Annotated in this window: 83 protein-coding genes, 1 tRNA gene and 1 pseudogene (1 of these 85 running past the window's edge); 50 read left to right on the top strand and 35 right to left on the bottom strand. The window is 73.0% G+C overall.

Going from position 1 to position 92874, the window contains the following annotated elements:
* Window positions 1–89: 89 nt before the first annotated feature.
* On the bottom strand, window positions 90–269 hold the full coding sequence (locus IE265_RS15425; RefSeq protein WP_190036114.1) for a hypothetical protein: 180 nt from the start codon (window positions 267–269) through the stop codon (window positions 90–92).
* Between the two features lie 224 nt (window positions 270–493).
* On the opposite strand from IE265_RS15425, the gene IE265_RS15420 reads away from it, so the two are divergent.
* The 4 genes from IE265_RS15420 to IE265_RS15405 all read left to right on the top strand — a co-directional run bounded on the left by IE265_RS15420 (window position 494) and on the right by IE265_RS15405 (window position 4417).
* Window positions 494–1711, top strand: a complete 1218-nt coding sequence (locus tag IE265_RS15420) for an NYN domain-containing protein (protein WP_190036113.1) — start codon at window positions 494–496, stop codon at window positions 1709–1711.
* 148 nt (window positions 1712–1859) lie between these two features.
* Entirely contained in the window at window positions 1860–2840 is a 981-nt protein-coding gene (locus tag IE265_RS15415; RefSeq protein WP_190036211.1) for an ABC transporter ATP-binding protein, read from the top strand.
* A gap of 70 nt (window positions 2841–2910) precedes the next feature.
* On the top strand, window positions 2911–3753 hold the full coding sequence (locus tag IE265_RS15410; RefSeq protein ID WP_190036112.1) for an ABC transporter permease: 843 nt from the start codon (window positions 2911–2913) through the stop codon (window positions 3751–3753).
* Window positions 3754–3787: 34 nt separating this feature from the next.
* On the top strand, window positions 3788–4417 hold the full coding sequence (locus IE265_RS15405; RefSeq protein ID WP_190036111.1) for an AAA family ATPase: 630 nt from the start codon (window positions 3788–3790) through the stop codon (window positions 4415–4417).
* Window positions 4418–4702: 285 nt separating this feature from the next.
* Here the strand turns inward: IE265_RS15405 and ybaK are convergent, their stop codons facing one another.
* The 4 genes from ybaK to IE265_RS15385 all read right to left on the bottom strand — a co-directional run bounded on the left by ybaK (window position 4703) and on the right by IE265_RS15385 (window position 8969).
* The gene (gene ybaK / locus IE265_RS15400; RefSeq protein WP_190036110.1) at window positions 4703–5203 is read right to left on the bottom strand and encodes a Cys-tRNA(Pro) deacylase; all 501 of its coding nucleotides are present in this window, start codon (window positions 5201–5203) and stop codon (window positions 4703–4705) included.
* 131 nt (window positions 5204–5334) lie between these two features.
* Window positions 5335–6075: an LON peptidase substrate-binding domain-containing protein gene (locus tag IE265_RS15395; RefSeq protein ID WP_190036109.1), complete on the bottom strand. Its 741-nt coding sequence runs from the start codon at window positions 6073–6075 to the stop codon at window positions 5335–5337.
* Window positions 6076–6086: 11 nt separating this feature from the next.
* Window positions 6087–7130, bottom strand: coding sequence for a hypothetical protein (locus tag IE265_RS15390; protein ID WP_190036210.1), 1044 nt, complete (start codon window positions 7128–7130; stop codon window positions 6087–6089).
* A gap of 258 nt (window positions 7131–7388) precedes the next feature.
* Window positions 7389–8969 (bottom strand): oxidoreductase, encoded by a 1581-nt coding sequence (locus tag IE265_RS15385; protein ID WP_190036108.1) that lies wholly within the window; start codon window positions 8967–8969, stop codon window positions 7389–7391.
* Window positions 8970–9183: 214 nt separating this feature from the next.
* On the opposite strand from IE265_RS15385, the gene hisD reads away from it, so the two are divergent.
* The 10 genes from hisD (at window position 9184) to IE265_RS15335 (ending at window position 17489) form a co-directional block, all read left to right on the top strand.
* Window positions 9184–10506, top strand: a complete 1323-nt coding sequence (gene hisD, locus IE265_RS15380) for a histidinol dehydrogenase (protein ID WP_190036107.1) — start codon at window positions 9184–9186, stop codon at window positions 10504–10506.
* A 110-nt stretch (window positions 10507–10616) separates the two neighbouring features.
* Entirely contained in the window at window positions 10617–11699 is a 1083-nt protein-coding gene (locus IE265_RS15375) for a histidinol-phosphate transaminase (protein ID WP_190036106.1), read from the top strand.
* A complete protein-coding gene (gene hisB, locus IE265_RS15370; protein ID WP_151479224.1) occupies window positions 11696–12289 on the top strand; it encodes an imidazoleglycerol-phosphate dehydratase HisB in 594 nt (197 codons plus the stop codon). The genes IE265_RS15375 and hisB overlap by 4 nt, the downstream gene beginning before the upstream one ends.
* A gap of 3 nt (window positions 12290–12292) precedes the next feature.
* On the top strand, window positions 12293–12457 hold the full coding sequence (locus tag IE265_RS15365; RefSeq protein ID WP_190036105.1) for a CG2302 family histidine operon protein: 165 nt from the start codon (window positions 12293–12295) through the stop codon (window positions 12455–12457).
* Window positions 12448–13098 (top strand): imidazole glycerol phosphate synthase subunit HisH, encoded by a 651-nt coding sequence (gene hisH / locus IE265_RS15360; protein ID WP_190036104.1) that lies wholly within the window; start codon window positions 12448–12450, stop codon window positions 13096–13098. Before IE265_RS15365 ends, hisH begins: the two co-directional genes overlap by 10 nt.
* Window positions 13098–13826: a bifunctional 1-(5-phosphoribosyl)-5-((5-phosphoribosylamino)methylideneamino)imidazole-4-carboxamide isomerase/phosphoribosylanthranilate isomerase PriA gene (gene priA / locus IE265_RS15355; RefSeq protein WP_190036103.1), complete on the top strand. Its 729-nt coding sequence runs from the start codon at window positions 13098–13100 to the stop codon at window positions 13824–13826. Before hisH ends, priA begins: the two co-directional genes overlap by 1 nt.
* Window positions 13823–14227: a RidA family protein gene (locus IE265_RS15350; RefSeq protein ID WP_190036102.1), complete on the top strand. Its 405-nt coding sequence runs from the start codon at window positions 13823–13825 to the stop codon at window positions 14225–14227. Before priA ends, IE265_RS15350 begins: the two co-directional genes overlap by 4 nt.
* Window positions 14224–14979 (top strand): imidazole glycerol phosphate synthase subunit HisF, encoded by a 756-nt coding sequence (hisF, locus tag IE265_RS15345; protein ID WP_190036101.1) that lies wholly within the window; start codon window positions 14224–14226, stop codon window positions 14977–14979. Before IE265_RS15350 ends, hisF begins: the two co-directional genes overlap by 4 nt.
* Window positions 14980–15638: 659 nt before the next feature.
* Complete coding sequence (locus IE265_RS15340) at window positions 15639–16226, top strand: ArsR/SmtB family transcription factor (protein WP_190036100.1); 588 nt, start codon at window positions 15639–15641, stop codon at window positions 16224–16226.
* A 15-nt stretch (window positions 16227–16241) separates the two neighbouring features.
* A complete protein-coding gene (locus tag IE265_RS15335) occupies window positions 16242–17489 on the top strand; it encodes an MFS transporter (protein ID WP_229916204.1) in 1248 nt (415 codons plus the stop codon).
* A 3-nt stretch (window positions 17490–17492) separates the two neighbouring features.
* Here IE265_RS15335 and IE265_RS15330 read toward each other — a convergent pair whose 3' ends face one another.
* A complete protein-coding gene (locus tag IE265_RS15330) occupies window positions 17493–18128 on the bottom strand; it encodes a TIGR03085 family metal-binding protein (RefSeq protein WP_190036099.1) in 636 nt (211 codons plus the stop codon).
* 142 nt (window positions 18129–18270) lie between these two features.
* On the opposite strand from IE265_RS15330, the gene hisI reads away from it, so the two are divergent.
* From hisI to lgt, 11 genes are all read left to right on the top strand, one after another.
* A complete protein-coding gene (hisI, locus tag IE265_RS15325; protein WP_190036098.1) occupies window positions 18271–18672 on the top strand; it encodes a phosphoribosyl-AMP cyclohydrolase in 402 nt (133 codons plus the stop codon).
* Between the two features lie 11 nt (window positions 18673–18683).
* Window positions 18684–20174, top strand: coding sequence for an anthranilate synthase component I (locus IE265_RS15320; RefSeq protein ID WP_190036097.1), 1491 nt, complete (start codon window positions 18684–18686; stop codon window positions 20172–20174).
* 414 nt (window positions 20175–20588) lie between these two features.
* Window positions 20589–21230, top strand: coding sequence for a TIGR02234 family membrane protein (locus IE265_RS15315; protein ID WP_190036096.1), 642 nt, complete (start codon window positions 20589–20591; stop codon window positions 21228–21230).
* 122 nt (window positions 21231–21352) lie between these two features.
* Entirely contained in the window at window positions 21353–21589 is a 237-nt protein-coding gene (locus IE265_RS15310) for an HGxxPAAW family protein (protein ID WP_190036095.1), read from the top strand.
* Between the two features lie 101 nt (window positions 21590–21690).
* On the top strand, window positions 21691–22134 hold the full coding sequence (locus IE265_RS15305) for a DUF2752 domain-containing protein (protein ID WP_190036094.1): 444 nt from the start codon (window positions 21691–21693) through the stop codon (window positions 22132–22134).
* A 166-nt stretch (window positions 22135–22300) separates the two neighbouring features.
* Window positions 22301–23110 carry an indole-3-glycerol phosphate synthase TrpC gene (trpC, locus tag IE265_RS15300; protein WP_190036093.1) on the top strand — a complete coding sequence of 270 codons (810 nt, stop codon included), beginning with the start codon at window positions 22301–22303 and terminating at the stop codon, window positions 23108–23110.
* Between the two features lie 9 nt (window positions 23111–23119).
* Window positions 23120–23410 (top strand): tryptophan biosynthesis modulator TrpM, encoded by a 291-nt coding sequence (gene trpM, locus IE265_RS15295; RefSeq protein ID WP_229916203.1) that lies wholly within the window; start codon window positions 23120–23122, stop codon window positions 23408–23410.
* Window positions 23411–23621: 211 nt separating this feature from the next.
* Complete coding sequence (trpB, locus tag IE265_RS15290; RefSeq protein ID WP_190036092.1) at window positions 23622–24908, top strand: tryptophan synthase subunit beta; 1287 nt, start codon at window positions 23622–23624, stop codon at window positions 24906–24908.
* Window positions 24905–25720: a tryptophan synthase subunit alpha gene (gene trpA, locus IE265_RS15285; RefSeq protein WP_190036091.1), complete on the top strand. Its 816-nt coding sequence runs from the start codon at window positions 24905–24907 to the stop codon at window positions 25718–25720. Before trpB ends, trpA begins: the two co-directional genes overlap by 4 nt.
* A 105-nt stretch (window positions 25721–25825) precedes the next feature.
* The gene (locus IE265_RS15280; RefSeq protein WP_190036090.1) at window positions 25826–26599 is read left to right on the top strand and encodes a DsbA family protein; all 774 of its coding nucleotides are present in this window, start codon (window positions 25826–25828) and stop codon (window positions 26597–26599) included.
* Window positions 26600–26727: 128 nt separating this feature from the next.
* Window positions 26728–27852: a prolipoprotein diacylglyceryl transferase gene (gene lgt, locus IE265_RS15275; protein ID WP_190036089.1), complete on the top strand. Its 1125-nt coding sequence runs from the start codon at window positions 26728–26730 to the stop codon at window positions 27850–27852.
* Window positions 27853–27928: 76 nt separating this feature from the next.
* Here the strand turns inward: lgt and IE265_RS15270 are convergent, their stop codons facing one another.
* From IE265_RS15270 to IE265_RS15245, 6 genes are all read right to left on the bottom strand, one after another.
* Entirely contained in the window at window positions 27929–28759 is an 831-nt protein-coding gene (locus IE265_RS15270; protein ID WP_190036088.1) for an HpcH/HpaI aldolase/citrate lyase family protein, read from the bottom strand.
* On the bottom strand, window positions 28756–29973 hold the full coding sequence (locus tag IE265_RS15265; protein ID WP_190036087.1) for a CaiB/BaiF CoA transferase family protein: 1218 nt from the start codon (window positions 29971–29973) through the stop codon (window positions 28756–28758). Before IE265_RS15265 ends, IE265_RS15270 begins: the two co-directional genes overlap by 4 nt.
* Before the next feature lie 168 nt (window positions 29974–30141).
* Entirely contained in the window at window positions 30142–31515 is a 1374-nt protein-coding gene (locus tag IE265_RS15260) for an ADP-ribosylglycohydrolase family protein (RefSeq protein WP_190036086.1), read from the bottom strand.
* On the bottom strand, window positions 31512–32657 hold the full coding sequence (locus IE265_RS15255) for an ADP-ribosylglycohydrolase family protein (protein WP_190036085.1): 1146 nt from the start codon (window positions 32655–32657) through the stop codon (window positions 31512–31514). Before IE265_RS15255 ends, IE265_RS15260 begins: the two co-directional genes overlap by 4 nt.
* Window positions 32658–32664: 7 nt before the next feature.
* Entirely contained in the window at window positions 32665–34206 is a 1542-nt protein-coding gene (locus IE265_RS15250; RefSeq protein WP_373302956.1) for an ADP-ribosylglycohydrolase family protein, read from the bottom strand.
* A 143-nt stretch (window positions 34207–34349) separates the two neighbouring features.
* Window positions 34350–35432 (bottom strand): ADP-ribosylglycohydrolase family protein, encoded by a 1083-nt coding sequence (locus tag IE265_RS15245; protein WP_190036084.1) that lies wholly within the window; start codon window positions 35430–35432, stop codon window positions 34350–34352.
* A gap of 255 nt (window positions 35433–35687) precedes the next feature.
* On the opposite strand from IE265_RS15245, the gene IE265_RS15240 reads away from it, so the two are divergent.
* From IE265_RS15240 to IE265_RS15230, 3 genes are all read left to right on the top strand, one after another.
* Window positions 35688–36419: a VIT1/CCC1 transporter family protein gene (locus IE265_RS15240; protein WP_190036083.1), complete on the top strand. Its 732-nt coding sequence runs from the start codon at window positions 35688–35690 to the stop codon at window positions 36417–36419.
* Between the two features lie 369 nt (window positions 36420–36788).
* Window positions 36789–41402 carry a glutamate synthase large subunit gene (gene gltB / locus IE265_RS15235; protein ID WP_190036082.1) on the top strand — a complete coding sequence of 1538 codons (4614 nt, stop codon included), beginning with the start codon at window positions 36789–36791 and terminating at the stop codon, window positions 41400–41402.
* Window positions 41395–42855, top strand: coding sequence for a glutamate synthase subunit beta (locus tag IE265_RS15230; RefSeq protein ID WP_190036081.1), 1461 nt, complete (start codon window positions 41395–41397; stop codon window positions 42853–42855). Before gltB ends, IE265_RS15230 begins: the two co-directional genes overlap by 8 nt.
* A gap of 293 nt (window positions 42856–43148) precedes the next feature.
* On the opposite strand, the gene IE265_RS15225 is transcribed toward IE265_RS15230, so the two are convergent.
* Window positions 43149–43991 (bottom strand): chitosanase, encoded by an 843-nt coding sequence (locus IE265_RS15225; protein WP_190036080.1) that lies wholly within the window; start codon window positions 43989–43991, stop codon window positions 43149–43151.
* Window positions 43992–44065: 74 nt separating this feature from the next.
* On the opposite strand from IE265_RS15225, the gene IE265_RS15220 reads away from it, so the two are divergent.
* Together IE265_RS15220 and IE265_RS15215 are read left to right on the top strand one after the other, a co-directional pair.
* Window positions 44066–44284, top strand: a complete 219-nt coding sequence (locus IE265_RS15220; RefSeq protein ID WP_190036079.1) for a hypothetical protein — start codon at window positions 44066–44068, stop codon at window positions 44282–44284.
* A 46-nt stretch (window positions 44285–44330) separates the two neighbouring features.
* A complete protein-coding gene (locus IE265_RS15215; RefSeq protein WP_190036078.1) occupies window positions 44331–45434 on the top strand; it encodes a hypothetical protein in 1104 nt (367 codons plus the stop codon).
* Between the two features lie 39 nt (window positions 45435–45473).
* Here IE265_RS15215 and IE265_RS15210 read toward each other — a convergent pair whose 3' ends face one another.
* On the bottom strand, window positions 45474–46484 hold the full coding sequence (locus tag IE265_RS15210; protein ID WP_190036077.1) for an acyl-CoA dehydrogenase family protein: 1011 nt from the start codon (window positions 46482–46484) through the stop codon (window positions 45474–45476).
* The gene (locus IE265_RS15205) at window positions 46484–47692 is read right to left on the bottom strand and encodes an acyl-CoA dehydrogenase family protein (protein ID WP_190036076.1); all 1209 of its coding nucleotides are present in this window, start codon (window positions 47690–47692) and stop codon (window positions 46484–46486) included. The genes IE265_RS15210 and IE265_RS15205 overlap by 1 nt, the downstream gene beginning before the upstream one ends.
* A gap of 62 nt (window positions 47693–47754) precedes the next feature.
* On the opposite strand from IE265_RS15205, the gene IE265_RS15200 reads away from it, so the two are divergent.
* Genes IE265_RS15200 through IE265_RS15190 form a run of 3 tightly spaced genes read left to right on the top strand, consistent with a single transcriptional unit; the run spans window position 47755 to window position 50381 of the window.
* Window positions 47755–48540 (top strand): SDR family oxidoreductase, encoded by a 786-nt coding sequence (locus IE265_RS15200; RefSeq protein WP_190036075.1) that lies wholly within the window; start codon window positions 47755–47757, stop codon window positions 48538–48540.
* 39 nt (window positions 48541–48579) lie between these two features.
* Window positions 48580–49191 carry a TetR/AcrR family transcriptional regulator gene (locus IE265_RS15195; protein ID WP_190036074.1) on the top strand — a complete coding sequence of 204 codons (612 nt, stop codon included), beginning with the start codon at window positions 48580–48582 and terminating at the stop codon, window positions 49189–49191.
* Between the two features lie 32 nt (window positions 49192–49223).
* Window positions 49224–50381 carry an acetyl-CoA C-acetyltransferase gene (locus IE265_RS15190; RefSeq protein ID WP_190036073.1) on the top strand — a complete coding sequence of 386 codons (1158 nt, stop codon included), beginning with the start codon at window positions 49224–49226 and terminating at the stop codon, window positions 50379–50381.
* A gap of 275 nt (window positions 50382–50656) precedes the next feature.
* Here the strand turns inward: IE265_RS15190 and IE265_RS15185 are convergent, their stop codons facing one another.
* The 4 genes and pseudogenes from IE265_RS15185 to IE265_RS15170 form a co-directional block, all read right to left on the bottom strand.
* Window positions 50657–51721, bottom strand: coding sequence for an NAD(P)H-dependent flavin oxidoreductase (locus IE265_RS15185; RefSeq protein ID WP_190036072.1), 1065 nt, complete (start codon window positions 51719–51721; stop codon window positions 50657–50659).
* The gene (locus IE265_RS15180) at window positions 51721–52464 is read right to left on the bottom strand and encodes a CoA-transferase subunit beta (protein WP_190036071.1); all 744 of its coding nucleotides are present in this window, start codon (window positions 52462–52464) and stop codon (window positions 51721–51723) included. The genes IE265_RS15185 and IE265_RS15180 overlap by 1 nt, the downstream gene beginning before the upstream one ends.
* Window positions 52461–53321, bottom strand: a complete 861-nt coding sequence (locus IE265_RS15175) for a CoA transferase subunit A (protein WP_190036070.1) — start codon at window positions 53319–53321, stop codon at window positions 52461–52463. Before IE265_RS15175 ends, IE265_RS15180 begins: the two co-directional genes overlap by 4 nt.
* Window positions 53322–53656: 335 nt before the next feature.
* A pseudogene (locus IE265_RS15170) lies at window positions 53657–54412 on the bottom strand (enoyl-CoA hydratase family protein); the annotation flags it as partial.
* 88 nt (window positions 54413–54500) lie between these two features.
* On the opposite strand from IE265_RS15170, the gene IE265_RS15165 reads away from it, so the two are divergent.
* Complete coding sequence (locus IE265_RS15165) at window positions 54501–55235, top strand: SDR family oxidoreductase (RefSeq protein ID WP_190036069.1); 735 nt, start codon at window positions 54501–54503, stop codon at window positions 55233–55235.
* Between the two features lies 1 nt (window position 55236).
* The gene (locus IE265_RS15160) at window positions 55237–56145 is read left to right on the top strand and encodes an SDR family oxidoreductase (protein ID WP_190036068.1); all 909 of its coding nucleotides are present in this window, start codon (window positions 55237–55239) and stop codon (window positions 56143–56145) included.
* A gap of 321 nt (window positions 56146–56466) precedes the next feature.
* Here the strand turns inward: IE265_RS15160 and IE265_RS15155 are convergent, their stop codons facing one another.
* Together IE265_RS15155 and IE265_RS15150 are read right to left on the bottom strand one after the other, a co-directional pair.
* Window positions 56467–57297, bottom strand: coding sequence for an ankyrin repeat domain-containing protein (locus IE265_RS15155; RefSeq protein WP_190036067.1), 831 nt, complete (start codon window positions 57295–57297; stop codon window positions 56467–56469).
* A gap of 128 nt (window positions 57298–57425) precedes the next feature.
* Window positions 57426–58322: a hypothetical protein gene (locus IE265_RS15150; protein WP_190036066.1), complete on the bottom strand. Its 897-nt coding sequence runs from the start codon at window positions 58320–58322 to the stop codon at window positions 57426–57428.
* Window positions 58323–58493: 171 nt separating this feature from the next.
* On the opposite strand from IE265_RS15150, the gene IE265_RS15145 reads away from it, so the two are divergent.
* Entirely contained in the window at window positions 58494–59291 is a 798-nt protein-coding gene (locus IE265_RS15145) for a S1 family peptidase (RefSeq protein WP_190036206.1), read from the top strand.
* 283 nt (window positions 59292–59574) lie between these two features.
* Complete coding sequence (locus tag IE265_RS15140) at window positions 59575–60027, top strand: GNAT family N-acetyltransferase (protein WP_190036065.1); 453 nt, start codon at window positions 59575–59577, stop codon at window positions 60025–60027.
* Window positions 60028–60039: 12 nt separating this feature from the next.
* Here IE265_RS15140 and IE265_RS15135 read toward each other — a convergent pair whose 3' ends face one another.
* Window positions 60040–61797, bottom strand: coding sequence for a glycoside hydrolase family 35 protein (locus IE265_RS15135; RefSeq protein ID WP_190036064.1), 1758 nt, complete (start codon window positions 61795–61797; stop codon window positions 60040–60042).
* A gap of 127 nt (window positions 61798–61924) precedes the next feature.
* Between IE265_RS15135 and IE265_RS15130 the strand changes: the two genes are divergently transcribed.
* The 5 genes from IE265_RS15130 (at window position 61925) to IE265_RS15110 (ending at window position 68819) form a co-directional block, all read left to right on the top strand.
* Window positions 61925–62263, top strand: coding sequence for a chorismate mutase (locus IE265_RS15130; RefSeq protein ID WP_190036063.1), 339 nt, complete (start codon window positions 61925–61927; stop codon window positions 62261–62263).
* A 171-nt stretch (window positions 62264–62434) separates the two neighbouring features.
* The gene (locus IE265_RS15125) at window positions 62435–62953 is read left to right on the top strand and encodes a response regulator (protein WP_190036062.1); all 519 of its coding nucleotides are present in this window, start codon (window positions 62435–62437) and stop codon (window positions 62951–62953) included.
* Between the two features lie 58 nt (window positions 62954–63011).
* Window positions 63012–65513, top strand: a complete 2502-nt coding sequence (pepN, locus tag IE265_RS15120) for an aminopeptidase N (RefSeq protein ID WP_190036061.1) — start codon at window positions 63012–63014, stop codon at window positions 65511–65513.
* A 352-nt stretch (window positions 65514–65865) separates the two neighbouring features.
* On the top strand, window positions 65866–67386 hold the full coding sequence (locus IE265_RS15115) for a pyridoxal phosphate-dependent decarboxylase family protein (RefSeq protein WP_190036060.1): 1521 nt from the start codon (window positions 65866–65868) through the stop codon (window positions 67384–67386).
* Window positions 67383–68819: a lysine N(6)-hydroxylase/L-ornithine N(5)-oxygenase family protein gene (locus IE265_RS15110; RefSeq protein WP_190036059.1), complete on the top strand. Its 1437-nt coding sequence runs from the start codon at window positions 67383–67385 to the stop codon at window positions 68817–68819. Before IE265_RS15115 ends, IE265_RS15110 begins: the two co-directional genes overlap by 4 nt.
* A gap of 27 nt (window positions 68820–68846) precedes the next feature.
* On the opposite strand, the gene IE265_RS15105 is transcribed toward IE265_RS15110, so the two are convergent.
* Window positions 68847–70658, bottom strand: a complete 1812-nt coding sequence (locus IE265_RS15105; RefSeq protein ID WP_190036058.1) for a bifunctional metallophosphatase/5'-nucleotidase — start codon at window positions 70656–70658, stop codon at window positions 68847–68849.
* Window positions 70659–70812: 154 nt separating this feature from the next.
* On the opposite strand from IE265_RS15105, the gene IE265_RS15100 reads away from it, so the two are divergent.
* Both IE265_RS15100 and pyk read left to right on the top strand, forming a co-directional pair.
* Entirely contained in the window at window positions 70813–71529 is a 717-nt protein-coding gene (locus IE265_RS15100; RefSeq protein ID WP_190036057.1) for an SIMPL domain-containing protein, read from the top strand.
* Between the two features lie 218 nt (window positions 71530–71747).
* Window positions 71748–73184, top strand: a complete 1437-nt coding sequence (gene pyk, locus IE265_RS15095; RefSeq protein WP_190036056.1) for a pyruvate kinase — start codon at window positions 71748–71750, stop codon at window positions 73182–73184.
* A gap of 10 nt (window positions 73185–73194) precedes the next feature.
* Here pyk and IE265_RS15090 read toward each other — a convergent pair whose 3' ends face one another.
* Together IE265_RS15090 and IE265_RS15085 are read right to left on the bottom strand one after the other, a co-directional pair.
* Window positions 73195–73956: a transcriptional regulator gene (locus tag IE265_RS15090; protein WP_190036055.1), complete on the bottom strand. Its 762-nt coding sequence runs from the start codon at window positions 73954–73956 to the stop codon at window positions 73195–73197.
* Window positions 73957–74062: 106 nt separating this feature from the next.
* Window positions 74063–74135, bottom strand: a tRNA-Leu gene (locus IE265_RS15085).
* A gap of 100 nt (window positions 74136–74235) precedes the next feature.
* Here IE265_RS15085 and IE265_RS15080 point away from each other — a divergent pair.
* A complete protein-coding gene (locus tag IE265_RS15080; RefSeq protein ID WP_190036054.1) occupies window positions 74236–74892 on the top strand; it encodes an ANTAR domain-containing response regulator in 657 nt (218 codons plus the stop codon).
* 76 nt (window positions 74893–74968) lie between these two features.
* Here IE265_RS15080 and IE265_RS15075 read toward each other — a convergent pair whose 3' ends face one another.
* The 9 genes from IE265_RS15075 to IE265_RS15035 all read right to left on the bottom strand — a co-directional run bounded on the left by IE265_RS15075 (window position 74969) and on the right by IE265_RS15035 (window position 85155).
* Window positions 74969–75685 carry an ABC transporter ATP-binding protein gene (locus tag IE265_RS15075; RefSeq protein ID WP_190036053.1) on the bottom strand — a complete coding sequence of 239 codons (717 nt, stop codon included), beginning with the start codon at window positions 75683–75685 and terminating at the stop codon, window positions 74969–74971.
* The gene (locus IE265_RS15070; RefSeq protein WP_190036052.1) at window positions 75682–76590 is read right to left on the bottom strand and encodes an ABC transporter ATP-binding protein; all 909 of its coding nucleotides are present in this window, start codon (window positions 76588–76590) and stop codon (window positions 75682–75684) included. The genes IE265_RS15075 and IE265_RS15070 overlap by 4 nt, the downstream gene beginning before the upstream one ends.
* A 5-nt stretch (window positions 76591–76595) precedes the next feature.
* Window positions 76596–78422, bottom strand: a complete 1827-nt coding sequence (locus IE265_RS15065) for a branched-chain amino acid ABC transporter permease (RefSeq protein WP_190036051.1) — start codon at window positions 78420–78422, stop codon at window positions 76596–76598.
* Window positions 78423–78427: 5 nt separating this feature from the next.
* Entirely contained in the window at window positions 78428–79360 is a 933-nt protein-coding gene (locus IE265_RS15060; RefSeq protein WP_190036050.1) for a branched-chain amino acid ABC transporter permease, read from the bottom strand.
* Between the two features lie 111 nt (window positions 79361–79471).
* The gene (locus IE265_RS15055; RefSeq protein WP_190036205.1) at window positions 79472–80707 is read right to left on the bottom strand and encodes a branched-chain amino acid ABC transporter substrate-binding protein; all 1236 of its coding nucleotides are present in this window, start codon (window positions 80705–80707) and stop codon (window positions 79472–79474) included.
* A gap of 280 nt (window positions 80708–80987) precedes the next feature.
* On the bottom strand, window positions 80988–81695 hold the full coding sequence (locus IE265_RS15050; protein ID WP_190036204.1) for a Tat pathway signal sequence domain protein: 708 nt from the start codon (window positions 81693–81695) through the stop codon (window positions 80988–80990).
* Complete coding sequence (locus tag IE265_RS15045) at window positions 81692–82144, bottom strand: hypothetical protein (RefSeq protein WP_190036049.1); 453 nt, start codon at window positions 82142–82144, stop codon at window positions 81692–81694. The genes IE265_RS15050 and IE265_RS15045 overlap by 4 nt, the downstream gene beginning before the upstream one ends.
* A gap of 195 nt (window positions 82145–82339) precedes the next feature.
* On the bottom strand, window positions 82340–82828 hold the full coding sequence (locus IE265_RS15040) for a PaaI family thioesterase (RefSeq protein ID WP_190036048.1): 489 nt from the start codon (window positions 82826–82828) through the stop codon (window positions 82340–82342).
* A gap of 47 nt (window positions 82829–82875) precedes the next feature.
* Window positions 82876–85155, bottom strand: coding sequence for an FdhF/YdeP family oxidoreductase (locus IE265_RS15035; RefSeq protein WP_190036047.1), 2280 nt, complete (start codon window positions 85153–85155; stop codon window positions 82876–82878).
* 146 nt (window positions 85156–85301) lie between these two features.
* On the opposite strand from IE265_RS15035, the gene polA reads away from it, so the two are divergent.
* Entirely contained in the window at window positions 85302–88028 is a 2727-nt protein-coding gene (gene polA / locus IE265_RS15030) for a DNA polymerase I (protein WP_190036046.1), read from the top strand.
* Between the two features lie 601 nt (window positions 88029–88629).
* A complete protein-coding gene (locus IE265_RS15025) occupies window positions 88630–89316 on the top strand; it encodes a hypothetical protein (RefSeq protein ID WP_190036045.1) in 687 nt (228 codons plus the stop codon).
* A gap of 331 nt (window positions 89317–89647) precedes the next feature.
* Here IE265_RS15025 and IE265_RS15020 read toward each other — a convergent pair whose 3' ends face one another.
* On the bottom strand, window positions 89648–90502 hold the full coding sequence (locus IE265_RS15020; RefSeq protein ID WP_190036044.1) for a DUF4184 family protein: 855 nt from the start codon (window positions 90500–90502) through the stop codon (window positions 89648–89650).
* A gap of 269 nt (window positions 90503–90771) precedes the next feature.
* Here IE265_RS15020 and IE265_RS15015 point away from each other — a divergent pair, with 269 nt between their 5' ends.
* The 3 genes from IE265_RS15015 to pgfA all read left to right on the top strand — a co-directional run.
* Complete coding sequence (locus IE265_RS15015; RefSeq protein ID WP_190036043.1) at window positions 90772–92454, top strand: lytic transglycosylase domain-containing protein; 1683 nt, start codon at window positions 90772–90774, stop codon at window positions 92452–92454.
* Between the two features lie 175 nt (window positions 92455–92629).
* A complete protein-coding gene (locus IE265_RS15010; RefSeq protein WP_190036042.1) occupies window positions 92630–92764 on the top strand; it encodes an SPW_0924 family protein in 135 nt (44 codons plus the stop codon).
* Between the two features lie 21 nt (window positions 92765–92785).
* On the top strand, window positions 92786–92874 hold the 5' end (the start) of the coding sequence (gene pgfA / locus IE265_RS15005; protein ID WP_190036041.1) for a cell envelope lipid trafficking protein PgfA. 904 nt of this gene lie beyond the right edge of the window; only the first 89 of its 993 coding nucleotides appear in the window; it begins with the start codon at window positions 92786–92788; its stop codon lies off the right edge, out of view.

Genomic DNA, 92874 nt, shown 5'->3' with positions numbered 1-92874 from the left:
CCCCCACTGGCATGTCCGGGCTCAGGCGTCCGACCGGGCCGTGCGGCCCGCGACAGCTCCGGAAGCCCTCGGCATCATGCGCGCGGGCCTCAGTTGTGGCCGAAGCGCCGCTGGTGCTTGCGCGCGACGTCGGCGGGGCTGCCCTGCGCGTGCGACATGGGGGACTGCTGTGCTTCGGCCGAGGACCGCTGTGCCTGCTCCTGCGCGCGTTCCGCCTGCGAGGAGCGGTCCTGCTGGCCGCCCTGCTTTCGGTTCTTGTTCTTGGCCATGGTGATCTGCCTCCTGAGGGTGATCTGGGGGCCAGGGACGCCACCACACTCACATAGGCTGACATTCGACGCATGTCGGAGAATTACCGTGCGTAATAAGCACTGTCGGCGGGTGACTCCCCGATCCGCCACGCCGAAGATCGAGTTCCGGCCGTTAACCTCCGCGCGGTCGGGCAGACTCGAAGGAAGCCCGAAGCAAACCCCCCGGAAAGAGGGTGGACCGCGTGGACCGCTGCATCGTCCTGGTGGACGCCGGGTATCTGCTGGGGGCCGCCGCCAGTCTCCTCGCCGGGGAGCCCTCGCGGTCCCGGATCACCGTCGACCACGCCGCCCTGATCCAGGGGCTGCGCGAGCGCGCCGAGTCCGACACGGAACGGCCCCTGCTGCGCATCTACTGGTTCGACGGCGCCCCCGACCGGGTGCCCCAGCCCGAGCACCGCAGACTTCGCGTGATGCCGCGGGTCACGGTGCGCCTGGGCGCGCTGACCCGCAGCGACGGCCGCTGGGCGCAGAAGGGCGTCGACGCGGCCATGCACGCCGAACTCACCGAACTGGCACGCAACCGCGCCTGCTCCGACATCGTGCTCGTCACCGGCGACGGGGACCTGCTGCCCGGCATGATGGCCGCCAAGGAGCACGGGGTCGCCGTCCACCTGTGGGCCGTCCAGGCCGCCGACGGCGACTACAACCAGTCCGAGGACCTCGTCGCCGAGGCCGACGAGCGGCGCGTACTCGACCGGATCTGGATCACCAAGGCCGTACGGGCCAAGGACCTCGGCGGGATCTGCGCGCCGTCGCCCGCGCCGCGGCCCGAGATCGCCGCCATCCTGTCCGCGCCGCTGCCCGAGTCCGCGCTGCCCGGCCGCGGCGAACGCTCCGCCCGGGACACCGAGCACGCGCAGGCCGCGCCCGGCGAGAACGGCTCGGAGGAGCGGACCCCGGCCGCAAAGGGCGTGCCCACCCCGAAGGACCTGGCCGCGCTGCGCGCCCCCGGCGCCCACGCGCCCCCGCATCCCGCGAACGCCACGCTCCGCTGGTCCTCCGACAAGGGGTGGGTCGACCGGCCCGGCTCCGCGGCCGAGTCCGCCGAGGCCGCGATGCTGCCGACCCTCGCCCAGCTCACCTCGGCCGAGCAGCGGTGGGCCGACCGCGAGGAGGACATCACGACCGTCGGCGGCGATCCGTACGAGGTCGGCCAGGTCTTCGCGCGGCGCTGGATGGGGCGCCTGTCGGACCCGGCCCAGCTCCAGAAGCTCTCGGCCATGTACCCCCGGGTGCCGCACCGGATCGACGGGGAACTGCTGCGCTACGCGGCCCGCTTCGGGCTCCTCGCCCACAAGGACGACCAGATCGACGAGCACGACCGCTACGCGATCCGGGCCGGCTTCTGGCGCGAGATCGACGTCCGCACGACCGCCGAGCACGCCCCCGCCGGAGAGTAGGAGCGGGCGGTACGAACGCACGTGCCGTGTCCCGGTTTGCGCCCGGTTGGTGCCCCGCGCGCGCCACTGCCGCCGCGACCCCGTACTCTCAATCCTCGTGAGTACGCGCACCGCACACGCAGTCCCGGACGGGCACGGTGGGGAAGTCGTGTGCGCGGTGCGGGATCTTACGAAGACCTATCCGGCGGTGCGCGGACGGCGTGGGACACCCGCCACACCCGAGGTCCGGGCCACCGACGGAGTGGACGTCGACATCCGGCGCGGCGAGATCTTCGGGCTGCTCGGACCCAACGGCGCCGGCAAGACCACCCTCGTACGCCAGCTCACCGGGCTGATGCGCCCCGACCGCGGCAGCGTCGAGATCCTCGGGCACGACATCGTGCGCCACCCCGAGCGGGCGGCCCGCATCCTCGCGTACCTGGGCCAGGAGTCGTCCGCGCTGGACGAGCTGACCGTGTCGCTCGCCGCGGAGACCACCGGTCGGCTGCGCGGCCTCGACGTGCGCAGCGCGCGGTCCGAGCGCGACGCGGTCCTCGACGAGCTGGGGCTCACGGCCCTGGCCTCGCGGCCGCTGAAGAAGCTCTCCGGCGGCCAGCGCAGGCTCGCCTGCTTCGCCAGCGCCCTCGTCGGCGCCCGGCCCTTCCTCGTCCTCGACGAACCGACCACCGGGATGGACCCCGTCGCCAGGCGGGCCGTCTGGGGCGCCGTCGACCGGCGCCGCGCCGAACACGGCACGACCGTCCTGCTGGTCACCCACAACGTCATCGAGGCGGAGACCGTCCTCGACCGCGTGGCCGTCCTCGACCGGGGACGCGTCATCGCCTGCGACACGCCCTCCGGACTGAAGGAGCAGGTGGCGGGCGAGGTGCGCGTCGAACTCGTCTGGCGCGAGCGGGCGCCGCTCGACGTGCCCGAGGTCGCCGCGCTGCGCGACCGCGCGGTGGAGTCCGGCCGCCGCTGGGCGCTGCGCCTGGCCCCCGAGGAGGCCCGCGCGGCCGTCGCCGCCGTCACCGGCGGCGCCGCCTTCGCGGCCCTGGACGACTTCACGCTCGCCACCCCCAGCCTGGAGGACGTCTACCTGGCGCTGGGCGGCAGCGCCGGCAACGTACGGGGGTTGGTCAAGACGTGAGCGCTCAGCGCCCCGCAGCCGTACGGAACAGGTACAGGACGACAGCCGAAGCGAACAGGAGCCGCTCGACGTGAGTGTCGTACCCGCCGAGGTCCTGCCCGGCAGCGCCGTCGCGCAGAGGGACCGGGTCACGGTCGCCGAGGGCGGTGTCCGGGCCGTCGCCGAGTTGGGCGCGCGTGCCCGTCTGTGGCCCGCCCTGGCCGCCGTGTACCGGGCACAGCTCTCCCGGGCGCGGGTCGCGCGGATCCCGCTGCTGTTCGTGGCGACCTTCCAGTCCGTCGGGATCATGGTCCTGATGCGCGGTGTCGTCGACGGCGGTGGCGAGGCGCGGGCCGTGGTGGCGGGCTCCTCGGTCCTCGTGGTCGCGTTCGTCGCGCTCAACCTGCTCGCCCAGTACTTCGGCCAGCTCCGCGCGAGCGGCGGCCTCGACCACTACGCGACCCTGCCCGTGCCGCCCGCCGCCGTCGTGCTGGGCGCGGCGGCCGCGTACGCCTCCTTCACCGTGCCCGGGACGCTCGTGACCGCCGTGGTGGGCTGCGTCCTGTTCCAGCTCCCGCTGACGCACCTGTGGATCCTGGCCGCGGTGATCCCGCTGGCCGGGGCGGCGCTCGCCGGGCTCGGCGCGGCGCTCGGGCTCCTCGCGCCGCGGCCCGAGCTGGCCACCCTCCTCGGCCAGCTCGGGATGTCCGCCGCGCTGCTGCTCGGGGTGCTGCCGCCGGACAGGCTGCCGACCGTCGTCCAGTACGCCCGCGACCTGCTGCCCTCCACCTACGGTGTGGAGGCCTTCGGGCTGACCTTCGGAGCCGATCCCGACTGGGGCGTGGTCCTGTTGGACCTCGCCGTCTGCGCGGGTGTGGGCGTCGCGTCCCTCGCCGTCGCCACCTGGGCCTACCGCCGGGCAGCCGTCCGGTGACGCGGGCGCCGGGCGGGCCTGGCACGATGGCAGGGTGACCGCACCGCTGACTCCGCCCTCGCAGCCGAACCACCAGCCCCCGCACCACACCTGGCAGGCGCCGCCCCCCGGGTACGGGCAGGGTGCGAGCAAGGACGGCCCCGGTATGAGGACAGAGGTCCGCGAGGCCGCCGTCATCACGGTCGCGACGGCCGTCGGCGGGCTGCTGCTCGGGTTGCTCTGGTGGTGGCTCGCGCCGCACGTCCCGCTGATCTCGGACAGCACCACCGTCTACCTCAAGGACACCGAGGGGGAGCAGGCGATCGGCGTCGACGGAACGTTCACTCTGCTCGCGCTCGGCTTCGGCCTGGTCAGCGCGACGGTGGTCTTCCTGCTGCGCCGCCGGGGCGGCATCCCGATCGTCGTCGCCCTCACCGTCGGCGGCATCCTCGGCTCACTGGTCGCCTGGAGACTGGGAGTGTGGCTCGGCCCCACCCAGGACGTGGTCGCGCACGCCAAGGAGGTCGGCGAGGGCGTCACCTTCGACGCCCCCCTGGAGCTCAGCGCCAAGGGGGCCCTGCTCGCCTGGTCGGTCTCGGCCCTGCTGGTCCACCTGGGGCTGACGGCCCTGTTCGCGCCCCGGGACCCGGACCCGTTCCACACGCCGTACCCCCCGCTCCCGTAGGCGCACGGCCCGCGGTACCGGATCGCCCCGGTATGCCCTGTACGAGGACGACCCTCCGGCGCGACGCACCGCGCCCGACGCACCGCGCGCGACGCACCGCGCCGATCCGCCGGGGATCAGAGGATCAGAGGATCAGAGGATCAGAGGATCAGGGGACCACGGACGGCCCTCAGGCGGGACGGCGACCGTGGTTCGCGCGGCCTTTCCTGACCCGCCACTTCCGCTTGCGCGTCTTCTTCGACATGTCCTCGGTACTTAGCCGAGAACCCCCGCCGCGTCGAGAGGTCACGCACGCCCGACCGGTGCGGACACCGCGTCCGTGAGCGCCGACAGGTCGTCCGGGGCCAGCTCGACCTCCAGCCCGCGCCGCCCCGCCGAGACGCACACCGTGGCGTGCGAGGCCGCGGAGGCGTCCAGCACGGTGCGGAGCCTCCTGCGCTGGCCGAGCGGCGAGATGCCCCCGCGCACGTACCCCGTCGTGCGCTCCGCGGCCGCCGGATCGGCCATCGCGGCGCGCTTGCCGCCCACCGCCGCCGCCAGTGCCTTCAGGTCGAGCGAGCCCGCCACGGGTACGACGGCGACCACCAGCTCGCCGTCGACGTCGGCGACCAGTGTCTTGAAGACGCGGTCGGGGGAGACCCCCATGGCCTCGGCCGCCTCCTCCCCGTACGAGGGGTGCGCGGGGTCGTGCTCGTAGGCGTGCACGGTGAACTCGACCCCCGCCGCGGCCAGTGCCACGGTCGCCGGTGTTCCGCCCGACTGCTGCTTCTTCGACTTCTTCGCCACGACCTGCGCCTTCGTCGCCGGGTCCGGAGCCGGCGCTCCGGTTCCTGTGCCCTGGTGTTCCGCGTCCTGTTGTTCCGGTGTCCGGTCCGGGACCCGGGACGGCTTGCTCCGGGGTCCCGTCCGGGACCGCGTCAGTTGAGGCTCGTCGGTCCGCGCGTCAGTTCCGACGCGGGCAGCGACGGCAGGTTGCGGATGATCGCGGTCTCCGCCCGCAGCAGCGTGAGCTCCTCGCGCAGCCGCGCCGCCGTGTCCGGGGCCTGGAGGAGCCGCTGCTTGGCCGGGACGTCGAGCATGGCCGCGGCGGCGACCAGGTACGAGACCACGGCCGGCTCGTCGGGCAGCTCGGCCCCGGTCGACAGGGACCGCTCACGGGCCCCGGCCAGCCGCTTCTGGTACTGCCGGAAGGCCCGCAGCACGCCCTCGGCCAGCGCCCCGGCCTCCTCTCCCGGCTCCTCGGCCAGTTCTTCCAGCTCGGCCGTCAGATAGGGCCCCGAGGCGTCCACGGAGAGCAGCCGCACCCGGGTCGTCCCGGTGGCCAGCACCTCGAAACCGCCGTCGGCCCGTTCACGGATCGTCGCCGCGTCCGCGACACAGCCCACCGAGTGGAAGGCCTTCCCGGGGTCGTCGCCGAAGCCCGCGGTGGGGCCGCGCTGCGGCACGGCCGTGGGGTCCGGCATGCCGGGAGCGCTGGGCGCCACCTCGTGGCCGTCGCGGATGGCGACGACCGCGAACCGGCGCGGTTCGTCCTCGGGGGTCTTCAGCAGATCGCGCATCATGGCGCGATAGCGCTCCTCGAAGACGTTCAGGGGCAGCACGAGCCCGGGGAACAGCACCGAGTTCAGGGGGAAGAGGGGGAGCCGGACGGTGGTCACGACGCGAAAGCCTAATGGTCACCGGAGCCGGTACGTCCGCCCCGCCCACTCCTCGGATGCGGGAGATCCCTGCCGCGTGCCCTCAGAGGCCTCCGCGAGGCCACTTCGAGCCTGATCCCGTCGCGCAGCACGAGGAACTGGCCGAGCGGATCGCCGGAGACCCGGTCCCAGGGGAACGAGGTCGCGTACGGGCCGATCCGGCGCAGTTCCCGCAGCGCGTCCTCCCAGCGTTCGAGCCGGACCAGCACGTAGACGAGCAGGTTGCGGACCTCGGCGGGCCAGGGGTCGCCGTCCGCGTACTCCTCGGACAGCGCGATCGCGAGGTCCGCCGCGGCGTCGAGGCGCCCGCGCGGCACGGCGGCCCCGCCGCCCTCGGTCAGATGGGCGAAGGCGGCCCGCACCGGCAGGGCCTGGACGAGCGAGCCGGGCAGCGCGTCCTGCGCGGCCCGCTCGGCGAAGTCGAAGCACTCGCGGTGCGAGCCGTACCAGGCGGCGGACAGGTACTGGAGTGCCGAGACGTGGCAGCCGTAGTGGTGCGAGGAGCGCCGGACGGCCTCGGCCCAGAGCAGCTCGAACTCGGTGTGGCGCGCGTTCGTCCCGCGGGCGTGGTCGAGCGCGATCCGCCAGGGCACCGGATCGCGCGGGTCACCGGCGGCGGCCGCCGAGATCAGGGGGCCCACCTGGCGCAGCAGTTCGGCCCTGGCGGGCGACTCCCAGCCCCGGCACACCGCGAGCTCCGCCTTGACCAGCAGGGCGTCCGGGTCGTGCGGCGACACGGAGCACCAGGCGTCGAACCACTCGGGCCGGGAGCGGGCGAAGGCGGCGAGCCGTACCGTGTAGCGGTCCCGGTTCTCCCACTCCGCCGACTCGCGGGTGGTGGCGAGCAGTTTGGCCGCCGCTCCGTACTCGCCGCGGCCCGCGGACACCAGGGCGGGGCCGAGCCGGTCGTCCGGGGCGTCCAGCAGCACCTCGTCGTCGGCGGGCAGCCCGACGGCGAGGCGTGAGGTGTTCCGAGCCATCCGGGCCGTACGGAGGAGCGCGCGCAGCAGTGCCATGGTGGTGCCTATTGAAAGGCGCAGGTCGGACGGGTGCCAGGGGGTGAGCGGTGTCACTTTCGTAACCGTGGTCCGGTTGCGTGTCCCATGGTCAAGCCCCGGCAAAGTGTGACTGTCCCCCGGGTCCCGCCGGACTGGGCGCCGGGTGGGGGAGGCGGCCTGCGGCGGGGTCGGGACGGGACGCGACGGGGCCCGGGAGATTGCCCGGACCGGGGTGCGGTGCGGTGCGGTCGCGGGGCCGGTTCCGGTGGCTCCGGGTCAGCCGCGGCGCAGCAGTCTGGTGGCGCCCGCCGCCACCGTCGTCGCGAGGACCCAGCCCAGCAGGACCACCGCCGCGGACAGCCACTGCCAGCCGCCGTCCAGCCGCCAGTGGCCGACCTGGCCGAGGTCGATGACGGGCAGCAGCAGGTCCAGGGCGAACAGCGAGGGGTCCCACGGGGGATGCTCGCCCTTCCTGAGCGGCGGATGCGCGGCGTGCGCGAAGGCCACCGAGGTCGCGGCCCACAGCACCGCCATCCACACGGCCGCCCGGCCCGGCCGGTACCCGTAGGCGACCGTCCAGTCCTGGGCGTACCCCCACAGCTTGGCCGCGACCGGCAGGTTCTCGCGCCGGTGGCGCTGCTTGGCGAGCAGTACCTCGCGCGCGTCCTCGTCCTCGCCGCCGTTGCGCAGCACGGTCGCCAGCCGCTCGTACGGCTCCGGGTTGTACTCCGGGGTCGCGGCGGCCACCCACTCCAGTCGGCGGGTCAGCGGGAACGGGCCGCGCGGCACCAGGTTCTCGTACTGGAAGCCGCCCATCCGGAGCTGTCCCGCGCCCGGCCAGCTCGTCGCCTGGTCCATCAGGTTGACCACCCGCGCGCCGTTCAGCACGATCCTGCCGCGCCGCGGCCGTTCGCCGAGGAAGCGCAGCTCGGGCACCTGGACGCGGCGCAGCGAGACCTCCTGGTCGTCCGTCAGGACCAGGACTGCCTGCTCGAGGTCGACGGCGTCCCCGAAGCGGCCGTCGTCGAGGCGGATGCCGCCCTCGCACGCGAACCGCTGCACGCGGGTGCCGCGCGCCGGCGTGCGGCCGCTGGTGTGCCACGGGTCGCCGAGTCCGGCCGGGGTCAGGTACAGCGTGCGGCCGACGGTCAGCTGCGGCGCGTTGAGCGCGCGGCGGCCGGACGGGTTGACGAGCCGGCTGCCGCGCAGGCTCAGCGAGACGCCGACCTTCGCGCCCCGCAGGCTGAACTCGCCGTACGACTCCAGCATCTCGGCCTGGAGGTCCTGGCCCACGGTCATCCCGTCGCCGGCGATCGACAGGCCGCGCCGGTCGCGGTGGACGACGGCCTGGTTGAGCAGGAGATCCGTGCCTATGTGCGCGTCGGTGAGGCGTACGCCCCGGTGGAAGTGGCAGCGCGGCAGATGCAGGTCGCCCTCGGTGTGCAGCCGGGCGGCCTCCAGGCGCGGCACGGAGCAGTTCACCAGCCGCACGGTCGTGAACCGGGACTCCGGCAGCAGGACCTCCTTCTCGAAGCGGCAGCCCTTCATCTCGACGTACGGACCGACGACTCCGCCCGCGAGGTCCAGCACCCCGACGACCTGCACGCCCGTCAGCTTCAGCGAGGCGACGCGGCCGTCCAGCGCGGGCGGCCCGTCGAGCAGCAGCCAGGCCACGGTCCTGGCCCGCACACTGCGCTCGGGACCCCAGGGGCGGCCGCCGTGCGGATCGTCGGTGACGGCGTCGCCCGAGCGCAGGTCGTACACGCTGCCGTTGCGGTACGCCTGCCACATGCCGACCTCGGCGGCGGTCAGGTCGTCGGGCAGGTCTCCGGCCCGGATGCCGGCCCCCTCGGTCACGGTCTTCCCTCGCCCCTCTGGATACTCGCGGGTTTCGTACAGTCGTTCATGTGATGCCCGCTGGGTGACGGGATGAACACCGAGAGTGAAGAGGATCTTCCGCTCGGCCGGGGACCCGCGAAATCGAGCCACGGGCGGACTTCCGGGGTGCGGCCCGTATCAGCGATTGATACAGCCGTCCGGCGCCCGTTGCCCGTCTGAGAGAATTGGCCACGTGATCTCCCGAATCGATCTGCGCGGCGACGCCCTCCCCGAGGGCCCGGCCCTGCGCGACCTGCTGCCCCGAGCCGACTTCGACGTCTCGGCCGCCCTGGAGAAGGTGCGTCCGATCTGCGAGGCCGTGCATCATCGCGGGGACGCGGCGCTGATCGACTTCGCCGAGAGGTTCGACGGGGTCCGGCTGGAGTCCGTACGGGTTCCGGCCCGGGCGCTCACCGACGCGCTGGAGCGCCTGGACCCGGACGTCCGCGCGGCCCTGGAGGAGTCCATCCGCCGCGCGCGCACCGTCCACCGCGAGCAGCGCCGCACCACGCGCACCGTCCAGGTCGTGCCCGGCGGATCGGTCACCGAGAAGTGGGTGCCGGTCGACCGGGTCGGGCTGTACGCGCCGGGCGGCCGCTCGGTCTACCCCTCCTCCGTGATCATGAACGTGGTCCCCGCGCAGGAGGCGGGAGTCGAGTCCATCGCGCTCGCCTCGCCCGCCCAGGCCGAGTTCGGGGGCCTGCCCCACCCGACGATCCTGGCCGCCTGCGCGCTGCTCGGCGTCGACGAGGTCTACGCGGCCGGCGGCGCGACGGCCGTCGCGATGTTCGCCCACGGCACGGAGTCCTGCCCGCCCGCGAACATGGTCACCGGACCTGGCAACATCTGGGTCGCCGCCGCCAAGCGGTACTACGCGGGCAGGATCGGCATCGACGCCGAGGCCGGCCCGACCGAGATCGCGATCCTCGCCGACGGCGGCGCCGACCCGGTGCACGTCGCCTCCGACCTGATCAGCCAGGCCGAGCACGACCCGCTCGCGGCCGCCGTCCTGGTCACCGACTCGGCCGAGTTGGCCGACGCGGTGGCGAAGGAGCTGGAACCGCAGGTCGCCGCCACCAAGCACGTCGAGGACCGGATCGTCCCCGCGCTGCACGGCAGGCAGTCGGCGATCGTGCTGGTCGACGGCGTCGAAGAGGGCCTGCGGGTCGTCGACGCGTACGGCGCCGAGCACCTGGAGATCCAGACGGCGGACGCCGGCGCGGTCGCCGACCGGGTCAGGAACGCCGGCGCGATCTTCGTCGGGCCCTGGTCGCCCGTCTCCCTGGGCGACTACGCGGCCGGTTCCAACCACGTCCTGCCCACCGGCGGCTGCGCCTGCCACTCCTCGGGGCTGTCGGTCCAGTCGTTCCTGCGCGGCATCCACATCGTCGACTACACGCGCGAGGCCCTCGCCGACGTGGCGCACCACGTGGTGACGCTCGCCGAGGCGGAGGACCTGCCGGCGCACGGCGCCGCGATCAAGGCCCGGTTCGGCTGGAAGGTTCCCGGCAAGTGAGCTCCCTCGGCACCCCCGCCCCGTCCTCCCCCGCTTCTGACGCCTCTGCGGCCTCCGAGGCTCCTGACGCCTCTGCGGCGTCCGCCCCGCCCGGCTGGGAGGGACCCCCCGTGCGCGACGAACTGCGCGGGAAGTCCCCCTACGGCGCGCCCCAGCTCGACGTGGCCGTCCGGCTCAACACCAACGAGAACCCGTACCCGCTTCCCGAGCCGCTCGTGGAGCGGATCGCCGAGCGCGTGCGCGAGGCGGCCCGGAACCTCAACCGCTACCCCGACCGGGACGCGGTGGAACTGCGCACCGGACTGGCCGCGTACCTGACGAGGACCGGCGGGTACCCGGTCGCGCTGGAGAACGTCTGGGCGGCCAACGGCTCGAACGAGGTCATCCAGCAACTGCTGCAGACCTTCGGCGGGCCCGGCCGCACGGCCATCGGCTTCGAGCCCTCGTACTCGATGCACGCCCTGATCTCGCGCGGCACCGGCACGGGCTGGATCTCCGGCCCCCGGAGCGAGGACTTCACCATCGACCTCGCCGCCGCCGAGAGGGCGATCGCCGAGCACCGGCCGAACGTCGTCTTCATCACCACCCCCAACAACCCCACCGGCAACGCGGTTCCGTCCGCGACCGTCCTCGCGCTGTACGAGGCGGCGCAGGCCGCCGGGCCGTCGATCGTCGTCGTGGACGAGGCGTACATCGAGTTCAGCCACGGCGACTCGCTGCTGCCGCTGCTCGAAGGTCGGCCGAATCTCGTCGTCTCGCGGACGATGTCGAAGGCGTTCGGCGCGGCCGGGCTGCGCCTCGGCTACCTCGCCGCGCACCCGGCCGTCGTGGACGCCGTCCAGCTCGTCCGGCTGCCGTACCACCTGTCGGCCGTCACGCAGGCGACCGCGCTGGCCGCGCTGGAGCACACCGACACCCTGCTGATGTACGTCGAGCAGCTGAAGGCCGAGCGGGACCGGCTGGTCACGGAACTGCGCGCGATCGGCTACGACGTCACCGAGTCCGACGCGAACTTCGTGCAGTTCGGCAGGTTCGAGGACTCCGGCACCGCCTGGCGGAGGATCCTCGACCGGGGCGTCCTGGTCCGGGACAACGGAGTACCGGGATGGCTGCGGGTCTCCGCCGGCACCCCGGCCGAGAACGACGCGTTCCTCGACGCGGTCCGAGAGCTGAAGAAGGAGCAGAACGCATGAGCCGCGTAGGCCGTGTCGAACGGAACACCAAGGAGACCTCGGTCGTCGTCGAGATCGATCTCGACGGCAGCGGGAAGGTCGACGTGTCGACCGGGGTCGGCTTCTACGACCACATGCTGGACCAGCTCGGCCGCCACGGTCTGTTCGACCTGACGGTGAAGACCGAGGGCGACCTGCACATCGACTCGCACCACACCATCGAGGACACCGCCCTCGCGCTGGGCGCCGCCTTCAAGCAGGCGCTCGGCGACAAGGTGGGGATCTACCGCTTCGGCAACTGCACCGTCCCGCTGGACGAGTCGCTGGCCCAGGTGACCGTCGACCTCTCCGGCCGCCCCTACCTCGTGCACACCGAGCCCGAGAAGATGGCGCCGATGATCGGCGAGTACGACACGACGATGACCCGGCACATCCTGGAGTCCTTCGTCGCGCAGGCGCAGATCGCGCTGCACGTGCACGTGCCCTACGGGCGCAACGCGCACCACATCGTCGAATGCCAGTTCAAGGCGCTCGCCCGGGCGCTGCGCTACGCCTCCGAGCGCGACCCGCGCGCGGCAGGCATCCTTCCCTCCACGAAGGGCGCCCTCTAAACCATGAGCGGTCTCTCCACGGTCCTGATCGTCGTCGGGCTCTTCCTGCTCGGCGGCATCTACTCCTTCGTCAAGCAGCAGATGCCCAGGAGCCTCATCGTGCTGCTGTCCATCGGCGCCACGATGTGCCTCGCCGCGGGCGTCCTGCGACTGGAGGTGTGGAATTGAGCACCCCGGCCAAACGAGTGGTCGTCTTCGACTACGGCTTCGGCAACGTGCGGTCCGCCGAGCGCGCCCTGGCCCGCGTCGGCGCGGACGTCGAGATCACCCGTGACTTCGACACGGCCATGAACGCGGACGGCCTGCTGGTGCCGGGCGTCGGCGCGTTCGCCGCGTGCATGCAGGGCCTGAAGGAGGCGCGCGGCGACTGGATCGTCGGCCGCCGCCTCGCCGGGGGCCGTCCCGTCATGGGCATCTGCGTCGGCATGCAGATCCTCTTCGCGCGCGGCATCGAGCACGGCGTGGAGACCGAGGGCCTCGACGAGTGGCCCGGCTCCGTGGAGCCGCTGCAGGCCGAGATCGTGCCGCACATGGGCTGGAACACGGTCGAGGCGCCGGCGGGCTCCCGGCAGTTCGCCGGCCTGGACGCCGACGCGCGCTTCTACTTCGTGCACTCGTACGCCGTGCACGACTGGAGCCTGGAGGTCGCCAACCCGGCCATGCGCGCACCGCAGGTCACCTGGTCGACGCACGGCAAGCCCTTCGTGGCGGCCGTCGAGAACGGCGCCCTGTGGGCCACGCAGTTCCACCCCGAGAAGTCCGGCGACGCCGGAGCGCAGCTGCTGACCAACTGGATCGGAACCCTCTGATGCCTTCGAAGCTCGAACTCCTCCCCGCCGTGGACGTCCGTGACGGCCAGGCGGTCCGGCTCGTGCACGGCGAGTCCGGCACGGAGACCTCGTACGGCTCCCCGCTGGAGGCCGCCCTCGCCTGGCAGCGGGCGGGCGCCGAGTGGCTGCACCTGGTCGACCTGGACGCCGCGTTCGGCACCGGCGACAACCGCGCGCTGATCGCCGAGGTCGCGGGGGCCATGGACATCAAGGTGGAGCTGTCCGGCGGCATCCGCGACGACGACACGCTCGCCGCGGCCCTCGCCACCGGCTGCACCCGGGTCAACCTCGGCACGGCGGCGCTGGAGACCCCGGAGTGGGTCGCCAAGGTCATCTCCGAGTTCGGCGACAGGATCGCGGTCGGCCTCGACGTCCGCGGCACCACGCTGCGCGGGCGCGGCTGGACCCGCGACGGCGGTGACCTCTACGAGACGCTCGCGCGCCTCGACTCCGAGGGCTGCGCGCGGTACGTCGTCACCGACATCGCCAAGGACGGCACGCTCCAGGGGCCCAACCTGGAGCTCCTGAGGAACGTGTGCGCGGCGACCGACCGCCCGGTGGTGGCCTCCGGGGGCGTGTCCTCCCTCGACGACCTGCGGGCCATCGCCGAGCTGGTGCCCCTCGGCGTCGAGGGCTCCATCGTCGGCAAGGCCCTGTACGCGAAGGCGTTCACGCTGGAAGAGGCCCTGGAGGCTGTGTCGTCATGACGTCCGATGCCGTACGGCGGGTGCAGGGGACGAGCCCCTGGGAGGAGTCCTTCGGGTTCGCACGCGCCGTCGCGGCGGGCGACCGCGTGCTGGTGGCGGGCACGACGGCCCTCAAGGGCGACAGGCTGTACGGGGAGGGCGACCCGTACGAGCAGGCCAGGGCGGCCTTCGCCAACGCCCTGGACGCGATCGCCGAGTTCGGGCTCGACGCCGGGTCGGTGATCCGCACCCGGATGTACCTCACCCACGCACGCGACGTGGAGGCGGCCGGCCGGGCCCACAAGGAGATCTTCGACCGGGTGCGCCCGGTCTCGACCCTGCTCGTCGTGGACGGCTTCGTCGATTCGCGCATCCTGGTCGAAGTGGAACTGGAAGCTTTCAGAGGAGCCGTGGATTCATGACCCTGGCGGTCCGAGTCATCCCCTGCCTGGACGTCGACGACGGCCGGGTCGTCAAGGGCGTCAACTTCGAGAACCTGCGCGACGCCGGCGACCCGGTCGAGATGGCCAAGGTGTACGACGCCGAGGGCGCCGACGAGCTGACGTTCCTGGACATCACCGCGTCCTCGGGCAACCGGGAGACGACGTACGACGTCGTGCGGCGCACCGCGGAGCAGGTCTTCATCCCGCTCACCGTGGGCGGCGGCGTGCGCACGGCCGACGACGTCGACAAGCTGCTGCGGGCCGGCGCGGACAAGGTCGGGGTGAACACCGCCGCGATCGCCCGCCCCGACCTCATCCGCGAGATCGCCGAGCGGTTCGGGCGGCAGGTCCTCGTGCTGTCGGTGGACGCCCGGCGGACGGCCTCCGGCGGTTTCGAGGTCACCACCCACGGCGGGCGCAAGGGCACCGGCATCGACGCCGTCGAGTGGGCGCACCGGGCCGCCGAGCTGGGCGCGGGCGAGATCCTGCTCAACTCGATGGACGCCGACGGGACCAAGGACGGCTACGACATCGAGATGATCGAGGCGGTACGGAAGCACGTCACCGTCCCGCTGATCGCCAGCGGCGGCGCCGGACGGCTCGGCGACTTCCCGCCGGCCGTCGACGCGGGCGCGGACGCCGTGCTCGCCGCGTCGGTCTTCCACTTCGGCGAGCTGCGGATCGGCCAGGTCAAGGACGCGCTGCGCGACACGGGCCACGCCGTCCGCTGACGCCCCGTCCCCCGGCCCCGGGCGCGGCACTCGGCCCGGGCGTCCGTGACGGGCCGCGCGACGCGGGCGACGCCGTCCGCCGACCGGCCTGCCTTGCGGCCCGGGCCCAGGGCTCCCGGCGGCGGCCCCGTCCGGCTCCTTGACCCGTGAGCCGGGCGGCGGGACGGCCTCCGTGCCCGGTGCCCGGTGCCCGGACTCCGCCCGGGACTCCCGTACGGCTCGGGTGACGGGCCGTACGGCACCCGGAGCGGGGACGTGCCGTGCACGATACGGACTCCGCCGGGACTCCCGTACGGCTCGGGTGACGGGCCGTACGGCACCCGGAGCGGGGGCGGTCCGTGCACGATTTCCCTACGCGGCCCTCGTACCGCCGCCCGGAGGCGGGCCCTGCCTCCCGGCCCCGGATCGGGCGGCCGCGGGCAGCGCGTGGCGCACGGCACCGGTCCGTGCACGATTCCCGTACACGGCCCTGCACCGCCGCGCCGGAGACCGGCCACCGGCCCCTTGGCCCCGGATCGGGCCGTCTCGCGAGCAGCGCATGGCGCGCTGCCCCCAACCGCGCACGTGCCGTTCCCGCGCGGCGCCCTCGTCGCAAACCCGCAACGAAAGTTGCGCAATTTTTGTTGCGCAACTTTTCTTTCATGTCTACGCTTCCGGTCATGGCAAGCAAGGAGAACCGGCGGATCACGGACATGGGCACGCTCAAGGCGCTCGCCCACCCGCTGCGCATGAAGCTGTACCGCTCCCTCTTCGTGGCCGGCGCGGCGACCGCCTCGCAGCTCGGCGAGCTCGTCGACGAGGCGCCCTCGCTGGTCAGCTACCACCTGCGCAAGCTCGCCGAGCACGGACTGATCGAGGAGGCCGAGCCGCGCAGCGGGGACGGCCGGGAGCGCTGGTGGCAGCCGGCCTCCGAGGGGGTCTCCGTCCGCGACGAGGACTTCCACGACGCACCCGAGAAGGCCGCCGCGCACCTCGCGGCGTCCCGGCTCTTCCAGGAGCAGCGCTCCGAGCTGTACCGCGCCCACCTCGACGAGCGCGCAACCTGGGGCCCCGAGTGGAACGCCGCCGCCCACGACTCCGAGTCCCTGCTGCGGCTCACGGCCGGCGAACTCGCCGAGCTGAAGAAGGACCTGCACGACCTGATCTCGAAGTACGACGAGCGCGGGCGCGCCCGCGAGGCCGCCGGCGAGACGCAGGGGCGCGAACACGTCGCGCTGCACCTGTACGGGTTCCCCTTCCGCCCCTGAGAGGACAGACCTCCCGTGACCACGACCGTCATACCCCCGGCCGCCGTCGGCTCCGGCAGACCCGCCCACCGCGACGGCAACGTGCTGCGCTGGCTCGGCGCCTACACCGCGTCGATGGTCGGCGACAACGTCTACTACCTCGCCCTGTCCTGGGCGGCCGTCCAGGCCGGAACACCCGCTCAGGCCGGGCTCGTGATGGCCGTCAGCGCCGTACCGCGGGCGCTGCTGATGCTGGGCGGGGGAGTGCTCGCAGACAGGCTCGGGCCGCGGAAGGTCGTCATCGGCAGTGACGCCGTGCGCTGCGGCGCCGTCCTCGCGGTGGCCGCGCTGCTGTTCACCGCCGACCCGGGACTGTGGGCGCTGACCCTGCTGGCCGTCGTCTTCGGCGCGGTGGACGCGGTCTTCATGCCCGCCGTCGGCGCCCTCCCGGCCCGGATCACCGCACGCGACCAACTCGCCCGGGTCCAGGGCATGCGCGGCCTCGCGATCCGCTTCGCCGCCGTCGTGGGCGCCCCGCTGGGCGGCCTCGGCGTGGCTCTCGGCGGCGCGGCGGCGGCCTTCGGGCTCGCGGGCCTGCTCATAGCGGTGTCGGTACCGCTGCTGGTCTCGGTGCGGACCGGGGAGCCGGCCCCGGACGACCGGGCCGCCCGGCGCACCCCCTGGCGCGACCTGCGCGACGGCCTCGGCCACATCCGGCGCCACCGCGTGCTCGCCCCGCTGATCGCCGTCATCGCACTCGGCGACCTTGGCTTCGTCGGCCCGCTCAACGTGGGGCTGACCCTGCTCGCCGACCAGCGCGGCTGGGGCGCCTCCGGCATGGGCTGGGTGCTCGCCGGGTTCGGCACCGGGGCGGGCGCCGCCGCGCTGCTCCTCGCGGTGCGGGGACGGCTGCCGCGCGCCGGGTCGGTGGCCGCGGTCGCGATCATCACGGGCTCGGTCGCGATCGGCGCCCTCGCCCAGGTGGCCGACCTCGCCGCGGCAGTCGGCGTGGCCCTGCTGGTCGGACTGCTCGCCGGACTCAGCGGGGCCCTGTGCGGCGCGCTGCTCCAGACCGTGTCCGACCCCGCCCACCTGGGACGCGTCAGCTCCGTGGCCGGGATGGTCAGCCTCGGCCTGGCCCCGCTCAGCATGCCCGTGACGGCCGCCGCGATCGGCTGGTGGGGCACCGGCCCCGTCTTCGCCGTCAGCGCCGCGGTGTGCGGCCTCGGCGGAGTGGTCGCCCTGTGCGTCCGCGACCTCCGCCTGGCCGAGCTGCCCGGGTAGCGGTCAGATACCCGACGGCTTCGCCTCGTTCAGCCGGGCGACGGCCTCCTTGTCGCCCTCCAGCTGCACATCGGCCACCTCCCTGCGGCCGTACAGGAACAGGAGCAGCTCGGAGGGCTCGCCGGTGACCGTCACGACCGGCGTGCCCCGGTGCGCGACCGCGGTCCGGCCGTCCGGGCGCCGCAGCACCAGCCCGGTCGGGGCGCCGCGGCCCATCAGCCGGGCCGTGCGCTCCATCCGGGACCACAGGGCGTCCTGGAACACCGGGTCGAGCTCACGCGGCACCCAGTCCGGCCGGGCCCGGCGTACGTCCTCCGTGTGGACGTAGAACTCGATCGCGTTGGACGCCTCGTCGATCTGCTTGAGGGAGAACGGCGAGAAGCGCGGCGGCCCCGTACGGATGAGCTGGATCAGCTCCTCGTACGGCTTCTCGGTGAACTCCGCCGTCACCCGCTCGAGGCGGGGTGCGAGCTGCTTGATCAGGATGCCGCCCGCGGCGTCCGGCCGGCGTTCGCGGACCACCACGTGGGCGGCCAGGTCGCGGGTGTTCCAGCCGTCGCACAGGGTGGGGGCGGTCGGTCCTTCCGCCTCCAACAGATCGGCGAGGAGAAGTCGTTCACGCTTGGCATGGGTCGACATGCCTGCCAGCCTACGGCCGTCCCGCCGGTCCGCCCACCCGTCCGCCGGCCGCGTCCGCCCCGCCCGCCGTCCGGGCGCGCCCGGTCTCTCAACCCGTGGACGCGGACCGGGCCGGGCCCCGCGGCGCGGCACAATGGTCGGCATGACCAGTACGCCCCCGCCCAGCAGGCCCAGCGGCCTGGACCCCGAGATCTCCGCGCGCCTGAGGCGCAGCGCCGACGGGCTCGTCCCGGCCATCGCCCAGCAGTACGACACCGGTGAGGTGCTGATGCTCGGCTGGATGGACGACGAGGCACTGCACCGCACCCTCACGACGGGACGCTGCACCTACTGGTCGCGCAGCCGCCGGGAGTACTGGGTCAAGGGCGACACCTCCGGACACGTCCAGCACGTCAGGTCCGTCGCCCTGGACTGCGACGCCGACACCCTGCTGGTCAAGGTCGACCAGGTGGGCGCCGCCTGCCACACCGGGGACCGCACCTGCTTCGACGCCGACGTGCTGCTCCGGGACGCGGATTCGGGCGTGGCGCCCGTGGATCAGTAGGGTCGGCCGGCATGGACCTCGACACGTTCCGCAAGCTGGCCACCGACCGGCGTGTGATCCCCGTCGGCCGCAAGCTCCTCGCCGACGGCGACACCCCGGTCGCGCTCTACCGCAAGCTCGCCGCCGAACGGCCCGGCACCTTCCTGCTGGAGTCCGCGGAGAACGGCCGCTCGTGGTCCCGGTACTCGTTCGTCGGCGTGCGCTCCGCCGCCACGCTCACCGAGCGCGACGGCCGGGCGCACTGGCTGGGCACTCCGCCGGTCGGCGTCCCGGCGGACGGCGACCCGCTGGCCGCCCTGCGCGCCACCGTCGAGGCCCTCCACACGCCCCACGACCTCGCCCACGACCAGGGGCTGCCCCCCTTCACCGGTGGCATGGTCGGCTACCTCGGCTACGACATCGTCCGCCGCCTGGAGAAGATCGGCCCCGGTGAGCGCGACGACCTCGCGCTGCCCGAGCTGACGATGCTGCTGACCAGCGACCTCGCCGTCATGGACCACTGGGACGGTTCGGTCCTGCTGATCGCCAACGCCATCAACCACAACGACCTCGACACGGGCGTCGACGAGGCGTACGCGGACGCCGTGGCCCGGCTCGACGCCATGGAGGCGGACCTGTCCCGGTCCGTCTCGCAGCCCCCCGCGGCGCTGCCGCCGTCCGAGCTGCCCGAGTACACCGCCCTGTGGGGCGGGCCCGACTACCAGGACGCCGTCGAGGACATCAAGGAGCGCATCAGGGCGGGCGAGGCGTTCCAGGTCGTCCCCTCCCAGCGCTTCGAGACGCCCTGCACGGCGAGCGCGCTGGACGTCTACCGCGTGCTGCGGGCCACCAACCCGTCGCCGTACATGTACCTCTTCCGGTTCGACGGCTTCGACGTCGTGGGCTCCTCCCCGGAGGCCCTGGTCAAGGTCGAGGACGGGCAGGCCATGGTGCACCCGATCGCGGGCACCCGGCCGCGCGGTGCCACCGTCCAGGAGGACCAGGCCCTCGCCGACGAACTGATCGCCGACCCCAAGGAGCGCGCCGAGCACCTGATGCTCGTCGACCTCGGGCGCAACGACCTCGGACGGGTCTGCGAGCCCGGCTCCGTCGAGGTCGTCGACTTCATGTCCATCGAGCGGTACTCGCACGTGATGCACATCGTGTCCACGGTGACGGGCCGGGTGGCCGAGGGCCGCACCGCCTTCGACGTGCTGACCGCGTGCTTCCCCGCGGGCACCCTCTCGGGCGCCCCCAAGCCCCGCGCGATGCAGATCATCGACGAGCTGGAGCCGTCCCGGCGCGGCCTGTACGGCGGCTGCGTGGGCTACCTCGACTTCGCGGGCGACTCCGACACCGCCATCGCCATCCGTACCGCCCTGCTGCGGGACGGCACCGCGTACGTGCAGGCGGGCGCGGGGGTCGTCGCCGACTCGGACCCCGTCGCCGAGGACACCGAGTGCCGCAACAAGGCGGCCGCGGTGCTGCGCGCGGTCCACACCGCGAACCGGCTCGGGGGCTGAGCGCGCCCCCCGCGGACCCGACACCGCCCGCCGCTCCGACGCCCGGCCCGTCGTGGCCGGCCATGGCCCCCGGGCCCGGACGGCACCCGCGGGCCGCGGGGTCGCGCGCCCGCCGCCCCCGTCCCGCGCCCGGCGCCCCGCAGGCGCACCGCTGTCCCGCGGGTCCGGGTCCGGGTCCGGGACGCGCCGCCCCGCAGGCGCACCCCGCCGTCCCGCGGGCCCGGGTCCGGGTCTGGGCCCGGGTCCCGGACCCGCCGCTCCTGACCTGCCCCGGCGCCTCCCGGCAGGCTCCGGACCCGCCCCCGGCGCCTTCCGGGCCGCGTTCCGGACCCGGGCCGGAGCGCGGACGGACGAGGACAATGGGACGCGGGTCACGTGAACCCGGGTGACGCTTCGCCCGGAGTTCAGGCGATAGTGGAGTACGTGACTGCCGTTCCGCACCCCCGATCCGACACCCAAGGCCCCGCCCGGTCCGGCCGGCGCAGCCTCGCCCTCGCCCTGCTGTTCGGCGCGCTCGGCGCTGCCGTCGCCCTGCTCGCCTCACGTCAGGGCTGGTCGGCGGGGACCGCGACGGTCGCCGGCGGAGCCTTCCCGCTGAGCGCCTCGGGCAGTGACGTCACGGGCGTTCCCGCGTCCCTGGCGATAGTGGGCCTCGCCGCGCTGGTCGCCGTCTTCGCGGTCCGCCGCGCGGGCCGCCTCCTGGTCGCCGGCCTCCTCGCGCTCTCCGGCGCCGGCATCGTCGCGACCGCCCTCCTCGGCCTCTCCGACAGCTCCGCGCTGGACGAGAAGGCCGCTCAGGCCTCCGGCGACACCTCCGCCACCGTCGGCGCCATGACCCACACCGCCTGGCCGTACGTGGCCGCCGCGGGCGGTCTGCTGCTCCTGCTCGCGGGCCTCCTGGCGCTGCGCTACGGACGGCTGTGGCCCGCGATGTCCGGACGCTACGAGCGCGACGGCACCCCCCGGCCCCGCAGGACCCGGGCCCCCGTGGACCCGGACCGCCCCGAGGAGATCTGGAAGGCCCTCGACCGCGGCGAGGACCCGACCGGGGCATAGCGCCCGGCGCGCGAGGACCGCGAGAGAGGGGGAGGACCCCCGCTCGGGGCATGCGCGCGGGTACGGGACAATGGACATGAGCGTCCGACTCACACACGCACAGAGCTAACGAGGAGCAAGTCATGGCGGGCAGCAACCACGGTCACACTCCGGCCGCCTGGACCGGTGTCATCATCGCCTTCATCGGTTTCTGCGTCGCCGGCGCCTTCATGGTGATGGCCAACCCGCTGGGCTTCTGGGGCGGCATGGTCATCGTGGCTCTCGGCGGCGTGGTCGGCATGGCCATGCGCGCGGCGGGCCTCGGTCAGACGAAGCGCACCGGCCACCAGGCCCCGCAGGTGGCGTCCGCCGAGGGCTGATCCGGCCCGGCTGTCGGGAGGGCGGGTCCGGCGCGCGGCGCCGGGGCCGCCTTCCGCGTGTCCGGGGCCCTTGCGCGCGCCGTCCGCGGGGGAGCGGCAGAATGCGTCGGGTGAACGCCGAAACCCAGGGGACGGGGCCCGCCGCCGGATCGCTGCCGCGGCGGCTCGCCGTCCCCGGCGCGATGCTCGCGGCCGTCGTCGGGGCCTTCGCCTACGTGGGCGCCGTCGACCCGAACGAGCCCGGCCACTACCCCGGCTGCCCCCTGCTGCGCTACACGGGCGTCTACTGCCCCGGCTGCGGAGGGCTGCGCAGCGCGCACGCCGTCGCGCACGGCGACCTCACGACGGCGCTCGGGGCCAACGCGGTCGCGGTGCTCGGCTACGCGGTGTTCGCCGCGCTGTGGACCGTATGGGTGGTGCGTTCCGTCCAGGGACGGTCGCTGCGCCTCGATCCGGGCCCCTACGTGATGTGGTCGCTCGGCGCGTTGCTGCTGGTCTTCACGGTTGTCCGGAACCTGCCGTTCGGTGGCTCGCTGCATCCTTGATCAATCGGTGAACGTCCAGGTAGTGGGACCGGCGTCAACCGGATGCGAGGCATGAGCCCTCCTGCGGATACCATCGCAGTGACCATCCGATTCGTCCGGTGCGACGGACCGGGGTCGACCGCAGAACCGCTTGAAGTGTCAACCGTCAGGGAAGGGGGCCGCTCGCGTGAGTGTGCTCGACGAGATCATCGACGGAGTCCGTGCCGACCTCGCGGAGCGGCAGGCGCGCGTCAGCCTCGACGAGCTCAAGGAGCGCGCGGCGAAGGCTCCGGCCGCCAAGGACGGTGTCGCGGCCCTGCGCGGCGACGGCGTCAAGGTCATCTGCGAGGTCAAGCGCTCCAGCCCCTCCAAGGGCGCGCTGGCCGCGATCGCCGACCCGGCGGCGCTCGCCGCCGACTACGAGGCCGGCGGCGCGGCCGTCATCTCCGTGCTGACCGAACAGCGCCGCTTCGGCGGCTCGCTCGCGGACCTCGAGGCCGTGCGCGCCCGGGTGGACATCCCCGTGCTGCGCAAGGACTTCATCGTCACCTCCTACCAGCTGTGGGAGGCCCGCGCGTACGGCGCCGACCTCGCGCTGCTCATCGTCGCGGCGCTCGACCAGCCCGCTCTCGAGTCCCTGATCGAGCGTGCCGAGTCCATCGGCCTCACGCCGCTCGTCGAGGTGCACGACGAGGACGAGGTCGAGCGCGCGGTGGACGCCGGTGCGAAGATCATCGGTGTCAACGCGCGCAACCTGAAGGACCTCAAGGTCGACCGCGGGACCTTCGAGCGCCTCGCGCCCGAGATCCCCGCGCACCTCGTCAAGATCGCCGAATCCGGTGTCCGCGGCCCGCACGACCTCATCGCGTACGCCAACGCCGGCGCCGACGCGGTGCTGGTCGGCGAGTCCCTGGTCACCGGCCGGGACCCGAGGACCGCGGTCTCCGACCTGGTCGCCGCCGGAGCGCACCCCGCGCTGCGGCACGGGCGGGGCTGACCCTCCCCGATGGACGCCGACCGCCGCTTCCCCGCCGCCACCCGTCCGGGCCCGCGCCCCGACGGTGGTACGGCGCGCGTGCGGTCGGCCGCGGCGGGACCGGCGGGTGCCGGAGTCCGCGACCCCTACGCCCGCCTCGCCCGCGGCTGCCGCCCGCGCGGCTGCCGCGCCCCGGCCCGCCGGGTGCACGGACGCCGCGTCCGGTACGTCATCGGCGACGAGCCGGGCCAGGTCAACGGGATGCGATGGCGCCGGCGCCCGCGCGCCGACGCCGCCGGTGGTCACCGCCCCGTCCTCTGACGGGCGGCCGGGACCATCCGGACACCACCCGACCACCGCCGTGGGACCGGCAGGGCACCGCCCTGCCCGGACCGGGGCGCGGACCGTCCCCGACGGAGGCCGTGCCCTCCATCGAAGGCACACGGGCCGGTGGGACGACGACGGCCGAAGGCGCACACGCGACCGCCATCAGACCTGTCGACCGGGGCTTTCGCCCCCGTGAGGTGACCGCATGCCCAGCGAGTTCTTCATTCCCGACCCCGAGGGCCAAGTGCCCAGTGCCGAGGGCTACTTCGGCGCGTTCGGCGGCAAGTTCATCCCGGAGGCGCTGGTCGCCGCCGTGGACGAGGTCGCCGTCGAGTACGACAAGGCGAAGTCCGACCCGGAGTTCGCCCGCGAGCTGGACGACCTGCTCGTCCACTACACCGGCCGGCCCAGCTCCCTGACCGAGGTGCCCCGGTTCGCCGAGCACGCCGGCGGCGCCCGGGTCTTCCTCAAGCGGGAGGACCTCAACCACACCGGCTCCCACAAGATCAACAACGTGCTCGGCCAGGCGCTCCTCACCCGGCGCATGGGCAAGACCCGCGTCATCGCCGAGACCGGCGCAGGCCAGCACGGCGTCGCGACGGCCACCGCCTGCGCGCTGTTCGGCCTCGACTGCACCATCTACATGGGCGAGATCGACACGCGGCGCCAGGCCCTCAACGTCGCCCGCATGCGCATGCTCGGCGCCGAGGTCGTCGCCGTGAAGTCCGGCAGCCGCACGCTGAAGGACGCCATCAACGAGGCGTTCCGCGACTGGGTCGCCAACGTCGACCGCACCCACTACCTCTTCGGCACGGTCGCCGGACCGCACCCCTTCCCCGCCATGGTCCGCGACTTCCACCGGGTCATCGGCGTCGAGGCGCGACGGCAGATCCTGGAGCGCGCGGGGCGCCTGCCCGACGCGGCCGTCGCCTGCGTCGGCGGCGGCTCCAACGCCATCGGCCTCTTCCACGCCTTCATCCCGGACGCGGGGGTGCGCCTCATCGGCTGCGAGCCCGCCGGACACGGCCTGGAGACCGGCGAGCACGCGGCCACGCTGACCGCGGGTGAGCCGGGCATCCTGCACGGTTCGCGCTCGTACGTCCTCCAGGACGACGAGGGGCAGATCACCGAGCCCTACTCGATCTCGGCCGGACTCGACTACCCGGGCATCGGCCCCGAGCACGCGTACCTCAAGGACAGCGGCCGCGGCGAGTACCGCGCGGTCACCGACGACGCCGCCATGCAGGCGCTGCGCCTGCTCTCCCGCAGCGAGGGCATCATCCCGGCGATCGAGAGCGCCCACGCCCTCGCCGGGGCGCTGGAGGTCGGCAGGGAACTGGGCAGGGACGGCCTCGTCGTCGTCAACCTGTCCGGCCGCGGCGACAAGGACATGGACACGGCCGCCCGCTACTTCGGTCTGTACGACACGGACGCCACCGTGGAGCCGGACGCCGACAGCGACCGCGCCGAGATCGAGGGGGACGCCAAGTGAGCGGCAACATCAGGCTGCTGGACGACACACTCGCCGCGGCCAGGGCCGAGGGCCGGTCCGCGCTCATCGCCTACCTCCCGGCCGGGTTCCCGACCGTGGACGGCGGGATCGCGGCGGTCAAGGCCGCCTTCGACGGCGGGGCCGACGTCGTGGAGATCGGCCTGCCCCACAGCGACCCGGTCCTCGACGGGCCGGTCATCCAGACCGCCGACGACATCGCCCTGCGCGGCGGCGTCCGGATCGCCGACGTGATGCGGACCGTCCGCGAGGCCTTCGAGGCCACCGGCAGGCCCGTACTCGTCATGACGTACTGGAACCCGATCGACCGCTACGGCGTCGAGCGCTTCACCGCCGAGCTCGCGGAGGCCGGCGGGGCGGGCTGCATCCTGCCCGACCTCCCCGTGCAGGAGTCCGCGCTGTGGCGGGAGCACGCCGACAAGCACGGCCTCGCGACCGTCTTCGTCGTCGCCCCCAGCAGCAAGGACGCCCGGCTCGCCGAGATCACCGCGGCGGGCTCCGGCTTCGTCTACGCGGCCTCCCTGATGGGGGTCACCGGCACCCGCGCGTCCGTCGGCGAGCAGGCACAGGACCTCGTCGGACGCACCAGGGCCACCACCGACCTGCCGGTCTGCGTGGGACTCGGCGTCTCGAACGCCGAACAGGCCGCCGAGGTCGCCGGCTTCGCCGACGGCGTCATCGTCGGCTCGGCCTTCGTGAAGCGGATGCTGGACGCCCCCGACGAGAGCACGGGACTCGCCGCGGTCCGCGCCCTCGCCGCCGATCTCGCGAAGGGCGTGCGCCGCACCGGCTGACGCACGGCCGTTCCCGCACGGGGACAGGGGACGAATCGGTCACTCGAACGGGTGGACCTGGGGCCGGGGAGGCGCGCTGCGCCTCCCCGGTTCGTTCTGCCGGATGTGAGCGAGAAGAACCGTGAGGGAAAGCGCACCGCCCGCGAGCGGCTGGCGGAAGAGCGAGAGAAGCAGAAGTCCGCGGAGAAGCGCCGCCGGGTGCTGATCGTGGGCGGCGCGGTCGTCTGCGTGCTGGCGCTGGCCGCGGTCATCGGCGTACTGGCCGCCGGCTCGGGCAAGGACGACACCGACACGGCCGGCCCGGTGACGGCGCCCTCGGGGGCGAACGGGGAGGACAGCCTCGCCATCCCCGTCGGCAAGGAGAGCGCCAAGTCGACGCTCACGGTGTGGGAGGACTTCCGCTGCCCGGCCTGCAAGAGCTTCGAGGACGCCTACCGCGCCACGATCCATGAGCTGACGGACTCCGGACAGCTCAAGGTCGAGTACCACCTCGCCACCCTCATCGACGGGAACATGGGCGGCAGCGGCTCGCTGCGCGCGGCCAACGCCGCCGCGTGCGCCCAGGGCGCCGGGAAGTTCCCCGCGTACCACGACGTGCTCTTCCGGAACCAGCCCCCCGAGACGGACGACGCGTTCGCGGACAACGGCAAGCTCGTCGAGCTGGCGGGCAAGGTCGACGGGCTCGACACCCCCGCCTTCCGCCAGTGCGTGGACGACGGCACCCACGACAGCTGGGTCGCGGAGTCCAACAAGGCCTTCCAGAGCGGCGGCTTCAGCGGCACGCCCACGGTCCTGCTCAACGGGAAGAACATCTACCAGGACCAGACGATGACCCCGGCGAAGCTGAAGCAACTGGTGCGGCAGGCCGACGCGGCGTGAGCCCCGCGGGCCGTCGGGCACGTCCCCCGTGTCCCGCCGGCCCCGGTGCTCCCATCGGTCTCGTTATCGAGCCGTAGCCCGGGCGGGTGGCCGCACGCGCCGCCCGGCAGGGTAGCGTCGACCCTGCCATGGAACTTGCCTACATTCCCAGCCCGTCGCGCGGTGTGCTGCATCTTGGCCCCATTCCGCTGCGCGGCTACGCGTTCTGCATCATCATCGGCGTCTTCGTAGCCGTCTGGCTCGGCAACAAGCGGTGGATCGCGCGCGGGGGCCGGGCCGGCACCGTGGCCGACATCTCCGTGTGGGCCGTTCCGTTCGGACTCGTCGGCGGACGGCTCTACCACGTCATCACGGACTACCAGCTGTACTTCAGCGAGGGCCGTGACTGGGTCGACGCCTTCAAGATCTGGGAGGGCGGCCTCGGGATCTGGGGCGCCATCGCGTTCGGCGCGGTGGGTGCCTGGATCGGCTGCCGCCGGCGGGGCATCCCGCTGCCGGCCTGGGCCGACGCCCTCGCCCCCGGCATCGCCCTCGCACAGGCCATCGGCCGCTGGGGCAACTGGTTCAACCAGGAGCTGTACGGGCGGGAGACGGACCTTCCCTGGGCGCTGCACATCACGTCCGTGACGGACGGCCGGGTGCCGGGCTACTACCACCCGACGTTCCTCTACGAGTCGCTGTGGTGCGTCGGTGTCGCCGTCCTGGTGATCTGGGCGGACCGGCGCTTCAAGCTCGGCCACGGCCGCGCCTTCGCGCTGTACGTCGCCGCGTACTGCGTGGGCCGCTTCTGGATCGAGTACATGCGGGTCGACGAGGCCCACCACGTGCTCGGCATGCGCCTGAACAACTGGACGGCGATCGTCGTCCTCGTCCTCGCCGTGGTCTACATCGTGCTGTCGGCCCGGCTCCGTCCGGGTCGTGAGGAGGTCGTCGAACCGGCGGCCCCCGACGCCGACGACGACACGGACGCCGTGGACCTCGACAAGAAGTCCGAGGACAAGAAGTCCGAGGACGGGAAGTCCGACGCGGACGGCGACGCGGAGTCCGCGGGGAAGAAGCCGACGGCGAAGAAGCCCGACGCCGACGGCGACGCGGAGTCGACCAGCGGGGCGACCGACGGCGAGGCGTCCGGGAGCACGGGCGACGACACCGCCGCGGCCACGGACGGCGACGCGGTCACCGCACCCTCGGACACGGCGGTCGACACGGCGTCCGGCACGAAGGACGAGGCGGGGTCCGCCAAGAAGTCCTGACCCGGTCCATGGTCGAAGGGGGCGCTCCCGCGCGGGGGCGCCCCCTTCGCGTGCGTACGGCCGCCCGCCGCCCGGGTCAGGCGCGGCGGGCCAGGGACAGCGTGCGCCGGGCCGCCGCCACGACCGCGGCGTCGACGAAGAGCCCGTCGGGCAGCGCCTGCGCGCCGGGCCGGACGGCCGCGGCCTCGATCACCGACTCGGCCGTCTCGATCTCCTTCCCGGTCGGCAGGTAGGCGGCCTCGATCACCGGGAGCTGCCGCGGATGGATGGCCGCGCGGCCGAGGAAGCCCAGGGCCCGCCCCCGGGCGCACGAGTCGGCCAGCGAGGCGAGGTCGCGCACGTCGGGGTGCACCGACTGGGGCGGCGGTGCCAGGCCCGCGGCCCTGGCGGCCAGGACGATCCGCGAGCGGGACCAGTCGAGGCCCGCGTCCTCCCGTACGCCGAGGTCGGCGCGCAGGTCCGCCTCGCCGAGCGCGATCCCGCGCAGTACGGGATGGGCGGTGGCGATCGCGTACGCGTACTCGACGGCGAGGGCCGACTCCAGCAGCGCGTACAGCGGTACGCGGGAGGTGCTCTCCGCCGTGCGGACGACCTGCATCGGCGAGGTGATCTTGGGCAGTCGCAGCCCCGACAGCGCCGGCGAGGCGGCGAGGGCGTCGAGGTCGGCGGCGGCGTCCGGGCCGTCCAGGGCGTTGATCCGGACGTGGACCGGTGTCGGCGTCGGCTCCCGCAGGAGTTCGGCGGTGGCGGCGCGGGCGTACGCCTTGCGGTCGTCGGCGACCGCGTCCTCCAGGTCGACGACCACCACGTCGGCGCCGGACACGAGTGCCTTGGCGACGACCTCCGGCCGGTCGCCGGGGACGTAGAGCCAGGTGATCGGGATCGCCGCGGAGGACTCCCCGTTCACAGCGCGCCCTCCGCCCGCAGCGTCTTGATCTCGGTCTCCGTCAGACCGAGCTCGGTGAGGACCGCGTCGGTGTCGGCGCCGTGCGGGCGGCCCGCCCAGCGGATCGCGCCGGGGGTGTCGGTGAGGCGGAAGAGGACGTTCTGCATGCGCAGCGGGCCCAGTTCGGGGTCGTCGACGGTGGTGATCGTGTCGAGGGCCGTGTACTGCGGGTCCGTCATGACGTCCCGTACGTCCTGGACGGGGGCCACCGCGGCCTGGGCCCGCTCGAAGGCCTCGACGACCTCCGCCCGGGTGTGCCGGGCGATCCACCCGCCGACCGCCTCGTCGAGGACGTCGCTGTGGCGGGCCCGGTCCTCGCCCGTGGCGAACCACGGCTCGTCGATCAGGTCCGGGCGGCCGACCAGGCGCATCACGCGTTCGGCGATCGACTGGGCCGACGTCGAGACGGCGACCCAGGTGCCCTCGGCCGTGCGGTACGTGTTGCGCGGGGCGTTGTTCTGGGAGCGGTTGCCGGTGCGCGGCTGGACGTGGCCCAACTGGTCGTACCAGAGCGGCTGCGGGCCGAGGACGGTGAGGATCGGTTCGATGATCGCCATGTCCACGACCTGGCCGCGGCCCGTCCGGTCGCGGGCCGCGAGCGCGGTCATCACCGCGTAGGCGGTGGCCAGGCCGGCGATCGAGTCGGCGAGCCCGAAGGGCGGCAGCGTCGGCGGGGCGTCCGGCTCACCGGTGATCGCGGCGAATCCGCTCATCGCCTCGGCGAGCGTGCCGAAGCCGGGGCGCCGGGCGTACGGCCCGAACTGGCCGAAGCCGGTGACCCGGGTCAGCACCAGGCGGGGGTTGGCGGCCGACAGCTCGTCCCAGCCGAGGTCCCATTTCTCCAGTGTGCCCGGGCGGAAGTTCTCGACGATCACGTCGGCGGAGGCGGCCAGCCGCAGCAGGGTCGCGCGACCGCCGGGAGCGGACAGGTCCAGCGTCATCGTGCGCTTGTTGCGGCCGAGGAGCTTCCACCACAGGCCGATGCCGTCCTTGGACGGACCGTGGCCGCGGGACGGGTCCGGAACGCGCGGGTGCTCGATCTTGACGACCTCCGCGCCGAAGTCGCCGAGCATCGTGGCGGCGAGCGGACCGGCGAAGAGGGTCGCGAGGTCGAGCACCCGCAGACCGGTGAGGGGACGGGTCGGTTCGCTGGTGTGGGGGCTTGGTTCACTCATGCGGTGTGCTGCGCCTCGCTCTCGGAGCGGTACGGGGACGGCCGGGGACCGGCCGTACGGGAAGTGGCTGTGCGGGCGGTGGCGGTACGGGAAGCGCGGGGTGAGGGCCGGTTGTACGGGAAGTGGGGGCGCGGGCGGCTGTGGTCGTACGGGAGCGGCGGTGCGGGGTCAGCGGTGGGACTCCCGCAGGGTGAGGCCGGCGAGCGTGTCGAAACCGACGCCGTCGAAGCCGGTCACGGAGGTGGCGAGCCGGTTCTTGAGCGGGGTCGTCCAGCGGTCGGGGAGGGCGGCGGGCGATCCGGCGAGGAGCCCGGCGAGACTGCCGGCGGTCGCGCCGTTCGAGTCGGTGTCCCAGCCGCCCGAGACCGCGCGGCAGACGGACCCGCCGTAGTCGCCGTCCGCGTGGGTGAGCGCGGCGGCGAGCAGCGCGGTGTTGGGGACGGCGTGGACCCAGTGGTGGTCCCGGTGGGTGGCGTGGAGTTCGTCCACGACCCGGTCGAAGTCGGGCTGCTCACGGGCGAGTCCGACCGCGTGGCGCACCGCACGGGCCAGCCGGGACCCGGGCGGCACGACCGCGAGCCCCGTGCGCAGGCAGTCATGGACGTCGCTGGTCCCGGCGGCGGCCTCGGCGAGGGCTGCCGCCGCGAACATCGCCGCGTAGACGCCGTTGGCGGTGTGGGTGAGCGTGGCGTCGCGGTGGGCCTGCTCGGCCGCGGCCCCCGGCGCGCCGGGGTGCGTCCAGCCGTGCACGTCCGCGCGGATCAGCGCGCCGATCCACTCCCGGAACGGGTTGCGGTGACGGGCCGTCCGCGGCGGCTCCACACCGTCGAGGAGGTTGCGGTAGGCGACGCGCTCGGCCGTGAACGTGCGGCCCGCCGGGAGTTCGTCCAGCCAGAGCCCGGCCACGTCCTGCGTGGTGAACCCCCTGCCGTGGCGCCGGAGCAGCAGCAGGTTCAGCAGGGGGTAGTTGAGGTCGTCGTCCTCCGGCATGCCGTCGATGTTCTCGGCGAGGGAGGTGGGCGCGGAGCGCCGGTTCCAGGGGTACGCGGCCCGGAGTTCCGCGGGCAGGCCGCGCTCCGTGAACCAGGTGCCCAGCGGCCAGTTCCCGGCAGCCCGGGCGAGTGCTCGGATGCCGTCGAGCGGGAGCTTCTCCACCGGCTTGCCGAGCAGGCAGCCGGCCGCCCTGCCCAGCCACGCCGCCTCCAGCCGCGCGAGGAGCGCGCCGTCGCCCCCCGCGGAACCCGGCCGGTCCGCGGGCCAGTCCGGGCACAGGGCGCGGATGCGGGCCAGGTCCGTCGGCTCGCGGTCGGCCGACGCGCTGGGCAGGTCCGCCAGTTCGTCCAGCAGGTCGACGGCCAGCGTGCGCAGGTACGGCGGTGCCGGCCGCTGCGAGGCGCCCGCCCGCTCCGGGGCGGCGGGGCCGCCGGCCCGGAGCCAGCGGGTCTCGACGGCCGAGGGGTCGCGGCCGTCCTGCCGCGCCTGGCGCAGTTCGTGGCCGATCAGGTCCTCGGGCTGGACCCAGGTCAGCCGCAGGGGTGTCATGACAGCTCCGCGTAGGCCGACTCGTGGGACCGGCGGCGGCGCACGTCACGGGCGAAGACCTCCCGTGTCACCTCCGTGAGCGCCGCCGCGGGGGCGTGCAGGTCCAGACGGCTGGACTCGGCGACCGTCTTCGCCCAGTCGGACGGGACCTCCGCGCCCAGGGCGCCCGCGAGCGCGCCGGACATGGTGGCGATGGAGTCGCAGTCGCGGCCGTAGTTCACCGAACCCAGCACCGTGCGGCGGTAGTCGCCGCGGCCGATCAGCAACATGCCGAGGGCGACGGGGAGTTCCTCGATCGAGTGGAGCCGTGACGGGCGCCGGGCGCCGAGCGAGGGGGCGCGGTAGTCCGGGCCGACCGTGTCGAAGGGGGCGACCGCCTCGCGCAGGGGCCGCAGCGCCGACTCGGCGTCGGTGTGGCGCGACGCCGTGTCGCACACCGCCTCGATCGCCGCGCGGGTGCCGTCCTTGGCCAGGCCGAGACAGGTCCCGACCACGGAGTCCGGGGTCGCGCCGGGCACGCAGGCCGCCGCCACGGCCGCCGCGAAGACACCGGCGGCCTCGCGCCCGTACGAGGACTGGTGGGCGCCCGCGATGTCGAGGGCCTCGGCGTACGCGCCCGCCGGATTGGCCGCGTTGACCAGGCCGACGGGTGCCATGTACATGGCGGCCCCGCAGTTGACGATGTTTCCGCTGCCCGCCTCGCGCGGGTCGACGTGACCGTAGTGGAGGCGGGCGACCAGCCACTTCTCGGCGAGGAAGATCCGCTGGAGGGGGAGGGCCTCGGCCTCCAGCTCCGGGATCCAGCGCGGGGTGGTCATCAGGTCGGGGACCAGGTGCTCGGCGACGGCGTACGCGTCGAGGTGGTCGCGGACGGTCGCGTACACCCTGATCAGCGCGTGGGTCATCAAGGTGTCGTCGGTGACGTGTCCGTCGCCCTTGTGGTACGGGGCGATGGGGCGGGCCGTGCGCCAGGTGCCGCCGTTCCAGGGGCCGACGACTCCGTGGACGCGGCCGCCGTGGCGTTCGGCGATCTGCTCGGGGGAGTAGCCCTCGACGGGGCCGCCGAGCGCGTCGCCGACGGCGGCCCCGACGAGGCTGCGGGTGATCCGTTCTTCCAGGGTTGCGGGTGCGGTGGGCGTCATGCCCGAATCATCCCCCTACGGGGCTCGGTTGCCCGGCTGCCAGCAGTTCGGCGAGTTCCACGAGGTCCGTTCCGGTCAGCCGGGGCAGTGCGCAGCCCGAGAGGGTGCGGCAGGCGTCGCGCCAGGAGGCGGGGACGGCGGCGCCGCCGCCGAGGGCGCCGGTCAGCGCCCCGGCGAGGGCCGGGGCGGAGTCGGCGACCCGGGACAGGCAGGCGGCGGCGGGCACGGCCTCGGCGATCCGGCCGCGTGCGGCGGTCGCCAGGGCGAGGGCGACCGGGACCGTCTCGGCGGCTGCGATGCCGTAGCTGTAGACGTGGTCCACGATCTGGTGCTCCAGGAGGGGTACCAGGCCGAAGGTGCTGTCGGCCCGGTGGGCCAGTACGAGCGCGTGCCGGGCGTTGCGGCCGATCTCGGTGGACGGCGGGAGTTCGGCGAGGGCGGCCTCGACGCATGTGTCGACGTCCGCGCCGGCCAGCGCGAGCGCGAGCGCCGCCGCCATCGCGCGGGCGCCGTGCACCCCGTCGCCGTCCTGTGTGTAGCGGGCGTCGAACTCGGCGAGTTCCGCTGCGGGCCCGGGGTCGCCGGTGTGCGCCACGGCCAGGACGCACGCCCGTACGCAGGCCGCGTCGTCGAAGTAGTGCGGGTTGTCGTGACCCGTGGCGGGCGGGCGCAGTCCGGCGGCGAGGTTGCCGAGGCCGGCCCGCACCGAGATGCGGGCGCGCAGGGGGAGGACGGCAGACTCGACCTCGGGGGCGCGGTCGGCGGCCGCGGCGATCTCGCTCGCGACGGCGCTCCAGGACAGGTCGATGGCCGCGCGCAACCGGCGTTCGCGGCTCAGGTCGCCCAGCACGCCGGCGTCGGCGGCCCGCAGTACGGCCTCCGCGGCGAACGCCGCCCACTCGGCGTCGTCCGAGGGGCCGAGGCGCAGGGGTTCCGGCGGCTGGTTCAGCGCGATCGGCACGGGCAGGGTGGTCGTCGCGTTCTGCTCCGCGAACGTGTCGAGCTCCCGGGTCAGCCGGCGCGTCCACTCGGGCATCCGGCTGGCCCGGTGCCGGGCGGCGGGCCAGCCCGCGGCGTCGCCTGCGGCGAGGCCCAGCAGCAGGCCCTCGACGCGGCGGACGCGGTCCTCGCGTGGCGCCGGAGTGGCGGTCCGCGGTGCGGCGGTTGCCTGCGCCCGCGCGGCGGACCGCGGCCCGGCGGCGCCTCGCGCCCGCGGGTCGGCGGCGGTCCGCGATCCGGCGGTTGCCTGCGCCCGCGGGTCGGCGGTGGTCCGCGGTGCGGCGGTTGCCTGCGCCCGCGGGTCGGCGGCGGTCCGCGATCCGGCGGCTCGCGCGGCGCCGGGCCCCGTGACCGCTGTCCGCTCCGGCCGGTCGGGGAGGGGGTCCGTGCCCGCATGCCGCGCCGGTGGGGCGGGGAGCGGCTCCGTCGGTGCTTCCCGCACCGGTCGGGTCGGGGGCGTGGCCGGTTCCGTGACCGTTTCCCGGGCCGGTCGGGACGGGGCGGGGCCCGTGGGCGCTTCCCGGTCCTGGGGGTCCTGCTCGGGGGGCACCGCCGTACTGCGCCCCGGCCGGTCGGGCAGGGGGCTCATGACCGCATCGGGCCGCGGGCGTGACGGGGCGGGTGCCGCGACCGTGTGCCGGTCGGGGGCCGGGGCCGTCGGGGGTTGCGGTCGGTGGTGGTCCGGGGCGGGGGTCATGACGTCGCCCCGTCGCGGTCGGCCGCGAGCACGAAGGCGGCCGGGTCGGGGGGCAGCGGGTCGTGGACGCGGGCGGGCTCGTCCTCGTCCGGGGTCAGGAGGTCCGCCACGTCCAGGACGTGGTGCCCCCGCATGGAGGGCAGGCAACTGCCCCTGGCCGGGCCGATCGCGGCCGCCCAGTGCGCGGGTACGGCGGAGACCCCGCGGGTGGCGCCTGCCAGCGCGCCCGCGACCGCCGCCGTGGTGTCCGCGTCCCGGCCCATGTTCACGGCGGTGAGCACCGCCTCGGTGAAGTCGCCCCCGGCGGCCGCGTACGCGCCGAAGGCGAGGGCCACGGCTTCGGGGGCCAGGTCCGTCCAGGGGTAGCCGCCGATGACGACGGCGGACCGGACCGCGCGTTCGCCGCGGTGGGCGCAGGCCACGGCCCGGCGCAGCGAGCGGGCGGTCCAGGAGTCCTCGGGGATGACGGCCAGGGCCGAGGCGACCACGACGATCGGCGGGGCACCCGCCATGGCGGCGGCGACCCCGGCGGCGACCGCCTGGCCGCCGAGGATGCCCTCGCCGTCGTGGCTCACCGAGCCGTCGATCGCGACCAGGCGGGCCGCCTCCGCGGGGCGGCCCGCGGCGAAGACGCCGAAGGGCGCCGCCCGCATGGCGAGGCCGTCGCTCCACGCGTGCCGGTGCTGGGCGGAGATGGGGGCGGCGAGCCCTCTGCGCAGATTCTCCAGGGTGCCGCGCTCGCTGAAGCCGGCGCCGCGGAACGGGCCCTCGTCCCGGTCGGCGATCCACTGGTGCCAGGCCGCCTCGACATGGGCGACGGTGAGCGCCGAGCCGTGCCGGGCGAGCAGCAGCCCTGAGAAGATCGCGTACTCCGTGTCGTCCGTACCGGCGGGGTGCTCGGCCACGTATCCGGTGATGCGTCCCCAGCGCGCGCGGATCTCGGACGGCTTCATGTTCTCGGCGGGTGCCCCCAGCGCGTCCCCCACGGCGAGCCCCAGCAGCGCGCCGCGCGCCCGCTCACGGAGATCGGCGGCGCCGCCGGGCGCGGGGACCGAGGGAACGCAGGCAATCGAAGCCATGACGGTGCCTCTCCATCACTGGGTCCCAGAAGGACCCTTTGTGCATCTGTCCCACGGCAGCGGCCCGGCGGAGCCTCACGGGCCCCATCGTCACCCGGTCGACATCTGCGCGCAGGTCGCCACGGATGAGCGACGGAGGACGAAAGCGCAGGTAAGTACGGCCTTCCTTGCTGGCGGCGGCGAAATTCGCGGCGTATTTTGATTGTTGTCCAAAGGTGGAAATTGTCCAATCAAGCTTCCTTGGGGGATCCAGGCATGGCCGTCATCGAGACCGGGGCGACGCTTCACGAGGCGCACCGCGACAACCACACCCACCGCGACGTGAACGGCGGATGGCTGCGGCCCGCCGTGTTCGGGGCGATGGACGGCCTCGTCTCCAACCTCGCGCTGATGACGGGTGTGGCGGGCGGCGAGGTCTCCCACCGGACCGTCGTCCTGACCGGGCTCGCGGGCCTGGCGGCCGGAGCCTTCTCCATGGCCGCCGGCGAGTACACCTCCGTCGCCTCGCAGCGTGAACTCGTCGAAGCCGAACTCGACGTCGAGCGGCGGGAGTTGCGGAAGCACCCGAAGGACGAGGAGCGCGAGCTGGCGGAGCTGTACCGGTCCCGCGGAGTGGAGCCCGGCCTCGCCCGCGAGGTGGCCCGGCAACTGTCCGCAGACCCCGAGCAGGCGCTGGAGATCCACGCCCGCGAGGAACTGGGCATCGATCCCGGCGACCTGCCCTCCCCGGGCGTGGCCGCCGTCTCCAGCTTCGGGTCGTTCGCCCTCGGGGCCATGCTCCCCGTCCTGCCCTACCTGCTCGGCGCGAGCGCCCTGTGGCCCGCCGTGCTGCTCGCGCTCCTCGGGCTCTTCGCCTGCGGCGCCGTGGTGGCCCGGGTGACCGCCAGGACGTGGTGGTACGGCGGGCTGCGGCAACTCGCGCTCGGCGGCGCCGCGGCCGGTGTGACGTACGCCCTCGGCGGTCTGATCGGATCGGCCGTAGGATGACCCAGCCGTCGGTCGCTCACCTATGCACGGGACTGCATAAGTAGTTGTTACTCGGCGGTTTCGATTCCTTGAACACCGGGCATGAGCCGTAAGCGCTGCGGGCAATGACGCCACTGCCGCGCACGAGGCGGTGCGCGACGTTGCGCGCCGCGGTCGGACCGACGGTCATGGATCTGTCCGAAAAGGTCCCCTGTTCAGCCGCCACGAGCGGCACCCCGCCGCGACCCGCGGTGTCCGCATGCTGGAACACGGTATCCGGTTCACGAGGACCGCCCCATCATGTAACCTGCACGAAATTTTGCACCTTCAGCAGAGGGCCAACGTCGTCCCTCGGCACATGCATATGCCACGACGACGACGGGAGAGCCGATGCGTACGCCGCGCCAGCCGTCCCAGCACTCCACGAATGGCCAGAACTGGTCGTTCATGGATGCTCGCCCTGCCGCGCAGGGGATGTACGACCCGCGCAACGAGCACGACGCCTGCGGCGTCGGCTTCGTGGCGACCCTCACCGGTGAGGCGAGCCACGCGCTGGTCGAGCAGGCGCTCACCGTGCTCCGCAACCTGGAGCACCGCGGCGCGACCGGCTCGGAGCCCGACTCCGGAGACGGTGCCGGCATCCTCTCCCAGGTACCCCACGCCTTCTTCCGCGAGGTCGCCGCCTTCGACCTCCCCGAGGCCGGCGGATACGCGGTCGGCATCGCCTTCCTGCCCGAGGCCGGCACCGCCGAAGCCGTCTCACACATTGAGACGATCGCCGCCGACGAGGGCCTGACGGTCCTCGGCTGGCGCGAGGTCCCGGTCGCCCCCGAACTCCTCGGCGCCACCGCCCGCTCGACGATGCCGGTCTTCCACCAGCTGTTCGTCGCCGACGGCACCTCCGGGGCCGGGCGGGCGCCCGCCCAGGGCATCGAACTCGACCGCAAGGCCTTCGTCCTGCGCAAGCGCGCCGAGCGGGAGGTCGGCGTGTACTTCCCGTCGCTCTCCGCACGGACCATCGTCTACAAGGGCATGCTGACCACCGGCCAGCTGGAGCCCTTCTTCCCGGACCTGTCCGACCGCCGCTTCGCCTCCGCGATCGCGCTCGTGCACTCCCGGTTCTCCACCAACACCTTCCCGAGCTGGCCGCTCGCCCACCCGTACCGCTTCGTCGCGCACAACGGCGAGATCAACACGGTCAAGGGCAACCGCAACTGGATGGTGGCCCGCGAGTCCCAGCTCGTCTCCGAGCTCTTCGGCGACAAGGGCCTCGACCGCATCTTCCCGATCTGCACGCCGGACGCGTCCGACTCGGCGTCCTTCGACGAGGTGCTGGAACTCCTGCACCTGGGCGGACGCTCCCTGCCGCACTCCGTGCTGATGATGATCCCGGAGGCGTGGGAGAACCACGACTCCATGGACCCGGCCCGGCGCGCCTTCTACCAGTTCCACTCCACGATGATGGAGCCCTGGGACGGCCCGGCCTGCGTCACCTTCACCGACGGCACCCAGGTCGGCGCCGTGCTCGACCGCAACGGTCTGCGCCCCGGCCGCTACTGGGTCACCGACGAGGGCCTCGTCGTCCTCGGCTCCGAGGTCGGCGTCCTCGACATCGACCCCGCGAAGGTCGTCCGCAAGGGCCGCCTGCAGCCCGGCCGGATGTTCCTCGTCGACACCGCAGAGCACCGGATCATCGAGGACGACGAGATCAAGGCCGGCCTCGCCGCCGACCTGCCCTACGCGGAGTGGCTGGAGGCCGGCGAGATCGAGCTGTCCGACCTCCCCGAGCGCGAGCACATCGTCCACACCCACGCCTCGGTCACCCGGCGCCAGCAGACCTTCGGTTACACGGAGGAGGAGCTGCGCGTCATCCTCGCGCCGATGGCCAAGACCGCGGGCGAGCCGCTCGGCTCCATGGGCACGGACTCGCCGATCGCCGCGCTCTCCGAGCGCCCGCGGCTGCTCTTCGACTACTTCACCCAGCTCTTCGCACAGGTCACCAACCCGCCGCTGGACGCCATCCGCGAAGAGCTGGTCACCTCCCTGCGCTCCTCCCTCGGCCCCGCGGGCAACCTGCTGGAGCCGACCGCCGCGTCCTGTCGCAGCGTCACCCTGCCGTTCCCGGTGATCGACAACGACGAGCTGGCCAAGCTCATCCACATCAACGCCGACGGCGACATGCCGGGCATGAAGGCCGCGACCCTCTCCGGCCTGTACCGCGTCTCCGGCGGCGGCGACTCCCTCGCCGCCCGCATCGACGAGATCTGCGCCGAGGCCGACGCCGCCATAGAGAACGGCGCCCGGCTGATCGTGCTCTCGGACCGGCACTCCGACGCCGAGCACGCCCCGATCCCCTCGCTGCTGCTCACCTCGGCCGTCCACCACCACCTCATCCGCACCAAGCAGCGCACCCAGGTGGGCCTGCTGGTCGAGGCGGGCGACGTCCGCGAGGTCCACCACGTGGCCCTCCTCATCGGGTTCGGCGCCGCGGCGGTCAACCCGTACCTGGCGATGGAGTCCGTCGAGGACCTCGTCCGCGCCGGCACCTTCCTCCAGGGCATCGAGGCCGAGCAGGCCATCCGCAACCTGATCTACGCGCTCGGCAAGGGCGTCCTCAAGGTCATGTCCAAGATGGGCATCTCCACGGTCGCCTCCTACCGCGGCGCCCAGGTCTTCGAGGCCGTCGGCCTCGACCAGGAGTTCGTCCGCACGTACTTCAACGGCACGGCCACCAAGATCGGCGGCGTCGGCATCGACGTCGTCGCCAAGGAGGTCGCCGCCCGCCACGCGAAGGCGTACCCGGCCAGCGGCATCGCGCCCGCCCACCGCGCCCTCGACATAGGCGGCGAGTACCAGTGGCGCCGCGAGGGCGAGCCGCACCTGTTCGACCCGGAGACGGTCTTCCGCCTCCAGCACTCGACGCGCAGCCGCCGCTACGACATCTTCAAGAAGTACACGGACCGCGTGAACGAGCAGTCCGAGCGCCTGATGACGCTGCGCGGCCTGTTCGACTTCAACACCGGCCGCGAGCCGATCTCCATCGACGAGGTCGAGCCGGTCGCCGAGATCGTCAAGCGCTTCTCCACCGGCGCCATGTCGTACGGCTCCATCTCGCGCGAGGCGCACGAGACGCTCGCCATCGCCATGAACCGGCTCGGCGGCAAGTCCAACACCGGCGAGGGCGGCGAGGACCCGGACCGCCTCTACGACCCGGCCCGCCGCTCGTCGATCAAGCAGGTCGCCTCCGGCCGCTTCGGCGTGACCTCCGAGTACCTGGTCAACGCCGACGACATCCAGATCAAGATGGCCCAGGGCGCCAAGCCCGGCGAGGGCGGCCAGCTGCCCGGCCACAAGGTCTACCCCTGGGTCGCCAAGACCCGGCACAGCACCCCCGGCGTGGGTCTGATCTCCCCGCCGCCGCACCACGACATCTACTCGATCGAGGACCTGGCCCAGCTGATCCACGACCTGAAGAACGCGAATCCGCAGGCGCGGATCCACGTGAAGCTGGTCTCCGAGGTCGGTGTCGGCACGGTCGCCGCGGGCGTCTCCAAGGCCCACGCGGACGTCGTCCTGATCTCCGGACACGACGGCGGCACCGGCGCCTCGCCCCTCACCTCGCTGAAGCACGCGGGCGGCCCCTGGGAGCTCGGCCTCGCCGAGACCCAGCAGACCCTGCTGCTCAACGGCCTGCGCGACCGCATCGTCGTGCAGACCGACGGCCAGCTCAAGACCGGCCGCGACGTCGTCATCGCCGCGCTGCTGGGCGCCGAGGAGTTCGGTTTCGCGACCGCGCCGCTCGTCGTCTCCGGCTGCGTCATGATGCGCGTCTGCCACCTGGACACCTGTCCGGTCGGCATCGCCACCCAGAACCCGACCCTGCGGGACCGGTTCTCCGGCAAGGCCGAGTACGTGGTGAACTTCTTCGAGTTCATCGCACAAGAGGTCCGCGAGATCCTCGCCGAGCTCGGCTTCCGCTCCATCGAGGAGGCCGTCGGCCACGCCGAGCACCTCGACGTCGCCCGTGCCGTCACCCACTGGAAGGCGCAGGGCCTGGACCTGGCCCCGCTCTTCCACGTGCCGGAACTGCCCGAGGGCGCCGCGCGACACCAGGTCGTCGAGCAGGACCACGGCCTGGAGAAGGCGCTCGACAACGAGCTGATCAGGCTCGCCGCCGACGCCCTCGGCGCGTCCGGCGAGACCGACGCGCAGCCGGTCCGCGCCCAGGTCGCGATCCGCAACATCAACCGCACGGTCGGCACCATGCTCGGCCACGAGGTGACGAAGAAGTTCGGCGGCGCGGGCCTGCCCGACGACACCATCGACATCACCTTCACCGGCTCGGCCGGCCAGTCCTTCGGCGCCTTCCTCCCGCGCGGCGTGACCCTGCGCCTGGAGGGCGACGCCAACGACTACGTCGGCAAGGGCCTCTCGGGCGGCCGTGTGATCGTCCGCCCCGACCGGGGCGCCGACCACCTCGCCGAGTTCTCCACCATCGCGGGCAACACCATCGCGTACGGCGCGACCGGCGGCGAACTCTTCCTCCGCGGACGCACGGGCGAGCGGTTCTGCGTCCGCAACTCCGGCGCGACGGTCGTCTCCGAGGGTGTCGGCGACCACGGCTGCGAGTACATGACCGGCGGCCACGCGGTGGTGCTCGGCGAGACGGGCCGCAACTTCGCGGCCGGCATGTCCGGCGGCGTCGCCTACGTCATCGACCTCGACCGCGACAACGTGAACGTCGGCAACCTCGGCGCGGTCGAGGCGCTGGACGACACCGACAAGCAGTGGCTGCACGCCGTCGTGCGCCGGCACCAGGAGGAGACGGCCTCCACCGTCGCCGAGAAGCTGCTGGCCGAGTGGGACACCGCGGTCGAGCGCTTCAGCAAGATCATCCCCAGCACGTACAAGGCAGTGCTCGCCGCCAAGGACGCCGCCGAGCGAGCCGGACTCACGGAGTCCGAGATCACCGAGAAGATGATGGAGGCGGCGACCAATGGCTGATCCCAAGGGCTTTCTGAACCACGGCCGCGAGGTCGCCAGGACCCGCCCGGTCACGGAGCGCCTCAAGGACTGGAACGAGGTCTACGTTCCCGGTTCGCTGCTCCCGATCATCTCCAAGCAGGCCTCGCGCTGCATGGACTGCGGCATCCCGTTCTGCCACAACGGCTGTCCGCTCGGGAACCTCATCCCCGAGTGGAACGACTACGCGTACCGCGAGGACTGGCAGGCCGCGTCCGAGCGGCTGCACGCCACGAACAACTTCCCGGAGTTCACCGGCCGCCTGTGCCCGGCTCCGTGCGAGTCGGCGTGCGTCCTCGGCATCAACCAGCCCGCGGTGACCATCAAGAACGTCGAGGTCTCCATCATCGACAAGGCGTGGGACAGCGGTGACGTCGCCGCCCAGGCCCCCGAGCGCCTGTCGGGCAAGACGGTCGCCGTCATCGGCTCCGGGCCCGCGGGCCTCGCGGCCGCGCAGCAGCTGACCCGGGCCGGCCACACGGTCGCGGTGTACGAGCGCGCCGACCGCATCGGCGGCCTGCTCCGCTACGGCATCCCCGAGTTCAAGATGGAGAAGCGCCACATCAACCGCCGCATCGAGCAGATGCGCGCGGAGGGCACCAAGTTCCGTACCGGTGTGGAGATCGGCCGGGACATCGACGCGGCCAAGCTGCGCAAGCGCTACGACGCCGTGGTCGTCGCGGCGGGTGCCACCGTCTCCCGCGACCTGCCTGTCCCGGGCCGCGAACTGACCGGCATCCACTTCGCGATGGAGTACCTGCCGCTCGCCAACAAGGTGCAGGAGGGCGACTTCGTGGCGCCCCCGATCACCGCCGAGGGCAAGCACGTCGTCGTGATCGGCGGCGGCGACACCGGCGCGGACTGCGTCGGCACGGCACACCGCCAGGGCGCCGCCTCCGTGACGCAGCTGGAGATCATGCCCCAGCCGGGCGAGGAGCGGAACCCGGGCCAGCCCTGGCCGACCTTCCCCATGCTCTACAAGGTGACCTCCGCGCACGAGGAGGGCGGCGAGCGGGTCTACTCCGTCTCCACCACCCACTTCGAGGGCGACGAGGACGGCCATGTGCAGTGGCTGCACCTCGTGGAGGTCGAGTTCGTCGACGGCCGGCTGAACCAGAAGCCGGGCACGGAGCGCAAGATCCCCGCCCAACTGGTCACGCTCGCCATGGGCTTCACGGGCACCGACCAGGAGAACGGCCTGGTCTCCCAGTTCGGTCTGGACCTCGACGAGCGCGGCAACGTCGCCCGCGACGCCGACTTCGCGACCAACGTCCCCGGCGTGTTCGTCGCCGGTGACGCCGGGCGGGGCCAGTCGCTGATCGTGTGGGCCATCGCGGAGGGCCGCTCGGCCGCCCGCGGGGTCGACCGCTTCCTCACCGGGGCGAGCGACCTGCCGGCCCCGATCCGTCCCACGGACCGCTCCCTGACGGTCTGACGCCCCCCCCCAAGACGTCCCGTACAACGGCGTACGGAACTGAGCGCGGCGCCTGCTTTGTCCCCGACCGGACGACGGCAGGCGCCGTGGTGCGTCCGGGGGCGGTCCGCGTACGGGCGCGGGGCAGGGCCTTCGGGCACGGCACCCGGGGCCCGCGCGGGGAACCCGGGCGGCGGAGCCGCGGAACCCGGGCGGCGGAGCCGCGGAACCCTGGCGGCCGGTGCCGAGGGGACGCCCGCGGCGCGAGGCCGCCCGCGCGGTCGGCACAGGGCGGCCCGAACCGGGCGCCGGCCCTAGTCCAGCTCGTACGGGGTGCCGTAGACCTTCCACCTCAGCGGGGTCTCCAGTGCCAGGTTCCCGTCGTACAGGAACCGCCGCTGGGCCGTGTCGATGCGGGTGGTGTCACGCTTCTCGGACTTCATCGTGCCGCGGCGGACGTCGAGGAAGATGTCGAGGTACGCCTTCTCGTCGCCGCCCTCCGCCGGGGTGTCGGCCTCCGCCACGGCGCGCGCCCTGATGCCGTGGAAGCCGGGGTCCGAACCGGGACCGTGCATGACCATCGCGTCGTAGTAGATGAACTGCCCGAGCGCGCCCAGCCCGTCCCGCTTCGCCGCGCGCACCGCCGGGTCGAAGTAGACCCGGTCGCGCTCGGAGTCCTGGGCGCGGCGGAAGGCATCCGTGCGCGCCTCCGCCTTCCAGGCCGCCGTGAACGCGGCGCCCAGACCCTTGTGCGAGTCCGAGCCGTCGACCTCGCGGAGCGCGGGCAGGAAGCGTGCCAGCGCGTTGTCCGGACGGGACTCGGTGTAGCGCTCGACCAGGACGAGCAGATCGTGCGTCCCGGTGGTGAACCCGATGATGCCCGCGGTGTAGCCGCGTCCGTCGTCGATGTCCTCGATGTAGTCGTACTGGGCGCGCCAGTCGAGGCTGGAGTTCTCGGCACTCGACACGATCCGCTGGGCCAGGTCCTTCATCTCCGGCGACGCCAGATCGCCCTCCCCGGAGCCGGCCGGCGCTGACGCCCGAGCGTCGGAGGACGGACCGTCCGCCTTCTCGGCCTTCCCCGCCGGAACGAGGAGGTAGGCCGTCACCGCGAGGAGCGGGACAGCGGCGAACAGCAGACGACCGGCGCGTTTCATGTGGCAAAGAGTACGATCGGCCCCGACTGCCGTCCGGCATCGGGTGTGGGTTCCGCGGAGTCAGGGGAGGACCTGTGGGCACTGAGGAACACGCGCTGCTGCGGACGGAGTTGCGTGCCCCGCTGCCGGAGGCCTTCGGCTCCCTGGACGGGGCGCGGGCCGCACTGCTCGCGGACGCGCTGCGCCGGGCCCGCGAGCGGCGGCTGTCGGGGCTGGCCGAGGCGGTCGAGGACGCGCTCACCCTGGTACCTGCCCTGGCCCGCGAACCCGTCGGACGGATGCTCCAGCGGTAGACGGGTTCCGTAGGGAACGGTCGGACCAGACTTTGGGGGCGTCCGCATGGACACACTGCGCGGCAGGGCCGAGGCGCTGAAGCTCGCCCGGCTGCTGGACGTCGACCCCCGTGACCTGGCGTTCCTCGGGGAACTCCCGGCCGACGAGGTGCGGGTCTTCCGTGAACGGGCCGTCGCCGCACTGTTCGACGACGTCCCCGGGACGGTCGACCGCATCGCCGCGCTGACCCGGCTGCTGCCCGCCGGCGCCGCCGCGGCGATCGCGCAGAAGGCACTCGGGCCGCGGCTGTCCGGCGCGCTCGCCGGACGGCTGGAACCCGCCCGCGCCGCCGACATCATCGGCCGGCTGCCGGCCGGCTTCACGGCCCGGTGCTGCCACCACGTCGACCCCAGGCGGATCGGCGGGATCGTGCGCAGGCTGGACGACGACGTCGTGGTACGCGTGGCACTCGTCCTCGCCGCGCGCGGCGACCACCTCACGATGGGCCGGTTCGTCGGGCACCTTCCGGACCCGGTGCTGCTCCGCGTCCTGCCGGAACTGGACGACGCGACCCTGCTGCGCACCGGATTCGTCGCCGACCATCCCGAACGGCTGGGCCACGTCGTCGGGTTGCTGGACAGCGAGCGGCTCGCCTCGGTCGTCGCGTCCGCCGCCGACGAGGGGCTGTGGCCCGAGGCGATGGCCGTCGCCTCCGCGGTGGACGGCGAACAGCGGCTCAGGATCGCCTCCCTCACCGCCGCCCAGCCCGAGGCCCGGCTCGACTCCCTCGTACGCACCACCGCCGAGCAGGACCTGTGGGAGTCGCTGCTGCCGATCGTGGCCGTGCTCGGCGAGGACGAACTGCGGGCCGTCGCCGCGCTGCCCTCGCTGCGTGAACCCGCGGTGCTCGACGGACTCGTGCGCGGCGTCGTCGCGACCGGGCTGTGGGCGGACTTCCTGCCCCTGGTGGGCGTGCTGCCCGCGACCGCGCGGCGGGTGGTCGCGACGGCGGCGGGCGCCCTCACGGACGCCGAGCTGGAGGCGCTGGCCGAGGGCGTCGAGAAGGAGGGCCTGTGGGAACTGGTGCTCCCGCTGCTGGAGTTGACCGACGCCGACGCCAGACGCCGCATTCTCGCGCTGCCCGCCCTGCGGGAGCGGACCACCGGATAGGCCCCGCCCGGCCGCCGTGCCGGGCGCGGACGCACCGGCTCACGGCGGACGGGTGACGCCGGTGTGCGGTCCCGCGGCCCGCTCCTCGGCGTGGACCAGGGCCCGCTCCTCGCCGAGGACCAGGGCCCGGCACTCGGCCGGGGTGCCCCAGGCCGTACGCAGCGCACGGGCCCTCGCCAGCCACAGGGACAGGTCGTACTCCGCGGTGTAACCGATCGCGCCGTGCGACTGGAGGGCCGTCCGGGCCGCCAGGTACGCGGCCTCGCCCGCCGCCACCTTGGCGGCGGCCACATCCGCCGGGGCCATCGTGAGCGCGGCGCCGAAGACCAGCGGGCGGGCGAACTCCAACGCGATCCTCACGTCCGCCAGCCGGTGCTTGACCGCCTGGAACGAGCCCACCGGCACCCCGAACTGACTGCGCCGCCCGACGTACGCCACCGTCGTGTCGAGCAGCGCGAGGCCCACGCCGAGCGCCTGCGCCGCGGTCGCGAGGCGGGCCGCCCCGACGGCCGGCGCGAGGTCGACGCCGGAGGCGAGCAGCTCCCCGTCCGCCGCCGGCAGGCCGAACCGTCGCGCCGGGTCCGGGGACGCGCGCACCGCGCCGTGCCCCTCGGCCAGCCGCAGCTCACCGTCCCCGACCGTGAGCAGCAGCCCCGCCGCGTCCGCGTCCAGCGCGTACGAGCCCCGCGGCGCGAGGGTCGCGATCAACTCCCCGGCGGCCAGCCCCGGCAGGAACCGCTTCGCCGGGCCGGGCTCCGTCAGCAGCGCGGCCGCCGCCACGGTCTCCGCCAGCGGACCGGGCACCGCGTGCCGCCCCAACTCGACGAAGGCGACAGCCAGTTCCACCGGCAGCGGCCCGACACCCCCGTACGCCTCGGGGACCGCCAGAGCGAAGACCCCCGCGTCGGCGAGCCGTGCCCACAGCACGCGGCCGGGCGTGTGGTCCCCGGCGCCCCAGGAGCGTACGACCGACGGGGTGTCCGCCGCCGTCAGCAGGGCGTCCAGGGAGCGGGCGAAGGCGCGCTGCTCGTCGTCCAGCAGGAAGCGCATCAGCGGCGTCCCTTCGGCAGGCCGAGGAGGCGCTCGGCGATGATGTCGCGCTGGATCTCGTTCGTGCCCGCGTAAAGGGGGCCGGCCAGGGCGAACACGTACCCCTCGTCCCAGGCGTCCTCCTCCCGCGCGGCCTCCTGACCGTCCTCCCGCGCCATCCCCGGCGTGCCCCGCGCCCCGCCCCACGCGTCGTCGCCGCCGTCCGCCGCCGCGAGGACGTCGAGGGCCGTCTCGTGCAGGGCGATGTCGAACTCGGACCAGAAGACCTTGTTCATGCTGGACTCCGGACCGAGCGGTTCGCCCTCCAGGACGCGGCAGGCGTGGGCGTAGGTGAACAACTGGTGGGCGCGGGCGCCGATCAGCGCGTCGGCCACCCGGTCCCGCGTGTACGGGTCCCGCCCGCGCCCGCGCCACAGCGCGGCCAGCCGGTCGGCCGACGCCAGGAACCTGCCAGGGGAGCGCAGGGTCAGTCCGCGCTCGTTGCCCGCTGTCGACATGGCGATCCGCCAGCCCTGCCCCGGCTCCCCGACCACGTCCTCGTCGGGCACGTACACCTCGTCCAGGAAGATCTCGGCGAAGGCCGGCCTGCCGTCGAGACGGCCGATCGGCCGGACCGTGACGCCCGGCGCGCGCAGGTCGAACATCAGGTAGGTGAGGCCCTGGTGGGGCTTCTCGGTGTCCGGCCGGCTGCGGAACAGGCCGAAGGCGCGGTCGGCGAACGCGGCCCGCGACGACCAGGTCTTCTGCCCGCTCAGCAGCCAGCCCCCGGCCGTGCGCACCGCCCTCGACCTGAGGGCGGCCAGGTCCGATCCGGCGTCCGGCTCGGACCAGGCCTGCGCCCAGACGACCTCGCCGCGGGCCATGGGCGGCAGGACCCGGGCGCGCTGCTCGTCGGTGCCGTGCTCGAAGAGGGCCGGCGCGAGGAGGGCGATGCCGTTCTGCCCGACCCGGCCCGGGGCGCCGGCCGCGTAGTACTCCTCCTCGAAGGCGAGCCAGCGCAGCAGTCCGCAGTCCCGTCCCCCGTAGGCGGCCGGCCAGGACACCACCGACCAGCGGTCCGCCGCCAGTTCGGCCTCCCACGCGCGGTGGGCAGCGAACCCGTCCGCGGTCTCCAGGGACGGCAGGGGCCGGGCAGGTACGTGCGCGTCGAGCCAGGCCCGCGCCTCGGCGCGGAACGCCTCGTCGGCGGGGGAGCGGTTCAGGTCCACGGTCACCCTCCTCGCGGTGCACGGCCTTCCCTAACAAGTGTTTGGTAGGTTAGCGTGGTCCCATGACAGACGTCGAGAGCCCGGACTACGTGCCGGGCCACGGCCTGCTGGAAGGACGCACCGCCGTCATCACGGCCGCCGCGGGCGCGGGCATCGGCGGGGCGACCGCCCGCCGCTTCCTGGAGGAGGGCGCGCGCGTGCTGATCAGCGACGCGCACGCGCGACGGCTCAAGGAGCACGAGGCGCGGCTTGCCGCGGAGTTCGACGGCGTCGCCTCCCTGCCCTGCGACGTCACCGACGAGACCCAGGTCCGCGCGCTCTTCGACACGGCCGTCGAACTGCACGGCCGGTTGGACATCGTCGTCAACAACGCCGGACTGGGCGGCACGTCCGACCTCGTCGGGATGACCGACGAACAGTGGTCGAAGGTGCTGGACGTGACCCTGACCGGCACCTTCCGGTGCACACGCGCCGCCCTGCGCGCCTTCCGGGACAGCGGCCTGGGCGGTGTCGTCGTCAACAACGCCTCCGTCGTGGGCTGGCGCGCCCAGGCCGGCCAGGCCCACTACGCCGCGGCCAAGGCGGGCGTCATGGCTCTGACCCGGTGCGCGGCGGTCGAGGCCGCCGAGTTCGGCGTGCGGGTCAACGCCGTCTCGCCGAGCCTCGCCCTGCACCCCCACCTGGTGAAGGTGACCACCCCCGAGCTGCTGGAGGAACTGACGGCCCGTGAGGCCTTCGGGCGGCACGCCGAGCCGTGGGAGGTCGCCAACGTGATCGTGTTCCTGGCCTCCGGCTACTCCTCCTACCTGACCGGCGAGGTGGTGTCGGTGAGCAGCCAGCATGCGTGAGCCGTCGGGAGCGGGTTCCCCAGGGACCACAATGGCGGCGTGCCTACCAAGAAGAAGCCCCAGGTGACCGCCTCGCCCGAGCGGCGCCGCGAACTCCTCGGCACCGCCGCCGAGGTCTTCGCCGAACAGGGCTACAACGCCACCACCGTGCGCAAGATCGCGGACCACGCCGGCATGCTCGCGGGCAGCCTCTACTACCACTTCGACTCCAAGGAATCGATGCTGGAGGAGATCCTGCGGACGTTCCTCGACGAGCTGTGGGACGGCTACGACACGGTCCTGGACGCCGAACTGGGCCCCCGCGAGACCTTGGAGGCCCTGGTCACCGAGTCCTTCCGCGAGATCGACCGGCATCGCGCGGCCGTCGCGATCTACCAGAAGGAGTCCAAGCAGCTCGCGCCCCAGGAGCGCTTCGCGTTCCTCGCCGAGTCGCAGCGCAGGTTCGAGAAGGCGTGGCTGTCCACGCTGGAGCGGGGAGTCGCGGCCGAGGCCTTCCGGGCCGACCTCGACATCCGGCTCACGTACCGGTTCGTGCGGGACACCGTGTGGGTCGCCGCGTCCTGGTACCGGCCCGGCGGACAGCACAGCCCCGAGGAGATCGCCCGGCAGTACCTGTCGATGGTGCTGGACGGGATCGCCGTTCGTCCGTAACCACTGGGTGAGTCACCGTGTGAGGAGTCGTCATGGCCGAGGCCTACATCGTCGAAGCGGTCCGTACACCCGTCGGGCGCCGCGGGGGCGGACTCGGCGGGGTCCATCCGGCAGATCTGGGCGCCCACGCGCTGAAGGCGCTGGTCGACCGGTGCGGAGTCGACCCGGCCGCCGTCGAGGACGTCGTCTTCGGCTGCCTGGACGCCGTGGGACCCCAGGCCGGCGACATCGCGCGGACCTCCTGGCTGGCGGCCGGGCTGCCCGAGGAGGTGCCCGGGGTCACGGTCGACCGCCAGTGCGGGTCCTCGCAGCAGGCCGTGCACTTCGCCGCGCAGGCCGTGCTCTCCGGCACGCAGGACCTCGTGGTCGCGGGCGGCGTCCAGAACATGACGCAGATACCCATCGCCTTCGCCTCCCGCCGCGCTGCCGAGCCGCTGGGCCTGACGGGCGGGCCGTTCACGGGCAGCGAGGGCTGGCGCGCCCGGTACGGGAACCTGCCCGTCGACCAGTTCCACGGAGCGGAACTCATCGCGGCGAAATGGCGGATCGGCCGGCGCGAGCAGGAGGAGTTCGCGCTGCGCTCCCACCGCCGTGCGGTCCGGGCGATCGACGAGGGCCGCTTCGCACGGGAGATCGTGCCCCTCGGTGACATGACGGCCGACGAGGGGCCCCGCCGGGACACCTCGCCGGAGAAGATGGCCGCCCTGCGGCCGGTGGTCGAGGGCGGTACCGTCACGGCCGCGTGCTCCTCGCAGATCTCCGACGGCGCCGCGGCCCTGCTCATCGCGTCCGAGCGGGCGGTACGGGAGCACGGGCTGACGCCGCGCGCCCGCGTGCACCACCTCTCCGCGCGCGGAGAGGATCCGATACGGATGCTGTCGGCGCCGATCCCGGCCACCGCGTACGCCCTGAAGAAGTCGGGGATGTCCCTCGACGGGATCGACCTGGTCGAGATCAACGAGGCGTTCGCGCCCGTCGTGCTCGCCTGGCTGAAGGAGACGGGCGCGGACCCGGACCGGGTCAACGTCAACGGCGGGGCCATCGCCCTCGGACACCCGCTGGGCGCCACGGGCGTGCGGCTGATGACGACCCTGCTGCACGAACTGGAGCGCACGGGCGGGCGCTTCGGACTCCAGACGATGTGCGAGGGCGGCGGCCAGGCGAACGTCACGATCATCGAACGGATGTAGCGCGGAACGGTTGCAGCGCGGGGCGGTTGCAGCGCGGGGCGGGGGTGGATCGGGGCGCGGGTGGACCGGGGCGGTGGTGGCCGGGGCGGCTGTGATCCGTGCCGCGACGGCTCGCCCCGCCCTGCCGCGTCGTGCCGTGAGCGGAGGGGCGCCGTGCCACGTCATGCCCGCCTCGCCCCGCGACAGCCTGCCGAGCCGCGCCCCGCCGCCGGCAGGGGGCCGGGACGCTCCCGGCACCGCAACCCCCCGGCCCAGGAGCCCGTCGGCCGAGCCGGTCAGCCCGGGGTCGAGGCCCCAGGGGCCCGCAGCCCGCGCAGGGTCTCGTGGGCCTCCGCCATCACGCGGTCCACCAGCTCGGCGCAGGAGGGCAGGTCCTCGATCAGGCCCGCCACCTGGCCCGACGCCATCACCCCCAGATCCGTGCGCCCCTCGACCATGGACGCCCGCAGCAGCACCGGGGTGTTGGCGGCCATCAGCACCTGCCCCCAGGAGAGGTCCTTGCCGTGCCGCATCGCCAGACCGTCGCGGACCATCCGCGACCAGGTGAGGCCCGACAGCCGTCTGAAGCGCGCCGCGTGGCGCACCGCCCGCATCAGGGCCGCCGTACGGCCGGCCGACTCCAGCGAGGTGACGAGGTCCGTGCGCAGCATGCGGTGCGGCAGGCCGTCCACGGCGGTCGTCACCGTCACGTCCCGGACCGTGGCCGCGAGGTACGCCGCCTTCACCGCGTCGGGGACGGTCGAGTCGGAGGTGAGCAGGAAGCGGGTGCCCATCGCGACGCCCGCTGCCCCGTACGCCAGCGCCGCGACCAGACCCCGGCCGTCGTAGAAGCCGCCCGCGGCGACCACCGGAATGTCCACGGCGTCCACGACCTGCGGGAGCAGCACGGTCGTCGCCACCTCGCCGGTGTGGCCGCCGCCCTCGCCGCCCTGCACGATCACCGCGTCCGCTCCCCAGGCCGCGACCTTCTCGGCATGGCGGCGGGCCCCGATCGACGGGATGACGACGACACCGGCGTCCTTCAGTTCCGCGATCAGCCCGCGTGAGGGCGCGAGCGCGAACGAGGCCACCGCGACGCCCTCCTCGACGATCACCCGGACGCGGTCGCGGGCGTCCGACGCGTCCGCGCGCAGGTTCACCCCGAACGGCGCGTCCGTCCGCGAGGCGACCTCCCGCACAGCCGACCGCAGTTCGCCGACGGACATCGTCGCGGAGGCCAGGATGCCCAGCGCGCCCGCGTTCGCCGTCGCGGACACGAGGCGCGGGCCCGCGACCCAGCCCATCCCGGTCTGCACGATCGGACGGCGCACCCCGACCAGCCGGGTCAGCGCGGTCTCCATCAGTCCGCCACCTCCCGCGCGCGGTTGTTCCTCCGGTCGATGACCTCGCGGATCAGCCGCAGCTCCTCGGCCGTGGGCTCACGGGTGCGCGGCACCTCGTCCGGCACGGCCAGCGCGAAGCCCGTCGCCTCCAGCACCCGGTCCAGCGTGACGCCCGGGTGCAGCGACGCGATCCGCATCGAGCGGTCGGGTGTGCCGAAGTCGAAGACACCCAGGTCGGAGACCACCCGCGGGATGCGGTGGAAGCGGCCTGCGCCCGGATGCTCGGCCACCCGGTCGTACCCGACCCCGCACACCATGTCGACCTTCTCGACGAACACCCGCGCGGAATGCCTCGGTATCCAGTAACTGGTCGGATTGTTCAGGGTGTTGACCGGGGCGCCGCGCACGCCGAGCAGCTGTCTGCGCGGCCTGGCCCAGTCGCCGACGCAGGAGATGTTCTGGTTGCCGAACCGGTCGATCTGGCTCGCCCCCATCATCACGTGCCGCCGGCCGCCCGTCACCAGCGCCAGGTGGTCGCGGTAGGGCAGCCAGCCCTCCGGCGTCCCCTCGGGTCCGATGAGCATCGCCTCGCCGTCGGTCAGCAGCAGGTCGGGCGAGAAGGTGCGCCGCGCGAGCCGCGCGCCGATCGACGGGATCAGCCCCATCGGGCTGGCGAGGATCTCGCCCGCGTCGCGCCACGCCTCGGCGCAGGCGACCACGCAGTACTCGGCGCGGGTGGCGGCGACCCGGCCCGCGCTCACGCCTCCTCCTCGTGCCAGGCCGCCACGGCCGACCGGTAGGCCCGCTCGTCGTCCCCGAGGAAGCGCTCCGCGAACTCCGGCCAGGGCGTGGACGCGTAGAGCCTCTGGAACACCTCGTCCCGGTCGTGGTCCGGCGCGCAGGACGTGAAGTGCGCGCCGCCGGGCGCCTCCACCACTCCGGTCACATGGAGCCGCTTGACCAGCAGGCTCTGCGGGGGCGCCGCCTTCGTCAGTTCCGCGGTGTCGACGATCCGCTCGCACGACAGGTAGGCGGTGTCGGCCGCCTCGCAGAACAGGTCGTCGAAGTACGGGTCGGGGCCCAGGTACTGGCCGTTGCCCGCCCGGTCCGCACGGTTGACGTGGACCAGTGCGGCGTCCAGGCGCAGGGCGGGCATGGCCACGAGGGTCTCGTGGTGGCCCGACTCGTCCTCGTACGGCGAGGTGACGGTCCGCAGCGAGGGGTTGACCCGCATCACGTCCGAGCCGATGCCCGCCCGCACCGGCAGGAACGGCAGCCGGTTGGCGGCGGCCCGCAGCCCCCACATGAACATCGCCTCGTCGACCTCCATCAGCTCCAGGGCGCCGGCCTCGCGGGCCGCGCGGAAGTTCGGTTCCAGCGGGACGGAGTCGAGCGTCGCGAAGGGGGCGACCAGCTTGCGGATGCGCCCGGCGGCCGCGAGCATCCCGACGTCCGGGCCGCCGTACGAGACGACGGTGAGAGCGGTGATCTCGGACCGGAGCAGCGCTCTCACCAGTGCCATCGGTTTGCGGCGGGAGCCCCAGCCCCCGATGCCGATCGTCATCCCGCTCTCCAGCCGCGCGACGACGTCCCGCGCCGACATGGTCTTGTCGCTCACCGGCCCTCCCCTCCGCCCACCGCTCGCTCCTCTCCCGCCGGTTCCCGGCCGTCCACCGGGCCGCCGACAGCCCGCTCTCCGCCCGCCGGTCCTCCTCCGGTCGCCCGGTCCTGCCAGGCCCGCCGTGCGTCTCCGGTCTCCGGCCCGTCTCCGGTCTCCGGCTCGTCCCTGACGGGCGGTCCGTCTCCGGTCTCCGGCTCGTCGCCCGCCGTCGGTCTGTCTCCGACCGCCTGCCCGTCCCCGGCCGCCGCCCCGTCCCCGACTGTCGGTCCGTCCCCGACCGCCTGCCCGTCGTCGACCGCCGCCCCGCCCCCGGTCGCCGGTTCGCCGGTGGGGCCGTCCGGCCTTCCGAAGCCGGCCCGGACCCGGTCCGCGACCCCGGAGAGGTTCGCCTCGAAGGTGAAGCCCTGCTCGAAGCGGTAGCTGCGGCGCACGTCGACGGGGTCGATGCCGTTGATCGCGGCCTTGGCCAGCCGGATCAGCACCCCGTCCTTGCCCGCTATCTCGCGGGCCAGCTCCATCGCCGCACCCGGCAGCTCCGCTCCCGGCACGACCCGCCACACCGATCCGTGCGCGTGCAGTTCGGCGGCCGTGGCCGTGCGCGAGGTGTAGTACAGCGCGCGCATCAGGTGCTGAGGCACCAGGCGGGCCAGATGCGTGGCCGCGCCGAGGGCGCCCCGGTCCAGCTCGGGCAGGCCGAAGACCGCGTCCTCGCTCGCCACGATCGCGTCCGCGTTCCCCACGAGCCCGATGCCGCCGCCCAGGCAGAAGCCGTGCACGGCGGCGACCACGGGGACCTCGCACTCGTACACCGCGGCGAACGCCTCCGCGCAGCCTCGGTTGGCCCCTCTCAGCACGCCGTGACCCGTCGCCTCCCCGCTGTCCCGCTGCATCTCCTTGATGTCCACGCCCGCGTTGAACCCCCGGCCCCGCGCGGTCAGCACCACACAGCGCACCTCCGCGTCGCGGCCCGCCGCGCGCACGGCGTCCGCCAGCTCGAACCAGCCGCGCACCGGGAGGGCGTTCACCGGTGGGAAGTCGACCGTGACGACGGAAATCCCCTTTTCCGGGGACGAGGTGGAGACACCCATGGAAGCATCAGCTACCTTTCCACCAAACGTTTGTTAGGTGTGGTCCGAAGTTGAAGGTAACAGCGAATTCCGACGAGTGGGAGAGGCTGTGGACAAACGGCTCGCGGTGGTCACGGGCGGCACCCGGGGCGTCGGCGCCGGAATCGCGCAGGCGTTCGCCGAGGCGGGCGCCCAGGTGGTCGTCTGCGCGCGCAGGCCGCCCGAGACCCCGCTGGACGGAGTGGAGTTCGCCCCGCTGGACCTGCGGGACCGGCCTGCCGTGCACGCCTTCTTCGACGGCCTGCCCCGCCTCGACGTCCTCGTCAACAACGCGGGCGGCGCCCCCCACCGGCCGCTCGCGGGGACGGACGCCGAGCGCCACGCCCGGGTCGTCGAACTGAACCTCACCGCGCCCCTGACGGCCTCCCTGGCCGCGTACGAGCACCTCCGCAGGGCGCGCGGCTCCGTCGTCATGATCGGCAGCGTGAGCGGCACCCGGCCCTCGCCCGGCACGGCCGCCTACGGGGCCGCGAAGGCGGGCCTGGAGAACCTGGCCCGCTCGATGGCCGTGGAGTGGGCGCCGGAGGTACGGGTCAACACCATCGTCGTCGGCATGGTCCGCACCGAGCTCGCACGGCTGCACTACGGGGGCGACGACGGCGTAGCGGCGGTGTCCCGCACCGTCCCGCTCGGCCGGCTCGCCGAGCCCTCGGACGTCGGCGGCGCGGCGGTGTTCCTCGCCTCCGACGCCGCCGCCTACATCACCGGGGCCAGCCTCCTCGTGCACGGCGGCGGGGAACGCCCGGCCTTCCTGGACGCGGCGACTGTCAACAAGGAGACGTGAGATGGCGGGAATCTGCGACGGACGGGTGGTCGTCGTCACGGGAGCCGGGCGCGGACTGGGGCGCGCGCACGCCCTCGCCTTCGCGGCGGAGGGGGCCCGCGTCGTCGTCAACGACCTCGGCGTCGGCCTCGACGGGCGGCCCGGCCCCGGCAGCCCGGCCCTGCGGGTCGTGGACGAGATCACCGCGGCCGGCGGCGAGGCCGTCGCTCACGGGGGCGACATCGCGACCGGTGAGGGTGCCGCGTCCCTGATCCGTACGGCCGTCGAGTCGTTCGGCCGGCTCGACACACTCGTCAACAACGCCGGGTTCCTGCGCGACCGGATGCTGGTGAACCTCGACGAGGACGACTGGGACGCCGTCATGCGGGTCCATCTCAAGGGCCACTTCCTGCCTCTCAGGCATGCCGCCGCGCACTGGCGGGCCGAGGCGCGGGAGGGACGGGCACCGCGCGCGCGGGTCGTCAACACCGCTTCCGGGGCGGGCCTGTCGGGCTCCGTCGGGCAGGGCAACTACAGCGCGGCGAAGGCGGGCATCATCGGGCTGACACTCGTGGCCGCGGCCGAACTGGGCCGCTACGGGGTGCAGGTCAACGCCGTCGCGCCGGCCGCGCGCACCCGGATGACGGAGACCGCCTTCGCCGAGGCCATGGCGGCGCCGGACAGCGGTTTCGACGCGATGGCCCCCGAGAACGTGTCCCCCCTCGTCGTCTGGCTGGGCTCGGGAGCGAGCGAGGGGGTCACCGGCCGGGTGTTCGAGAGCGAGGGCGGCCGGATCACCGTCATGGAGGGCTGGCGGCCCGGCCCGAGCACGGACAGGGGCGGGCGGTGGACGCCCGCGGGGGCCGGGGACGCGGCCCGCGACCTGCTGGCACGCGCGGAGGCGCCCCAGCCGGTCCACGGGGCACGGTAGGCGGCGCCGGACGCCCGTGAACGGGCCGACAGGACCGCGCGGTACCGGGCCGCCGGGCGGGCGGTCCACCGGGTGACCGGACGGCCGGGCGGGCGGTCCGCCGGGGGGCCGGGTGGCCCGGTGGCAGTCGCCGGGCACGGGTCATGAGGCCCCTCGGCGACGAGGCCCGCGAGTCCCGGGTCCGCGAGTCCTGGGTCCGCGAGTCCCGGGTCCGCGAGTTCCAGGTCCGCGAGTTCCGGGACTGCGAGTTCCGGGTCCGCGAGTCCCGGGTTCCGGGTCATGGGTCATGGGTCATGAGGCATTGATCATGGGGTCACGTGGTCATGGCGCCGCCGGTCCGCCGGTCCGCGGGGCCGAGGGGGCCGAGGGGTCGGCCGCCGGTGCGGCCCCCGACGGGCCGGGCCCCGCTTCGAGGAGCGCGAGGACCTCGGCCTGGCCCGTCTCCCGGTCGTCGGACGCGGCCGGCCGGCCGTCGCGCAGGAGCGTCACCTCCACGACGCCGACGGCGTCGCCGCCGAGTCCGCGTCCGCCACCGTCCCGGGTGAAGCGGCGGGTCGTGAACGAGTGACCGGGGCCGTGCGCCCGCTCCAGGGCGCCCCGCAGCTCGGCCTCCACGTCCCGCGCCGACAGCCGGCGGGCCTCGGCCAGGGCCTCGGGGCGCGCTGCGGCGCCGTGCGCGAAGAGCAGGCGTACGCAGCCGGGGGAGCCCCGGCGGACCGCCGCCACCAGCAGGGGTTCGCCGCCGGGCGGGGGCATCGGGCGGTCCGGGTCGGCGCCCGCGGCCAGCAGTTCGGCGAGCACGGCGGTGTGGCCGCCCCGCACGGCCCAGGTCGACGCCGTGTGGCCGAACTCCTCGGCCAGGTCCGGCGCGGCCCCGGCCGCCAGCAGTTCGCGTACGGCATCGGTGCGGCCCCAGCACGCCGCCCCGCACAGCGGGGACTCGCCGTCCCCGCTCAACCGGTCGGGGGCGGCCCCGGAGGCCAGCAGGAGGCGTACGACGGCGGAACGGCCGTCCGCGGCCGCCGTGTACAGGGCGGTGACGCCCTCGTCGTCCGTCGCCTCCGGGCTCGCGCCCGCGCGCAGCAGCCGGGCGACCGCCCGCTCGTCGCCCGCGTGGACCGCCGCGTGGAGCGCGGCCGCCGGATTCCCCATGGATCGTTCCTCCGTCACTGCCTCTGCCTCTGCCTCTGCCTCTGCCCCTGCCTGTGCCCGCGCCGCACCTCTGCGTCGGCTGCCGCCCCCGCCGGTGGACCCGTGTCCCGCCGCCTCCGAGCCCGCCCCTATGTGTCGCACTCCAGAACCGTTCGGCACAGCCCGCAGCGCGCCCTCACCCGGCCCCGGACCGGCACCCGGATCCGCTGGTGGCACGTCGGGCAGGGGAACGAGACGCGCAACGGGCCGCCGTCGTCCGGTGTGAAGCTGTACGGGGTGCCCGCGGGCGCGGACGGGGCGGCCTGCTCCTGGGCGTGCCTGCGGTCCTTCGCGTAGCGGCGGCGGCCCGCCCATCCGGCGGCCGTCAGCGGCGGCTGCCGCTCGTCGTGCCGGGCCCGGTCCAGCCCGCGGGTGTACGCGGTGTACGCCTGCGGGCTGGTGAACCACGTGGCGGGGTCCTCGCCGAACGCCAGGGAGCGCTTCGCCAGCACGTACCCGAACTCCTCCGGTGTCAGATAGCCGAGCTTCTGCGAGGACGTGGCGTCCTCCCGGAACGCGTCCAGCAGCAGCCAGCCCGCGCCGAGGTACGTCGTCGCGGTGTCCGTGAGGATCTCGTTGTCGCGCGTGCCCGGGAAAGAGAGCCCGAGCCGGTGCAGGTACACGTGCATCACCTCGTGCGCGAGGGCCGCGCCGATGTCCCTGCGGTGCCGGCGGAAGCGGTCGTTCAGCTCGATGAAGTACTCCGGGCCCGCCGCCAGTTCGACGCTCGCCGCGTGCTCCATCTCCCGGAAGCCCACGATCATCCGGGCGTCCGGCAACCGGAAGTGCAGCACCAGTTCACGGGCCACCCGCTGGGCCCCCAGATGCAGGTCGTCGGTGTCCCCGAACGCCACGTCGGCGAGGGGCACGCTGCTCGCGAAGGTCCGGACGGTGTCGTACGAGAGGCGCTTGTACAGCGCGGTCACCGCCGCCCGCACCGTCTCCAGGTGCGGATAGCCGTGCTCGACCGGACCGCCGTTCGCCACGCCCGTCCCCCCAAGAGGCCCCGAACTCCCTCCACTCTACGGGGACGAGAGCGGAATCCGCCGGGCCGGGTTGCCCGGCCGGACCGTGAGATCCGCCCTTGCCGTCGATGCCCCATGATCCTCATACTTCTGTGCGCCCTTCCGCGCACTCAAATCCCCATGAAAGGGATGATGTTGACCAATAGCAGGTTCAGTTTCCTCGGGAGAACCGCCTTCCGGCGGGCCGCGGCGGTGGGTGCCGTCGCCCTCGCGACCGCGAGCCTCCAGCCTCTCGCCGCCCAGGCCGCTCCCGCGCCGGTGGTCGGGGGCGTTCCCGCCGCGCAGAACGAGTTCCCGTTCATGGTCCACCTGTCCATGGGCTGCGGCGGCGCGCTCTACAAGAAGGACGTCGTCCTGACCGCCGCGCACTGCGTGTCCGGTTCGGGCAGCACCACCCGCATCACCGCGACCGCCGGGGTCACCGACCTCGGCGACCCCGCGGCGATCAAGGTCAAGTCCACCAAGGTCCTCCAGGCCCCGGGCTACAACGGAACCGGCAAGGACTGGGCGCTCGTCAAGCTCGCCCGGCCCATCGATCGGCCCACGCTGAAGATCGCGACGAACACCCGCTACAACAGGGGCGCGTTCATCATCGCGGGCTGGGGCGACACGGCGGAGAACGCCAACACGGGCTCGACCAAGCTGCTCAAGGCCAAGGTGCCGTTCGTCAGCGACCGCAGGTGCAAGCTGCACTACGGCGGCGACCTCGTTCCCTCGCAGGAACTGTGCGCCGGGCTGCCGCGCGGCGGGGTCGACACCTGCCAGGGCGACTCCGGCGGGCCCATGTTCCGCAAGGACGACGGCGGCGCGTGGATCCAGGTCGGGATCGTCAGCTGGGGCGACGGCTGCGCACGGCCGCTGGTGCCCGGTGTCTACACCGAGGTCTCCACGTTCGCGAGCGCGATAGCCAGCGCCGCGGCGACGCTGTAGGCGTACGGGTCCGGTGGAGGGGCGTTCGCGGGCACCCCGCGAACGCCCCTTTCCGGCTCGCCCCCCTGCGCCCTCCGCCCGCCCCCCTCCGCCCTTCGCCCGCACCCCTGCGCTCGCGCCCCTGACCCGTCTGCGTCCCGGCCCGCGTCTCCGTCCCTCGCGCCCGTCCCCGGCCTCCCGCGGCGCCCCGCCCGCCTGGCACACCCCCTCCCGCACCCCATGCCCGGTGAGGTCGGCGATTTTCGGTCGACCGGGGCGTGCGCCGCCCCCGATACTGCGTCCCATGAGCGCCGAACACGAGCCCGCCACCGCGTCCCTGCGGGTCGGCGGCCAGGACGAGGAACTGTCGAAACGGCTCGACCGCGAACTCACCGAGTTCAACAACCGGGCCACCGGAGCCGGGGAACCCGCCGAGTTCTCGGTACGGGCGACCGACGGGCGCGGCGACGTCGCCGGAGGGCTCACCGGCTGGTTCTGGGGCACCCTGTGCGCCGTCGACATGCTCTGGGTGCGCGAGGACCAGCGCCACGCGGGATGGGGCACGAAACTCATGCGCGAGGCCGAGGCGGAGGCCCGGCGCCGCGGCTGCGCCGACATGATCGTCTCGTCGTTCACCTTCCAGGCACCCGACTTCTACCGGCGCCTCGGCTACCGCGAGACCGGCCGCACCGACGGCATCCCCGGCGGCCACCAGGACGTCCACCTCCACAAGGCCCTCGGGCCCGCCCGGCCCTGACCCGAACCGGCGTCAGCCGCCCGCGCCCGCACCCCGCAGCACGGGCGGCCCGGACGTCTCCTCGAACTCCAGCACCCACACGTCGTTGACACCCTCCCGCAGCACCGGCCCGGGGACGAACAGCGACGACTGCGGGCCCAACGACCAGTAACGGCCCAGGCAGAACCCGTTCACCCACACGAACCCCCGCGTCCAGCCGGGGAGTTCGAGCAGCGCGTCGCCGGCGCCCGAGACCGTCGCGGTGCCCCGGTACAGACCGGGCCCGCCCTCCCCGCCACGGGCCCGGAACGGCACCCGCCCCACCCCGGCGTCGAACGCGTCCAGCCGCAGCGCCCGCGCGCGCACCCCGTGCAGAAACTGCCGCTCGTGCAGCACGCCACCGGTGACACCCTTCGGCTCCCCGGTGCGCGGCCCGTAGTTGACCCGCCCCAGCGACTCCACCCACAGCTCCACGCGCGCGGGCCCGGCGACCGGCTCGCCGAGCAGCGGCTCCTCCTCCGTCAGCACTCCGGCCCGCACCCCGTCGACGTACACCACCGCGAGATCCCGCAGCCCGCGCACCGACAGCGGGTACGGGCCACGCGGCCCCGGCACGTCGACCGTGTAGCGCACCAGGCCCCGGTCCACACCCAGTTCCTCGAACGTGGGCGGCACCGGGTGTTCCTCCTCCGGCTCGCCGAGCGCGTCGAGCACCGCGGACAGCGGCGCCCTGTCCGTGAGGTCGACGGCGGCGGGGGAGCCCAGCACGGGCGGCGCGGGCGGCAGAGCGGGCGGCGGGGCGTCCGCGTACTCGGCCAGGCCCGACCGGAACGCCCAGAACTTCGCGGTGGGGCGACCGTACTCGTCCACCGGCGCGTCGTAGTCGTACGACGTCACGTCCGGCCGCAGCGGCCCGTCGTGCAGCGCCCCGCCCCGGTTCGCACCCGCCCAGCCCCCGAAGTTCGTGCCCCCGTGCGCCATGTACAGGTTCACCGAGGCCCCGCACTCCAGGACCTCGCGCAACGCCCCCGCCGCCTCGCCCGGGTCCCGCACCTGGTGCCCGGCTCCCCAGTGGTCGAACCAGCCGCACCAGAACTCCATGCACATCAGCGGCCCCGACGGCCGGTGCGCGCGCAGCACCTCGAACGCCGCCCGCGCCCGCGAACCGAAGTTCACGGTGGCCGTCACTCCCTCCAGGGCGCCGCCGGTGAGCATGTGGTCCTCGGCACCGTCCGACGTGAACAGCGGCACCTCCACGCCCCCGGCACGCAGCAGCTCCGCCAGCCGGCGGGGATAGTCGCGGTCCGAACCGTAACTGCCGTACTCGTTCTCGACCTGCACCATGACCACCGGGCCGCCGCGGCCGAGCTGCCGCGGCACGACCTCCGGCAGCAGCCGGTCGAACCAGCGGCCCACCTGCCCGAGGAACCGCTCGTCCCGGGTCCGCACCCGGGCCCCCGGCGCACCGGTCACCCACTGCGGCAGACCCCCGTTCTCCCACTCGGCGCAGATGTGAGGACCCGGGCGCACGATCGCCCACAGCCCCGCCGCACGAGCCGCGTCCAGGAACCGGCCGAGCGCCCCCACGTCCCGGACGTCACCCGGACGCGGCTCGTGGAGATTCCACGGCACGTACGTCTCCACGCAGTTCAGGCCCATCGCCCGCAGCATCGCCAGGCGGTGCCCCCACTGCTCCTCGTGCACCCGGAAGTAGTGCAGCGCCCCCGACAGCAGCCGCACGGGCCGCCCGTCCAGCAGAAAGTCGGTCTCCCCGACCGCGAACTCGCTCATGCGCCCCACCCTCACCCCCGACGGCTGCGCCGGTCCACGGTACGGCGCCGCGGCCCCCCCCGCCCCGCGCCGCCCGGGACCGAGCGGCCCCGCACCCCCCAGGACCCGCCGCGTAGGGTGGACGCCCATGAACACCAGCAACACCGGCATCGCGGGTGACGCGGACCCCGCCGTCCGCGCCGAACTCGCCCGGCTGCGCGAGAGCATCGACAACATCGACGCCGCCGTCGTCCACATGCTCGCCGAGCGCTTCAAGTGCACCCAGCAGGTCGGCCACCTCAAGGCCGCCCACCAACTGCCGCCCGCCGACCCCTCCCGCGAGGCCCACCAGATCGCCCGGCTGCGCCGACTGGCCGAAAACGCCAAACTCGACCCGGCGTTCGCCGAGAAGCTGCTGAACTTCATCATTGCCGAGGTCATCCGCCACCACGAGCGCATCGCGGACGGCGCCGACCCCCGGGAATGACCCGCGTACGGCACTGCGCGACCCCTCATCTCACGCCGTTGTCCGGAGACCCCCTCGGCCTGCGCGCCGAAATGAGGCATCCTGCGCTGAGCACTCCTTGTCAGCCCACGGGTACTCCCTGTCAACCGGTTCGGACACCTGCCCGTTGTCCAAACGAGGGGACACCGCTCCATGCCGCCGGACGCCAAGATCCTCATCGTCGACGACCACGAGGACACGCTCTACGCCCTGGAGAGCGCCCTCGCCCCGCTCGGCTACCACCTGACCCGGGCGACCAGCGGCGACGCGGCGCTCAAGGAAGTCCTGCGCGGCCGGATCGGCCTGCTCCTGCTCGACGTCCGCATGCCCGGCGTCGGCGGCCTCGACATCGTCAGATACATGCGCGGCGTCGAACAGACCCAGCGCATCCCGGTCGTCCTCGTCACCGGCTTCGGACCGGACACCGCCCTCACCTCCGCCGCCTTCCGGCTGGGCGTCGCCGACCTCGTCACCAAACCCGTCGACCCCTGGGCCCTGCGCACCAAGATCCGCCACCTGTTCGACACCCACCAGCGCTGCCGGGCACTGGAACAGGAACTGCTCGAACTGCGCGCCCTCACCGACGGCCACGGACCCGCCGAACGCCGCGGCACCCTCCTGCCCACCCGGCGGCCCGCCGCCCACGCCCGGCACCAGGACCGCACCGCGTGACGCCCCCGGAGGCCGGGACGGCACCACGCCCTGTGCCGTGCCGCGCCGATCAGGCAGCATGTCACCCATGTCCGTACTGACGCGCGACGAAGCGCAGACCCGTGCCACACTCCTCGACGTCCACCGCTACCGGATCGAGCTCGACCTCACCCGCGGCGACGAGACGTTCGACTCCCGTACCGTCATCACCTTCACCGCCCGCGCGGACGGGGACACCTTCGTCGAGCTCAAGCCCGCCGAACTGCGCTCCGTCACCCTCGACGGACAGCCGATCGACCCGGAGTCCCTCGACGGCAACCGGCTTCCGATCAAGAACCTCACCGCAGGCGAACACGAACTGCGCCTCGACACCGCCATGCGCTACAGCCGCACCGGCGAGGGCATGCACCGCTTCACCGACCCCACCGACGGCGAGACGTACCTCTACACCCAGCTCTTCATGGACGACGTCCAGCGCGTCTTCGCCGCGTTCGACCAGCCCGACCTCAAGGCCGTCTTCGAGCTCTCGGTCAAGGCCCCCGAGGAATGGACCGTCCTCGCCAACGGCGTCACCACCCGCACCGACGACGGCCACTGGCGCGCCGCGCCCACCCCACTGATCTCCACCTACCTCGTCGCCGTCGCCGCCGGCCCCTGGCACTCCGTACGCACCGAGCACCGCGGCCTGCCCTTCGGCATCCACTGCCGCCGCTCCCTGGCACCGCACCTCGACACCGACGCCGACGAGATCCTCGACATCACCCGCGCCTGCTTCGACCGCTACCACGAGAAGTTCGAGGAGCCCTACCCCTTCGACTCCTACGACCAGGCGTTCGTCCCCGAGTTCAACGCCGGCGCCATGGAGAACCCCGGCCTCGTCACCTTCCGCGACGAGTTCGTCTACCGCTCCGCCGTCACCGACACCGAACGCCAGACCCGCGCCATGGTCATCGCCCACGAGATGGCCCACATGTGGTTCGGCGACCTCGTCACCCTGCGCTGGTGGGACGACATCTGGCTCAACGAGTCCTTCGCCGAGTACATGGGCTACCAGACCCTCACCGAGGCCACCCGCTTCACCGACACATGGACCGACTTCGGCATCGTCCGCAAGGCCTGGGGCTACGACGCCGACCAGCGGCCCTCCACCCACCCCGTCGCCCCCGACCCCGACGCCGTCCCCGACACCGCCTCCGCGATGCTCAACTTCGACGGCATCTCCTACGCCAAGGGCGCCTCGGCGCTGCGCCAACTCGTCGCCTGGCTCGGCGACAAGGACTTCCTGGCCGGCATCAACACCCACTTCGCCCGCCACAGGTTCGCCAACGCCACCCTCGCCGACTTCATCGACTCCCTGGCCGGGGCGACCGAACGCGACGTCCACGCCTGGGCGGACGCCTGGCTGCGCACCACCGGCGTCGACACGCTCACCGCGTCCGTCACCGCGGAACCGGGGCAGTGGACCCTCACCGTCGACCGCGACGGAAGCCGCCCGCACCGCGTCACCGTCGGCGTCTACGACCGCGACCTCGGCGGCGGCCACACCCTCGTCCTGCGCGAGCGCTACGAGACCGACGTGCCGGGCGACCCCGCCGCCGAGTCCCGCCCCGGCACCCGGCCCGCACTGGTCGTCCCCAACGACCTCGACCTCACCTACGCCAAGATCCGCCTCGACGACACGTCCGAGGAGACCGCCCTGCGCGGCATCTCCCGCGTCCCCGACGCCCTGACCCGCGCCGTCCTGTGGAACACCCTGCGCGACATGGTCCGGGACGGCGACCTCGACCCCGCCGCCTACCTGGAGACCGCCCGCGCCCACCTCCCCGAGGAGACCGACCTCGCCGTCGTCCAGGGCGTCCTCGGCTTCGCCTCCGCCCAGGTCGCCGACCGCTACCTGGCCGCCCCCGACCGGCCCGCCGCCCTCGCCACCCTCTCCTCCCTGTGCCGCGACCTGATCCGCCGCACCGAGGACGGCTCCCACCCCGGGCTCCGCCTGATCGCGGTGCGCCACCTCATCGACGTCGCCGCCCAGCCCGACACGATCAGCGCCTGGTTCTCCGAGGGCACGGTGCCCGGCGGCCCCGAACTCGACCCCGAACTGCGCTGGCGCATCCTCGGCCGCCTCGCCGTCCTCGGCGCCATCGACGACGCCGTCATCGAGGCCGAACTCGTCCAGGACCCCAGCGCCACCGGCCAGGAGGGCGCCGCCCGCTGCCGCGCCGCGCTCCCGGACCCGGTCGCCAAGCGGGCCGCCTGGGAGGCGATGTTCGCGTCCGACGACCTCTCCAACTACCTCTTCACCGCCACCGCCCAGGGCTTCTGGCAGCCCGAACAGGCCGACCTCGTACGGGAGTTCGTACCCCGCTACTTCGAGGACGCGGTCGCCGTCGCGGCACGCCGCGGCCCCGCCATCGCCGAGGCGGCGGGCCGCTGGGCGTTCCCCGTGTACGCGATCTCCGCCGAGACCCTCGCCCTGGGCGAGCGGTGCCTCGCCGACTCCGGCCCCACCCCCGCCCTGCGCCGCAAGCTCGCCGACCAACTCGACGACCTCGCGCGCGCGTTGCGCGTACAGGAGGGATAGCCACCCGGTCCCGTCCCGTACGACGCCGGCCGCCGCGGCCGGCGTCCCCCCGCCCCTCCCGGTTCCCCGCGCCCCCTCAGGGACGCGGGGAACCGGCGTCGACGGGCCCCAAGGGCCGCCGACCCCCAAAGACCGCCGGCCCCCAAGGCCCACCGGCGCCCACCGGCGTCCCACCGGTGGACCCACGTCCACCGCCCGCGCCGACGCCCAGTGCCCCCGCCGCCGTCCTCCCGGCAAGCTCTCACCGCACGGCAGTACCCCCTTTCGGGTCCGGATCGTTGAAGTCCCAGGGCGCGTCGAACCGAACGCGTACAGGCTGGAAACCCCCGCCGCGCGCCCATGGAGGACGCCGATGAGTTCGCTCGCCTCAGGTCCCCACGGCCCGGACACCCTGCGCCCCCTGCTCGACACCGTGCTCGACGCACTCCGGGCCGGCGCCGAGGCCCGCGGCGGACCCCTGCCGGCCGGCGGACCCGGCCCGGTCGCCGCACGCGTCCGCGCGGCCCTGGGCGAGGTACTGCCCCCGCACGGCGACGCGACCGCCCTGCACACACTCGTCCGGGCACTCGCCGAGGGCGCCGCCGACCCCGCCGACCCGCTGTGCGCCGCCCACCTGCACTGCCCGCCCCTCGCCGTGGCCGCGGCGGCGGACCTCGCCGCCTCCGTCCTGAACCCCTCCCTGGACTCATGGGACCAGGCCCCCGCCGCCTCCGCACTCGAAGCCCTGGTCACCGAGGCCCTCGCCGCCGAGGTCTACCCGCAAGCCGCCGCGCGGACCGGCACGCAAGCCCGTGCACAGCCCCGTACGCAGGCCGGCGCCGACCCCGACGCCGACCCGCACGGCCGCACCCCCACCACGGGCGGCACCCCGACCGGCACCACCGCCCCGAGCCCGCCCGGCACCGAACGACCCGGCGGGAGCGACGCACTCGTCACCACCGGCGGCACCGAGTCCAACCAGCTCGCCCTCCTCCTGGCCCGCGAACTCCACGGCGGAGGCGTACGACTCGTCTGCGGGGCCAACGCCCACCACTCCCTGCACCGCGCCGCCTGGCTCCTCGGCCTCCCCGAACCCGTCACCGTGCCCGCCCCCGCCGGCACCATGGACCCCGTCGCCCTCGACGAAGCCCTCACCCGCCTCCCCGGACCCCGCGGCTCACTCCTCGTCGCCGCCACCGCCGGCACCACCGACGCGGGACTCGTCGACCCGCTCCCCGGGATCGCCGACCTCTGCCGGGCCCACGGCGCCAGGCTGCACATCGACGCCGCGTACGGCGGAGGACTCCTCTTCAGCGACCGCCACCGCGCCCGGCTGACCGGCCTCGACCGCGCCCACACCGTCACACTCGACCTGCACAAACTCGGCTGGCAGCCCGTCGCCGCCGGCCTCCTCGCCGTACGCGACCGCGACGAACTCGCCGTACTCGACCACCGCGCCGACTACCTCAACGCCGACGACGACACCGAAGCGGGCCTCCCCGACCTCCTCGGCCGCTCCCTGCGCACCACCCGGCGACCCGACATCCTCAAGATCGCCGTCACCCTCAGGACCCTCGGCCGCAGCGGACTCGGCGCCCTCGTCGACCAGGTCTGCGCCCACGCCGACGAGTTCGCCCGGCTCGTGCGACGCCACCCCCGCTTCGAACTCCACGACCGGCCCACCCTCAGCACGGTCCTCTTCCGGCCCGCCGGCGCCACCGACGACACCGTGGCCGCCGTCCGCCGCACCCTGCTCACCGAAGGCCGCGCCGTCCTCGGCCGCGCCCGACTCGACGACCGCCTCTGGCTCAAGGTCACCCTGCTCAACCCGCACACCGGACCCGGCGACCTCGCCGCGCTCCTGGACCTGGTGGAAGGACACACCCCCCGATGACACGGACGCCCCCGACGCCACCCACACCCCCCGACGGCCCGTCGCAGGAAAGGCCCGAAGCCCCCCGCGACCTGGTCGGCATCGGCATCGGCCCGAGCAACCTCTCCCTGGCCGCCCTCGCCCACCCGCTCACCGGACTCGACGCCGTCTTCTACGAGCAGCGACCCGGCTTCGACTGGCACCCCGGCCTGCTCATCGACGGCACCACCCTCCAAGTGCCCTTCCTCGCCGACCTCGTGACCCTCGCCGACCCCACGAGCCCCTGGTCCTTCCTCAACTACCTCAAGGCCCGCGGCCGCCTCTACCCCTTCTACTTCGCCGAGCGCTTCCGCATCCACCGCGCCGAATACGCCGCCTACTGCCGCTGGGTCGGCGACAGCCTCCCCGCACTCCGCTTCGGCCACCAGGTCGACGCCGTCCGCTGGAACCCCGAACGCGACCTGTTCGAAGTCGACTTCACCCAACTCGACACCGACGGAGAAGCCGAAGCCCTCGGCCGCACCTACACCAGGAACATCGCCCTCGGCGTCGGCACCGCCCCCCACGTCCCCGAACCCATGCGCCCCCTCGTCGACGCCCCCGCCGTCCCCGTCATCCACGCCGCCGACTACCTCGACCACCGCGAACGGCTCCTGAAGGCCGAACACGTCACCGTCATCGGCTCCGGACAGTCCGGCGCCGAGGTCTTCCTCGACCTCCTCAGACACCGCCCCGCCGGCCGCGAGAAGCTCCACTGGCTCTCCCGCACCCAGGCCTTCGCCCCCATGGAGTACTCGAAGCTCGGCCTCGAACACTTCACACCCGACTACACGCGCTACTTCCACGCCCTGCCCGAACCCGAACGCGACCGGCTCGTCCCCGCCCAGTGGCAACTCCACAAAGGCATCGACGCCGACACCATCGCCGCCATCCACGACGAGCTCTACCGGCGCACCCTGCACGGCGGCTGGCCCGACGCCGTCCTCACCCCCGGCGTCCTCGTCCGCACCGCCGGACGCATCGCCACCACCAGGATCGAACTGCACCTGGAACACGTCCAGCAGGCCAGCCGCTCCCGCCTGACCACGGACGCCGTCGTCCTCGCCACCGGCTACCGCGAACGCCCCCTCGGCGCCCTCCTCGCCGGCCTCGACCCCTACATGCGCCGGGACTCCTCCGCACGGCCCCGGATCGACGAGCACCACCGCCTCGTCCTCGACCCCGCCGTCACCGGAGCCGTCCACGTCCAGAACGGCGAGAGCCACACCCACGGCGTCGGCGCCCCCGACCTCGGCCTCACCGCCTGGCGCAGCGCGAGCATCCTCAACTCCCTCACGGACAACGACCCCTACCCGCTGCCGAGCCGAACCGCCTTCACGACGTTCGGACTCACCCAGCAGCCCCGGATCCCCTCCGCCAGACAGTCCAGGATGCTCACCCCGCTCATCGACTGACACGGCAGCCGACCACCGACGGGCGCACTAGAAGACCGGAACCCCCTCACGGGTCAGCTTCCAGTCCACCGACGCGAAGTCCTTCGGATCCAGCACACCCTTCGCCGTCGCCCACTCCGAGATCCGCGTACGGATCTCCGTCGACTCCGCCCACAGCTCCTTCGCCGACGCCACGTGCGGGAACGCGCCACCGCCGTTGGCGCGGTAGTTGTTCACCGCGAACACGAACTGCGCCGCGTCGTCCAACGCCACCCCGCCGTACGTCAGGTTCCTGATCCGCGAACCCGCCGGCTGCGCGATGTCGATGTCGTACGACAGCCCCGACACGTAGTCGTAGTTGTAGTCGGGACGGTTGTTCGCGTTCGTCAGCTTCGCCACGTCCACCGCGGCACCCGACGCCGTCTGCACGAAGTACTCCGCCGAGTACTCCAAATACGCCCGCAACTGGGCACCCGTCAGCAGCTTCGCCACCAACGTGTTGTCGTACACGTACAGGCTCGACAGGTCCCGGATCGTCACATCGCCGGCCGGGATCTCCGACGTGCGCGAGAACGGCGACGCCTGCGCCAGCACCGGCAGCGACGCGTACTCCGTACCCGCCAGCGCCGCCCGGACCACGTCCTCCTGGACCTTCGTGATCAGGTCGATGATCGGAGCGTCCTTGTAGCGCGCCTCGACCGTCGTCAGGGTCTCCGTCGCCGTACCGACCACCTGGTTCACATACGCCACGACCACGTCGTGCTCGTCCTTCAGAAGCCTCGTGATCCTCGGGTCGTCGGCCACCGAGTTCGAGTTGCGCACCGAAGCCGCCACCGACTCGACCGACCACCGGCCCTTCTCGAAGACCAGCTCGAAGTCGAACAGCGACAGCCGCTCCGCGTACGCCAACGGCTCCGACAGCACCACCGTCCTCCCGGTCGTCGCGTTCGTCACCTTCAACTCGGGGATCTCCACATGCGCGTGCCCCACCAGGATCGCGTCGATCCCAGGTACCTGCTGCGCCACCAGCGCCGCCGAGTTCTCCACATACGGCAACTGGTCACCGTACGACGACGTGCCCGACGAACCCGAGTGCGCCGACACCACCACCACGTCCGCACCCATCGACCGCAGCTTCGGCACCCACTTCGCCGCCTGCTCCTCCAGCCCCGGGAACGTCAACCTGCCCTGCACGTACGCCTTGTCCCAGATCGCGATGCCCGGGTTCGTCAGACCCAGCACCGCCACCTTCACCGGCGGCGCGCCCGGCACGTGGAACTTCTTCATGAAGTACGGGGGGAACGCCGGCTTCAGCGTCTTCGCGTCCAGCGCGTTCGCGCCCAGCAGCGGGAAACGGCACTGCGACTCGAACTTCCGCAGCGTCTCGATGCCGTAGTTGAACTCGTGGTTGCCGAGCGCCACCGCGTCGTAGCCGATGGCGTTCATCGCCTGCGCCATCGGGTGCACCGGGCCGCCCTTGGCGGTGATCGGGTCGACCTTCGCGTAGTAGTACGTCAGCGGCGTGCCCTGGATCGTGTCACCGGCGTCCAGCAGCAGCGTGTTGCGCCGGCCCTTCTCCTTCCGCACCGCGTTCACCAGGGTCGAGATCCGCGCCAGGCCCTGCGCGTTGCCCGCGGCGTCCTTGTACTCCGCGTCCTTGAAGTAGTCCCAGTTGAAGACGTGGCCGTGCAGGTCCGTCGTGCCCATCACCGTCAGCGAGTAACGCCGGGGCCTGTGCCCGCCCTTCGCCGCGGCCGGCTCGGCCGCCACGGCCGCGGGAGCCGCGACCGCACCCGCCAGCGCCACCCCCGCACTCGTCACGGCGGACTTCTTCAGGAACTTCCGGCGATTCAACGGCATGTCAGGTCACTCCTCGGGAACGGGACAACAACGCGCGTAGATTCTGAGCGCGTAGATTCTGACCCGGCCACGGCGTACGGCAACAGCCCCCGCAGGTTTCGATCTGGTGACCTGCCCGGTCCGCCGGCACGCCGACGGTGACAGAGTGGGGCGTATGACCTCAGCCCGCGAGGAACCCCGGCCCACCACCCCCTACGGCACAGCCGACGCCCCCCGCATCGCCGTCCGCGGCGAAGCCCACCTCGACGTCGACCCCGAGATCGCCCGCATCGGCATCACCGTCGGCGCCCGCGGCACCGACCGCCGCGACGCCCTCGCCGACCTCACCCGCCGCAACACGGCCGCCCTCGACCTCGTCAAGAGCTACGGAGACGCCGTCGAACGGCTCGAGACCGGCGCGTTCTCCATCACCCCCGAACACGCCCGCCACGGCCGCGGCGAACGCGTCCGCGCCTACCACGGACGCGTCCACCTCACGGCCGAACTCACCGACTTCACCGCACTCGGCGAACTCACCACCCGCCTCGCCGACCTCGACCTCACCCGCGTCGACGGCCCCTGGTGGGCCCTGCGCCCCGACTCGCCCGCCCACCGCCTCGCCCGGCAGCAGGCCGTACGCGAGGCCGTCCAGCGGGCCCGTGAATACGCCGAAGCCCTCGGCACCCGCCTCACCGCGCTCCTGGAACTCGCCGACCTCGGAGCCGAGGACGCCGGCCCCTACGGAATGGAGGTCCAGGCCCGCGGCATGCGCACCCTGGCCTTCGACGCGTCCGCCTCCGAGACCGCCCCCGCCCTGGACCTCGAACCCCAGCGCCAGCACGTCCACGCCCAGGTCAACGCCCGCTTCACCATGGCTCCGCCCGAGCTCTAGCGGACCCGGGAAGACTCGACCGGCAGAAGGGCCGGCGGCCGGACGGGCACCACCCGCCCCCGGCGACACCCGCCACGACCCGGCCGAACACACGTCCCACGCTCATCGGAGCACCCCCGTGCACAATTCAACAGTTGTCAATAACCCTTCACGCAAAGGATGTTGAGCAGTCATGCGCGAACAATTCGCTACCCACTGGTAAGGCCTAGGCTCGAATCATGCGCCGAGCAAAAATCGTCTGTACCCTGGGCCCCGCCACCGACTCGTACGACCAGATCAAAGCACTGGTCGAAGCCGGAATGGACGTAGCCCGCCTCAACCTCAGCCACGGCAGCCACGCCGAACACGAGGAGCGCTACCAGCGCGTGCGAAAGGCCTCCGAGGAGACCGGCCGCAACGTCGGCATCCTCGCCGACCTTCAAGGCCCGAAGATCCGACTCGGCCGCTTCAGCGAAGGCCCCGTACTCCTTGAACGCGGAGACACCTTCACCATCACCGTCGAACCCGGCGTCCAGGGCGACCGACAGACCTGCGGCACCACCTACGACGGCCTCGCCACCGACGTCACCCCCGGCGAACGCATCCTCGTCGACGACGGCAAGGTCTGCCTCGAAGTCACCGCCGTCGACGGCCCCCGCGTCCACACCACCGTCGTCGAAGGCGGCATGGTCTCCGACAGCAAGGGCCTCAACCTCCCCGGCGTCGCCGTCTCCGTCCCCGCACTCTCCGACAAGGACGAGGAAGACCTCCGCTGGGCCCTGCGCACCGGATGCGACGTCATCGCCCTCTCCTTCGTCCGCACCGGACAGGACATCGACGACGTCCACCGGATCATGAAGGAGGAGGGCCGCCACCTCCCCGTCATCGCCAAGGTGGAGAAGCCCCAGGCCGTCGACAACATCGACGACATCGTCGCCGCCTTCGACGGCATCATGGTCGCCCGCGGCGACCTCGGCGTCGAAATGCCCCTCGAACAGGTCCCCATCGTCCAGAAGCGCGCGATCAAGCTCGCCAAGCGCAACGCCAAACCCGTGATCGTCGCCACCCAGATGCTCGACTCGATGATCGACAACTCCCGCCCCACCCGGGCCGAGGCGTCCGACGTCGCCAACGCCGTCATCGACGGCACCGACGCCGTGATGCTCTCCGGCGAGACCAGCGTCGGCAAATACCCCGTCGAGACCGTCCGCACCATGTCCCGCATCGTCGAGGCCGCCGAGGAGGACATCCTCGCCAAGGGACTCCCGCCCCTCACCGAACGCAACAAACCCCGCACCCAGGGCGGCGCCGTCGCCCGCGCGGCCGCCGAGATGGGCGACTTCCTCGGCGCGAAGTACCTCGTCGCCTTCACCCAGTCCGGCGACACCGTCCGCCGCCTCTCCCGCTACCGCTCACCCATCCCGCTGCTCGCCTTCACCCCCGACCGGGCGACCCGCTCCCAGCTCAACCTCACCTGGGGCGTTGAGTCCCTGCTCGGCCCGCACGTCGACTCGACGGACGCCATGGTCGACCAGGTGGACGAGCTGCTCCTCAAGTACGGCCACTGCAGCAAGGGCGACGTCGTGGTGATCACCGCCGGCTCCCCGCCCGGGGTCTCCGGCTCGACGAACCTCGTCCGCGTGCACCACATCGGCGAGGACGACAGCCCGAAGTAGCGTCCGCCGGTCAGTACTTGGGCCCGACGTGGACGTCCATGAGGGCCACGGACGCCTTCCTCGCGACGGAGACGTTGCGCGCGTTGGCCTGCCGCCACTCGACGCCCAGCGCGTCCAGGGTGTCGGTGTACAGCTTCCGGATGTCGTCCGAGACATTGGTGAAGAAGTACCGGGGGTACTCGTACCGCTTCGGCTCGCCGCCGACCAGCCGGGTCGTCCAGTTGGTCATGCGGCAGCCGTCGGAGTGGATGAGCCCCCGGACGAACCCCCAGGGACGGGCGTCGACGATCTCCCGCTGCCAGGGCTCCAGGACGATGCGGCGCTCGTGCTTCCTGCCGGGTCCGTGCTGGGGGAACAGGCAGGGCCAGTGCTTGCTGAAGCAGGTGACGTACTGGCACCCCTGGCTACGGACGCGGCAGACGCGGTTGTCGGGCCGCAGCCTCTGGACGGCCTCCGCGCACAGTTCGACGAGACCGGGCCACGAGTCGGCGCACGCGATCCTCAGGCTGTGGACGCCTCGGGGGCCCTGGCTGATGCAGCCGTCACCGAGATACAGGCCCAGGAGATACGCGTAGGCCGCCCGGTCCTCGGGCGGCCGGGGCGTCTCCTCGCACCGCGGACACGGGAGCCCCGAGCTCCTGAGGGGTTCCTTCCTTTCCCGCCAGGACCTGAGGGCGGCCCGCGAGACGCCCGTCTGCCCGCTCACCGAATTCAGGCTGTGCCCCTGACTGATCAGGGCGAGTGCCCGCTCCCGTGTGCCCATGTCGTACATACGGCCACTTTCGGGGAGGCGTAAGGGCGACGCGCAGCAAAAAGCGGATGTTCACGAGAATGTGAACATCCGCTTCCGATGTTTACCCTTGGAATCCAAGGAAAAGTACCCCGGGTCGGATTCGAACCGACGCTGGATGGTGTTTGAGACCATTGCCTCTACCGCTGGGCTACCGGGGCCCCTTTGAAACCAAGGTCGACGGCGACCCGGCGTGCCCCCACCTTATCGCAGCTGGGTAGGCTCTTGTCAGCAGCACCCCGCCCTGAACGAGGAGCCCCCGTGACCGCCCCCGAGTCGCCCCAGCCCGTAGACGCGCCCGACGACGACAAGTCGCACGTGCCTCCGCTGACGACCCGTGTCGTCATCGCCGAGGACGAGGCGTTGATCCGTCTCGACCTCAAGGAGATGCTCGAGGAAGAGGGGTACACCGTCGTGGGCGAGGCCGGAGACGGCGAGCAGGCCGTCGAGCTGGCCCGCAAGCACCGCCCCGACCTGGTGATCCTCGACGTGAAGATGCCCAAGCTCGACGGCATCTCCGCGGCCGAGAAGATCGCGGAGGAGTCCATCGCCCCCGTGCTGATGCTGACCGCCTTCTCGCAGCGCGACCTCGTGGAGCGCGCGCGGGACGCGGGCGCGATGGCGTACCTGGTGAAGCCGTTCAGCAAGAGCGACGTGGTTCCGGCGATCGAGATGGCCGTGTCCCGCTTCACGGAACTCAAGACGCTGGAGAAGGAGATCGAGGATCTCACGCAGCGTCTGGAGACCCGCAAGCTCGTGGACCGCGCGAAGTCCGTGCTGCAGACCGAGTACGGCCTGACCGAGCCGGCGGCCTTCCGCTGGATCCAGAAGACGTCGATGGACCGCCGCATGTCGATGCAGCAGGTCGCCGAGGCGGTCATCCAGGACGCGGAGGAGAAGAAGGCGGCGAAGGGCTGAGCCCCGCGCGCACCCACGGCTGAGGCCCGCACCCCCTGACGGGTGCGGGCCTCAGCCGCGTACGGAGGGCGGGGACTCAGTCCTCGCCGAGGTACGCCTTGCGCACCGACTCGTCGTGCAGCAGGTCGCGGCCCGTGCCCGAGAGCACGATGGAGCCGACCTCCATGACGTGTCCGTGGTCGGCGAGCGAGAGCGCCGCCTGGGCGTTCTGCTCGACGAGCAGGATGGTGGTGCCCTGCGACTTGAGCTCGGCGATCGTCGCCATGATCTTCTGCATCATGATCGGCGAGAGGCCCATGGAGGGCTCGTCGAGCATGAGCAGCTTGGGCTTCGACATGAGCGCGCGGCCCATGGCGAGCATCTGCTGCTCGCCGCCGGAGAGGGTGCCGGCGGCCTGCTTGCGCCGTTCGCCGAGGATCGGGAACAGCTCGTAGGCCCGCTGGATGTCCTTCTCGATGCCCGCCTTGTCGCTGCGGAGGAAGGCGCCGAGGCGGAGGTTGTCCTCGATCGTCATGCGCGGGAAGATGTGCCGCCCCTCGGGGGAGTGGGCGAGTCCCAGCGAGACGATCTCGTGCGCCGGAGTCTTCTTCAGCGACTTGCCGTCGAACTTGATCTGGCCGCCGACCGGCTTGAGCAGTCCGGAGAGGGTGCGCAGCGTGGTGGTCTTGCCGGCGCCGTTGGTGCCGATGAGGGTGACGACCTGGCCGGCGTCGACCTTGAACGAGATGCCCTTGACGGCTTCGATCTTGCCGTAGGCGACCCGGAGGTCCTCGACTTCGAGCAGTGCGGTCATCGGTCGTTCTCCTTGCCGGGCGCGGAGTCCGTGGCGGCGGCCTGTGCTTCCGCGGCCTCGACCTCGGCGATCTCCTCGCTGCCGGGTGCGTCTTCGAAGGGCTCTCCGAGGTAGGCGGCGACGACGCGCTCGTCTCCCTGGACGGTGGCGCTGTCGCCCTCGACGAGCTTCTCGCCCTGGACGAGTACGGCGACGCGGTCGCAGAGGTTGAAGATGAACCGCATGTCGTGCTCGATGACGAGGACGGCGATGCCCTTGTCCCGGATGGCGAAGACCAGTTCCTCGGTGGCGCGGGTCTCCTGGGGGTTCATGCCGGCGGTGGGCTCGTCGAGGAGCAGGAGGCCGGGCTCGGAGGCCAGGGCTCGTGCGATCTCGAGCTTGCGCTGCTCGCCGTAGGGGAGGTTGCGGGCCAGGTGCTCGGCCTTGGCGTCCAGTCCGACGAATGCCAGGAGTTCCATGGCGCGTTCGCGGGAGGCGCGCTCGGCCCGGTGGAAGCCGGGGCCGCGCAGGAGCGCGGACCAGAGGCCTTCCTTGGTGCGGGTGTGCCGTCCGACGAGCACGTTCTCCAGGACCGTCATGTTGGCGAAGAGACGGATGTTCTGGAAGGTGCGGGCCACGCCGGCGGCGGTGACCTTGAAGGACTTGGGCGGCAGGACCTGGCCCTTGTAGCGGACCTCGCCCTCGGTGGGGATGTAGAGGCCGGTGAGGCAGTTGAAGAAGGTCGTCTTGCCGGCGCCGTTGGGGCCGATGAGTCCGACGATCTCTCCGCTGTTGACGGTGAGGTCGACGTTGTTGACCGCGGTGAGGCCGCCGAAGCGCATGGTGACGCCGCGGGCGTCGAGCACGGTCTCGCCGGGTGCGGTGGCGCCGGGGGCGGCGTCCTTGGTGGTGGTGTCGGTTGTCATCGTGATCAGGCCCCTGCCTTGCTGAGGACTGTGGGGGCTTCCGCCTCTTCGTGGAATTCGAGCTGGCGGCGCCGGTTCGGGATGAGGCCTTCCGGACGGAAGCGCATCAGGAGGACGAGCGCGAGGCCGAAGGCGAAGAGCTGGTAGTCGCCGAGGAACTGGAGCTTGGCGGGGATCAGGTAGAGCAGTGCGGCGCCGACGAGCGGTCCGCTGATGGTGCCCATGCCGCCGAGGACGACCGCTGCGAGCAGGAAGGCCGAGTTGGGCGGGACGACGTGCGCGAACTGGTACTGCTCCGGTGTCACGGTGTAGGTGACGTGTGCCTGGACGGACCCGGCGAGGCCGGCGAGGGCGGCGCCGAGGGCGAAGGCGATGAGCTTGACGCGGAAGCCGTTGATGCCCATGGCGAGCGCGGCGGTCTCGTCCTCGCGGATGGCGATCCAGGCGCGGCCGATGCGGGAGTCGCTGCTGCGCCGGAAGACCACGACGACGACCAGCGTGATGAGGAGCATCAGCAGGAAGTAGTTGGCGAAGCGCGCGATGGTGAAGCCGCCGAACGAGTGCTCCTGGCCGAAGTCGAACCCGAGGATGTTGAGGTTCGGGATCGAGGAGATGCCGTTGGAGCCGTTGGTGATGTCGGGTCCGGAGGTGCCGTCCATGTTGAGGACGGTGATGCGGAAGATCTCGCCGAAGCCGAGGGTGACGATGGCGAGGTAGTCGCCGCGCAGCCGCAGGGTGGGGGCGCCGATCAGTACGCCGAAGACCATGGCCACGGCGGCGCCGAGCAGGGCGGAGGCCCAGAACGGCAGCTGGAGGTCGAACGGCGAGGAGGGGGAGCCGGAGACCATGGCGGCCGTGTAGGCGCCGACGCCGAGGAAGGCGACGTATCCGAGGTCGAGCAGTCCGGCGAGGCCGACGACGATGTTGAGGCCGAGGGCGACGGTGGCGAAGATCAGGATGTAGACGCCGATGGTCGCGTACTGGTCGTCGGACTGGGTGAAGGGGAACGCGGCGGCGGCGGCGAACGCGCCGACCATGGTCACCGTGCGGTGCTTGGAGGTGAGCGCGGAGACCCGGTTCACGAGGCCGGCCTTGGCCGCGGCGGCGAAGCCGAAGCCCGCGGTGACCAGGAAGCCGACGAAGAGCTCGTCGTACTCGGTGCCGATGCCGTAGGTGAAGACGATCAGGCCGAGGGTGAGCGCGGCGACGATCACGAGGATCTCGGCGAAGGCGGGCAGCTCGCGGGCCGGCTTGCTGGTGCCGGCCGCGAAGGCGGCCTTGACGACGGTGCGCTGGTGCCGGGCCTTGTGGCGGAACTGCTCCCAGGAGGAGTCGTCCGGGTCGAAGGGGTCCGGGGCGGGGCGCTCGAAGGGCAGCGAGAGCGCGCCGAGCAGGGCGGTGAGGGTGGCGATGCCGGCGATCCAGCCGCCGGGCTCCAGGTTGGCGAGTCCGCCGAGCTGGGCGCTCATCGCGGCGATCGTGTACCAGGTGGTCGCGAAGGCGGCGAGTGCGGCGAGCTTGATGGCGCTGTCGGCGCCGGCCGGGGCGAGCCAGCGCAGGCCCTTGACGCCGTAGGAGGCGAGGCCGAAGAGCGCGGTGAGCGCTCCGCCGATGAGGACGAGGACCTGGAGGCCGCCCGGGTAGCCGTAGACGGTGAGGTCGCCGGGGAAGGCGGACGTCCACGTCCAGGCGAGGAAGGCGGAGACGACGGTGAGTACGCCGCCGCCGGTGGCCAGGGCGCGGCCGATGTGCGGCGGGATGGCGACGAGGCCGGTGTTGGCGCCCGCGGTGTCCTTGGCGGGCGTCTGGGGGGTGGTGGTCTGTGTTGTCATCGGTCTCACGCCCTGTCCGCGACGCGCTCGCCGAGCAGGCCCTGTGGCCTGAGGAGGAGCACGAGGATGAGGAGTACGAAGGCCCAGACGTTGGCCCAGGACTGGCCGCCGAGCTGGGACATGCCGGGGACGTCGGCGATGTAGGCGGTGGCCAGGGTCTCGGCGAGTCCGAGGACGACGCCGCCGATCATGGCTCCGTAGATGTTGCCGATGCCTCCGAGGACGGCGGCGGTGAAGGCCTTGAGGCCGAGGATGAAGCCCATGCGGAAGTCGATCTGGCCGTACTTGAGGCCGTAGGCGAGGCCTCCGACGGCGGCGAACGCGGCGCCGAGGGCGAACGCGACCACGATGATGCGGTCGGTGTTGATGCCCATGAGCTTGGCCGTGTCCGGGTCCTGCGCGGTGGCCTGCATGCCGCGTCCGGTCCTGGTCTTCATGACGAAGTAGGCGAGGATCGCCATGCTGATGGGGGCCGCGAGGAACAGGAAGATGTCACCGGTCTGGATGGTGACACTGCCGATGTGGAAGGGGCCGCCCTCGATCTGCGGGAAGGTGCGCGCAGACTTCGCGTTGGGGTACCAGGCCCATACCGCCTGCTGGAGGGCCAGGGAGAGGCCGATGGCGGTGATGAGGGGGGCGAGGCGGGGCGCGGTGCGCAGGGGGCGGTAGGCGAACCGTTCCGCTCCGACCGCGACGGTGACGGCGACGAAGACGGCGCCGACCAGCATGAGCGGCAGCGCTATCCACATGGTGGTGCCGTCGGGCAGTACGTACAGATAGACCGTGAGAGCGCCGAACGCCCCGGTCATGAAGATCTCGCCGTGGGCGAAGTTGATGAGCTGGACGATGCCATAGACCATCGTGTAGCCGATGGCGACCAGCCCGTACATGGATCCCAGTAGCAGGCCGTTGACCAGCTGCTGCGGCAGTTCGTTCACCGCATGTCCTCCGAGACGTTCGGATAGTCGAGGGGTGTGACCGGATGCGAGTCCGCGCGGGGCGCCTGTGGTGCGGCGCCCCGCGCGGCTCGTGGTGGTACGGGGTGTGGATCAGCCGGTGTAGGTACCGGACTCGATGGCCTTCCAGGTGCCACCCTCGACCGAGTACACGGTCAGCTGCTTGTTCGTGGCGTCGCCGAACTCGTCGAAGGAGACCTTGCCGGTCACACCGTCGAAGGAGACGTTCTGCGCGGCCGCGGTGACCTTGGCGCGGGCGTCGGACGGAAGCTTGCCGTCGTTGTCCTCGACGACCTTCTTCACGGCCTCGATGATCGCCCAGGCGGAGTCGTACGAGTAGCCGCCGTAGGCCTCGAAGGCCTCCTTGTAGCCCGCGGCCTTGTAGTTGGCGACGAACTCCTTGGCGGACGGCAGGTCCTCGACGGGCGCGCCGACCGAGGTGGCGAGGTCGCCGGTGCCGCTGGCGCCGGCGAGCTTGATGAAGTCGGCGCTGTAGATGCCGTCGCCGCCGACGACCGGGATCTTGGCCCCTGCGGCCTTGATCTGCTTGCTGAGCGGGCCGGCCTGCGGGTACTCGCCGCCGTAGTAGACGACGTCGGCGCCGGAGCTCTTGACCTTGGTCGCCACCGCGGAGAAGTCCTTGGTGTCGGGGTCGATGTGCTCGGTGCCCGCGATCTTGCCGCCGAGCTTCTTGAACTCGTCGGTGAAGGTGGCGGCCAGACCGGCGCCGTAGGTCTTCTTGTCGTCGATGACGAAGACCTTCTTCTTCTTCGCCTTGTTGAAGACGTACTGCGCGGCGAACGGGCCCTGGATGGCGTCCGTGGTCGCGGTGCGGAAGTACGACTTGTACGGACGCGCCTTGGTGCCGCCGTTCCACTCCGTGCCCTGGGTCAGGGCCGGGTTGGTGTTGGCGGGGGAGATCTCGAGGAGCTTGGCGTCGTCGAAGACCTTCTGCATGGACTCGGCCACGGAGGAGTTCAGCGGGCCGACGACACCGAGGACGTCCTTGTTGGCGACCAGGGTGGTGGCGTTGGCCTGGCCCGAGGAGGGCTGCGCCTGGTCGTCCTTGGCCTCGACCTTGAAGGTGACGCCGGGGACGGTCTTCTCCTTGTTCGCCGTCTTGGCGGCGAGGTCCACGGAGTTCTTGATACCGAGGCCCAGCGCGGAGAGGTCGCCGGTCAGGGGGGCGTCGACACCGATGACGACGGTGGTGCCGCCGCCGCCGGCGTCCGACCCGCCCTTGTCTTCGTCGCGCGATCCGCAGGCGGTGAGGGTGAGAGCTCCCGCCGCCAGCGCGGCGGTGATGGCGATGAGCGAACGTTGACGCACGATCAGCAGTCCTTTCCCTGGCACGGCCCTTCCTCGTGGAACGGGCCGAGTCGAGCGCTGGGCCGAAAAAGCTTCGAATCCGATGGCGCGGTGACTGGCCGTGACTCTAAGCGGGTGAAGGGAAGGTGGAGGAGAGTCTGACCCAGGCTGTGACGCTCTTGTTATGACACGAGGTAATGCAGAGCGGTACTCAGTGGGTGGATGGGCTGAATTCCGGCTGATTCGTCCTGTCCGCATAGTGAGAACCTGCAGGACGGGCCCTCGCCATTCCAGGAGTGTTCTACGGTTTTGGTCGTGACGATAACTCGTTGCTGCAGGCGACTTGAAGGGCTTCGGACAGGTCGTGCGCATATTGCTCGCCGAGGATGAAGCTGTGGTCCTGTATTGCGCGCGTATTACGCAGAGTTACTTCGAGGAAAGGAAGTCCGGCGTTTGACGGCACATTTGCGCATTCCGTGACATGCATCGTGACGACGATCTTGTGGCCGAAACCGGTCTTCGTGCGGAACGGCGTGCCTGGCAGCGAGGTCAGGGACAGTGCCGCGTAGGGCTGGGACACGCGCACGACGGTGACCGTGGGTCCTGAGCGGACGGTGATCCGGACCGCGAAGCTGAAGCTGCCGCTCCGGGCCCCCGCCGGCGGGGGCTCCACGCCCAGGTACGCGACGTCCACCACCTGGGACGGCAGCGGGTCCGGCGGCGGTGGCGGCTCCTCGGGCCGCGTCGCGAGGAGGTAGCCGCCGCCGGCGAGCAGTCCGACCGCCGACGCGGACGCGAGCACGGCCCTGCGGTGCCGGTCGTAGAACCTTTGCAGGCCGACGAGTCGACCGAGGCGGTCGAGTCGTCCGGAGGGGTCGAGTCGTCCGGAGTGGCCGAGGTGGCCGGAGGGCGGCGGGCCGGGCCGGCCCGTAACGGGGCCGGAGAGGTCGGGTCCCGTGGTGAGTTCGTGGGTGTTCTCGCCCGGCTCGACCGGTCCGACGCCGCTCAACTCCACGGCCCTCCCGTCGGGTTGCCGTCGCGGTACCGCCGCTCGCAGCGCTCGCGGGAGTCGTGGTCGATGAGCCGCAGCGCCGCCCGCGTCCCGGCGCGCCGCCGCTCGGACCGGGCGGCGTCCACGACGTCCATGAGGATCTCGTACTGCCCGTTGGACAGCCCCATCGACTGGTAGTCGCCGTACGTGCGGCTGTCCAGGACCTCGCGGGACCAGGACGCCACGAGCCGCGCGCACAGTTCCTCGGGGGATGTGGCGGTCGGTGACGAGGGGGAGTTCGGTGACGGTGACGACGGGGAGTTCGGGCGCGCGCCGGGCCGTGTTGTCCCCGGGGCGGGGTCCGTGCCGTGTCCGCCGGACGGCTCCCCGCACCCGGTGGCCGGGGCAACGCTCAGGAGCACCGCGCCCAGCACCGCCGCCCGCCAGGGGGCATGGCCCGTTCCCATGCCATGACGCTAAGCCGCCGAGTGCCCGGGATCAACGCCGTTGCGCACAAAGGGTGTTCCACGGCCGGGGCAGCGCTGCCGCCGCTTCGGGCTGCGGGCTTCGGGCGGTGGGGCGGACGCGTGGGCCGAGCCGCCGCGGGCGGTGTCCGGCCCACGGCGGCGGCCCCTCGCTCCGGTGCCGGGTGCCGGCCCGGGTCAGCCCGCCGCGGCGGCCCGGCGGGCGTCGTCCGGGTTCACCTCGCGCAGCATGCAGGTCAGGCGGGCGCTGCACACCCGCCGCCCGTCCTCGTCGCTGATCACGATCTCGTACGTGGCGGTGGAGCGGCCCCGGTGCACGGGGGTGGCCACGCCCGTGACCAGGCCGGAGCGCGCGCCCCGGTGGTGGGTGCAGTTCAGGTCGACGCCGACGGCGATCTTGGACGTGCCGCCGTGCAGCATGGCGCCGACGGAGCCGAGGGTCTCGGCCAGCACCGCGGAGGCGCCGCCGTGCAGGAGCCCGTACGGCTGGGTGTTGCCCTCGACCGGCATGGTGCCCACGACGCGGTCCGCCGAGGCCTCGACGATCTGGACGCCCATGCGGGTGCCGAGGTGTCCGGCGGAGAACATCGCCGCCAGGTCCACACCCAGCGCCGAGTACTCGTCGATGACCTCCTGCGGGAACTTCACGTGGTGCTGCTCGCCCATGGGGTCCGGCTCCTTCGTCGTCGATCCGATACTGCCTAAGCGAACGCTCAGTCGGTACCCGATTGTTCCAGACGGACGACGACGGACTTGCTGGCGGGCGTGTTGCTGGTGTCGGCGGTGGCGTCGAGCGGCACCAGGACGTTCGTCTCGGGGTAGTAGGCGGCGGCGCAGCCCCGGGCCGTCGGGTAGTGCACGACCCGGAAGCCGGGCGCGCGCCGCTCCACGCCGTCCTTCCACTCGCTGACCAGGTCGGTGTACGTGCCGTCCGCGAGGCCCAGCTCGCGGGCGTCCTCGGGGTTCACGAGGACGACCCGGCGGCCGTTCCTGATGCCCCGGTAGCGGTCGTCCAGCCCGTAGATCGTGGTGTTGTACTGGTCGTGCGAGCGCAGGGTCTGGAGCAGCAGCCGACCCTCGGGGAGCCTCGGGTACTCCACGGGCGCGGCGGTGAAGTTGGCCTTTCCGGTGGCCGTGGGGAAGCGCCGCTCGTCGCGCGGGGCGTGCGGGAGGGCGAAGCCCGCGGGGTTCGCGACGCGCGCGTTGAAGTCCTCGAAGCCCGGAACGACCCGCGCGACGCGGTCGCGGACGGTCGCGTAGTCCTTCTCGAACTCCTCCCAGGGTGTGCGGGAGGCCTCGCCGAGGACGCGGCGCGCGAGGCGGCACACGATCGCCGGCTCGGACAGCAGGTGCTCGCTCGCGGGCTCCAGGCGGCCGCGCGACGCGTGGACCATGCCCATCGAGTCCTCGACGGTCACGAACTGCTCGCCGGAGCCCTGGAGGTCGCGCTCGGTGCGGCCGAGCGTGGGCAGGATCAGGGCGCGCGCGCCGGTCACGGCGTGCGAGCGGTTCAGCTTCGTCGACACGTGCACGGTCAGTCGGGCGCGGCGCATGGCGGCTTCGGTGACCTCGGTGTCGGGCGAGGCCGAGACGAAGTTGCCGCCCATCGCGAAGAAGACCTTGGCCTTGTCGTCGCGCATGGCGCGGATGGCCCGCACGACGTCGTAGCCGTGTCCGCGCGGCGGTGCGAAGCCGAACTCCTTCTCCAACGCGTCCAGGAACGCGGGCGCGGGGCGCTCGAAAATGCCCATCGTGCGGTCGCCCTGCACGTTGGAGTGGCCGCGGACGGGGCACACGCCGGCGCCCGGGCGCCCGATGTTGCCGCGCAGCAGGAGGAAGTTGACGACCTCGCGGATGGTGGGCACGGAGTGCTTGTGCTGGGTGAGGCCCATGGCCCAGCAGACGATGGTGCGCTCCGAGGCGAGGACCATCCGCAGGGCCTCGTCGATCTGCGAGCGGGTGAGGCCGGTCGCGGTGAGCGTCTCGTCCCAGTCGGCGGCGCGGGCGGCCTCGGTGAACTCCTCGTAGCCGTGGGTGTGTTCGGCCACGAAGGCCTCGTCGACGGCGCCCTCCGTCTCCAGGATCAGCTTGTTCAGGAGCCGGAAGAGGGCCTGGTCGCCGCCGATGCGGATCTGCAGGAACAGATCGGTGAGCGCGGCGCCCTTCAGCATGCCCTGCGCGGTCTGCGGGTTCTTGAAGCGCTCCATGCCCGCCTCGGGGAGCGGGTTCACGGTGATGATCTTCGCGCCGTTCGCCTTCGCCTTCTCCAGGGCGGAGAGCATGCGCGGGTGGTTCGTGCCCGGGTTCTGTCCGGCGACGACGATCAGGTCTGCCCGGTAGAGGTCCTCCAGCAGGACGCTGCCCTTGCCGACGCCGATGGTCTCGTTGAGGGCGGAACCGGAGGACTCGTGGCACATGTTGGAGCAGTCCGGCAGGTTGTTCGTGCCGAACTCGCGGGCGAACAGCTGGTACAGGAACGCCGCCTCGTTGCTGGTGCGGCCCGAGGTGTAGAAGAGCGCCTCGTCGGGGGAGTCGAGGGAGGTGAGCTCCTCGGCGACGATGTCGAACGCGCGCTCCCAGGACACCGCCTCGTAGTGGTCCGCCCCCTCGGCGAGGTACATGGGTCGGGTGAGGCGGCCCTGCTGGCCGAGCCAGTAGCCGCTGCGGTTCGCGAGGTCGGAGACGGGGTGCGCGGCGAAGAAGTCCGGCGTCACGCGGCGCAGGGTGGCCTCCTCCGCGACCGCCTTGGCGCCGTTCTCGCAGAACTCCGCGGTGTGCCGGTGCTCGGGCTCGGGCCAGGCGCAGCCAGGGCAGTCGAAGCCGTCCTTCTGATTGACGCGCAGCAGCGTGAGCGCGGTGCGGCGCACGCCCATCTGCTGCTGCGCGTGGCGCAGGGTGTGCCCGATCGCGGGCAGTCCGGCCGCGGTGTGCTTCGGACCGGCGACCTGCGGCGCGTCCTGGACGGGATCACTCTGGGGCGGCTTGCCGGCCATCTCTGCCTCCTCTTCGGGCGTGTGTGAGGTACGTCTCCGATCCTCCCACGTGGCTGTGACGACGATCGTGCCGCGGTGGACGCCGGGGCGGCCCGCGGGGGGCGGGGCGGGGCCGAGTGTCAGTGCGGCGTGGCAGGATCGGTGTCGTGGCAGATTCAGCATCGAAGAAGACCGAGAAGACCTCCGGCGGCGGACGCCCGCGGCTGATGCTCATGGACGGGCATTCGCTGGCGTACCGAGCGTTCTTCGCGCTGCCCGCGGAGAACTTCACGACGGCGACGGGCCAGCCGACCAACGCGATCTACGGCTTCGCGTCGATGCTCGCCAACACGCTGCGCGACGAGGCGCCCACGCACTTCGCGGTGGCGTTCGACGTGTCGCGCAAGACCTGGCGCTCCGAGGAGTTCACCGAGTACAAGGCGAACCGCTCGAAGACGCCGGACGAGTTCAAGGGGCAGGTCGAGCTGATCGGCGAGCTCCTCGACGCGATGCACGCGGACCGCTTCGCCGTCGACGGCTTCGAGGCGGACGACGTCATCGCGACGCTCGCCACCCAGGCCGAGGCCGAGGGCTTCGAGGTGCTGATCGTCACCGGGGACCGCGACTCGTTCCAGCTCGTCAGCGAGCACACGACGGTGCTGTACCCGACGAAGGGCGTCTCCGAGCTGACCCGGTTCACTCCGGAGAAGGTCTTCGAGAAGTACGGGTTGACGCCCGCGCAGTACCCCGACTTCGCGGCCCTGCGCGGCGACCCGTCGGACAACCTCCCGGGCATCCCCGGTGTCGGCGAGAAGACCGCCGCGAAGTGGATCAACCAGTTCGGTTCGTTCGCGGAGCTGGTCGAGCGCGCCGACGAGGTCAAGGGCAAGGCCGGCCAGAACTTCCGCGACCATCTGGAGGCGGTCAAGCTCAACCGCCGCCTCACGGAGATGGTCCGTGACGTCGAACTGCCGAAGGCGGTCCCGGACCTGGAGCGCGCCGCGTACGACCGCACGGCCGTCGCGATGGTCCTGGACACCCTGGAGATCCGCAATCCCTCGCTGCGCGAGCGGCTGCTCGCCGTCGACCCCGGAGCGGAGGAGGCCGAGCCGGCCCCCGCGGCCGCGGCCGGTGTCGCGGTGGACGGCGCGGTCCTCGGCACGGGCGAGCTGGCCCCGTGGCTCGCCGAGCACGGCACGGCGGTCCTCGGCCTGACCACGGTCGGCACCTGGGCGCTCGGCACGGGCTCGGTCGCGGAGGTCGCGCTGGCCTCGGCCGACGGCGCCGCCGCCTGGTTCGAGCCGACCCGGCTCGACGAGGCCGACGAGAACGCGTTCGCGGGATGGCTCGCCGACCCGGGCAGGCCGAAGGTCCTGCACAACGCCAAGAGCGTGATGCGGGTCTTCGCCGAGCACGGCTGGAGCGTCGACGGCATCTCCATGGACACCGCGCTCGCCGCCTACCTGGTCAAGCCCGGCCGGCGCTCCTTCGACCTGGACGCGCTGTCCCTGGAGTACCTCGGCCGCGAACTGGCCCCGGCCGCCGCGGCCGACGGGCAGCTCGCGTTCGGCGCGGACGAGGGCGCCGAGGCCGACGCGATGATGGTGCAGGCCCGGGCGGTCCTGGACCTCGGCGAGGCCTTCGGCGAGCGGCTGCCGGAGGTCGGCGCGGCCGACCTGCTGCGCGACATGGAGCTGCCGACGTCGACGCTGCTGGCCCGTCTGGAGCGGCACGGCATCGCCGCGGACAGGGCCCACCTGGAGGCCATGGAGCAGATGTTCGCGGGCGCGGTGCAGCAGGCGGTGAAGGAGGCGCACGCGGCGGCGGGCCACGAGTTCAACCTCGGCTCGCCCAAGCAGCTGCAGGAGGTCCTCTTCGGTGAGCTGGGCCTGCCCAGGACGAAGAAGACGAAGACGGGCTACACGACGGACGCCGACGCCCTGGCCTGGCTCGCCGCGCAGACCGACAACGAACTGCCGGTCATCATGCTCCGGCACCGCGAGCAGGCGAAGCTGCGCGTGACCGTCGAGGGCCTGATCAAGACGATCGCCGCGGACGGCCGCATCCACACCACCTTCAACCAGACGGTGGCCGCGACGGGCCGCCTGTCGTCCGTGGACCCGAACCTGCAGAACATCCCGGTCCGCACCGAGGAGGGCCGCGCCATCCGCCGCGGCTTCGTGGTCGGCGAGGGCTACGAGTCCCTCATGACCGCCGACTACAGCCAGATCGAGCTGCGGGTGATGGCCCACCTCTCCGAGGACGAGGGGCTGCTGGAGGCGTTCACCTCGGGCGAGGACCTGCACACCACCGTCGCCTCGCAGGTCTTCTCGGTCGAGCGCTCCGCAGTCGACGCGGAGATGCGCCGCAAGATCAAGGCCATGTCGTACGGGCTCGCCTACGGGCTGTCCGCCTTCGGTCTGTCGCAGCAGCTGAACATCGAGGCCGGCGAGGCCCGGGCGCTGATGGACACGTACTTCGAGCGCTTCGGCGGCGTACGCGACTATCTGCGCCGCGTGGTCGACGAGGCGCGGGCGACGGGCTACACGGAGACCCTGTTCGGCCGTCGCCGCTACCTGCCCGACCTCAACAGCGACAACCGCCAGCGCCGCGAGACGGCCGAGCGCATGGCGCTGAACGCGCCGATCCAGGGCACGGCGGCCGACATCGTCAAGATCGCCATGCTGAACGTCGACCGGGCCCTCCGGGAAGCCGGCCTCACCTCCCGCATGCTCCTCCAGGTCCACGACGAAATCGTCCTGGAGATCGCCCCGGGCGAGCGCGAGCGCACGGAGGAACTCGTCCGGCGCGAGATGGCCGGAGCCGTCCGGTTGCGCGCCCCGCTCGACGTGTCCGTCGGCTCAGGGGCGGACTGGGAGTCGGCGGCCCACTGACGCCGGCCTCTCCCGGGGTCCCGGCCCCGGGGGACCGGCACGTGGTGCCGGACGCGGCGCGCCCTCGTGGCGCGGCACGGCTCCGCTGCGGGCTGCGGTTTCCGCCGTACGGGTGCCCGCCCGCGGCGCGCCCCGCCGGCGGGGTCGCGGGGCCGGGTAGTCGGCCCCGGGCGGGGTGCGCGCGGGTGGTCCGGTTGCACGGTGAGGTGCTGTGCCCGTGGGTGGGCGGTCGCCGGCTGTCGTCGCCCGCCCGCCGGCCCTCCGGGGACGGGGGGCGGGGCTCGAACCTGCGGCGACCGGTGTCCGGCCACCAGCGGGCCTCCGCCCGAGGGAGGCCCGCGACGGGCAGGGCCGCGGGCCGCGGGCTCGTTGCCCGCGATGCTCCATGGCTTCCCGTCGGGCCGCTGCCCCTGCTGCCCGCCGCCCGGCAGGTCTGCTCGCCCGGCCCGGGACCTTCCCGACGTGGCGGGTCCGTCTGCCGCCGCTCCCAGGCGCCCGGCAGTTCTCGCCGCACGGCCCGGTCGCCCCGCTGTGGCGGGGCCGTCACTCGCGTGGCCCCCGACCGGGAGCCACCCGCCGGGCACGCCCCCAGGATGCGGACATGGGTCCTCACATACGGCAGATACGGCGTGCGCGGTCAGCGCGCCGCAACCGGCACGCGAGGTACGTACGCGACTGTCGCACGGCACTCGTCGCGGCCCTCGCCTCGGCGCTCCTCGGCCCGGCACCCGCCGCCTCGGCCAGCGCGGCCAGCCCGAGAATCCCGACCGGTACGACCAGAAGGCGCGTCCCGGTCGGTCCCACCGCCTGGCAGGCACCGGTGGACACCGCGGACCGTTTCGCCCCGATCGACATCCCCGTCTGCCACGCCCCGCACCCCGGCGACCCGGCCGCGAGGCTGGCCCGCGACATCCGGGCGGCCATGTCCGCCGAGGACGGCACGATCTCGGTCGCGCTGCGCGACGACGCCGGGCCCAGTTGTGAGCTGGCCGCCGAGCGGCAGGACGACTCCTCCGGTCCCGCCGGGACACTCGTCGGCGAAGGGCTGCTGTGGCGGGTCGGGCACCTGGGTCGCAGGCTCACCGGCCGGGCGACCGCGTACCCGCGCCCCACGATCGCCGGCGCCGACGACGAGACGGTCTGGCGGCTGTGGGCGGACCTGGCGCACAGCTACCTGAGCGGTTTCCTCGCCGCCGTCCGTACCCGGGCCGCCACCTTCGGGCCGGGCGGCCACCGGACACTCGCCAGCAGCACCGGCGCCGACCGGCTGCGCCTGGGGACACCCTGAGGAACGTTCCGCCGCGTAGTCCCGCCCGCACGCCGGCGCCCGATGCGAGCCACCAGCCGTGGACGGGCACCAGCCGGTGACGGCCATCGGTCGTGGCCGTCACCGGTCGTGAACCGTGACAGGCGGTAGCCGTGACCGGTCGTGAACCGTGACGGGTCGTGCACCGCCACCGGTCGTGCACCGACTGCGAGCCGCCGCTCGCGGGCACTGACCCGCGGGTCGCGTCGCAAGGTGCGGTTCACCGGATGCCTGCCGCGAGCCGCGAGCCGTGCTCAGGCGCCCCTGAACGCAGATCCCGTAAGGGGCGCCCCGAGCGCCGCCCCGCCTCCGATCAGCGTGCGGACGGCCGGCTCGGTTCCGCGTGGGGCATCGCCGGGGCGGGCGCGGGTGGAGAGGGGCGACGCAACCTGACCGCGACGGCGTAGACCGCGAGGCCGACGGCCAGACCCGCACCCGCCCCGAAGCACACGGTGGGGATCAGCTCCCAGGGCTTGGCCCTCGCGCCCCAGTACTCCCACCAGTGCACCGCCCGCTGCACCGCCGCCACAGCGGCACAGCCACCGAGCAAGGCGGCGGCGAGCCACCGGTCCCGGCGCGAGAGCACCGGCACGCCCACCGGTTCCGCGGCGTGCTGCCGTCGCAGGGCGACGACCGCGAAGGCCGCGATCACCACGGCGGCCACCGCGGAACCCCCGTACTGCAGGTACCAGTACAGCGGCGAGCCCGCGATCTCCCGGCCGAGTACAGGGAAGATCCGCATGCCCCACCGGTCGAGATGCGTGAACGCGTCCCACACCACGTGGGTCAGCGCGCCGAGCACGGCGGACACGTACCACCACAGTGCCGCCGACGGCCGGATCGGCGCCCGCGGGGCCCCGCAGCGCACCAGCGCCCCGACGCGTCCCTGACGGTTCCGCGGCAGCAGTGCCACCAGCGGTTCGCGCAGTACCAGCCACGCGCCCACGAGCGTCCACGCGATGAGCACGTCGACCGTCAGCACTCCGGGGAACGAGTGCGTGACATCGCCGAACCCCATGGCGGCGGGCAGCGCGCTCGCCGCGTAGTAGGTCGTGTCGGGCGCGAACGATCCGGCCAGCAGGACCGCCGGCACCAGTCGGCCCCGGCCGGTGCCGTCGGTGCGCATCGCGGGCAGCACGGCGGCGGCGTGGCTGAGTGTGAACGGCAACTGGTCTCCCGGTGAACGATGTTGACCGCCCCGCGGTCTGATCACTCCTTGATCGGTGACGCCCAGTATGCGGGAGGACGGCGGCATGGCCCGCGTTCGCCCGGGCAGGAGAACGCGATGTGGCCAACCGGTGAAAACCGGGCACGAACAGGTGTCTGCGCGGCGGAAGTTGTCGTAGGGTCGCCTGGGTTGCCGCGCTGGGGAGTGCGGTCTGACAACAGGAGAACGCGCGGAGCGCGAGAAGATCGTCCACGGGAGGGGTTCACTCAATGGCGGCGCAATTCGGCAGGCGGGTCGTCAAGGGGGCCGCGACCACCGCCGTGGCCGCGGTCGCGGTGGCGGCCCTTTCCGCGTCCCAGGCCCCCGGAGTGACCGACACCGCGCAGGGCAGACAGAGCACCGGCTCCCAGTCGTCGGGCGACGCGAGCGACAGCGCTACCGGCAACTCGCCGTACTACACGGACCTTCCGCCGCTCAACAGCCCCACCGCGACGCCCAGTGCGGGCACGGGTTCAGGCACCCCCGACGCCTCCACGGGCGACACGGAGGGCGGCATCCCGGCGACCGTGCTCGACGCGTACAAGAAGGCCGAGGCGGCGCTGCGGGAGTCGAAGCCGGGCTGCAACCTGCCCTGGCAGCTCCTCGCCGCGATCGGCAAGGTCGAGTCGGGCCAGGCGCGCGGCGGCCGGGTCGACGCCGACGGCACCACGCTCTCCCCGATCCTCGGCCCGGTCCTCAACGGCAACGGCTTCGCGCGGATCACCGACACCGACGACGGCGCGTACGACGGGGACACCACCCACGACCGCGCCGTCGGACCGATGCAGTTCATCCCCTCCACCTGGGCGTGGTCCGGCCGCGACGGCAACGGCGACGGCAAGAAGGACCCCAACAACATCTACGACGCGGCCCTCGCCGCGGGCGGCTACCTGTGCCGGTTCGGCTGGGACCTGTCGACCCGCGAGGACCTGCACAAGGCGATCCTCAGCTACAACCACTCGACGGAGTACCTCAACACGGTCCTGACGTGGCTGGAGTACTACCGAAAGGGCGTCCACGAGGTGCCCGACGGCACCGGCACGCTGCCCACGGACCGCAGCGACGACGGCGCCGGGGCGAGCCCCGATTCCACGCCGCCCGCCTCCCGGCCGCCCGGTGGCGGCACCCCGACGCCGAAGCCGCCCGCCACGCCGAAGCCGCCCGCGACGCCCAAGCCGCCCGCCACGCCGAAGCCGCCGGCGACGCCCGACCCCACGCCCACCGAGACGGTGGACCACCTGGAGGACGCGGGCACCGGGAAGCTCACCGCGACCGCGGGCGACACCTTCGGCGAGAAGATCACGGCCCGCACCGAGACCGAGGCGGGCAAGGCCGTCGGGAAGGTCCGCGTCCGGTTCACGATCATCGGTGACACCGACGCCGCCTTCACGGGCGGGGAGAAGGTCGCCACGGTCGTCACCAAGACCACCGGCGTGGCCACCGCGCCCGCCCTCCAGGCCGGTGAGAAGACCGGCGGCTTCACGGTCCGCGTCACCGTCGTGGGACGCACCCTGCCCGGGCTCGACTACACCGCCACCGTCACCGCGCGCCAGGCCGACGCCCTCGTCCGCACCGGCGACGCGCCCCTGACCTGCGTCCCGGGCGGCGAGTTCGCGGAACGCGTCGAGGTGAAGGCCACCTACAAGGACGCCGTCGCGGACGGCGTCGAGGCCACCGCCACCCTCGTCAAGGCCGCCGACGACGCCACCGAGAACGACAAGGGCCCCTACTTCAAGGGCGCCGACGACAAGCCCGTACGCACCCTCACCGGCCTCACCACCGACAAGGACGGCCTGCTGAAGCTGCCGGAGCTGTACGCCGACGACACCGCCGGCACGTACCTGCTGCGCATCACCACCAGCGGCGGCGCCACCCTCACCGTCGAACTCACGGTCGCGGCCGCCGGGTCCTGACCCGCGCACACGTCCGAAGGCGGGCCCTGCTCCTTCGGGGCGACCCGTCCCCCTGCGGGCCCCTCCCACACCGGGAGGGGCCCGCAGTGCGTGTGCGACGTGTTCTCATCTCGCCCGCCCGTTGCTACGGTGCCCGACCTGACGATGTATCAGTTCGCCGTGCCGGGAGGCCCGTATGCGTGCTCTGATCGCCGCCGCGACCGGTCTCGCCCTCGCGTTCGCGCTGGTCCTCGCCATCACGGCGCTCGGTTCGCCGACGGGTGAGACGTCACCCGAGCCGCTGCTCACCACCGTTCCCAGCCACCCGTAACGCACAGGGAGGGCCGCCGCGATGCGCCGCAAGGCCAGTCTGATCCTGCTCGCCCTCGCCGTGTTCTTCGCGGCGCTGTCCCCGCTGCTGCGCTGGTACGCCTTCCCGCG

The organism is Streptomyces fructofermentans, assembly GCF_014651055.1.
GTDB classification, from domain to species: domain Bacteria; phylum Actinomycetota; class Actinomycetes; order Streptomycetales; family Streptomycetaceae; genus Streptomyces; species Streptomyces fructofermentans.
This window is presented reverse-complemented; position numbering and strand designations above follow the sequence as displayed.

Bases quoted from the DNA above. Each gene is read 5' to 3' on its own strand.
- IE265_RS15425 (WP_190036114.1), bottom strand. From the start codon at position 269: ATGGCCAAGAACAAGAACCGAAAGCAGGGCGGCCAGCAGGACCGCTCC.
- IE265_RS15390 (WP_190036210.1), bottom strand. From the start codon at position 7,130: ATGGCACTGCTGCGCGCGCTCCTCCGTACGGCCCGGATGGCTCGGAAC.
- hisB (WP_151479224.1), top strand. From the start codon at position 11,696: ATGAGCCGCGTAGGCCGTGTCGAACGGAACACCAAGGAGACCTCGGTC.
- IE265_RS15365 (WP_190036105.1), top strand. From the start codon at position 12,293: ATGAGCGGTCTCTCCACGGTCCTGATCGTCGTCGGGCTCTTCCTGCTC.
- priA (WP_190036103.1), top strand. From the start codon at position 13,098: ATGCCTTCGAAGCTCGAACTCCTCCCCGCCGTGGACGTCCGTGACGGC.
- IE265_RS15350 (WP_190036102.1), top strand. From the start codon at position 13,823: ATGACGTCCGATGCCGTACGGCGGGTGCAGGGGACGAGCCCCTGGGAG.
- hisF (WP_190036101.1), top strand. From the start codon at position 14,224: ATGACCCTGGCGGTCCGAGTCATCCCCTGCCTGGACGTCGACGACGGC.
- IE265_RS15340 (WP_190036100.1), top strand. From the start codon at position 15,639: ATGGCAAGCAAGGAGAACCGGCGGATCACGGACATGGGCACGCTCAAG.
- IE265_RS15330 (WP_190036099.1), bottom strand. From the start codon at position 18,128: ATGTCGACCCATGCCAAGCGTGAACGACTTCTCCTCGCCGATCTGTTG.
- hisI (WP_190036098.1), top strand. From the start codon at position 18,271: ATGACCAGTACGCCCCCGCCCAGCAGGCCCAGCGGCCTGGACCCCGAG.
- IE265_RS15320 (WP_190036097.1), top strand. From the start codon at position 18,684: ATGGACCTCGACACGTTCCGCAAGCTGGCCACCGACCGGCGTGTGATC.
- IE265_RS15310 (WP_190036095.1), top strand. From the start codon at position 21,353: ATGGCGGGCAGCAACCACGGTCACACTCCGGCCGCCTGGACCGGTGTC.
- IE265_RS15305 (WP_190036094.1), top strand. From the start codon at position 21,691: ATGCGTCGGGTGAACGCCGAAACCCAGGGGACGGGGCCCGCCGCCGGA.
- trpM (WP_229916203.1), top strand. From the start codon at position 23,120: ATGGACGCCGACCGCCGCTTCCCCGCCGCCACCCGTCCGGGCCCGCGC.
- trpB (WP_190036092.1), top strand. From the start codon at position 23,622: ATGCCCAGCGAGTTCTTCATTCCCGACCCCGAGGGCCAAGTGCCCAGT.
- lgt (WP_190036089.1), top strand. From the start codon at position 26,728: ATGGAACTTGCCTACATTCCCAGCCCGTCGCGCGGTGTGCTGCATCTT.
- IE265_RS15265 (WP_190036087.1), bottom strand. From the start codon at position 29,973: ATGAGTGAACCAAGCCCCCACACCAGCGAACCGACCCGTCCCCTCACC.
- IE265_RS15260 (WP_190036086.1), bottom strand. From the start codon at position 31,515: ATGACACCCCTGCGGCTGACCTGGGTCCAGCCCGAGGACCTGATCGGC.
- IE265_RS15255 (WP_190036085.1), bottom strand. From the start codon at position 32,657: ATGACGCCCACCGCACCCGCAACCCTGGAAGAACGGATCACCCGCAGC.
- IE265_RS15245 (WP_190036084.1), bottom strand. From the start codon at position 35,432: ATGGCTTCGATTGCCTGCGTTCCCTCGGTCCCCGCGCCCGGCGGCGCC.
- IE265_RS15240 (WP_190036083.1), top strand. From the start codon at position 35,688: ATGGCCGTCATCGAGACCGGGGCGACGCTTCACGAGGCGCACCGCGAC.
- gltB (WP_190036082.1), top strand. From the start codon at position 36,789: ATGCGTACGCCGCGCCAGCCGTCCCAGCACTCCACGAATGGCCAGAAC.
- IE265_RS15230 (WP_190036081.1), top strand. From the start codon at position 41,395: ATGGCTGATCCCAAGGGCTTTCTGAACCACGGCCGCGAGGTCGCCAGG.
- IE265_RS15225 (WP_190036080.1), bottom strand. From the start codon at position 43,991: ATGAAACGCGCCGGTCGTCTGCTGTTCGCCGCTGTCCCGCTCCTCGCG.
- IE265_RS15215 (WP_190036078.1), top strand. From the start codon at position 44,331: ATGGACACACTGCGCGGCAGGGCCGAGGCGCTGAAGCTCGCCCGGCTG.
- IE265_RS15210 (WP_190036077.1), bottom strand. From the start codon at position 46,484: ATGCGCTTCCTGCTGGACGACGAGCAGCGCGCCTTCGCCCGCTCCCTG.
- IE265_RS15200 (WP_190036075.1), top strand. From the start codon at position 47,755: ATGACAGACGTCGAGAGCCCGGACTACGTGCCGGGCCACGGCCTGCTG.
- IE265_RS15190 (WP_190036073.1), top strand. From the start codon at position 49,224: ATGGCCGAGGCCTACATCGTCGAAGCGGTCCGTACACCCGTCGGGCGC.
- IE265_RS15185 (WP_190036072.1), bottom strand. From the start codon at position 51,721: ATGGAGACCGCGCTGACCCGGCTGGTCGGGGTGCGCCGTCCGATCGTG.
- IE265_RS15160 (WP_190036068.1), top strand. From the start codon at position 55,237: ATGGCGGGAATCTGCGACGGACGGGTGGTCGTCGTCACGGGAGCCGGG.
- IE265_RS15155 (WP_190036067.1), bottom strand. From the start codon at position 57,297: ATGGGGAATCCGGCGGCCGCGCTCCACGCGGCGGTCCACGCGGGCGAC.
- IE265_RS15145 (WP_190036206.1), top strand. From the start codon at position 58,494: ATGTTGACCAATAGCAGGTTCAGTTTCCTCGGGAGAACCGCCTTCCGG.
- IE265_RS15140 (WP_190036065.1), top strand. From the start codon at position 59,575: ATGAGCGCCGAACACGAGCCCGCCACCGCGTCCCTGCGGGTCGGCGGC.
- IE265_RS15135 (WP_190036064.1), bottom strand. From the start codon at position 61,797: ATGAGCGAGTTCGCGGTCGGGGAGACCGACTTTCTGCTGGACGGGCGG.
- IE265_RS15130 (WP_190036063.1), top strand. From the start codon at position 61,925: ATGAACACCAGCAACACCGGCATCGCGGGTGACGCGGACCCCGCCGTC.
- IE265_RS15125 (WP_190036062.1), top strand. From the start codon at position 62,435: ATGCCGCCGGACGCCAAGATCCTCATCGTCGACGACCACGAGGACACG.
- pepN (WP_190036061.1), top strand. From the start codon at position 63,012: ATGTCACCCATGTCCGTACTGACGCGCGACGAAGCGCAGACCCGTGCC.
- IE265_RS15115 (WP_190036060.1), top strand. From the start codon at position 65,866: ATGAGTTCGCTCGCCTCAGGTCCCCACGGCCCGGACACCCTGCGCCCC.
- IE265_RS15110 (WP_190036059.1), top strand. From the start codon at position 67,383: ATGACACGGACGCCCCCGACGCCACCCACACCCCCCGACGGCCCGTCG.
- IE265_RS15105 (WP_190036058.1), bottom strand. From the start codon at position 70,658: ATGCCGTTGAATCGCCGGAAGTTCCTGAAGAAGTCCGCCGTGACGAGT.
- IE265_RS15100 (WP_190036057.1), top strand. From the start codon at position 70,813: ATGACCTCAGCCCGCGAGGAACCCCGGCCCACCACCCCCTACGGCACA.
- pyk (WP_190036056.1), top strand. From the start codon at position 71,748: ATGCGCCGAGCAAAAATCGTCTGTACCCTGGGCCCCGCCACCGACTCG.
- IE265_RS15090 (WP_190036055.1), bottom strand. From the start codon at position 73,956: ATGTACGACATGGGCACACGGGAGCGGGCACTCGCCCTGATCAGTCAG.
- IE265_RS15075 (WP_190036053.1), bottom strand. From the start codon at position 75,685: ATGACCGCACTGCTCGAAGTCGAGGACCTCCGGGTCGCCTACGGCAAG.
- IE265_RS15070 (WP_190036052.1), bottom strand. From the start codon at position 76,590: ATGACAACCGACACCACCACCAAGGACGCCGCCCCCGGCGCCACCGCA.
- IE265_RS15065 (WP_190036051.1), bottom strand. From the start codon at position 78,422: ATGACAACACAGACCACCACCCCCCAGACGCCCGCCAAGGACACCGCG.
- IE265_RS15045 (WP_190036049.1), bottom strand. From the start codon at position 82,144: ATGGGAACGGGCCATGCCCCCTGGCGGGCGGCGGTGCTGGGCGCGGTG.
- IE265_RS15040 (WP_190036048.1), bottom strand. From the start codon at position 82,828: ATGGGCGAGCAGCACCACGTGAAGTTCCCGCAGGAGGTCATCGACGAG.
- IE265_RS15035 (WP_190036047.1), bottom strand. From the start codon at position 85,155: ATGGCCGGCAAGCCGCCCCAGAGTGATCCCGTCCAGGACGCGCCGCAG.
- IE265_RS15025 (WP_190036045.1), top strand. From the start codon at position 88,630: ATGGGTCCTCACATACGGCAGATACGGCGTGCGCGGTCAGCGCGCCGC.
- IE265_RS15015 (WP_190036043.1), top strand. From the start codon at position 90,772: ATGGCGGCGCAATTCGGCAGGCGGGTCGTCAAGGGGGCCGCGACCACC.
- IE265_RS15010 (WP_190036042.1), top strand. From the start codon at position 92,630: ATGCGTGCTCTGATCGCCGCCGCGACCGGTCTCGCCCTCGCGTTCGCG.